Annotated in this window: 102 protein-coding genes, 3 rRNA genes, 1 pseudogene and 3 riboswitches (2 of these 109 cut by a window edge); of the genes and pseudogenes, 99 read left to right on the top strand and 7 right to left on the bottom strand. The window is 41.6% G+C overall.

All coding sequences use genetic code 11. The features are described from left to right. The 3 genes from MFF31_RS07785 to MFF31_RS07775 form a co-directional block, all read left to right on the top strand. Nucleotides 1–1,178 (top strand): 23S ribosomal RNA (locus tag MFF31_RS07785) (it extends 1,753 nt beyond the left edge of the window). 166 nt (nt 1,179–1,344) lie between these two features. Further along, nucleotides 1,345–1,461, top strand: a 5S ribosomal RNA gene (rrf, locus tag MFF31_RS07780). Between the two features lie 537 nt (nt 1,462–1,998). Then, complete coding sequence (locus MFF31_RS07775) at nt 1,999–2,562, top strand: GNAT family N-acetyltransferase (protein ID WP_238187474.1); 564 nt, start codon at nt 1,999–2,001, stop codon at nt 2,560–2,562. 95 nt (nt 2,563–2,657) lie between these two features. Here MFF31_RS07775 and MFF31_RS07770 read toward each other — a convergent pair whose 3' ends face one another. Further along, complete coding sequence (locus tag MFF31_RS07770) at nt 2,658–3,188, bottom strand: transposase (RefSeq protein WP_238187473.1); 531 nt, start codon at nt 3,186–3,188, stop codon at nt 2,658–2,660. A gap of 229 nt (nt 3,189–3,417) precedes the next feature. Here MFF31_RS07770 and MFF31_RS07765 point away from each other — a divergent pair, with 229 nt between their 5' ends. The 10 genes from MFF31_RS07765 to rsmI all read left to right on the top strand — a co-directional run bounded on the left by MFF31_RS07765 (nt 3,418) and on the right by rsmI (nt 10,907). Beyond that, nucleotides 3,418–3,609, top strand: a complete 192-nt coding sequence (locus MFF31_RS07765) for a sigma factor G inhibitor Gin (protein ID WP_238187472.1) — start codon at nt 3,418–3,420, stop codon at nt 3,607–3,609. Between the two features lie 128 nt (nt 3,610–3,737). Beyond that, on the top strand, nt 3,738–5,273 hold the full coding sequence (locus MFF31_RS07760; RefSeq protein ID WP_238187471.1) for an aminotransferase class I/II-fold pyridoxal phosphate-dependent enzyme: 1,536 nt from the start codon (nt 3,738–3,740) through the stop codon (nt 5,271–5,273). Between the two features lie 110 nt (nt 5,274–5,383). After that, nucleotides 5,384–6,016, top strand: coding sequence for a dTMP kinase (gene tmk, locus MFF31_RS07755; RefSeq protein WP_238187470.1), 633 nt, complete (start codon nt 5,384–5,386; stop codon nt 6,014–6,016). A gap of 105 nt (nt 6,017–6,121) precedes the next feature. After that, nucleotides 6,122–6,451, top strand: coding sequence for a cyclic-di-AMP receptor (locus MFF31_RS07750; RefSeq protein WP_238187469.1), 330 nt, complete (start codon nt 6,122–6,124; stop codon nt 6,449–6,451). Nucleotides 6,452–6,466: 15 nt separating this feature from the next. Then, complete coding sequence (locus tag MFF31_RS07745) at nt 6,467–6,910, top strand: YaaR family protein (RefSeq protein ID WP_238187468.1); 444 nt, start codon at nt 6,467–6,469, stop codon at nt 6,908–6,910. Between the two features lie 33 nt (nt 6,911–6,943). Continuing rightward, complete coding sequence (holB, locus tag MFF31_RS07740) at nt 6,944–7,921, top strand: DNA polymerase III subunit delta' (protein WP_238187467.1); 978 nt, start codon at nt 6,944–6,946, stop codon at nt 7,919–7,921. A 3-nt stretch (nt 7,922–7,924) separates the two neighbouring features. Continuing rightward, the gene (locus tag MFF31_RS07735) at nt 7,925–8,728 is read left to right on the top strand and encodes a PSP1 domain-containing protein (RefSeq protein WP_238187466.1); all 804 of its coding nucleotides are present in this window, start codon (nt 7,925–7,927) and stop codon (nt 8,726–8,728) included. 62 nt (nt 8,729–8,790) lie between these two features. Beyond that, the gene (locus MFF31_RS07730; RefSeq protein WP_238187465.1) at nt 8,791–9,189 is read left to right on the top strand and encodes an initiation-control protein YabA; all 399 of its coding nucleotides are present in this window, start codon (nt 8,791–8,793) and stop codon (nt 9,187–9,189) included. Between the two features lie 159 nt (nt 9,190–9,348). Continuing rightward, nucleotides 9,349–10,017 carry a tRNA1(Val) (adenine(37)-N6)-methyltransferase gene (locus MFF31_RS07725; protein WP_238188524.1) on the top strand — a complete coding sequence of 223 codons (669 nt, stop codon included), beginning with the start codon at nt 9,349–9,351 and terminating at the stop codon, nt 10,015–10,017. Continuing rightward, complete coding sequence (gene rsmI, locus MFF31_RS07720) at nt 10,014–10,907, top strand: 16S rRNA (cytidine(1402)-2'-O)-methyltransferase (RefSeq protein WP_238187464.1); 894 nt, start codon at nt 10,014–10,016, stop codon at nt 10,905–10,907. Before MFF31_RS07725 ends, rsmI begins: the two co-directional genes overlap by 4 nt. Nucleotides 10,908–11,041: 134 nt before the next feature. Here the strand turns inward: rsmI and MFF31_RS07715 are convergent, their stop codons facing one another. Further along, the gene (locus MFF31_RS07715) at nt 11,042–11,296 is read right to left on the bottom strand and encodes an AbrB/MazE/SpoVT family DNA-binding domain-containing protein (protein ID WP_054025791.1); all 255 of its coding nucleotides are present in this window, start codon (nt 11,294–11,296) and stop codon (nt 11,042–11,044) included. 269 nt (nt 11,297–11,565) lie between these two features. Here MFF31_RS07715 and MFF31_RS07710 point away from each other — a divergent pair, with 269 nt between their 5' ends. The 29 genes from MFF31_RS07710 (at nt 11,566) to spoIIE (ending at nt 40,306) form a co-directional block, all read left to right on the top strand. After that, nucleotides 11,566–12,864: an HD domain-containing protein gene (locus tag MFF31_RS07710; protein ID WP_238187463.1), complete on the top strand. Its 1,299-nt coding sequence runs from the start codon at nt 11,566–11,568 to the stop codon at nt 12,862–12,864. Nucleotides 12,865–12,891: 27 nt separating this feature from the next. Beyond that, nucleotides 12,892–13,659: a TatD family hydrolase gene (locus tag MFF31_RS07705; protein WP_238188523.1), complete on the top strand. Its 768-nt coding sequence runs from the start codon at nt 12,892–12,894 to the stop codon at nt 13,657–13,659. 451 nt (nt 13,660–14,110) lie between these two features. Continuing rightward, a complete protein-coding gene (locus MFF31_RS07700; protein WP_238187462.1) occupies nt 14,111–15,259 on the top strand; it encodes a resuscitation-promoting factor in 1,149 nt (382 codons plus the stop codon). A 169-nt stretch (nt 15,260–15,428) separates the two neighbouring features. Then, on the top strand, nt 15,429–15,977 hold the full coding sequence (rnmV, locus tag MFF31_RS07695; RefSeq protein WP_238187461.1) for a ribonuclease M5: 549 nt from the start codon (nt 15,429–15,431) through the stop codon (nt 15,975–15,977). A 4-nt stretch (nt 15,978–15,981) separates the two neighbouring features. Continuing rightward, nucleotides 15,982–16,911 (top strand): 16S rRNA (adenine(1518)-N(6)/adenine(1519)-N(6))-dimethyltransferase RsmA, encoded by a 930-nt coding sequence (gene rsmA, locus MFF31_RS07690; RefSeq protein WP_238187460.1) that lies wholly within the window; start codon nt 15,982–15,984, stop codon nt 16,909–16,911. A gap of 261 nt (nt 16,912–17,172) precedes the next feature. Continuing rightward, entirely contained in the window at nt 17,173–18,036 is an 864-nt protein-coding gene (yabG, locus tag MFF31_RS07685; protein WP_238187459.1) for a sporulation peptidase YabG, read from the top strand. 211 nt (nt 18,037–18,247) lie between these two features. After that, complete coding sequence (gene veg, locus MFF31_RS07680; protein ID WP_168123370.1) at nt 18,248–18,523, top strand: biofilm formation stimulator Veg; 276 nt, start codon at nt 18,248–18,250, stop codon at nt 18,521–18,523. Between the two features lie 153 nt (nt 18,524–18,676). Next, the gene (locus tag MFF31_RS07675; protein WP_238187458.1) at nt 18,677–18,862 is read left to right on the top strand and encodes a small, acid-soluble spore protein, alpha/beta type; all 186 of its coding nucleotides are present in this window, start codon (nt 18,677–18,679) and stop codon (nt 18,860–18,862) included. A 122-nt stretch (nt 18,863–18,984) separates the two neighbouring features. Beyond that, complete coding sequence (gene ispE, locus MFF31_RS07670) at nt 18,985–19,839, top strand: 4-(cytidine 5'-diphospho)-2-C-methyl-D-erythritol kinase (protein ID WP_238187457.1); 855 nt, start codon at nt 18,985–18,987, stop codon at nt 19,837–19,839. Nucleotides 19,840–19,920: 81 nt separating this feature from the next. After that, the gene (purR, locus tag MFF31_RS07665) at nt 19,921–20,748 is read left to right on the top strand and encodes a pur operon repressor (protein WP_238187456.1); all 828 of its coding nucleotides are present in this window, start codon (nt 19,921–19,923) and stop codon (nt 20,746–20,748) included. A gap of 28 nt (nt 20,749–20,776) precedes the next feature. Next, nucleotides 20,777–21,175 (top strand): RidA family protein, encoded by a 399-nt coding sequence (locus tag MFF31_RS07660; protein ID WP_238187455.1) that lies wholly within the window; start codon nt 20,777–20,779, stop codon nt 21,173–21,175. 130 nt (nt 21,176–21,305) lie between these two features. Beyond that, nucleotides 21,306–21,587: a septation regulator SpoVG gene (gene spoVG / locus MFF31_RS07655; protein WP_087571183.1), complete on the top strand. Its 282-nt coding sequence runs from the start codon at nt 21,306–21,308 to the stop codon at nt 21,585–21,587. A 133-nt stretch (nt 21,588–21,720) separates the two neighbouring features. Continuing rightward, the gene (gene glmU / locus MFF31_RS07650) at nt 21,721–23,106 is read left to right on the top strand and encodes a bifunctional UDP-N-acetylglucosamine diphosphorylase/glucosamine-1-phosphate N-acetyltransferase GlmU (protein ID WP_238188522.1); all 1,386 of its coding nucleotides are present in this window, start codon (nt 21,721–21,723) and stop codon (nt 23,104–23,106) included. Nucleotides 23,107–23,197: 91 nt separating this feature from the next. After that, the gene (locus tag MFF31_RS07645; RefSeq protein ID WP_238187454.1) at nt 23,198–23,851 is read left to right on the top strand and encodes a 50S ribosomal protein L25/general stress protein Ctc; all 654 of its coding nucleotides are present in this window, start codon (nt 23,198–23,200) and stop codon (nt 23,849–23,851) included. 458 nt (nt 23,852–24,309) lie between these two features. After that, complete coding sequence (gene pth / locus MFF31_RS07640; protein WP_238187453.1) at nt 24,310–24,870, top strand: aminoacyl-tRNA hydrolase; 561 nt, start codon at nt 24,310–24,312, stop codon at nt 24,868–24,870. A gap of 66 nt (nt 24,871–24,936) precedes the next feature. Continuing rightward, entirely contained in the window at nt 24,937–25,167 is a 231-nt protein-coding gene (gene fin / locus MFF31_RS07635) for an anti-sigma-F factor Fin (RefSeq protein WP_238187452.1), read from the top strand. Between the two features lie 119 nt (nt 25,168–25,286). Continuing rightward, a complete protein-coding gene (gene mfd / locus MFF31_RS07630) occupies nt 25,287–28,823 on the top strand; it encodes a transcription-repair coupling factor (RefSeq protein WP_375541280.1) in 3,537 nt (1,178 codons plus the stop codon). A gap of 72 nt (nt 28,824–28,895) precedes the next feature. After that, a complete protein-coding gene (locus MFF31_RS07625) occupies nt 28,896–29,990 on the top strand; it encodes a peptidylprolyl isomerase (protein WP_238187450.1) in 1,095 nt (364 codons plus the stop codon). A gap of 430 nt (nt 29,991–30,420) precedes the next feature. Beyond that, the gene (gene spoVT, locus MFF31_RS07620) at nt 30,421–30,963 is read left to right on the top strand and encodes a stage V sporulation protein T (protein WP_238187449.1); all 543 of its coding nucleotides are present in this window, start codon (nt 30,421–30,423) and stop codon (nt 30,961–30,963) included. 209 nt (nt 30,964–31,172) lie between these two features. After that, nucleotides 31,173–32,837, top strand: coding sequence for a polysaccharide biosynthesis protein (locus MFF31_RS07615; protein WP_238187448.1), 1,665 nt, complete (start codon nt 31,173–31,175; stop codon nt 32,835–32,837). A 23-nt stretch (nt 32,838–32,860) separates the two neighbouring features. Next, on the top strand, nt 32,861–34,369 hold the full coding sequence (gene yabN / locus MFF31_RS07610) for a bifunctional methyltransferase/pyrophosphohydrolase YabN (RefSeq protein ID WP_238187447.1): 1,509 nt from the start codon (nt 32,861–32,863) through the stop codon (nt 34,367–34,369). A 179-nt stretch (nt 34,370–34,548) separates the two neighbouring features. Continuing rightward, on the top strand, nt 34,549–34,821 hold the full coding sequence (locus MFF31_RS07605; protein ID WP_238187446.1) for an HU family DNA-binding protein: 273 nt from the start codon (nt 34,549–34,551) through the stop codon (nt 34,819–34,821). 3 nt (nt 34,822–34,824) lie between these two features. Further along, complete coding sequence (locus MFF31_RS07600; protein ID WP_197938184.1) at nt 34,825–35,112, top strand: RNA-binding S4 domain-containing protein; 288 nt, start codon at nt 34,825–34,827, stop codon at nt 35,110–35,112. A gap of 151 nt (nt 35,113–35,263) precedes the next feature. Next, nucleotides 35,264–35,551 (top strand): sporulation protein YabP, encoded by a 288-nt coding sequence (yabP, locus tag MFF31_RS07595; protein WP_238187445.1) that lies wholly within the window; start codon nt 35,264–35,266, stop codon nt 35,549–35,551. Further along, complete coding sequence (yabQ, locus tag MFF31_RS07590; RefSeq protein ID WP_238187444.1) at nt 35,548–36,165, top strand: spore cortex biosynthesis protein YabQ; 618 nt, start codon at nt 35,548–35,550, stop codon at nt 36,163–36,165. Before yabP ends, yabQ begins: the two co-directional genes overlap by 4 nt. After that, complete coding sequence (locus MFF31_RS07585) at nt 36,165–36,473, top strand: FtsB family cell division protein (protein WP_238187443.1); 309 nt, start codon at nt 36,165–36,167, stop codon at nt 36,471–36,473. The genes yabQ and MFF31_RS07585 overlap by 1 nt, the downstream gene beginning before the upstream one ends. A 316-nt stretch (nt 36,474–36,789) precedes the next feature. Then, nucleotides 36,790–37,305 carry a S1 domain-containing RNA-binding protein gene (locus MFF31_RS07580; RefSeq protein ID WP_238187442.1) on the top strand — a complete coding sequence of 172 codons (516 nt, stop codon included), beginning with the start codon at nt 36,790–36,792 and terminating at the stop codon, nt 37,303–37,305. Between the two features lie 83 nt (nt 37,306–37,388). After that, nucleotides 37,389–37,529 carry a hypothetical protein gene (locus MFF31_RS07575; protein ID WP_248565424.1) on the top strand — a complete coding sequence of 47 codons (141 nt, stop codon included), beginning with the start codon at nt 37,389–37,391 and terminating at the stop codon, nt 37,527–37,529. 284 nt (nt 37,530–37,813) lie between these two features. Continuing rightward, nucleotides 37,814–40,306 (top strand): stage II sporulation protein E, encoded by a 2,493-nt coding sequence (spoIIE, locus tag MFF31_RS07570; RefSeq protein ID WP_238187441.1) that lies wholly within the window; start codon nt 37,814–37,816, stop codon nt 40,304–40,306. 188 nt (nt 40,307–40,494) lie between these two features. Here spoIIE and MFF31_RS07565 read toward each other — a convergent pair whose 3' ends face one another. Further along, the gene (locus MFF31_RS07565; RefSeq protein ID WP_238187440.1) at nt 40,495–41,919 is read right to left on the bottom strand and encodes a hypothetical protein; all 1,425 of its coding nucleotides are present in this window, start codon (nt 41,917–41,919) and stop codon (nt 40,495–40,497) included. A 193-nt stretch (nt 41,920–42,112) separates the two neighbouring features. Next, nucleotides 42,113–42,209, top strand: a riboswitch (cyclic di-GMP riboswitch). Nucleotides 42,210–42,406: 197 nt separating this feature from the next. Here MFF31_RS07565 and MFF31_RS07560 point away from each other — a divergent pair. The 8 genes from MFF31_RS07560 (at nt 42,407) to MFF31_RS07525 (ending at nt 56,246) form a co-directional block, all read left to right on the top strand. After that, nucleotides 42,407–45,091, top strand: a complete 2,685-nt coding sequence (locus MFF31_RS07560; protein WP_248565423.1) for a right-handed parallel beta-helix repeat-containing protein — start codon at nt 42,407–42,409, stop codon at nt 45,089–45,091. A 293-nt stretch (nt 45,092–45,384) separates the two neighbouring features. Next, a complete protein-coding gene (locus MFF31_RS07555) occupies nt 45,385–47,559 on the top strand; it encodes an NAD-dependent epimerase/dehydratase family protein (RefSeq protein ID WP_238187438.1) in 2,175 nt (724 codons plus the stop codon). Nucleotide 47,560: 1 nt separating this feature from the next. Continuing rightward, the gene (locus MFF31_RS07550) at nt 47,561–48,454 is read left to right on the top strand and encodes a hypothetical protein (protein WP_238187437.1); all 894 of its coding nucleotides are present in this window, start codon (nt 47,561–47,563) and stop codon (nt 48,452–48,454) included. A gap of 1 nt (nt 48,455) precedes the next feature. Next, entirely contained in the window at nt 48,456–50,297 is a 1,842-nt protein-coding gene (locus MFF31_RS07545) for a DUF2194 domain-containing protein (RefSeq protein WP_238187436.1), read from the top strand. A gap of 3 nt (nt 50,298–50,300) precedes the next feature. After that, nucleotides 50,301–51,743 carry a GT4 family glycosyltransferase PelF gene (gene pelF, locus MFF31_RS07540; protein ID WP_238187435.1) on the top strand — a complete coding sequence of 481 codons (1,443 nt, stop codon included), beginning with the start codon at nt 50,301–50,303 and terminating at the stop codon, nt 51,741–51,743. Continuing rightward, the gene (gene pelG / locus MFF31_RS07535; protein WP_238187434.1) at nt 51,719–54,835 is read left to right on the top strand and encodes an exopolysaccharide Pel transporter PelG; all 3,117 of its coding nucleotides are present in this window, start codon (nt 51,719–51,721) and stop codon (nt 54,833–54,835) included. The genes pelF and pelG overlap by 25 nt, the downstream gene beginning before the upstream one ends. 1 nt (nt 54,836) lies before the next feature. Next, nucleotides 54,837–55,547, top strand: coding sequence for a polyphosphate polymerase domain-containing protein (locus MFF31_RS07530; protein ID WP_238187433.1), 711 nt, complete (start codon nt 54,837–54,839; stop codon nt 55,545–55,547). An 18-nt stretch (nt 55,548–55,565) separates the two neighbouring features. Next, the gene (locus MFF31_RS07525) at nt 55,566–56,246 is read left to right on the top strand and encodes a DUF4956 domain-containing protein (RefSeq protein WP_238187432.1); all 681 of its coding nucleotides are present in this window, start codon (nt 55,566–55,568) and stop codon (nt 56,244–56,246) included. A gap of 221 nt (nt 56,247–56,467) precedes the next feature. Here the strand turns inward: MFF31_RS07525 and MFF31_RS07520 are convergent, their stop codons facing one another. Genes MFF31_RS07520 through MFF31_RS07510 form a run of 3 tightly spaced genes read right to left on the bottom strand, consistent with a single transcriptional unit; the run spans nt 56,468 to nt 60,335 of the window. Continuing rightward, entirely contained in the window at nt 56,468–57,502 is a 1,035-nt protein-coding gene (locus MFF31_RS07520) for an ABC transporter substrate-binding protein (protein ID WP_238187431.1), read from the bottom strand. Nucleotides 57,503–57,514: 12 nt separating this feature from the next. Then, on the bottom strand, nt 57,515–58,588 hold the full coding sequence (locus MFF31_RS07515; RefSeq protein ID WP_238187430.1) for an ABC transporter ATP-binding protein: 1,074 nt from the start codon (nt 58,586–58,588) through the stop codon (nt 57,515–57,517). A 37-nt stretch (nt 58,589–58,625) separates the two neighbouring features. Then, nucleotides 58,626–60,335, bottom strand: coding sequence for an ABC transporter permease (locus MFF31_RS07510; protein ID WP_238187429.1), 1,710 nt, complete (start codon nt 60,333–60,335; stop codon nt 58,626–58,628). 181 nt (nt 60,336–60,516) lie between these two features. Here MFF31_RS07510 and MFF31_RS07505 point away from each other — a divergent pair, with 181 nt between their 5' ends. The 47 genes and pseudogenes from MFF31_RS07505 to MFF31_RS07275 all read left to right on the top strand — a co-directional run bounded on the left by MFF31_RS07505 (nt 60,517) and on the right by MFF31_RS07275 (nt 111,335). Then, a complete protein-coding gene (locus tag MFF31_RS07505) occupies nt 60,517–60,786 on the top strand; it encodes an HPr family phosphocarrier protein (protein WP_238187428.1) in 270 nt (89 codons plus the stop codon). A gap of 1 nt (nt 60,787) precedes the next feature. Next, nucleotides 60,788–62,968, top strand: coding sequence for a BglG family transcription antiterminator (locus MFF31_RS07500; RefSeq protein ID WP_238187427.1), 2,181 nt, complete (start codon nt 60,788–60,790; stop codon nt 62,966–62,968). After that, nucleotides 62,965–63,246 carry a PTS sugar transporter subunit IIB gene (locus MFF31_RS07495; RefSeq protein WP_238187426.1) on the top strand — a complete coding sequence of 94 codons (282 nt, stop codon included), beginning with the start codon at nt 62,965–62,967 and terminating at the stop codon, nt 63,244–63,246. Before MFF31_RS07500 ends, MFF31_RS07495 begins: the two co-directional genes overlap by 4 nt. Next, nucleotides 63,239–64,513, top strand: a complete 1,275-nt coding sequence (locus tag MFF31_RS07490; protein ID WP_238187425.1) for a PTS transporter subunit IIC — start codon at nt 63,239–63,241, stop codon at nt 64,511–64,513. The genes MFF31_RS07495 and MFF31_RS07490 overlap by 8 nt, the downstream gene beginning before the upstream one ends. A 183-nt stretch (nt 64,514–64,696) precedes the next feature. After that, complete coding sequence (locus MFF31_RS07485; protein ID WP_238187424.1) at nt 64,697–65,422, top strand: vWA domain-containing protein; 726 nt, start codon at nt 64,697–64,699, stop codon at nt 65,420–65,422. Beyond that, nucleotides 65,406–66,329, top strand: a complete 924-nt coding sequence (locus MFF31_RS07480; RefSeq protein ID WP_238187423.1) for a protein kinase domain-containing protein — start codon at nt 65,406–65,408, stop codon at nt 66,327–66,329. The genes MFF31_RS07485 and MFF31_RS07480 overlap by 17 nt, the downstream gene beginning before the upstream one ends. 44 nt (nt 66,330–66,373) lie before the next feature. Further along, entirely contained in the window at nt 66,374–67,795 is a 1,422-nt protein-coding gene (gene tilS / locus MFF31_RS07475) for a tRNA lysidine(34) synthetase TilS (RefSeq protein ID WP_238187422.1), read from the top strand. 51 nt (nt 67,796–67,846) lie between these two features. Beyond that, nucleotides 67,847–68,386, top strand: coding sequence for a hypoxanthine phosphoribosyltransferase (hpt, locus tag MFF31_RS07470; protein ID WP_238187421.1), 540 nt, complete (start codon nt 67,847–67,849; stop codon nt 68,384–68,386). A 98-nt stretch (nt 68,387–68,484) separates the two neighbouring features. After that, nucleotides 68,485–70,494: an ATP-dependent zinc metalloprotease FtsH gene (gene ftsH / locus MFF31_RS07465; RefSeq protein WP_238187420.1), complete on the top strand. Its 2,010-nt coding sequence runs from the start codon at nt 68,485–68,487 to the stop codon at nt 70,492–70,494. 260 nt (nt 70,495–70,754) lie between these two features. Further along, nucleotides 70,755–71,807, top strand: coding sequence for a BMP family lipoprotein (locus MFF31_RS07460; protein WP_238187419.1), 1,053 nt, complete (start codon nt 70,755–70,757; stop codon nt 71,805–71,807). A 142-nt stretch (nt 71,808–71,949) separates the two neighbouring features. Continuing rightward, nucleotides 71,950–73,497: an ABC transporter ATP-binding protein gene (locus MFF31_RS07455; RefSeq protein WP_238187418.1), complete on the top strand. Its 1,548-nt coding sequence runs from the start codon at nt 71,950–71,952 to the stop codon at nt 73,495–73,497. Between the two features lie 5 nt (nt 73,498–73,502). Further along, nucleotides 73,503–74,585: an ABC transporter permease gene (locus MFF31_RS07450; protein ID WP_238187417.1), complete on the top strand. Its 1,083-nt coding sequence runs from the start codon at nt 73,503–73,505 to the stop codon at nt 74,583–74,585. Nucleotide 74,586: 1 nt separating this feature from the next. Next, nucleotides 74,587–75,546: an ABC transporter permease gene (locus MFF31_RS07445; protein WP_238187416.1), complete on the top strand. Its 960-nt coding sequence runs from the start codon at nt 74,587–74,589 to the stop codon at nt 75,544–75,546. A 33-nt stretch (nt 75,547–75,579) separates the two neighbouring features. Next, nucleotides 75,580–75,978 (top strand): VOC family protein, encoded by a 399-nt coding sequence (locus tag MFF31_RS07440; RefSeq protein WP_282570434.1) that lies wholly within the window; start codon nt 75,580–75,582, stop codon nt 75,976–75,978. 277 nt (nt 75,979–76,255) lie between these two features. Then, nucleotides 76,256–77,194, top strand: coding sequence for a quinolinate synthase NadA (gene nadA / locus MFF31_RS07435; protein WP_238187415.1), 939 nt, complete (start codon nt 76,256–76,258; stop codon nt 77,192–77,194). Nucleotides 77,195–77,243: 49 nt separating this feature from the next. Continuing rightward, nucleotides 77,244–78,857 carry an L-aspartate oxidase gene (nadB, locus tag MFF31_RS07430; protein WP_238187414.1) on the top strand — a complete coding sequence of 538 codons (1,614 nt, stop codon included), beginning with the start codon at nt 77,244–77,246 and terminating at the stop codon, nt 78,855–78,857. Then, on the top strand, nt 78,850–79,734 hold the full coding sequence (gene nadC, locus MFF31_RS07425; RefSeq protein ID WP_238187413.1) for a carboxylating nicotinate-nucleotide diphosphorylase: 885 nt from the start codon (nt 78,850–78,852) through the stop codon (nt 79,732–79,734). The genes nadB and nadC overlap by 8 nt, the downstream gene beginning before the upstream one ends. Further along, nucleotides 79,731–80,504: a type III pantothenate kinase gene (locus tag MFF31_RS07420; protein WP_238187412.1), complete on the top strand. Its 774-nt coding sequence runs from the start codon at nt 79,731–79,733 to the stop codon at nt 80,502–80,504. Before nadC ends, MFF31_RS07420 begins: the two co-directional genes overlap by 4 nt. Further along, the gene (gene hslO, locus MFF31_RS07415; protein WP_238187411.1) at nt 80,504–81,409 is read left to right on the top strand and encodes an Hsp33 family molecular chaperone HslO; all 906 of its coding nucleotides are present in this window, start codon (nt 80,504–80,506) and stop codon (nt 81,407–81,409) included. Before MFF31_RS07420 ends, hslO begins: the two co-directional genes overlap by 1 nt. Before the next feature lie 18 nt (nt 81,410–81,427). Further along, nucleotides 81,428–82,426, top strand: a complete 999-nt coding sequence (locus MFF31_RS07410) for a peptidylprolyl isomerase (protein WP_238187410.1) — start codon at nt 81,428–81,430, stop codon at nt 82,424–82,426. Nucleotides 82,427–82,569: 143 nt separating this feature from the next. Beyond that, nucleotides 82,570–83,508 (top strand): cysteine synthase A, encoded by a 939-nt coding sequence (cysK, locus tag MFF31_RS07405; protein ID WP_238187409.1) that lies wholly within the window; start codon nt 82,570–82,572, stop codon nt 83,506–83,508. A 152-nt stretch (nt 83,509–83,660) separates the two neighbouring features. Beyond that, nucleotides 83,661–85,241 carry an anthranilate synthase component I family protein gene (locus MFF31_RS07400; RefSeq protein WP_238187408.1) on the top strand — a complete coding sequence of 527 codons (1,581 nt, stop codon included), beginning with the start codon at nt 83,661–83,663 and terminating at the stop codon, nt 85,239–85,241. 45 nt (nt 85,242–85,286) lie between these two features. Continuing rightward, nucleotides 85,287–85,865: an aminodeoxychorismate/anthranilate synthase component II gene (pabA, locus tag MFF31_RS07395; protein ID WP_238187407.1), complete on the top strand. Its 579-nt coding sequence runs from the start codon at nt 85,287–85,289 to the stop codon at nt 85,863–85,865. Next, nucleotides 85,865–86,770, top strand: coding sequence for an aminotransferase class IV (locus tag MFF31_RS07390; protein ID WP_238187406.1), 906 nt, complete (start codon nt 85,865–85,867; stop codon nt 86,768–86,770). The genes pabA and MFF31_RS07390 overlap by 1 nt, the downstream gene beginning before the upstream one ends. Nucleotides 86,771–86,934: 164 nt before the next feature. Next, on the top strand, nt 86,935–87,786 hold the full coding sequence (gene folP / locus MFF31_RS07385; RefSeq protein WP_375541279.1) for a dihydropteroate synthase: 852 nt from the start codon (nt 86,935–86,937) through the stop codon (nt 87,784–87,786). 114 nt (nt 87,787–87,900) lie between these two features. Then, nucleotides 87,901–88,287, top strand: coding sequence for a dihydroneopterin aldolase (gene folB / locus MFF31_RS07380; protein ID WP_238187405.1), 387 nt, complete (start codon nt 87,901–87,903; stop codon nt 88,285–88,287). Beyond that, nucleotides 88,259–88,810 (top strand): 2-amino-4-hydroxy-6-hydroxymethyldihydropteridine diphosphokinase, encoded by a 552-nt coding sequence (gene folK, locus MFF31_RS07375; protein WP_238187404.1) that lies wholly within the window; start codon nt 88,259–88,261, stop codon nt 88,808–88,810. Before folB ends, folK begins: the two co-directional genes overlap by 29 nt. Next, nucleotides 88,762–88,974, top strand: coding sequence for a helix-turn-helix domain-containing protein (locus tag MFF31_RS07370; protein ID WP_238187403.1), 213 nt, complete (start codon nt 88,762–88,764; stop codon nt 88,972–88,974). Before folK ends, MFF31_RS07370 begins: the two co-directional genes overlap by 49 nt. Before the next feature lie 8 nt (nt 88,975–88,982). Further along, nucleotides 88,983–89,555 (top strand): annotated as a pseudogene (locus MFF31_RS07365) (tRNA-dihydrouridine synthase); the annotation flags it as partial. Between the two features lie 408 nt (nt 89,556–89,963). Continuing rightward, the gene (gene greA / locus MFF31_RS07360; RefSeq protein ID WP_238187402.1) at nt 89,964–90,440 is read left to right on the top strand and encodes a transcription elongation factor GreA; all 477 of its coding nucleotides are present in this window, start codon (nt 89,964–89,966) and stop codon (nt 90,438–90,440) included. 81 nt (nt 90,441–90,521) lie between these two features. Beyond that, nucleotides 90,522–92,045: a lysine--tRNA ligase gene (gene lysS / locus MFF31_RS07355; protein WP_375541278.1), complete on the top strand. Its 1,524-nt coding sequence runs from the start codon at nt 90,522–90,524 to the stop codon at nt 92,043–92,045. A gap of 791 nt (nt 92,046–92,836) precedes the next feature. Continuing rightward, nucleotides 92,837–93,130 carry a CpsB/CapC family capsule biosynthesis tyrosine phosphatase gene (locus MFF31_RS07350; protein ID WP_248565421.1) on the top strand — a complete coding sequence of 98 codons (294 nt, stop codon included), beginning with the start codon at nt 92,837–92,839 and terminating at the stop codon, nt 93,128–93,130. After that, nucleotides 93,131–93,304 (top strand): hypothetical protein, encoded by a 174-nt coding sequence (locus tag MFF31_RS07345; protein ID WP_238187399.1) that lies wholly within the window; start codon nt 93,131–93,133, stop codon nt 93,302–93,304. Between the two features lie 430 nt (nt 93,305–93,734). After that, nucleotides 93,735–95,825 (top strand): S-layer homology domain-containing protein, encoded by a 2,091-nt coding sequence (locus tag MFF31_RS07340; RefSeq protein ID WP_238187398.1) that lies wholly within the window; start codon nt 93,735–93,737, stop codon nt 95,823–95,825. 659 nt (nt 95,826–96,484) lie between these two features. Further along, a complete protein-coding gene (locus MFF31_RS07335; protein WP_238187397.1) occupies nt 96,485–98,308 on the top strand; it encodes a polysaccharide biosynthesis protein in 1,824 nt (607 codons plus the stop codon). Between the two features lie 30 nt (nt 98,309–98,338). Continuing rightward, nucleotides 98,339–98,938 (top strand): hypothetical protein, encoded by a 600-nt coding sequence (locus tag MFF31_RS07330; protein ID WP_238187396.1) that lies wholly within the window; start codon nt 98,339–98,341, stop codon nt 98,936–98,938. Nucleotides 98,939–99,038: 100 nt separating this feature from the next. Further along, entirely contained in the window at nt 99,039–99,926 is an 888-nt protein-coding gene (gene galU / locus MFF31_RS07325) for a UTP--glucose-1-phosphate uridylyltransferase GalU (protein ID WP_238188519.1), read from the top strand. Between the two features lie 31 nt (nt 99,927–99,957). After that, the gene (locus tag MFF31_RS07320) at nt 99,958–100,617 is read left to right on the top strand and encodes a sugar transferase (protein WP_238187395.1); all 660 of its coding nucleotides are present in this window, start codon (nt 99,958–99,960) and stop codon (nt 100,615–100,617) included. Between the two features lies 1 nt (nt 100,618). Further along, entirely contained in the window at nt 100,619–101,461 is an 843-nt protein-coding gene (locus MFF31_RS07315; RefSeq protein WP_238187394.1) for an NAD-dependent epimerase/dehydratase family protein, read from the top strand. A 115-nt stretch (nt 101,462–101,576) separates the two neighbouring features. After that, nucleotides 101,577–102,410: a glycosyltransferase gene (locus tag MFF31_RS07310; protein WP_238187393.1), complete on the top strand. Its 834-nt coding sequence runs from the start codon at nt 101,577–101,579 to the stop codon at nt 102,408–102,410. 110 nt (nt 102,411–102,520) lie between these two features. Beyond that, nucleotides 102,521–103,603, top strand: coding sequence for an EpsG family protein (locus MFF31_RS07305; protein ID WP_248565420.1), 1,083 nt, complete (start codon nt 102,521–102,523; stop codon nt 103,601–103,603). A 106-nt stretch (nt 103,604–103,709) separates the two neighbouring features. Next, nucleotides 103,710–104,657: a glycosyltransferase family 2 protein gene (locus tag MFF31_RS07300; protein WP_238187391.1), complete on the top strand. Its 948-nt coding sequence runs from the start codon at nt 103,710–103,712 to the stop codon at nt 104,655–104,657. Between the two features lie 202 nt (nt 104,658–104,859). After that, nucleotides 104,860–105,846, top strand: a complete 987-nt coding sequence (locus MFF31_RS07295; protein ID WP_238187390.1) for a glycosyltransferase — start codon at nt 104,860–104,862, stop codon at nt 105,844–105,846. Further along, entirely contained in the window at nt 105,843–106,850 is a 1,008-nt protein-coding gene (locus MFF31_RS07290) for a glycosyltransferase family 2 protein (protein WP_238187389.1), read from the top strand. Before MFF31_RS07295 ends, MFF31_RS07290 begins: the two co-directional genes overlap by 4 nt. 71 nt (nt 106,851–106,921) lie before the next feature. Continuing rightward, nucleotides 106,922–108,442: a murein biosynthesis integral membrane protein MurJ gene (gene murJ, locus MFF31_RS07285; RefSeq protein ID WP_238187388.1), complete on the top strand. Its 1,521-nt coding sequence runs from the start codon at nt 106,922–106,924 to the stop codon at nt 108,440–108,442. 600 nt (nt 108,443–109,042) lie between these two features. Then, nucleotides 109,043–109,131, top strand: a riboswitch (cyclic di-GMP riboswitch). Nucleotides 109,132–109,489: 358 nt separating this feature from the next. After that, nucleotides 109,490–110,299: a hypothetical protein gene (locus MFF31_RS07280; RefSeq protein WP_248565419.1), complete on the top strand. Its 810-nt coding sequence runs from the start codon at nt 109,490–109,492 to the stop codon at nt 110,297–110,299. 55 nt (nt 110,300–110,354) lie between these two features. Further along, nucleotides 110,355–111,335: a stalk domain-containing protein gene (locus tag MFF31_RS07275; RefSeq protein ID WP_238187386.1), complete on the top strand. Its 981-nt coding sequence runs from the start codon at nt 110,355–110,357 to the stop codon at nt 111,333–111,335. 272 nt (nt 111,336–111,607) lie between these two features. Here MFF31_RS07275 and MFF31_RS07270 read toward each other — a convergent pair whose 3' ends face one another. After that, complete coding sequence (locus MFF31_RS07270) at nt 111,608–112,414, bottom strand: transglutaminase-like domain-containing protein (protein WP_238187385.1); 807 nt, start codon at nt 112,412–112,414, stop codon at nt 111,608–111,610. A gap of 13 nt (nt 112,415–112,427) precedes the next feature. Continuing rightward, nucleotides 112,428–112,508, bottom strand: a riboswitch (cyclic di-GMP riboswitch). A 503-nt stretch (nt 112,509–113,011) separates the two neighbouring features. Here MFF31_RS07270 and MFF31_RS07265 point away from each other — a divergent pair. Then, complete coding sequence (locus tag MFF31_RS07265; protein WP_238187384.1) at nt 113,012–114,043, top strand: acyltransferase family protein; 1,032 nt, start codon at nt 113,012–113,014, stop codon at nt 114,041–114,043. Nucleotides 114,044–114,993: 950 nt separating this feature from the next. Next, nucleotides 114,994–115,000: ribosomal RNA gene (locus MFF31_RS07260) — 16S ribosomal RNA — on the top strand (it continues 1,549 nt past the right edge of the window).

Below are 115,000 nucleotides of genomic sequence, written 5' to 3'. Positions count from 1 at the left end.
GGGGTGCCTCGGTAGGGTTAATAGCCCGAGGGGGCCGCAGTGAATAGGCCCAATCGACTGTTTAGCAAAAACACAGGTCTGTGCGAAGCCGTAAGGCGAAGTATACGGGCTGACGCCTGCCCGGTGCTGGAAGGTTAAGGGGAGCGGTTAGGAGCAATCCGAAGCTGTGAACCGAAGCCCCAGTAAACGGCGGCCGTAACTATAACGGTCCTAAGGTAGCGAAATTCCTTGTCAGGTAAATTCTGACCCGCACGAATGGCGTAACGAATTGGGCGCTGTCTCAACGAGAGATCCGGTGAAATTTTAATACCTGTGAAGATGCAGGTTACCCGCGACAAGACGGAAAGACCCCATGGAGCTTTACTGCAGCTTGATATTGGACTTTGGTACGATCTGTACAGGATAGGTGGGAGCCATTGAAGCATGAGCGCCAGCTTGTGTGGAGGCGACGTTGGGATACCACCCTGATCGTATCGGAGTTCTAACCTACTACCGTGAAACCGGTAGAGGGACCGTGTCAGGCGGGCAGTTTGACTGGGGCGGTCGCCTCCTAAAATGTAACGGAGGCGCCCAAAGGTTCCCTCAGAATGGTTGGAAATCATTCGAAGAGTGCAAAGGCATAAGGGAGCTTGACTGCGAGACCTACAAGTCGAGCAGGGACGAAAGTCGGGCTTAGTGATCCGGTGGTACCGAATGGAAGGGCCATCGCTCAACGGATAAAAGCTACCCTGGGGATAACAGGCTTATCTCCCCCAAGAGTCCACATCGACGGGGAGGTTTGGCACCTCGATGTCGGCTCATCGCATCCTGGGGCTGAAGTAGGTCCCAAGGGTTGGGCTGTTCGCCCATTAAAGCGGTACGCGAGCTGGGTTCAGAACGTCGTGAGACAGTTCGGTCCCTATCTGTCGCGGGCGTAGGAAATTTGAGAGGAGCTGTCCTTAGTACGAGAGGACCGGGATGGACGTACCGCTGGTGTACCAGTTGTTCCGCCAGGAGCATAGCTGGGTAGCCAAGTACGGACGGGATAAACGCTGAAAGCATCTAAGCGTGAAGCCCCCCTCAAGATGAGATTTCCCAGTATGTAAGACCCCTTGAAGACGACGAGGTTGATAGGTTCGGGGTGGAAGTGCAGTAATGTACGGAGCTGACGAATACTAATCGGTCGAGGGCTTATCCTATAACGTTTGTATCGGTGTTTTCTTCCTTGTCGAAGACAATGAGAAAATTACCTGGGTCATACAACCTACAAACAACAGCTAAAGTAACTCAAGCTATTCTTTCGTATCCAGTTTTCAGGGCGCAAACACGCTTTGGATGAGATGTTTGCCACGAGCAAATGTCACGTTTGGTGGCGATGGCGAAGGGGAACCACGCGTTCCCATATCGAACACGACCGTTAAGCCCTTCAGCGCCGATGGTACTTGGACCGCAGGGTCCTGGGAGAGTAGGACGTCGCCAAGCACGAATGACCGACCACATTTATATGTGGTCGGTTTTTTGTTGTGATTGGAGACTTTCCTCTCCCAGTGGGAGAGTGTCTAAACCTTTGTATCGAAGCCATACAAGGATGTTTGCCCGGCCTTAGTGGAAGGTTCAGACGCCGACCGTGATGTAGCTCAAGAAGGTGATTCATCCGGTACGGTATGGACGTCGCGAAGCATGGGTAATTAAGGTTAAATATTTAATTTTTTATGAAATATAAGGTCGAACAATTAATTAAGCTTAAAGTGTTGAAGATATACCAATAGTTAAATTAGAGTAATCAACTAAATATAGAATACAGACACCCTAATAGTCACGAAAACCCGCTTAAATATGTTTTTAGATAGAGGTTGTGTATGGAGCAATTCAAATATATACAGACTATTTGACTGAAGTGTGATACTATACTTTGAATATTCAATGTATTCGGTGAATTAAATGTTGGAATTCCAATAAAATATTTATTAAGTTAATGAGAACATTGTTAACGCATTTTAAATAGAGGGGGACATATTAATGCCGCATATTAGATCGGATAAAGTACTGCTTAGAGAGTATCGATATGATGATATACCACATATTCGTAAGTGGGTGAATAACAAAGAAATAACAAATAACTTGAACGATATTTTTTTATATCCGCATACGGTTCATGATACTGAAAGTTATGTTAAGAAAAGAATTGAAGGAGCATTGCCCGTCACTGGCTTTATAATTGCAGATGCAAATAGTGAACAATATCTGGGTCAAATTGATTTGCACAATATAGATTGGAGAAGTGGATCGGCAAGTTTAGGAATTGTTATAGGCCAGAGTGAGATGTTAGGTCGTGGGTACGGTAGAGAGGCGATAGAACTGCTCAAAGGGTTTGTTTTTCATACGTTAAATCTTCATCGATTTGAACTGGAAGTTTATGAATATAACGAGAGAGCATATAAATGTTATTTGAAGTGTGGATTTGTGGAGGAAGGAAGGTCTCGAAAAAAACTATTTCGTAACGGGAAGTATTGGGACGTTATTCAAATGAGTATTTTGCGCGAAGAATATGAAACTCAGTCTAATAAAAGAGAGAGTGTATAGTATAGGGCACATTCAGAATAAACAACTATCAATGAGTAAGGATACGAACGGACTATACTAATTCAATTCATCCGTTCATACATTACGAAACGAATTTAGCGATGATAATAAGAGGCTTCCTTTGATTGTAGACGTAATACTCCTTCTTTACGTTGCTTGCGAAAAGCGATGGAAAGCAACATTTTAGGAATAATAATCCACATATGCCAGCAAACAAGACTGATCATCATTGATGATGATAACCATGGATACAATACAGCAATCATACATAGGCCTAACCAGAATAGTTGGCGATGAACACGGCGAAACAGCGATAATTTAATATCATTGGCAGGTTTAAAACCAATCCAGGGCGGATTGATACGCCATATCCATTGACGATCAATTGCTTCGTCAACACGAATAAAGGTAAGCAGCAATATAATAAGATGAAGCAATTGTACAACGGCAAAACCAAGCAGAGATGCAAACAATCCATCCATTTGATAGAAGAGCATTTGGAAGGCTACAATGATAGCTCCAGTAAGAAGATGACTGAATATGAGCTCGGAATGAATAAACACTCTTTTTATAAGCTGGTATTGATAAATGGTCGCATTTTTTTGTTCTGTTAGCGATTGCTTCATTTCAATTCGTCCTTCCAGCCATATAACATGGGTTCAATCATTATATCGGCATATTAGATAGGTTTGTCCATAGTGATTAATAACAAATTTGACCACCAATTCACCTCCTGCCCAGCTGCAGCATAGGATATATAAATATTTGAAAAACGTTATGAAACAAGTATAATTCGATAGACTATATGACATAATAGTAGGTATAGATTAAATGTAGTAGAAGGCGGGGATAGTTATGAACGATATTCACGACCATTATTGCAGCATTTGCGGAGAACAGAGAGCAGAGGGTGAAGGTATACGAATTATTTCCGGTTTCATATGTATTTCTTGTGAAATGGAAATGGTTAAGACAGATGTAAAGGATGCCAAATACCCATTCTTTATTCATCAATTGAAGGGCATATTTATGGAAAAGAATGCGTGAACGGCAGCTGGAAACAGAGGCTGTTCTTTTTTTTGTTCCATTATAAGATCACTTACGGTCTATACAGAAGTTCGGTACAATAAAGGGATGAAGAAATACGTTAAGTTTGAAAGGAATGTAGAGTGTCAATGAAGTCATTTCATGCGCCGTTATATGAGAAGTTAGAGCATCATGCGAATACTAATCCGGCTAGTTTTCACGTTCCGGGACATCACAATGGCAAATCATTGCAATTTTTTTTGCAAGGGAAAGATCAATTAAAAGATATAACGGATCGGTTTAATCCGATTATGGAAATAGATTTAACAGAAATATCTTCGACAGATGATCTCCATCACCCGGAGGGTCCCATAAAGGAAGCGCAACGTCTAGCTGCGAAATGTTTTGGCTCTGATGATACATATTTCTTAGTGGGTGGGAGTACATCAGGTAATCTTGCATTGTTGCTAACTGTTTGTAAACCAGGTGAGACAATTATCGTGCAGCGTAACGTACATAAGTCTATTATTAATGGTTTGAAATTGGCAGGTGCTAAGGCTGTATTTTTGACACCGCAGATTGATGAATCGTCAGGGTTAGCTACGATACCATCACTTGAGCAAGTTTGTGATGCTTTGTTGTTATATCCTGAGGCTAAGGCTGTCTTTTTGACCAACCCAAATTATTATGGAATAAGCATAAAGCTTGATCACTATGTGGAGGCTGTACATCGAATCGGCATTCCTCTATTGGTGGATGAAGCGCATGGTGCTCATTATGGGCTTCATCCAGAGCTTCCAGAGTCTGCGTTAGCAGCTGGTGCTGATGCTGTGGTGCAGTCTACTCATAAGACGCTGCCAGCTCTTACAATGGGGGCTATGCTGCATGTTCAAGGCAATCGTCTAGATACGGAGGAATTAAGACAGTCACTTGCTATGATTCAAAGCTCAAGTCCATCATTTCCGATTATGGCATCACTCGATATTTCAAGAGCAATGGTTCAAGCTTTAGGTTTTGAAATGTTTCAACCTGCTTTGGATGCGGTTCATTCGTTCAAACGATGGGTAAATGATGAAAATATGATTATTAGCGTAATGAGATGGGGAGAGGCGAGTACAGTAACGGGTCTAAGGCAGCTAGATCCGCTGAGGGTTCTGCTTTATGATCAGAGTGGTCAATTATCGGGATTCGAACTGCTTAAGGAACTTGAACAGTATGGTTGCTGGGCAGAGATGGCAGACTCTCGTTATGTTGTGCTAGTAATGGGTGTTCATACTAATGATTCAGAAATTGAAAAGCTAAAAGTAGCAGTTGTTTCTATTCATAATAAGTATAAAAATAACTACAATATCGTTGATAGTCATCAGAAAAATTCGAAGCTTACTGTTACAACAATTTCATTAAACGATAAAATTGCGATTGGTGCACCAGTGTCATTTTCAAGAAGAAATATTGATGATTCTGAGATTGTTATACGCAAGCTTCGTGAATGTGAAGGGTTGCATTCTGCTCAAATGATTGTACCATATCCGCCCGGTATACCGCTTCTTTACCCTGGTGAAAAACTTACAACTGAAATTATTGATCAAATCGAAAATTTAGCTTCTGCTGGTGCAAAATTTCAAGGTGTAGAAGATATTACTCTAACTACGATTAAGGTGTTTTTAAATGGAAAAAAAGAGTGAAAAACGGTGTGTTTATGCGGATTTTCCTGAAAAGTTCGTTGTAGTAGAGGGTTGCCTTTGTTACAATGAAGGGAACAAATAGTATTTCATAGGTTAGGGGCATCTACGGCTTGATTAAAGGATACTTTATTACTATAGAAGGCGGCGAAGGTGCCGGAAAAACTTCACTCATTACACGTCTTGCGAATACACTGCAAAAGAAGGGCATGAATGTAGTAACGACGAGAGAACCGGGCGGTATTCCAATCGCAGAAAAGATTCGAACGGTTATTTTGGATACCGAGCACACAATGATGGATGCAAGAACTGAAGCACTTTTATATGCAGCTTCACGCAGACAGCATTTAGTTGAGAAGGTTATCCCGGCATTGGAGGAAGGAAAGATTGTTATCTGCGACCGATTTGTAGATAGCAGCTTAGCTTATCAAGGATATGCGCGGGGACTAGGTATGGATGCTGTATGGGGAATTAATGAGTTCGCCATCGGTGATATGATGCCAATGCTGACGATCTTTATGGATGTATCTCCTGAGGTTGGTTTAGCGAGAATATCACAAGCAGCAGACAGAGAGATTAATCGATTGGATCTTGAGCGTCATTCATTTCATGAACGAGTAAGAGAAGGTTATAAATTATTGCTTTCAAAGTTTCCAGAGCGTATCGAATTGGTGGATGCGGAAGCGGAACGGGAAGATGTTTTTCAAGCGGTATTAGCTATCGTAGAGCGACGCTTAAAGCAATAGTTACAATTGATATCAACGATTAGACATTATGCTGATTTAGCTAGTACCGAATCGCTATTCATGCTAGCAATAACCTATTCTAATAGTAATCCAGGGGGAATGAAGATGAAATTAGTAATTGCGGTTATTCAGGACAAGGATAGTAACAGATTATCGAACGCACTTGTACGTGAAGGCTTCAGAGCAACGAAGCTTGCTAGCACGGGCGGTTTTCTCAGATCGGGAAATACAACATTTATGATCGGTATCGAGGATGAGCGAGTGAACGAAGTATTTCAGGTCATAAGTACGAACTGCAAAGTACGTGATCAGCTTGTTACGCCAGTATCACCGATGGGTGGCTCTACTGATTCGTATCTTCCTTTCCCTGTAGAGGTACAAATAGGTGGTGCAGCTGTATTCGTAATGCCGGTTGAGAGATTCGAACACTTCTGATTGGGTGTGACATAGATGAGAGTTGATCATAGTTGGCGCCCGTTAGGGCAGAATCGACCGAACGCAGATTCTGCGATGAAACCAATTCAAGCTGCAAGCTTCGCTGATGTTATGATTCAGCAGGACGCGGAGCGAACACAGGAGCAACTTAATGGGAAATTGCAGGATATCCATAGACAAGGGGATAGACTGGCCAAAAATATGACGGTACGGGAGCTTATGCTTTATCGTCAGATGGTGAAACAGTTTCTTGAAGATACAATACGTCGCGGTGTAGGAATCAAAGAAGTGCGTGGATTTGATCGTAGAGGACGTGTAAAACGTTATAAGCTACTCGACGAAATTGATGCGACTCTTGTATCGATGGCAGAAGATTTGCTCGATAGTGAGCAAGGAAGAATTGATCTATTGAACAAAATAGGCGAAATTCGCGGTATTTTGATAAACTTATTGTTTTGACACAATGAGACAGGAAAGGTAAGGATTACAGTCATGAGTTTTGAATCAGCTGTCGAACAATGGAAGGCGCAGCGAATCTTGAAACATGCCCTTCAGAGTGGCAAAGTTTCACATGCGTATTTGTTTAGCGGACCGTCCGGAACTGGTAAGATAGATATTGCTCTCCGGTTTGCCAAAGCATTGTTCTGTACAGCTGACGGCTGGGATGCGTGTGGGGAATGCTTGGAATGTCGGAAGTTTGAGCATGGCAACCAGTCAAGTCTTTTGACAATTGCCCCTGATGGAAACAGCATCAAGATCGATCAAATCAGGGAGCTGCAACGAAACTTATCCTATCGTAGTACCCAGACCGGACGTGCTGTTTATATAATAGAACGAGCAGAGACGTTAACACTTCAAGCCGCTAATAGTCTTCTTAAGTTTTTGGAAGAACCTGTATCTCCGGTTGTTGCTATACTCATGTCAGATAATGGACAAGCTGTATTACCTACTATTCGCTCACGAACACAATGGGTTCCATTTCTTCCATTATCACCTGAAAAGATGCTTGAAGAGCTAATTTCGGAAGGTTCTCCAGCACTTCTTGCAAGAGCAGCTGTACAATTATCGTCTGGATTAGACGGAGCAAGACAAATTGTTCAGCAGAATGGGTTTGCAGAAATCCGAAACCTAGTGATACAATTAGGCAAGGAGAGTTTGACCCGATTCACCGCGGCGATGATCACTGCCCAACAACAGTTATTTAAGACAGATTTAGCAATACAAATAGAACTGTTGCTTTCATTATTAACGCTTTGGTTTAAAGATTTAACACAGATCCAGGCCGGAAGGCAGGACAAGATTGTTTTTATAGATCAGTTGGATTGGCTAAACAATAACGCCTACAATCGTTCATTCGCAGGTTGGGTGTCCTGCATGGAGCATATCCTTGAAGCGAGCAAGCGTATACGTGCGAATGTATCGCCTCAGCTCGCGTTTGAGCAACTATTGGTAAATCTACAGGAGGGCTAATCCTTGTATAATGTCATCGGTGTCCGTTTTAAGAAAGCGGGCAAGATCTATTACTTCGACCCGGTCGAGCATCCCGTGGATAAGGAACAGCATGTTATTGTTGAGACCGCACGCGGAATCGAATACGGTAAAGTGGTGGTGGGACAGAAGCAAGTCGGTGAATCGGATGTTGTTCTCCCGCTCAAGAAGGTTATTCGTATAGCTAGCGATGTCGATGGACAAGTTGTAGAAGAAAATCGTGCGGCTGCAAAAAATGCGTTTACAACCTGTCTTGACAAGATAAAGGGTCATCAGCTTCGTATGAAGCTTGTCGATGTCGAATTTACGTTTGACCGTAACAAAATTATTTTTTATTTTACCGCTGAAGGACGAGTAGATTTCCGGGAGTTAGTCAAAGATTTGGCTAGCGTATTCCGAACAAGAATCGAACTTCGTCAAATCGGCGTTCGGGATGAAGCTAAGATGCTAGGCGGGATTGGTCCTTGCGGACGAGTTCTATGCTGCTCATCATGGCTAGGTGACTTTGAACCCGTGTCAATTAAGATGGCTAAGGATCAGAATTTATCGCTTAATCCTACAAAAATATCAGGTTTATGCGGTCGATTGATGTGTTGTCTCAAGTACGAGCATGACAACTACGAGAGTGTGCGAGAAGAGTTACCTGCAATCGGTAAAATTGTTGTCACTTCGTTAGGCGAAGGCAAAGTTACTGGAATCAATGCATCGACGAAAAGCGTATATGTACAGTTGTTTGATACACCAGGTAAACCAAAAGAAATGCCGTTTGATGATGTAATCGTCAAATAAACGGTTTAGTGTGATTCTGATAGGTGAGGTAACACTCATGCTTGAAGCTCTGGGGTGGGAACTTGGAGAAAAGGGATATATTTATTCAAATGGATGAATTGGATAAACGGGTCGGTTTGTTTCATGCCGAGCTGAGCGCGCTCAAGCAGAAGGTAAAAGAGCTGCTAGAGGAAAATAAGCGATTAAGCATCGAGAACCACCAGTTACGTCAAGTGTTCAAGAGAGAAACGTCCTCTGAACGCGAAGCTGTTCTTGCTACTCAAGCGGCTGCAAGAGCTAAAGAAGCAGTGCCTGATCTAGTTCGTGAAGAAAGCTTCGAAGAAGCTATCGTTGCGGTCGGAGAAGGACATGATAACTTAACGCGGTTGTATCACGAAGGATTCCATATCTGTAACGTGTATTATGGACATTTGCGTACAGAAGGTGACTGTCTGTTTTGTCTTTCTTTCTTAAACAAATAAGTGGAATCCGTATTGACAGACCGTCCTTACCGCAAAGGACGGTCTTTTTTGATCATTTAGGTAAGTATAAGATTAATTGAAGCGTCAAAGGAGAGACATAATGTGTTAGAACATCGATCAATAGAGTTGTTGGCAGGCGAGCGAATCGATGATTTATTAATGGATACAGGGTTTAAAATTATTCAAAGCAGAGAAGTATTCAGCTTTTCACTTGATGCAGTATTACTGTCCAGATTCGCTAACATTCCGAAATACGGCCGAATTGCTGATCTTTGTACAGGAAATGGCGTTATTCCGATTCTGCTGTCGGCTAGAACAAAGGCACAAATTGATGCGATAGAAATTCAACCTCGATTAGCTGATATGGCTAAAAGAAGTGTCCTAATGAATGGACTGGAAGGGCAAATCCAAGTCATTGAGCAGGATTTACGAACATACCCTAAGCTTGTCGAAAACGGTGCTTATGATGCGATTACTGTTAATCCTCCCTATATGTCGGTAAAAGCAGGGGAACAAAATGAAAATGAGCATTATGCGATTGCAAGACATGAGATTCATTGTACGCTTGATCAATTAGCACAATCTTGTAAAAATTTGCTTCGTCCTGGCGGCAAGCTTGCTATGGTACATCGTCCTACTCGGTTATTAGATATTGTTGAGACTTTGAGACGATGGAAGCTGGAACCGAAGCGGATACAATTTGTACATTCAAATGCTAAATCAGAGGCTAACATGGTATTAATAGAAGCTACTCGTGATGGAAAACCTGATATTAAGCTGCTTCCACCGATTATGGTATACAATGACGAAGGAGTTCAGATCGTATGAATAGACAAAAAAGCTATTCCCCAAGTGAAGATGGAGGAGGAGCTTCCGGAGCAGGTGTGTTATATTTGGTCGCAACACCTATCGGTAACTTGGAAGATATGACAATGCGGGCTATTCGTATCCTGAAAGAAGTGGGACTAGTTGCTGCAGAGGACACAAGGCAAACGCGCAAACTGCTAACCCATTTTGAAATTCAAACACGACTTGTTAGCTATCATGAGCATAATAAAGGTGCAAGCGGGCCAGAGTTAATTAGACTTATGCTAGAGGGACAATCGATCGCACTAGTTAGTGATGCAGGTTTGCCTGCAATTTCTGATCCTGGAGCTGATCTGGTTGCATCAGCAGTAGAAAATAATATTGCTGTTATACCGATCCCTGGTGCAAATGCTGCATTATCGGCACTAATTATGTCGGGGTTATCTACAGAAAGATTTCTATTTTCTGGATTTCCGCCGCGTGATAAAAAATCACTGGGAAAATGGCTGCAGGAGCTTTCGCTTAATAAAGAGACTCTTATCTTTTACGAATCACCACATCGATTAACTAAAACATTGGATAGGATGCTCGAGCAACTGGGGAATCGGAAAATCGCGGTAGTTAGAGAATTGACGAAAAAGCATGAGGAAGCTATTAGAGGAACAATTACAGAATGTATCTCATGGTTTTCTGAACACACACCTCTTGGGGAGTTCTGTATTATTATTGAGGGCGCAGATCCTTTGGAAGTAAGTAAAGCTGACATTGAAGGTGCTTGGTGGTCAGAGCTCGCTATAGAAGCGCATGTAGCTCATTACGAATCTATGATGGATCGTAAAGAGGCAATTAAAAAAACAGCGATTGATCGAGGACTTCCGAAACGGGAAGTTTATAATGAAGTAAATCGTTAATATAGAAGCGATTTTGTTAATTGCGCTAGAAAAAAAAGGACCTTCCTGGCCGGGTTCTAGCGCAGGAAGGCGTCAAGGAATATAAAAAGGTTAGAATTAACAAGTAGGTATAAAATGATTATAACCGATTTTTATTATTTTGTCACAGGTGTAGGCATTTCTGATAGACAAACATGACAAACTATTTTTCCTTTGAAGTAAGAAACGTTTTCTGCGTTACCACAGAAGATACAAGCAGGCTCATATTTCTTCAACATGATGCGCTCGCCATCTACGTAAATCTCTAGTGCATCCTTCTCGCCAATTCCTAGCGTACGACGCAATTCAATTGGAATAACAACACGACCAAGCTCATCAACTTTACGAACGATACCAGTTGATTTCATCATAATCTATCAATCCTCTCACAAAATGTATTTTCGTCATCATTCGACATAGTTTGTAGTTTCTATGTTACTATAATACCAACTCTTCCCAAAACAGTCAACCTAGAATGTTATGCCAGAGTTCGCTGTTTATAAGACATCTCGGATCATAGTAGTTTAATAGCTTTGTAATAGAATACATCAGCTTCGACAATTTGGAAACTATTTTGCGACACTATTCGACAATTAAGGCAATCTATGTGTCGAAATTATGAACAAAAGGAGATGAGAAATTGAGGGAACAATTAACGGAAGAAAAAGTATTCAAAGACCCTGTCCATGACTATGTATATGTGCAAGATCAAACAATTTGGGATCTTATTAATACAAAGGAATTTCAACGCCTTCGTAGAATCAGACAGCTTGGAACAACTTATCTAACCTTTCATGGTGCAGAGCACAGTCGCTTCTCTCATTCGTTAGGTGTTTATGAAATTACTCGACGCATAATATCTCAGTTTGAACGTAATGGTTACCCGGATTGGCCCCTTGAGGAACGTCTTGTCTCCTTATGTGCGGCATTGCTTCATGATGTAGGTCACGGTCCCTTTTCACATTCCTTAGAAGAAATTTTCGAAACGGACCATGAAGAGTGGACTTGCGCTATTTTATTAGGAGAAACCGAAATTAATACCGTTTTAAAACGTGTTTCGGATGACTTCCCGGAGATGGTATCGTCTGTAATCAAAAAAACGTACCCCAAACCCATTGTTGTAAGTCTCATCTCTAGCCAGATGGATGCGGATCGTATGGATTATTTGCTAAGAGATGCTTATTTTACAGGTGTTAATTATGGAACCTTCGATTTGGAGCGGATTTTGCGAGTGCTACGCCCTTATAAGGGGCAAATTGTTGTAAAGGAAAGCGGTATGCATGCAGTCGAGCATTATTTAATGTCACGATATCAAATGTACTGGCAAATTTACTTCCATCCCGTTACTCGTAGTTCTGAGATTATATTGCGACAAATTTTCCGTAGAGCACAACAACTAAATAGTCAAGGATATAGGTTCCGCTGGATGACGAATTCATTGCAGCAATTGCTCAATAATACTCTAAGTTTGGATGATTATTTGAAGCTAGACGAAGCGCTTGCACAAACAGCTTTTTCGGAATGGTCAGAAGAGCCGGACGAGCTGCTCAGCGATTTATGCAGACGCTTCATTAATCGTTACTTATATAAGTATGTAACCATTGAAAATCCTGATGAATCATTGCTTAGTGAAGTAGCTGCCGCATTATTGTCTATTGGTCTTAATCCTGATTATCATATGGAGATCGACTATCCGTTTGATCTACCATACGATGTATATCGCCCTGAGCAGAAGAATGGAGAAAAGAGAGGAAAAGCTCCGATTTTGTTGCTTGACAGCGAAGATGAGATTAGTGAGATTTCCGTTAAATCCGACATCGTTCGTTCTATTACTGGCCTGCGTCAAGGACAATATCATTTGTATTATCCAGAAGAGCCTCTTTTGCAAAATAAGGACAAGTTATCCGAAGAGATGAAAAAGTTATTTAAATTGAATTAAGGAGACGGGACAGAATTGACTAAGCCATTGCTATTTGACACCCACACCCACTTAGATTCTTATAAATTTGATGAAGATCGTGAAGAAGTGATCGAACGTGCGAGAGCTGCAGGTGTAGATCTTATGATTAACATTGGATTTGACCGAGAGACGATACCAACGACGATGGCACTTGCCGAAAAATATGAATTTATTTATGCCGCGGTTGGTTGGCATCCGGTTGAGAGCATTCATATGAAGCCTGAGGATTTGGAATGGATCGAGGGGTTATGCAGTCACAAGAAAGTGGTAGCTATCGGAGAGATTGGTCTGGACTATCATTGGGATACTTCACCAAAAGATGTTCAGCAACGCGTATTCCGCGAACAAATTCGTCTAGCTCGTAAAGTTGGCAAGCCAATCGTTATTCATAATCGAGATGCACATGAAGATATTCTTCGAATTCTTAAAGAGGAGAAAGCTTCAGAGGTTGGGGGAGTTATGCATTGCTTTTCTGGAAGCCTTGAAACAGCAAAACAATGCCTCGATATGAACTTCTATATTTCGTTTGGTGGTCCAGTAACTTACAAAAATGCAAAGGTGCCAAAAGAGGTACTTGCACAAGTTCCATTGGACCGATTATTGATCGAAACAGACTCCCCATATCTTACTCCTCATCCATATCGTGGAAAGAGAAATGAGACATCATATGTTGCATTAATCGCTCAAGCAGCAGCCGAGATTAAGGGTAAAACGGTAGAGGAAATTGCTCTAATCACAACATCAAATGGTAAAAAATGTTTTGGCATTGAGTGAAAGACAGTGAAATAACGAGTAATTCGTACCTTTATCGCAAAAAAACTAATTTTAGTCGCTGAATTCCCGTAATTTTTCAAAGATTTCAGCCTATTTTAGTGAAAATAGCATTTTATCGCTTCTTTACAACAAGGCTCTGATGAAGGTATCATTCAAATCAGAGCTTTTCGTTTTGTATTGGATTTCCAGTTTGATATCCTAATTTGAACCTCAAATATTCCTCTCCTGCATCCCTAATGTGAACGCTACTTGCGCCTACCACACACGTTGTATGAACGACGACCTCATCACTAAAAGTTGAATAAACGATACAACGTCGTCATAGGGTTAATTAGGGGAGGTACTGGATCTGCTTTACTGGAGTGCGTGCCTGCACGCCAATATACTATAGTCGCGTCAGTTGTAACATGCGTAACACTTGGCGGCGGGGCTATGAAGGAGGACCGATGAAATGGGATTTATCCAGGCTAAGGACACCCATGGTAAACGATCATCCAGCATGTCTTTCGCAATGCGATGGAAGCATGGAAACTTGCGTTTGATTATGTTGAGCGCTATAATCTCAATCGCTATGACTTTCATGTTTTTGGTGTTGTTGTACGGAACGGCTGTCAAAAGCGTCTCCGTAGTAGTGAATGGACAAGAAACTATTGTGGAAACAAAACAATGGGTCCTGCAACGCCTACTGGATGAACAAGCTATTACAATAGGACCTCATGATGAGGTGTCTGTCCCGCTCAATGCACCGATAAAGGACGGCGATCGTATTGAGGTAACTCATGCGATACCAGTAGTTGTAAAAGCTGATGGCAAGACATCAACGGTGTACACGACAGAGAAAACGGTACAGGCGGCGATAGAGGAACTAAATCTATCCCTTCGAAGTGAAGATAAAATAAGTCCTCCGCTGAACTCGGATGTAAGCGCGGAAGACATGGTCACCATTGTTCGAGTAGATACGAAAGTATCCGAGCTCGAAAAAACCGTTCCATTCTCTATCGTGAAGAAAGAAGATCCGACGCTGGAAAAAGGCAAGGAAAAACTTGTTCAGACCGGTAAGAAGGGCGTCATCGTTGAACAGGTTAAGAAAAAGTATGAAGATGGCGTACTCATTTCCAATCAGATGGTCAGTGAAGTCGTGCAAAGTCCGGCGGTAGATCAGGTCATTGCGGTAGGAACGAAGAAGGACGATATGAAGGTAACAGTACTTTCTAACAATAGTCCAAGCAATGTTACTGTAAAGAAAGGTGACTTCTCATTCAAAGCCAAAAAGGTAATCAAAAACGTAACGTTAACAGCTTATAGTGCTGACGCATCGTCTACCGGCAAAGGTGAGGATCATCCTCAATTTGGTATTACTGCTTCTGGAACAACTGTTAAAGAGGGAAGAACGATTGCTGTCGATCCGAAAGTCATTCCTATTGGTTGGTGGGTATACATTGAAGGAATTGGCTTCCGCCGGGCAGAAGACAAAGGAAGCGCAGTTAAAGGGAACAAGATAGATGTTTACTTTGACAGTAATAGCCATGCAACCAAGTTCGGCAAGAAAAAGGGCTATACCGTCTACATACTTGGGCCGAAAAAGCCAACTGCCAGCTAACGGCAGTTCTCTTTTCTCAGTCTGCAGGTACGATGAAGAAGTTTCTTCATCATCATATCGTAAAGTTCAATTAAATATGCCATCATAAGAAGAGGCACTGCCTCTTCTTTTTGCATGTTTGCTAATAGGTACTAAAGTTGGGATTAGGTCACGGGAAGGATTGGGCAAAATGATAAAGGAAGTCATTGTTGTAGAAGGGAAAGATGATACAACAGCGATAAAGCGTGCGGTTGATGCCGATACGATTGAAACAAACGGCTCTGCAATAGGTGAGGATGTACTTCGTCGAATTGCACTTGCAAATGAACGCAGGGGCGTTATCATCTTTACTGATCCGGATCATGCAGGTGAACGGATCCGCAAAATAGTTGCGCGCCATGCGCCTGGATGTAAGCATGCGTTCTTGCCACAAGAGAAGGCCTTTTATAAAGGGGATATCGGGATTGAAAATGCAAGCCCTGAGGCAATCATTCAGGCTCTCTCTGAGCTTCGTACAGAAACAGAGGATCAAGTCGGAGAGATAGAATGGAATGACCTCATGGAAGCGGGCTTGATCGTTCATCCTAACGCTTCTAACAGACGATTAGAGATGGGTAAGCTTCTTGGTATTGGATACGCGAACGGCAAGCAATTTTATAAGCGGTGTACGAGCTTCCGTATATCCAAATCGGAGTTCGACGTTGCGCTGCGTGAGATGGAACGAATACTGGAGGAATAACAGGATGAATAATGAAAACCAAACTGTTCTAAGTGGAACACAAGGGAAGTCAGCGGCACCCGAGGTGGGGACCCCGAAGAGAACGAAAGAAATTATTGCAAAGTACGGTTTCTCCTTCAAAAAGAGTCTCGGTCAAAATTTCTTGATCGATGGAAATATATTAAATAACATTGTTGCCGCTGCTGAGCTTGATGAGACAAAGGGAGCACTTGAGATTGGTCCAGGCATTGGTGCATTGACTCAGCGTCTTGCTGACGCAGCAGGCAAAGTGACGGCTATAGAAATTGATCGTCGTCTTATCCCGATCCTCAGAGATGTATTTGCAGACGAGTCGCATGTATCGGTTATACATGATGATGTGCTGAAGCTGGATCTGAAAAAATTGTTTGAAGAACAATTTTCTGATGTATCCGGTGTAAGTGTAGTAGCCAATCTACCTTATTACGTAACAACCCCAATTCTGATGAAGCTGCTTGAAGAGCGTCTGCCCCTGCAACATATCGTTGTTATGATTCAGAAGGAGGTCGCCCAGCGCATGGCGGCTAAGCCTGGAGGCAAGGAATATGGCAGCCTTAGTGTAGCTGTTCAATACTACTGCGTACCACAGTTAGTATGTATGGTTCCGAATACCGTATTTATTCCACAGCCCAACGTCGATTCCGCTGTAATAAAGTTATCAGTTCGAGAGAAGCCAGCGGTAGACGTACCGGATGAAGCTTTCTTCTTCCGCGTCGTTCAGGCTAGCTTTGCACAGCGACGTAAGACGCTTGCTAACAACTTGACAGCTTTCGTAGGCAAGGATCACCGTGAGGCTCTGAACGCGTTGCTGATAGGAATAAACATCGACCCGATCAGACGTGGCGAGACATTATCTCTGGAAGAATTCGCTGAACTCAGCAAAGCTCTGCTGTCTTCCGGCTTGGTTAAGGTATAACAAATGTCAGGCGTAAACAGCTAAAGCCGTCCTTGAAGGCGTAGCTATCGTTTCGTGGAGAAATATAAGTCATTTATAGGATGGGAAACATATAAATTCTTATATTTTTAAATGGCCACCCTTAAGGGGGCCATTTTTCTATATACAGCATAAGGAAAACTTCATTGAAACACTCAAGCCTACTGCGCTTGGCTAGTAGAATATAAATTTCTCACCTTTCGTCTAATCCGCCCATAGGATAGAGGAAGAGGTGATTTACCTATGAAGCAAGGGGACCTGGTCGTCCGCAAATCGTATGGCAGTGACGTATTGTTCCGTGTTGAAGCTGTACGCACTAATCACGCCCTTCTGAAGGGAACGGATTACCGACTGCTGGCGGATGCGCCAATTCCAGATCTATCGGTCGTTCGCGACCCTGAATCTACGCGAGCTGTGCAGCAGGTGCGTATTAAAGTTAATGAGTCACTCCAAAGAATGCACAGCGATAGAGAAAAGCAGACTATGGGCTACGACAATGCTATTCGGGTTGCCCAGCAACAGAGTGTGCCTTATTTTGAAATACCGGGCAAAGTACTTCATTTGGATGGTGACGGCAATTATTTAAAGAAGAGTATGCAACTATATAATACGATGCATGTTCTAGCGCATGGATTGCATATTCACGAGTCTCAAATGGCGGATGTGCTATATCGACTACTTCCGCAGATTAAGCCTGATATTGTAGTCATTACCGGCCACGACGGGGTACTGAAGAACAGAGCGGCTGGGGAGTTGTATAGCTTGAACAGCTACAAGAACTCTCAGAACTTTGTAAATGCCGTACGCGTTGCTCGGGAGTATGAGAAAAACCGGGATGGACTTGTCGTCATCGCTGGAGCTTGTCAATCACATTTTGAAGCGCTACTGCAAGCAGGTTCTAACTTTGCCAGCTCACCCGGCCGTATTTTGATCCATGCGCTCGATCCTGTCTATATTGCTATCAAGGCAAGCTTTACGTCTATACGCGAAGCAATTAACTTGCCTGATGTTATTCATGGCACAATCAGCGGGATAGACGGTATAGGCGGTATCGAAACGATGGGGCGGTACAGAATTGGCTTGCCAAAGCCCAAAGTCACAACGTAATGCAGCCTAAAAATTTTAAAAGAACAATAGGATTTTTGATGCATAATAATTCGACAAAATGAAAATACTACCGGTCAGATGCACCCATTTTCAAAAAATGGGTGAAATCACCGTTGACAAGAGAAATAATGGACTGATATAATATTTCGCTTTGTTTGACAACCCCTCCTTAATTGGTTATAATGGACAAGGAAAGAGGTGGTAGTGGACAATGGCAAAAAATGCGCTATTGGATATAAAACGCAGCTTGGAAGCTCATGTAGGTTCCAAAATCCGTCTAAGAGCAAATGGTGGTCGTCGAAAGACCATTGAACGGACCGGCACGTTGGAAGAAATCTACCCTTCAGTTTTCATTGTCAAGCTTGACGAGGAGCAACATGCCTTCAAGCGCGTGTCCTACAGTTATGCGGACATTTTGACAGAATCTGTGGAAGTCACCGTATGTAATGATGAAGGTCAAGTACGAATTGCTTATCTTCAACAATAGATTGACATATGCTTTATATAATGCCATTAAGGGCACACAGCGCAGAGCTAATCTGCGCTTTTTTGTTGCGTATAATCCCACTTCCGAAACACATACTACGGGTGTACAGCTATTTTTAAGCTAATACCCATTATGAGATCGGAGGAAACTATTATGGGACGCAGAAGGCGTAGTGTCATGTCTGAAGAGTTTAAATATGAACTTGCGAAGGACTTGGGCTTCTATAATACCGTGCAAGAAGAGGGCTGGGGCGGCATTAAAGCGAAGGATGCAGGTAATATGGTGAAGCGGGCTATACAGTTGGCGGAGCAAGCCGCAGCCAAATCATATCGTCCATAGAATACGGGTTAAATAAGCTAAACTGTGAGCATCCAAAGAAAGCGGTTGCCATAGTTTAGCTTTTATTGTGTTCCTTTGATATAATGGTGCTTAAGCTTACGATGAACGGGTGAACTTATCTGATGAAAATTTATGAAAAAGCTCCTGCCAAAATAAATCTATTACTAGATGTGCTTCGTAAACGTGACGATGGATACCATGAAGTCGAAATGATAATGACCATGGTTGACCTTGCAGATCGCCTTGAAATGCAAGAATTGCCGCGTGATACGATCATGTTAACTAGCCAGGTTGGCTATATTCCGCTTGATGAGAAAAACTTAGCCTTCCAGGCTGCACGTCTCATCAAAGAACGATATGGTGTAAGTAAGGGCGTATACATACATCTGGACAAAAAAATACCGGTTGCCGCAGGCCTTGCTGGCGGCAGTAGCGATGCTGCAGCTGCACTCCGTGGGCTTAACCGTTTGTGGGGTCTTGGCATATCAGAGGACGAGCTATGTCTTCTTGGTGCTGAACTTGGTTCAGATGTTCCTTTCTGTGTGACAGGGGGAACTGCAATCGCACGCGGACGCGGAGAGAAGCTAGAGCCAATTCATAGCCCCCCGCAATGTTGGGTCGTTCTTGCAAAGCCGCCTATTAATGTTTCCACTGCTGATGTTTACGGCAGAATGAGAGCAAATGATCTTAAGTCACATCCATCCATTAAAGGAATGAAGGATGCTCTTGAGCGCGGCTCTTTCCATGACATGTGCGGTGGTCTTGGCAATGTGCTTGAGACTGTTACTTTGGATTTGCATCCAGAGGTTATGCAGCTTAAGGAAAGTATGATTCGCTTGGGTGCAGATGGTGTCTTAATGTCGGGCAGTGGACCAACAGTGTTTGGTTTAGTTTCTAAGGAAGCTAAGTTGCCACGGATTTATAATGGTTTAAGAGGTTTTTGTAAAGAAGTTTATGTGGTAAGAATGCTTACATAGCATGACGTTTTTATTGATTAAATCCGTATAAAATTGTAATATTGACTTTATATTATTCGGATTTAGTGGGGGAGATTGCCAGTGAAGAAGTTAAAAAGGAGCTCCAGGCTTGTAGAGATGACGCAGTATCTGTTAGCCCGTCCCCACACGTTAATATCTTTGACAGCATTTGCAGATCGTTATCAATCAGCTAAATCATCCATCAGTGAAGATTTAGCTATTATAAAAGAGGTCTTCGAAGAAGAGAGTATTGGCGAGCTGCACACTTTAGCAGGTGCGGCCGGTGGAGTAAAGTTCATTCCTTTAATGGGTGAAGAGTCCGCTTTGGGTATTATGGAGAAAATCTGTCTTAAGCTTGAAGAGCCTGATCGTGTATTGCCTGGTGGTTATTTGTATATGACAGATATGCTTGGACAGCCTGAATTGCTTGCTGATGTAGGCAGAATGTTTGCTACAGCGTTCTCAGGTAAAAAAATTGATGTCATTATGACGGTAGAGACAAAGGGGATTTCTCTTGCATACGCTACGGCTGCATGTTTGAATATACCGGTTGTTATCGTTCGTCGGGATAATAAAGTGACGGAAGGCTCAGCAGTGAGCATAAATTACGTATCAGGCTCAACGAAGCGGATACAGACGATGTCGCTTGCACGAAGAGCGCTGAAGGAGCACTCAAATGTCCTTATCATAGATGACTTCATGAAAGCTGGGGGAACGGTTAAGGGCATGATGGACTTGCTCTATGAGTTCAAAGCAAAAGTTGCTGGAGTAGGCGTATTTGTAGAATCAGGCGAGGTAGAGCTTGAGGAGCGACTGCTGGAGGACTATATTTCGCTTGCCAAATTAACGGCAGTCGACATGAAGACGAAGCAAACAACCGTTGTTCCGGGTAATTATTTCAAAGACTAATTTGAAAAATAAGGAGACAGGGACATTTATGACAACGAATACAAAACTGCAAGTGGTATCAACAGACCAAGCACCGGCTGCTATTGGTCCATATTCACAAGCGATTAAACTGGGCGGACTCCTATTTACTTCTGGTCAAATTCCACTAGATGCATCGGGCGTTTTAGTAGAGGGTGGAATAGAAGAGCAAACGCATCAGGTATTCAAAAATTTAAAGGCGGTTCTCGCGGAAGCGGGATCGTCCCTAAATGATGTCGTAAAGGCTACTGTATTTCTTAAAGATATGAATCAATTTGCAACGATGAATGGCATTTATGAATCTTATTTTGGAGCTCATAAACCGGCTCGATCGGCTGTTGAGGTGGCAAGACTGCCAAAGGATGTTCTTGTCGAAATTGAGGTTATATCATCGACAAATGTCGAATGAAAACGAAAAAAATGCAAAGTTAAAAAAATATTTTAAATTAAGCATCAATTTACCAAAAAGGTAGAAGGAATTGGCACAAAAACGTGGAAGTATACACCAAGTCTCTGATAGGCAAAGGTGGTGAACACAAGTGCAAATTACTGATGTAAGACTCCGCCGTGTGAATTCGGAAGGTCGCATGAAGGCTATCGCTTCGATAACTATTGACAACGAATTCGTCGTTCACGATATTCGTGTAATCGACGGAAACAATGGTATGTTCGTAGCAATGCCAAGCAAGCGTACCCCGGATGGTGAATTCCGCGATATCGCTCATCCAATCTCCTCTACGACTCGTGAGAAGATTCAAGCTGCTGTACTAGCAGAATATGAGCGCGCGGCCGATGAGGTTGCGATTGAAGAAGGCGCATAAGCAACGCCTTGAAAGTATGAATCCGCTTCACCTGGAAAAGAGAGCCTTGGCTCTCTTTTCTTTTTTTTGAGAATGAGCTATATTCATGTGAGGATCGAATGGTAATGGGGAGGAAATACAATTGAAAAAAGTAATGGCTATTGTTCTGGCCGCAGGTCAGGGTAAACGAATGAAATCGAAATTATACAAAGTGCTTCATCCTGTTGGCGGTAAGCCTATGGTAGGGCATGTGGTTGATATAGTAAAAGAGGCGGCAAGTGAACGAACTGTCGTTATTGTAGGCCACGGTGCAGATATGGTTAAAGCACACTTTGGCGAGGCAGTTGAATACGCATTGCAGGAACAGCAGCTAGGTACTGGTCATGCTGTTCGTCAAGCAGAGGAGCTGCTTGGCCAAGAAGAAGGCACGACTATCGTTATTTGCGGCGATACACCACTTGTTCAAGTTTCGACGATAGAGGCGATGTTGAAGTTGCATGCGGATCGCGGAGCGGCAGCTACTGTACTTTCTGCTTCTTTTGATAACCCAGCTGGTTATGGTCGTGTTATTCGTGGCGAGGATGGTGCAGTTCAGCGTATTGTAGAACATAAAGATTGTTCGCCTGAAGAAGCGGCAGTTAAGGAAATTAATACAGGGACTTACTGCTTCGATAACCGCAAGCTTTTTGACGCACTAGGCAAGGTGACAAACGGTAATGCACAGGGAGAATACTATTTGACGGATGTCATCGGTATTTTCAAGGAAGCGGGAGAAGTTATTCAGGGCTATTGCACGGATGATGTGGCAGAAGCTATTGGTGTTAATGATCGTGTTGCACTGGCAGAAGCAGAGCGCTTCATGAAAGAGCGTATTAATCGTCAGCATCTTCTGAATGGTGTTACGATTATTGACCCTGCCGCGACATATATCGAAGCCGGTGTTCAGATTGGTTCGGATACCGTTATTTATCCGGGCACTATACTACGAAGCGGAACGGTTATCGGTAGTGATTGTATAATTGGCCCTCAAGCTGATATTGCTAACAGTTCAGTTGCTGATGGCGCTACGATTGCTCATTCTGTCGTTGCAGGCTCCGTAATTGGCGAAGAAAGCTCTGTAGGTCCTTATGCGAATCTTCGTCCAGGCACTAAGCTAGGCAAAGGCTGCAAAGTCGGCGATTTCGTTGAGCTAAAAAATGCGACGTTGGATGACGGCAGCAAAGTGTCTCATCTAAGCTATATTGGCGATGCGAAAATTGGCAAAGATGTTAACTTTGGCTGCGGTGCTATTACAGTCAATTACGATGGCTATAACAAATTCATTACGGAAATTGGCGATAATGCTTTTATCGGCAGCAACGCTAACCTTATCGCACCAGTTACGATCGGCGATGGTGCTTATGTAGTAGCAGGAACAACAGTTACACAGGACGTACCGGCAGGAGATTTAGCTATTGCACGTGAGCGCCAAGTTAATAAGCCAGGTTATGCAGATAAAATTCGTGCGCGTGCTAAGGCTAAAAAGGAACGTACACAGTAGCATTGTAGCTAGGTAGGCCTATAAGTTGTTTAAATTCGGCGCTGAGTGGGTAAAGTTATATGGAATTCCAAATCAACGAGGAGGGTTCCATATGGCAATTGCAATGAAGGCGGATCAACGTAGTAATCAGACAAAAGGTGATCTGCGCAAGCTTAGGCTTAACGGACAAATTCCCGGTGTTGTGTATGGTAGGGGACTGGAGTCGGCAGCAAATATTAGCATCGATGAAAAACAATTGACCGCGCTGCTACGTTCCCAACCCAATGCTGTACTTGATTTAGACATACCATCTGTAGGTAAACATTCCGTCATGGTGGCGAATGTGCAACGTGATGCGCTCAATCGGCAGCTTATTCACGTAGACTTCCACCAGATTAATATGAATGAGCAAGTTAAAGCACATGTAAGGATTGATGCTGTAGGCGACTCTACAGGCGTTCGTGAAGGCGGTATTCTTCAAGCCATTCTTCATGAGCTTGAGGTGCAGTGCTTGCCAAACAGCATTCCAGATGCCATTACGGTTGATATAAGCACGTTAGGCATTGGTGAGAGTTTGTTAGTAAGCGATTTAACACTTCCTGAAGGGGTAGAGGTTAAATCTGAGCCTCAGCTTGTTGTTGTAACTATACTTGCTCCTCAGAAAGAATTGAGCGAGGAAGAGAAGGCGGCTCAAGATGTGGAGCAGCATGAGGCGGAATCTCGTTCGGATCATGCTCAGCATAAAGAGATCGCTACGAGTACTTAATGATGCTTTTTAACAAAAAACTGATGAATAGCTAAAGCAATAGCCCGATAACATCGGGCTATTTTTCGTTTTGTGCTGACATTATGGATGATGAATTGTTTTTTAGTATAGGTCCTAGCAGTGAGCTCTCTTTCGATAATACTAATTATGCGAATCATCCTCGACATATTGATGTAATACTAGGAGAATAAAAATATTTTATAGAAAAGAGTAAATGTAACAGGAGAATGATTTTAACAATTGTTGTTTCTACAGAGCCTTGGACAGTTCGCAAATTCATGAATAGCAATTTCTGCACCATGGCGATTATGAAAGCACTTATCAATAGTTTGAGAAGTATATCTATACACGGAAGCAAACTAACATAAGAGTAAGAGTGCTTTATGGCATACACGCAAAGTGCTTAGCAATTAGTTATAAATTATGCTACATTATGATCGTAAAGGAGTGTAGACGTCATGAAGTGGATCGTTGGATTAGGCAATCCAGGTAATACTTATAAGGATACAAGGCATAATGTAGGATTTATGGTTATTGATGAGCTTGCCAAGCGCTGGGGAATATCAGTAACACAAAATAAGTGCAAGGCACTTATCGGTGAAGGCAACGTGCAAGGCGTCAAGGTGGCATTAATTAAGCCAATGACTTATATGAACCTGTCTGGCGAGTCAGTTAGATCGTTCATGGACTATTTTAAAGCGGATTTGGATGACGGCATTATCGTATATGATGATTTGGATACGGAGATTGGCAAGCTACGTCTTCGCTATCAGGGAAGTGCTGGCGGGCATAACGGCATCAAGTCTCTCATTCAACATTTGAATACGCAATCATTCAATCGCGTCCGCATGGGCATATCTAGGCCACAGCCGGGCATGGTCATCTCTGATTATGTACTGTCGACCTTTCCGAAGGCTGAAAGGGACAAGCTTCAGACAATGGTTGAAAATGCGTGTGATGCAGTCGAGTTTGGTCTGAAGGCGCCGTTTCAGGAAACGATGGCAAAGTTTAATGGTTAACATCTGTTAGATTACAGCATTGCGGGGCATACTGATGGGTATAACCTACCTTCAGGAGGCATACATATGGCTGTAAACTATATTTGCAGGCACTGCAAGACGTCAATGGGGTCGCTTGAAAGTACAACGGTAACTGAGCAACAGCTTGGTTTCCATTTCTTGACCCCCGAAGAGCGCAACGATATAATAGCGTATGACTTAAATGGAAATGTAACGGTGAAGGTTGTTTGTGATTACTGCAACGAAGCGCTGCATACAAATCCTGACCTAATGCTGGTCAGCAACCCTCTACAATAGAACAATTTGTATAGCAGTCTGCGAGAATAAGCTATGCCGTCATAGGACGGCTGTAGCTGTTTTTGCGTGGGCAAGCTCAGCGTCGGTCTAATAGAATTTTGGTTGTGTAAAGAAATGAGGTGCCGCAAACGTTGAAAGCACTAATTAAAGCTTTTGCTACGGATTCGGATGTACAATCGATAATATCCGGTATCCGCAAAGGAATGCGTGAACAAATGGTATCCGGTCTCGCTGGGTCGTCTAGACAAGTGCTAATTGCTGCACTTGAGGAAGCCATCGAACGTCCGATGCTAGTTGTGACGCATAATATGTTCTCCGCACAGAAAATTGCGGAGGATCTACAGGAATGTTTATCAGCCGAAAAGGTGCTGCTGTATCCTGCGAATGAGCTAATGGCTGCGGAAGCTGCGATCTCGAGTCCCGAGACGCTGGCGCAGCGAATGGATGTGCTGATCAAGCTGTCCAAAGGCTATCGCGGGATTGTTGTTGTGCCGTTTTCTGGTGTTCGGCGTTACTTGCCGATCAGCAGTGTCATGGCAGATGCACAAATAGCAGTATCCGCAGGGCAAACGCTACCTCTTGACGGCTTCTTGCGTCAGATGACAGCGTTAGGCTATGTTCGAGCTGATCGTGTGGAAGCTAGAGGTGAAATGAGTGTTCGCGGCGGAATAGTCGATTTCTACCCGCTGACTGCATCTCAAGCTTATCGAATAGAGTGGTTCGGCGATGATATCGATTCAATTCGAACATTCGATCCTGCCGACCAACGTTCTTCTGATCGCTTGGAATCATACGTCATTACTCCATGCCAAGAAATAATTGCAGACATCACTCGAATGGTATCCGCAGCTAACCATGCTGGCGGCTTGCTCGAGCGTCAATTGGAAAAAATGACAGATCGTACAGCTAAGGATCGACTTCGTGCGGAAATCGGCGGTGAACTGGATAAATTAAGAGATCATGTGCACTTTCCTGAAATCTATAAATATATTTCACTACTGTACCCAGAGCGTCAAACGATTCTGGATTACATGCCAGCAGATACACTGCTTATATTAGATGAGCCCACACGGTTGATAGAGACAGCTAAACAGCTTGAACGAGATGAGAGCGAATGGGCAATTCATTTACTTCAAAATGGAAAGTCACTTCCTAGTCTAGCGCTTGCGAGAGATACGGACGAGATTTTACATCACCGTACGTTCCCTACACTGTTTTTGTCACTGTTTCTAAGGCAAGTTCCGCATAGTCAGCCGCAAAATATTTTGAATATGACTAGCCGCTCTATGCAAAATTTTCATGGGCAGATGAATGTGCTCAAAGCAGAGATGGAGCGATGGAAAAAGATTGGTGCAACCGTCATGATGCTCGCTGGCAACACAGAGCGAATGGATCGGATTCGTCGTGTGCTGGATGATTACGGAATAGATCCGCCAGTACTGCTCGAGGGTAATCTTCAGCAAGGATTTGAATTGCCATCTTCACATTTAGTCGTTATTACAGAAGGTGAGATGTTCTCACAGAAGCAGCGTAAGCAGCGGCGTATTGATAAGAAAATGGATAATGCCGAACGTATTAAAAGCTATACCGAACTGAAGGTTGGCGATCATGTCGTTCATCATAATCATGGTATCGGTAAATATGTTGGTATCGGTACGCTTGAAATCGGCGGTATTCACCGCGATTACTTGCACATCCTATACGCTGGCGGAGATAAGCTGTCCGTTCCGATTGAGCAGATCGATATGATCCAGAAATATGTAGGCAACGAAGATAAGGAGCCTAAGGTCAGCAAGCTGGGCGGAAGTGAATGGACAAAGGCTAAGAGCAAGGCGAGAGCTTCTGTTCAAGATATTGCTGATGATCTTATTAAGCTATATGCACAGAGACAATCTACTACTGGCTATTCATTTGGTGAGGATACGAGCTATCAACAGGAATTTGAAGCGATGTTCCCATATGATGAGACACGGGATCAGCTTCGTGCGATAGAAGAGATTAAGAGAGACATGGAGAAGGACCAGCCCATGGATCGTTTGTTATGCGGCGATGTTGGGTACGGCAAGACTGAAGTTGCAGTTCGTGCTGCGTTCAAGGCAGCGATGGACAGTAAGCAAGTTGCTGTTCTTGTACCTACAACGATTTTGGCACAGCAGCATTATGAAACTTTCCGTGAACGTTTCGCTGGTTACCCTATCAATGTTCAGGTGTTGAGCCGTTTTCGCTCTCGCAAAGAGCAGAATGACACGATGAAGGGTCTGAAAAACGGTACAGTAGATGTCGTCATTGGAACACATCGACTGTTGTCGCAAGATATTATTTTCAAATCGCTCGGACTGCTTATCGTCGACGAAGAGCAACGATTTGGTGTATCGCATAAAGAAAAGTTGAAGAAGCTAAAGACAAATGTAGACGTTTTGACACTTACAGCTACACCAATTCCACGTACGCTACATATGTCCATGCTTGGTGTTCGTGATCTGTCCGTTATTGAGACACCGCCAGAGAACCGGTTCCCTGTGCAAACTTATGTTGTGGAGTACAGTCCAACACTTGTACGGGAGTCAATTGAAAGAGAGCTTGCTAGAGGTGGTCAGGTTTATTACTTGTACAACCGAGTACAAGGCATTCATCAAATGGCGGAAGCTATTAATGCGCTTGTACCAGATGCAAAAGTGTCTGTAGGCCACGGGCAGATGACTGAGCAGGAGCTGGAGAAGACGATTCTGGACTTCCTTGATGGTGAGTCGGATGTACTGGTCAGCACTAGCATTATTGAGACAGGCGTCGATATACCAAATGTAAATACACTTATTGTCCATGACGCGGACAAGATGGGACTGTCCCAGTTGTACCAACTCCGTGGACGTGTAGGACGGTCCAATCGGATCGCTTACGCCTACTTTACTTACCAACGAGACAAAGTGCTCACTGAAGTAGCTGAGAAGAGACTGCAATCGATCAAGGAGTTTACGGAGCTAGGTTCCGGATTTAAGATTGCGATGCGTGACCTTTCCATTCGCGGAGCGGGTAATTTGCTTGGCGCAGAGCAACATGGGTTCATTGCATCAGTCGGTTTCGACATGTATTCCCAGATGCTGGCTGATGAAATCGCGAAGCGCAAGGCAGAGATGAGTGGCGAAGAGGTACAGGTAGATAAACCGGTCAGCACGATTATCGATATTAGTGTTGATGCTTACTTGCCTTCGGATTATATTTACGACAGTATCCAGAAGATTGAAATTTATAAGAAGGTTGCAGCTGTTAAAACCTTTGAGGAATCCGATGATCTCATTGACGAGTTAGTGGACCGTTTCGGTGATCTTCCGCAAGCAGTGAGTAATCTAATGTCTGTTGCTCGTCTCAAAATTTATGGCGCTCAATATGGTATTGAAATGGTTAGCCAAAAGGGAGACGACCTGCAGTTTAAGTTGATCGCTACGCAAACAGGTAAAATTATACGGAAAAAAGTAGATCAGCTTTGTATGAGCTTGGAAAATAGGTTTAAGCAAAATGGAGAGCAGGAACCGCCATCTATTCTACTCAGAGGAAAAGGCCTGAATATGGAGCAAAAGCTCCATTTATCAGAGAAGTTCATGTCAGGTTTTAGTGATGCGTTAGTAAAGAAAGAAGAGCTGCAGAACGCGACCTCTTAGACGAAATTGGCTTTTAGGGTTCCTTTTCTGCTACAATAAAAAGTAAGTTTATAATCTGAAAGGGGATTCAACATGTTGCACAGTACACGCAAATCGGCATGGCGCAGAAGCGCGCTGCTCGTTATCTCGGCGGTGCTCGTCATGACGATGCTCGCGGCATGCGGTAGTGATAAAGATGAGCCTAAAAGTGGTAATGGGAAATCAGCTCATTCTTTAACATTTAAGGACGTAAGTGAAGGAGAAGTTGTCGCTACGTATAAGGATGGCAAGGTAACGAAGTCTGAGTTCGACAAATACCTTACAATCTTCGGAATTTCACAGCCTACTTACGAGCAAGTTATTGCAATGCCACAATTTCAGCAAATGATTCTTGAGCAATATGTTTCTTACAAGGTTCTTGGCAGCAAAGCTTCTGAGAAATCGTTGAAGAAAGCAAGTGAAGAGGTAGACAAACAGCTTAAGGAATACACAGAAGGTTTGAAAACGAACACAGAGCTTGCAGCTAAAGTTGCTGAGAAAAAAGTGACTACCGATGATATCGCTACGTTCCTAATGCTCACTTCTGCTGTAGTTGTTCATATGAATGATCAAGTAACGGACGCAGATATTACAAAATCCTTCGATACAATGAAGGCTGATTTTGCAGTTTCTACAGTCCGTCATATTCTAGTAGGTACAACTGAAACAAATCAACAAACTGGTGAGAAAAAAGAGCTTCGTAAAGAAGACGTAGCACTTGCTCGCGCAAAAGAAGTAAAAGCGAAGCTTGATGCAGGCGGTGACTGGAATGCTCTTGCTAAAGAATATTCCGATGACCCAGGTTCTAAGGAAAAAGGCGGACTTTATGAGAAAGCTGAAGGTAAGAATTGGGTAGAGCCGTTCAAAAAAGCAGTAGTTGAACAAAAAGTTGGCGTTGTTGGCGAGCCAGTGAAAACTGACTTTGGCTACCATGTCATAAAAGTTGAAAAACGTGAAGATCCTGTGTACAAAAAATTGTCTGATGAAAATAAGGAAATTGTGAAGAGCGCAGCAGCGTACACTTACATGGAGAAATTCATGAAAGATGAAATGCCGAAGCAAGAACTAAAAATTACACTTCCTGAAGTAGCTCCAACCGAAGGTGCCGAGGGTACCGAAGTTAAACCTAGTGAAGTTCCTGCAAAGTAAAAACAAAGCAGGTATAGCTTAGTGAAAAATGGACAAGACCGTTTTGCCAGCAAAGGTTTGCTGGTGAGGCGGTCTTGTTTGTTTCGGATTGTGTTTGGGAAGTGTATATAAGGGGTAAAGCGGAATGAATTGACTGGATTGGATTCGTGCATAAGAAACTGGGAGCGGATGAATACTATGGTCAGATTCAAATTCTTCATCGAAGGATCTTATCTCATCGTTACCAGATCAGGGTGCGTGACCCCATTATAGTGACATAATGCTGCGAAGATATCTGGTAAGGGATTACAACAGCCGCGTAAGACGCGGCCACACATCTTGGGAAAAGCGTCGAGGGTATCGTGCCATCTCGCCATATACTCAATGATGTTTCTCATACAGGCAAAATCCAGTCGGTTCAAAATCCTCTAGGAAAGTGGGGCAACAAGAAATGAAAGCAACTGGAATAGTACGTCGCATCGATGATCTCGGTCGTGTGGTGATTCCGAAGGAGATCCGCCGTACATTGCGGATTCGTGAAGGAGACCCGTTGGAAATATTCGTAGACCGTGATGGCGAAGTTATTTTGAAAAAATACTCTCCAATTGGAGAGTTGGGTGACTTTGCAAAAGAATATGCGGAATCGTTGTTTGAAAGCACTGGTCATATTACGTTGATAACGGATCGTGACACCATTATTACGGTAGCGGGGGCTTCCAAAAAAGAGCTGTTGGACAAGTCCGTTGGGTCTACATTGGAATCCTGTATGGATAACCGTAAAACGGTAGCGGAAGTTAATGGCGGTACTTTTGAAATTGTGAAGGATGTTCAGGAGCCATATACTTCATTTGTCATAGCGCCAATCATCGCAGGCGGTGATCCAATCGGAACGGTTGTGCTACTAAGCAAAGAAGATTCCGTTAAGATGGGTCAGATGGAGACGAAGATGGCAGAAACAGCTGCTGGCTTCTTAGCGAAGCAGATGGAACAGTAGCGAACATAGTGTCCATAACGGCTAGGAATACGATCATAGCCATTGTTCATTAGATCGCAGTCAACAGGAAAACTGTTCTCACATATGGTTGGTTATAATAGCTTCTCCTTCCCGATATAAGCTCGGGCTGGGGAAGCTTTTTTTCTATCCGCCTCAAATTACGGTATAATTATTAATCATGGGATATTTGGGGAGCAGGGGAATGAATAATGAGCCGTAATTCTGTGGGCAAGCAACCGATGCGGCTGTTGAAGAACGGTGTCATGGTTATGGCCGGCGCTGCACTTCTATCGAAGCTAATCGGTGCGCTGCAGAAAATACCACTACAAAATTTAGCGGGGGATCGGGTATTCGGTATTTATAATGCAGTGTATCCGTTTTACCAGCTTATAGCGGTGCTGGCTACGGCGGGTTTGCCGACAGCAGTATCCATTATAATAGCGCAAAAACTGCGTGACGGGGGATCGGCGGATGAAGTGCGTCCCGCATTGATTGCAGCGATGATGCTGCTAGGAGCAACAGGGATACTTTCCTTTTGGTTCATGTGGTCGAGTGCGGAAATAACGGCTGCATGGATAGGGGACAAGTCTACCGCTGCTGCAATTCGTATGTTGTCGCTTGCGCTGCTAATTGTGCCATTCGCTGCTGTTCTTCGTGGTTATATGCAAGGAAGAAGGCGTATGGGCCTTTCAGCAGCATCACAAGTGGTAGAGCAGCTCATAAGGGTGGCCGTTATGCTGCTTGTACTGAAACTAGGTATGATAGCAGGTTGGAGCGAATCCACCCTTGCTGCAGGTGTTATGAGCGGCGCTGCTGCGGGAGCTCTTGCTTCGTTGCTGTTGCTCGTATTGTTAGGTTGGCGAATGAAGGAAGCTCGGGAACGGCTTGCCTCATTTGTTCCTCGTCAATTGTTTCGAGAGATGAGAGTGCTCATCATACTGGCTGTCCCGGCTACACTTGCAGCACTTGTTATTCCGGCAATTGGCGTAGTGGACGCATTTATGGTGCCTCGATTATTGCGAGAAAGTGGGTTAGGTGAAGCGGGTGCTATGACGATGTTCGGTATTTATAGCCGTGCTCAGCCGCTGGTGCAGTTGATTGTGATGGTAGCTGGTGCGGCTGCTGCCGCTCTAGTGCCTGGGTTGGTCGCTGCCAGATCGAGAAACGACCATAATACGCTTGGACTGCGTATGTCGCTTCTAGTTCGATTGGCTTGGACTGTAGGTGCAGCAGCAGCGGTTGGGCTTGTTCTGCTTGCGGATCCGCTTAATCGCATGCTTTACATGGATGCGAAGGGAACGGCCACCTTCGCGCTAATTGGCTGCACAGCACTAGCCGGCTGTGCTAATGCTGTATTCGCCCCCGCGCTGCAAGCGCTCGGCTCAGCGAGGGTACCGATCGCGCTGCTATTACTCGCAGCGCTGCTAAAAGGCGCGCTTAACGCCGCACTAGTGCCCTCCCTCGGCATCGAGGGAGCTGCACTCTCCGGCGTTATCGCGCTAAGCGCCGCCGCGCTGCTCGGAGCGGCGGCAATCCGCCATGCGACTGCGGGGCTCTGCCCGCCGCATGTGCGGACTGGCCGGCTGGCGGGCATTGGCCCCGCCGCCGGAGCAATTGTCGCGCTGGCGGTTATGGCCAGCGCGGTGTTGCTCACCGAGCGCGCGGTAGACGTCGTGCTCGGGTATTCGCTGTCGCCGCGGGCGACGGCGACAGCGCTTGCGCTGACGGGCGCAGCCGTCGGCGCCATTGTCTTTGCCGTCGCGGCTTTGCGCGTCGGTATTGTCAGCGCGCAGGAATGGCGCGCGCTGCCGGGCGGTGAGGCGCTTGCGAGGCGGCTTCGCAGCTTGCGACTTATTCCGCCTAGCGAGCATTAAAGATTTTGGAGGAGGCAATCCCTATGGCTAATCAATCTATCGTTATCGTCGGTCTTGGTTCCGGTGATCCCGATCAAATAACGCTTGGAGTATGGCGGAGACTACAGTCGGCAAAGCGCATTTTTGCTCGCACAGAAAAACATCCGGTTATGTCCTTGCTGCAAGAGCATGAAATAAGCTATTCAACATTTGATCATTTGTATGAACAGCATGAATCTTTTCCTGAGGTTTATGAAGCAATAGCAAGTACGCTTCTAGAAGCAGCATGTGAAAGTGTGTCTAATGGAACGGATGACGGGGATCATACGATCTTGTATGCTGTACCAGGCCATCCAATGGTTGCGGAACGGACGGTTCAATTGTTGCGCGAACGCTGTGAAGCTGCAGGGATAGACTTGCAAATCGTGGGTGGTGAAAGTTTCCTAGATGCAGCTTTCACAAGCCTCGGCATCGATCCAATTGAAGGCTTTGCGCTACTCGATGCGTCGGAACTTCAAACTTCGCAGCTGCAGCCAGGGTTGCATATGTTGATTGGTCAGGTTTATGATGTCTTTACTGCATCTGATGTGAAGTTAGCATTGATGGAGCGTTATCCTGAGGATTACGAGGTCGTTATCGGCCATGCACTTGGGGTTAAAGGTGAGGAACAAGTGATTCGTGTTCCTATCTATGAGCTTGATCGGGATCAAAGCTACGGGAATCTGTCGGTTATTTATATACCGCGTTCAGAAGATCCTTCACTTAGAAACCGAACGTTTGATCGCTTGCATGAGATTGTAGCTACTCTACGCAGTCCTGAAGGCTGTCCTTGGGATCAAGAACAGACTCATAGCTCTATTCGCAAAAACTTCATTGAGGAGCTCTACGAGGCGCTTGAGGCTCTTGATAACGATGATCCGGTTGGTATGCAAGAAGAATTCGGAGATGTTATCCTTCAAGTTATGCTTCATAGCCAGATGGAAGAGGAGATGGGATCATTCTCCGTCTACGATGTTATCCAGACATTGAACGAAAAGTTGATTTTCCGTCATCCCCATGTTTTTGGTGATCAACGTGCGGGAGACGCTCATGAGGCCTTAAACAATTGGGAAAGCATGAAAGCTGAAGAGAAGCGGCTTAATGGAACGGATGCTGCTCGCAAGTCAGAGCTAGATGGTATTCCGCCAGATCTGCCGGCTCTCATGAAAGCTTACAAGCTACAGAAGAAAGCGGCTAAGGTTGGATTTGATTGGGATGAACTTGAGCCTATGCTGGCTAAGATTGAAGAGGAGCTTCAAGAGCTCCGAGAGGCAATCGCATCAGAGGATGCAGAGAAGCAAGCCGATGAGCTTGGTGATCTGCTGTTTGCAGTTGTGAATGCATCACGTTTTATCCATGCCGATCCGGAAGAAGCTCTTTCTCGTACGAATCGAAAGTTTAAGAGCCGATTTCAATATATTGAAGAGCAACTTCGTATAAATGGCAAAACTTTTGACCAAACTGATTTACTAGAAATGGATCGTTGGTGGGATGATGCAAAACGGTTAACGTAATTAACTTTTCGCCACAATTCGCCGAAATTCCGCACTATTCCCAAAAAAATTTACAGTATGAAGCAGGATTTTGTACGTAAGAGCAGAATAAGTAATCTTCGTAAGAGCATATTTTGCCAATGGGTAAGTCGCTTTAGCGGCAGCCACAAATAACCGACATCTATTAGGAGGATATTCAAATGAACAAAACAGATTTGATCAACAATATTGCAGAAAAGAGCGGTTTGACTAAACGCGACGTAGAAGCGGTACTTAACGGCTTTCTAGGTGAAGTTACTGAAGCTCTTGCAGGCGGCGACAAAGTACAATTGATCGGTTTCGGAACTTTCGAAACTCGTAAACGTTCTGGCCGTATCGGTCGTAACCCACAAACGGGTAAAGAAATCACGATTCCTGAATCCAAAGTTCCTGCATTCAAAGCAGGCAACAAGCTTAAAGAAGCGATCAAGTAATTCATGCGCTTAGATAAATTTCTCAAGGTATCACGACTTATCAAACGCCGCACTGTCGCAAAGGATGTATCCGAGCAAGGGCGAGTATGGATTAACGGCCGCGAAGCGAAAGCAAGCAGCGCCGTCAAAGTCGGCGACGAGCTTCAAATCCAATTTGGTCAGAAGATCGTTACGGTCCGGGTAGAGAGACTTTCGGAGTCAACTCGCAAGGATGAAGCTGGCGAGCTATATACCTTGGTGAAAGAAGAACAGCGACCTCGCGAGACCGGTCTCGATTGGGAGCAGAAATAATAGCATTCAAATAGAAGGGCTGTCTCGAGGTCGCATAGACCTCGCGAGACGGTCCTTTTTGTGTTCCTTAATAGATAAGAGAAGACGAGTTCTAAATCTTGCAGAGTCCCCATAAGTTAATAGAGAAATTAACGTGACGGGGGACGAGTCTATGGTTGAACAGGGTAAGGGGCAGAAGGGTCAGCAAGATGTGAAGCTGATTAATCGGAAGCTTCTAGAGCTGACGGGAGTTGTCAACGTAGAGAGCTTTGACAGTGAAGAGTTTCTGCTAGATACGGAGCTTGGATTTCTGACTGTTACAGGGCAGAATTTGCATATTAAGCATCTTAGCCTGGAACAGGGACTAGTCGCAATTGAAGGATTAGTACATTCTCTCGCCTATTTAGATGGAGCGGCCGCGGGCAAATCCAAGGGACTGTTCGGAAAGCTGTTTAAGTGACCTTAAGCATACAATGGTTTACGGTGGCGGTTATGATGTTGTCGGGTCTTGGCATGGGCGTAGTGTTCGATAGTTATCGCGTAGTATCGAACGAGCTCCGATTTCCACGCTGGTGGTTGCCTTTGCTTGATATCATCTATTGGATGGCTGCGGCTGTAGTCGTCTTTCGGGTGTTGTATGCCAGCAACAATGGCGAGGTGCGGGCATACGTTTTCCTTGGACTAGCTGTTGGTGTCATTGTCTATTACTGGCTGCTCAGCAAGCCGATAGTCGTACTCGTAAAGTGGCTGATTCTAGCAATCGGTACTTTGATTACTTTTATATTGCGATTATTCGATATTATTATTGTGAAGCCTATCCTTTTGCTCTACAAAATAGTGAAGGTTATTTTAGGATTTGGGACTGCACTCACTATTTTCCTCCTAAAAATTGTGGTACAATTGGTTCGTCCTTTATGGCTGCTGCTATTCTGGTTGCTAAGGCCTATAACCCGTCCACTTGGACGATGGCTCGCACCCTATTGGAATCGAATGCGATTCGAGGAGCGATTAGGAAAACTGGTGTCTGCTTTTGCGAGAGGGTGGAACCGATGGTTTAGGAGGGAAAAGCATTAATGGCTACTGCGACTGCGAAGAAATCAAAAGATCGCTCACCGGCGAAGCGAAGGTACAGAATATGGATGACGTTTATCGTCTTATTCATGGGCTGGGCTACGTATACGTTATTTGGGCAGATGCAACAGCAGAAGACGACTAATGCCAAGCTCACAACCATTGAAAGTGGACTTGAAGCATCTAAATTAGAGACTGAAGCATTGAAGCGAGAGGTCGAACGATTGAACGATCCAGAATATATATCACAACTGGCTACCAAGGAGCAAGGAATGGTCAAACAGGGTGAACAACAGATATTCAGTAAATAATAGGGCGACGATTCGGGTGAACGTCTGTTGACCTTGATTCGACGATTCGGTTATAATCACGATAGAAGCAGAGCGATACTTGCGAGGCAGAATTGATTATTCATTAATAAATGCTGCTTATGATGTAAGTTTTGTTTAAAAGACAAGACTTATGCTTACGAAGTAAGTTTTGTTTTTAAAACAATGGCTTATGTTTAGTAAGTTTTGTTTTTAAAGACAATACCAAATGCTTACGAAGTAAGTTTTGTTCAAAACTTAGCTCAAATTGAGCAAGTTGTGTTTCCACAAAACTTTCGAGAGAGGAACATTTTATTTTATGGCAATTGAAGTGGGCGCCAAGTTAGAAGGAAAAGTGACGGGCATCACGCATTTTGGGGCATTTGTCGACTTGTCGGGAGGTGTCACAGGTCTAGTTCACATTTCAGAGATTGCCGATAATTACGTCAAGGACGTAAAGGATCACTTGAAGATTGAAGACGTTGTTAAAGTCAAAGTGATCAATGTGGACAAAGACGGAAAGATTGGGCTTTCTATTAAGCAAGCTGTTGACCGGCCTGAGGGCCAACAACCGCCGCAGCAACGTGAGCGTACAAGCGGTGGAAGTGGAGGACCAGGCGGAGGTAGCGGCGGTGGAGAACGTTTCAACCGAGGCGGCCAAGACCGTGGTGGCGGACGTCCCTTCAACAAGCAATCGGCTGGCAGACCGGCATACGGTAAACCGTCATTCGAGGATAAAATGTCTCGATTCTTGAAAGATAGCGAAGAGCGTATTTCTTCCCTTAAGAAGAATACGGAAGGCAAACGCGGTGGACGCGGAGCTAAGCGAGATTAATCGATAATGACTATTTCATAGATCAAGCAGAGCCCCAGCGGCTCTGCTTTTTTTGTCTTTTCTAGAAGTTTGTTAAGCGATTATTGCAAAATAGTGGACTCATTCGCCCCTCTGATGCGCTTTTGCCGACGGTGAAGGGCGTAATACTCGGCAATTACTCATTCCATGTCGATGGAAAGGAATGGAAAGTCGGTTTGGCGAATATACCTAACCCGAATAAATAGTTTTCTCCTATCCTCCTGCATTACCGACAGGTTATCGTATAGATTCGCTAAGCTATTGTAAACGGTTTCTGTTTTTTTTGTTGAATGAACTAGTGCCAATGAAAGCTTGCTGCTGTGGTCAAACTGGCTCTGGGCTTGGGATTGTAGGTTACCTGACATTGAATGCGACGCATTATCTTTTTGTCGGAAAAAACTTTTTGACATCTTCCTTTAACTGACAAATTTTATAAAGACAACCTCCTATAATGGGGAACACAATACATTCGGATTGGTGGTGTCTGTTAGTGAAGAAAGAAAGCGTATTAGGAATTCCGTCATTCAAGAAGGCTGGTTTGTTGCAGGGAGCAATTAATAAAGGGAAAGAGTGGAGGGCATTTAAAGGGTTGATCAGTGTTTTATTAGCGAAGAAATGGACGATTCTTCTTGTTGGTATTGCATTCCTGCTCGGACGAGCTGTTATATTGGAGTCGCTGATGCCGTTTGCTGCAGCCTACTTTGCTGTTATTTACTTTATGCGGCGTGATATTCACGCGTGGGTTGCTGTATCTCTTGTTGCCGGCAGCTGGCTTGCCGCAGATCCTGCTCCTATGTGGATTGCAATGGAGATTGCAGTATTATTTCTCATTATGAAGGGGCTGGAGGCATATGAGAAGGCGGAGTTATCAACTGCACCTATTCTTGTCTTTACGGCAACGTTACTCGTCCAGCTGTTCAGTGTATTTATTGGGGACACCCTTAGTTGGTATAGCTTTATGCTTGTTGTTGTTGAAGCAGCGCTTGCGTTTGTACTGACGCTCGTCTTTATTCACGCGATACCGGTCCTCACAATGACGAAGAAGTCCGCTACACTAAAGCATGAAGAAATTATTTGTGTCATGATACTGCTTGCGTCAGTAATGACGGGCGCTGTTGGTTGGGTCGTCTACGGAATGTCAGCGGAGCATGTTATGTCACGGTTCCTGCTGTTGCTGTTCGCAATGGCAGGTGGAGCACCATTAGGTGCATCGGTTGGTGTAGTCGCGGGACTTATACTCAGCTTGGCGGACTTTAGCGCTATTGTTCAAATGAGTATGCTCGCTTTCGCTGGATTACTAGCGGGACTACTGCGTGATGGAGGGAAGATGGCAGCTGCGTTTGGATTGCTGCTCGGAACATCTATTCTCTCTATTTATATAGGAACCGGTGCGGATGTGATGAGTTCCACATGGGAATCTGTTGCAGCTGCTGTTCTCCTAATGCTGACACCTCGCGGTATCATTCGTACGATAGCTCGTTATGTGCCAGGAACGAACGAGCATGTAAAGTCACAGCATGAATATGCTAAGCGGGTAAGAGAGGTGACGGCAGGCCGTGTTGTTCAGTTTTCTGACGTGTTCCGTCAATTATCCCGCAGTTTTGGTCAATTGAATGAAAATGTGACCGAATTGAAGCGTGAAGAAGAAGTAGGTCACTTTATGAATGCTGTAGCTGAACGGAGCTGTGCAAGCTGCCATCGTCAGAAATCATGCTGGGAGGATAAGTTTTATCACACACATAAGATGATGACCGAAATGATGACTTCGATAGAGGACAATCGGGTTCCGGGCACTAAGGAACAGCCGAGAACATGGACCTCTCATTGCGTAAAGTCGTCTCAGGTGCTTACAATTATGCGTCATCAGTACGAGTTGTATCAAAATAATATGCATTGGAAGAAACAAATATTCGATTCTCGTCAGCTTGTCGCTGATCAATTATTTGGTGTATCGCAGGTTATGGAGGACCTGTCTAAGGAGATTAAGCGGGAAGGTCAGACACTGCATTTGCAAGAAGAACAAATCCGGGAGGCGGTTGAAGGCTTAGGTTTATCCATACAGGGTGTTGATATTGTTAATTTGGAGGAGGGAAATGTAGAGATAGAAGTGTATCATTCGTTCGGAAGGGGCTTCGATGAATGCCGCAAAATTATTGCGCCGCTGCTTAGCGATATTTTGGGTGAACATATTGCAGTGAAGGCTGAACAAGCGCCGGCTAAGCATGGTGAACCGTCTATGGTTATCTTCGGATCAGCGAAGCAATATGAGGTGGAGACCGGAGTAGCTGGTGCGGCGAAGGGAGGAGAGCTCTTGTCGGGGGATAGCTTTAGCTTAGTGGAGCTTGGAAATGGTAAGTTTGCTGTAGCGATTAGCGATGGGATGGGTAACGGTGAGCGAGCACGACAGGAAAGCAGCGCCGCACTTTCGATTCTACAACAACTGCTACAGTCTGGAATGGACGAAAAACTAGCAGTGAAGTCGGTTAACTCTGTACTGCTGCTTCGCTCTGCAGAGGAGATGTACGCAACAGTAGATTTGGCTATCGTAGATTTGTATACGGCTCATACGACATTTATGAAGATTGGCTCTACGCCAAGCTTTATTAAACGGGGCAAAGAGGTCATTCCAATCTCAGCTAATAACCTGCCAATCGGTATTATTCAAGATATTGACGTTGATTTTATTTCTATGCAGATGCAGCCTGGCGATACACTTGTTATGATGAGTGACGGTATTTATGACGCACCAGGTCATGCTGTTAATAAAGAACTGTGGATGAAGCGCATTATTAGCGAGCTTGGTACAGATGACCCGCAGGAGATGGCAGATGCGCTGCTTGAAACAGTTGTGCGTTATCATGAGGGCGACATTGTCGATGATATGACCGTGTTAGTCGCACGCATTGACAAACATTTGCCGGAATGGGCTTCCTTCCGCTGGCCGGGTATTACAAAAATGGAGAGACCAAGGACGGTGAGTTAGAGAGGGTATGCTACTAGATCATGAAAAGAAGTGTTGGGCGAAAATAAACCACAACACGACAAAATATCGTGTTGTGGTATGTTCCACGTGTAACTTATTGACGAACAAATGACTGAATTTGCGCTAAAATTTAATGTTAACTCTTTAATTGTTGCATTGCGGCTATTGAGAAGGGAGCTTATTTTGTTTTACTTATAATAACCTGATGCAGTAACTAAAATTTGCGTGAAGTAGAGATACCGTTTTTCATACTGTTGATTTTCTAGACTCATTTCTAGGAAGCGTTCAGAATGTAAGTCTTCTTCAGTTATAACACTAGGTCTCCAAAGGCAAATATTTAGCTCATTAAAAATATAAGAATAACCTAATTCAGGATTATTACGATCATAAGGTGATAATTTATCTAATTTTGCTACGAGCTCGTCAGCTTTGGTTCTAAATACGTCAATTCCATTGTATAAACAAACGATTCCATCTTCTGTATAGTTATTTTCCAACGCAATGAAGGACAATCTGTCCTCAGAATCGTATTCAAAATGGGCAAATACACAGTTAAATAAGCTTGGACTGTGCATACGATCGGTTCTGCGTTCTTTAGAGTTGAGTTTTACAATTGCATCAACTTCTGATTTGCACATACCTATCTTGATTGGTCCAACCCCTACATTTGGTGTAATAATAAATGGTTCGAACGGTAGTTCTATTTCATAAGTTGTTTCCTCAATGGGCGGGACATGTGCTACATCTGGAATAAAGTTTGTGGTATTGGCAATCAGTAATTCTTCGAGGTTAATTACACCATTTTCTATTGAATGACCTGCATCTTCTATATATTGAATCAGTTCGGGATGATTATGAATATCTTCTCCACTAATCTCCTCAAATGTGGAGGAGGCGGAATAACGAACAATGTAATGAGACTTTATTTGTGGTGGGGCAGATTCATTACTGAGACCATATTTGGCTATTAATTCGGCTTTTACTTCGTCGGCAAGAGGTTGGTATTCAACTTTTGTTTGTTCATGCTTTGGTAATAACTGATTATTAATCTGGATAGTTGTCGAGTGGTCTAAATCAGATCGTACTTGTGATTGTTCATTTTTATTTAAACGACTATCAAAATAACCTGATACACCCACCGCTACAGTAGAGAAGTACAATCTGCGTGTTTCATCCTCTAGCTTCTTAGGACTTAGTCCCGAATCTACTGAGACTAATTTCTCTTCCGTTAAGTGATTCTCGCAACAGAGCCATAAGTTTAAATCTGGGAATATAAATGTTGATTCCAATAAAGTTTCAATACGATTATAAGAGTATGTTTTTTCTATTTCTGCTATAAACTCATCGGACTTGTTCCTAAATACATCGATACCATCGTACAAACAGATGATTTCATCGTAGAAACTCATATTTGTAATTTCAGTAAATGTTAAGAAACTTGCGGTATCATATTCAAAATGGGTAAATAAGTTTTCATATATGTTTCCACCTAAGTGATGGTGCGGGATAAGATCTTTAGAGTTGAGTTCCATGATTTCCTCTACTTCAATCTTGCTCATACCTAACTTAAACGGTCCAATACCTACGTTTGGTGTAATAATAATTGGCGCCATGAAGGGACTCCTTTAAAGGGAATTATTTACTATTCGATCATATCAAAACTGCATGAATGGCTACTCTCATTGTTTATTTTGAGCGTTCAAAAAAATATTTTTGAATTCACAGAATTTTGTGGAGGAATTTTCTATTATATAAAGAATTTATGTAAATAAGAAATTAATAATGGTAGTAATGACATAACATCGTTAGGAAAAAAGGCAAATTCGCTCGAAAGACGGAGACGCAAAGTCACAGGTCTAACATATCGGAAGTATATCGATATTATGACGGCTGGACCACTCGAAAGGATGTTTTTTTGTGCCTAAAAAGGGAAAGACGTCAAGGGGTTCATCTCAACGAAGATACAGGGATCATAATGGCAGTTATGAATTAATAAATAGGGTGATGAAAAAGGAGCTAAGGACACTGATGTTAACTATAGGACCGAAAAGCACTCCATTTAGGTATATTAAAACAGGATTCATCCTACTATTAGCACTTATGATTGTTACTTCGTATCTTCCGAGTGCAGTATTTTCGAGCAGCTCTGGAAGGGTTTATTATGTTGCCAATTCGGGCGATGATGCGAACCTTGGAACAATTGATGCACCTTGGCGCACGATACAAAAGGCAGCAGACACACTAACCGGTGGTGACACTGTGTATGTTCGAGGCGGTATTTATGAAGAGTTTGTTTCAATTTCTTCTTCTGGCTCAGAGCCTACAGGCTTTATTACATTCCAAGCATTTCCGGGCGAACAGCCCATTGTGGATGGCAGTAAGTTGTCGATTTCTAATGGCGAAAGTGCACTTATCCGCATACGCAATTCAAACTATATCGTTATAGAAGGATTTGAAGTACGTAACCTCTCGTCATCAAGTAGCTCGGAATATCCAGCTGGTATTAGAGTGGATCAAGGTGGGTCTAATATTCATCTGCTTAATAATAATATTCATCAGATTAAAAATTTGTCTCCTGATGGGAACGCTCATGGTATTCATATATACGGAAATACACATCTTCCGCTAACAAATATTAAGGTAGGCGGAAATGAGATTCATCACCTTATTCTTGGTTCCAGTGAGTCGCTTACGGTGAGCGGCAACGTTGACGGATTTTCAGTAGAAAATAATACTGTGCATGACAATAACAACATCGGTATAGATATTGCGGGATTCTATGGTGCTTGTTCAACACCATGCATTGATCAAGCTAGAAACGGTATGGTCAGCGGCAATGTAGTCTATAATATCGATTCATCGGTCAATTCTGCTTATGATGATGGATTTAATAGTGCTCCGGGCATATATGCAGACGGGTCTAATAATGTTGTTATTGAACGTAATCATGTGTACAACAATGATTTCGGAATATCCATTGCAAGTGAGGTCGAAGGGAAAACAACGAGCAACATTACTGTGCAGAGCAACTATATTCATCATAACGATGGCGCTGGTATTATTATGGGTGGATCGGAGGCGTCAAACGGCGGTGCCACAAATAACTTTATTATGAATAATACTTTAATTAAAAATGATACCCTGGGGCAAGGATTTGGTGAAATTGCGCTGCAAGAAAATAACTTCAATAACTCGATTATAAATAATATTTTGTATAGCCTGCCTGGAAATCAACTGTTTAGTAAGTACAACTCAAGCGGCAGCAATAATAAAATTGATTATAACTTATATTACAGAATGGATGGGAAGGATAAAAGCTATTGGGAGTGGGAGGGTCAATCATACTCTAAGTTGGAAGACTTTAGGGCGGCAACGAGTTTTGATGCTCATTCGATTTTCGCTGATCCCAAGCTAGCCGATACTCAAAATGGATCTATCCTACTTAATGATAATTCGCCAGCTATTGATAGAGGTATAGATAATGATGCAATGTATGATTTCTTCGGGTCGTCGCGCAAGCAAGGGGCTGCAGTGGACATCGGAGCATCGGAGTTTAATGGATCATTGAGTGCCACAACACCTCCACCGATACCAACAGAAGTATCACCAGTAACACCGACACCACCGATACCGACAGAAGTATCACCAGTAACACCGACACCACCAATACCAACAGCAGTACCACCAATAACACCGACACCACCGATACCGACAGAAGTACCACCAGTAACACCGACACCACCGATACCGACAGAAGTATCACCAGTAACACCGATACCAACAATTGCACCTACACCACCAACTGGAAGATTCATTATTGACGGTAATTTTACCGATTGGAATGACGTTGATGAATTGACTACAGGCACCTCGAATGTGAAGGCAATAAAAGCTTTAATAACAGATGATGCGTTAAATATTTTAGTTACCGGTCATTTGCTCGGGGAGAAGGGGCAGCTTTATATAAATACAGATGGGAATAGCAAAACAGGTTTTCAAGCACGATATTGGAGTGGAGCGGGAGCAGATTATTTACTGGAGAATGGAATTCTCTACTCTTATAGCGGTAAAGGTGGAACGAATTGGGGTTGGAAGGAAATTCGTTCATACAAGAAATTAGGTAATTTTATTGCAACATCTACAGTAGTCGAAGCTTCCATTTCTTTAGCTGATCTCGGAGGTGTACAGTCGGGAACTGTAGAGCTAGGGTATGTTTGGAAAGATTCGCATGAAAATAGGCTCCCGATGGGTAAAAACCTTCTTCCTGCTCAAGATGAGGAAACTACGGGCCCACATCCTGGTGAGAAACCTATCATCGAAATTGATGGCGAAGAAAGAGATTGGGTTCATGTGGCAAGCTTAAGCTCTAGCATGTCTAACCCTAAAGTAATGCGTGTTACGAATGATGCAGAGTATTTGTATATTCTTATTGAAGGCAGCAAGCTTACTTCTAAAGTTCAACTGTACTTTGATACAGATCAAGATGAACAAACCGGATATAAAACATCCAAATGGGATTCGACGGGAGCAGAATATTTGATCGAGAACGGTCGATTGTATTCCTATACGGGCAAAGGTTCAAACTGGTCTTGGAGGGATAAAAGTAATCTGAAACAGAATAAAGCTTATGCTGGAGGAGATTCGATAATCGAGATGGCGATTCCTCTTTCAATACTAGATTTGAATACTGGTGAAATAGTGAAGCTAGGAGTTATGATTGATGATAATAAAAAGAAACAACTGCCACTTGGCGGCGAACTAGCAGGTTATACGTTGGTTAAATAAAAAACAGGACAAAAGTCGCAGTTAAAGAGCTGCCATTGCTAAAGACAATAACTCGTCATTATGACGGTTATTGTTCAAGGTAATGGTAGTTTTTTTATTTTCTAAAGATATGCAGGTATATTAATCAATCAAATTATGTCGGATTATATCAAAAGCTGAATTGTTCAGTAAATTTTTAGTTTCATATATTATGATGTAAAAGTGTAATAACTAGCCCTATTTTACTATAAATTTCTAAGTTGAATAAAATATAGAACCATTCTATAGGCTTAAATGAGAGGAGTAGATATAGTTTGAAAGTACTAATAACGGGCGGCTACGGATTTATTGGCTCACATGTAGCGGATCGGTTTCAGAAGGAGGGCTATGATGTATTCATTATCGATAATATGTCTTCTGGAAGAAAAGAAAATATTTCCTTCAAACACAAGTCATATGCACTTGATGTGGAGAATTCGAAATGTGAAGAAGTTTTCCGAGCGAACAAATTCGACGTCATCATTCATTTGGCTGCACAAGTAAGTGTTACGGCATCAATTTCTAATCCTAGATTAGATTCGGAATCTAATGTTCTAGGGCTCGTAAATATGCTCAATTTGTCCAAAAAGTACAACGTAAAAAAATTCATTTATGCTTCATCGGCTGCCGTATATGGAATGAAGGCTGAGCTGCCTATTGTTGAAAGTGCGGATTGTTCCCCTATTTCGCCATATGGCATTAGTAAGTGGGTAGGGGAGTCGTATAGTCAGAAGTGGCAGCAATTATATGGGCTTGAAACGATCGGATTTCGGTTTTCAAATGTGTACGGTCCCCGTCAAGATGCGCTTGGTGAAGGCGGCGTAATCTCTATATTTATGAATCGTTTGTTGAATGAACAGTCATTAATTATCCACGGGGATGGCAATCAAACACGTGATTTTATTTATGTTGAGGATGTAGCGGATGCAATCTATCGTTCTTCGTACTCCCAATTATGTGGTGTATATAACTTATCTACCAATACGGAGTGCACGGTCAATGAAGTTGTGGAGGTAATGGGTACTTTTCAACAACTTAAGCCAATTGCTTTTTCCGATAAACGTTCAGGTGATATTGACCGATCTTCGTTAAGTAATGAAAAAATTAAACGCGACCTTGATTGGTCTCCAATGTATTCGATCGAAGAAGGACTTAAACGTACGTATGCTTATTTTTCAACACATAGATCCCAACAGGAATCGGCAGCAGCAACTTCCAATGGGCCATCAACTTTACGTTTAGCATTAAGAAGGGTCATGCCATACGGGGAAAATATGTTGGCATTTGCTTTGACAGCCTGGTTAACGATTGGTCAGCAATATGCTTCCTATGGAGTCATTGATATCAAGTTATTCTACATTACGATTATGGGTATTTTGTACGGTAATCGACAATCCATATTAGCTGTCATCATGTCAATCGGGCTATTCGTGTATCAAAAGCTCGATGATGGACGTGAATTTATTTCATTGCTTTATGATACAGATGTCTTTTTCCAAATTGCGATTTATTTGTTTATTGGACTTGTTGTTGGCTATTCAATCGAACGGAAAAATGCGCAGATCCAAGATAATGAACAGAAGAACGAGGAACTTGAGAGCAAATATGACTTTCTTAGCAGTGTCTATCAAGAAGTTCGTGAAGTTAAGGACGAGCTGCAACTGCGTATTTTAAATTCAGGAGACAGCTACGGCAAAATATATTCGATAACGAAAGAGCTTGAAAGTCTTGAGCCGGAAAATATTTTCACATCAACTGTCCATGTTGTGAAGTCTGTTATGTCTGTTCCAAATGTTTCGATATATACGGTAAGTCGCAGTGGAAGCTATTTACGCTTAGTAGCGCAATCCTCCAACAATACTAATCAAATGGCTAAATCGCTCAAAGTAGATGAGCATCCTTATCTTACATTGGTTATGTCAGAGGGCAAAATGTATGTAAACAAGCAATTGGCTGAAGGCATTCCATTAATGTGTGCGCCAATCTATTACAGGAATGAAATTGCTGCGGTAGTAGCGATCGATGGCTTGTCGTTCGAGAAGTTTTCTTTATATCATCAAAATTTGTTTAAGATAACTGTTGATCTAGTATCCTCAGCATTGTCCAAGGCATTTGCCTATATAGAGGCAACGGAAGGACAACGGTATGTAGACGGCACGCCAATTTTGCAAAGAGAAGCGTTCGAAACGGTATTATCATCAAAAAAACAGGCGTGGGAGAAAAATCAAACGCCATATTTGCTGCTAAAAGGCAATGCTCGCAACATTAGTTTGGAGGAAATCGGCAATAAAATTTCAAACATGCTGCGGGAAACTGATTATACGGGGCTCGACATCGATCAAAATATTATGGTTCTTTTGTCCAATACAAATAAAGAGGATGCAAGTCATGTGCTGGGCAGATTTGCGCAGAGGGGAATCACATTAAGCGTGGTTCAAGAGGGCATATAACATGGTGGCATGGTTGTTTGGCATCTATGTGTTTCTATCAGCAAGTTTGCTTGCGTTGCGATATGGTCGGTCCATTTCTGATTGGTTGCTCAAGCTTGTTATTGTGACCATATTTCCCATTGTAGGATGGTTGTTTCCGATATTTTGGCCAAGAAAATTCTATGTTCATGCAGGAGAGGAATTTCACGATTACATTATGAAGCAACAAGAAGAACATAAAGTACGACATGTAGGTATTTATTCGATGCTTGAGGCAGAAAAAGAACTTAATGTTATTCCAATTGAAGATGCCCTTGTAGTAAGTGAACATCATACAAGACGCAGGGTCATGATAGATGTATTGAAGCAGGATTCTATTCATTACCTAGAAATATTGCAAACTGCTGTCAGCAATGAGGATACAGAAACATCCCATTATGCGGTGAGTGCCATTATGGAAGTAAAGCGCAAGCTGCTTATTGCAATTCAAGATCTGTCTGTTCAGTACGAAAGCCAAAAACATGAGCCATATATGGTACAAACCTATGCTGAGGTATTGAAGGGATTTCTTCGCAGCGGATTTCTTGATGAAAGAACGATAACCAAATATCAATATACATATTTAACTGTTTTGGAGCAGTTCATAACGCTGTCGGATCAATCGGAATGGGCATATCGGGATAAGATAGAGACAGAGCTCGCTTTAGGGTTATACGGAATAGCCGAAGCAACTAGTAGAAGCTATTTGGAGCAGTTTCCACATAGTGAAGAGACGTATCTGTGCCTATTAAAGGTATATTTTGAGACGAGATCAGTCTCGAAGCTTCGACACACATTAGAACAATTGAAGCAATCTCCGATAAAACTGTCGAATCAAGCATTGACGTTGGTCCGATTCTGGTCGGAGGGAGCTTAACATGAAGAGGGATGTAAAGTTTAGGAGAAACGTCTACATCATTATGGTGGCTATTTTGGCACTTGCTATCCTTATTCAGATTGCGAGATCACAGTTTGTACTTCAGTTTAACCATAATGGAGAGTGGCTGGAGGAGCGTCAGATTCTATTGGAACAAAGAAATAAAGGCATTAAACCTGTGACATCACTAAATGTGAACGATGTGTATTGCGTAGTATTTGATTCCAGTGATGAGGCAAGTGTAGAGACAAAAAATCAAGCTATTCAGACGTTAGAATATATGAAGCTTGCTGTTCAGGTAGTCGATTTAGTTGAGAATAAGATTGATTATAGAAGCTGCACTAATGCTTTGCTAACTACGGGGAAACTTGATCTGATGGGTGATCGATTAAGTTTGGAAACGTTCGTACATGACGGAGGATCAGTGTTTTTGATGAGTAAAGTCGAGAATGATGGCAATTTCCATCAACTCTATCGCAAGCTCGGAATTATTGCATTTGAATATGATAATGTGACGAATGGTATTCATCTTACTTCCAATGTTTTAATCGCTGAGAAGGGATTAAAAACGGGAGAAGACTTTATTTTTAACGTTTCTTTGAACGTGGAGCTTGATGATGAAACGGAGCTTTTGGCAGAAAGTTTAGAGGGAATTCCGTTAATGTGGAAGCGCGAATACGGATCGGGACAGTTCATCGTCTTTAATGGAGATATGCTGAAAGTTAAAGGGAATAGAGGGCTTATTGCAGGGGCTGTCGGTTTATTGCAAGAGGATACAATCTACCCTATCTTTAACTCGAAAATTTTCTTTATTGATGACTTCCCTGCACCAATAAAAAAGGGAATAGAGCCGACTATTTATCGTAAGTATGGAATGGATATTCCAACGTTCTACCATAAGATATGGTGGCCGGATATGCTCAAAGTGGCTAATCGCTACTCTGTAAAATATACAGCGGCAGTCATTCAATCTTATACAGATCAAGTAACTCCTCCATTTCTTGCTCCCATTGATGAGGAGCGCCATAATCTCATTGCATACGGCCGCGAAGTACTTAAGAGTGGTGGTGAGATTGGGCTGCATGGCTACAATCATCAATCGCTTCAGACGAATAAAAAAACGGCCAATTATTTAGGTTACAAAATATGGGGCGGTAAGCCTTTTATGGAGCAATCTATACGTGAAGCGGTTAGTTATTTAGGCAGTGCATTCCCTAACTATTCCGTTATGTCGTATGTACCCCCTTCTAATGTTCTCGGGCCAGACGGTCGTGAAGCTTTGAAAGCGGCTTGGCCTAATTTGACCGTAATATCTTCCCTTTACGATACAGATTATAGCAATATGTCTTACGTTCAAGAGTTTGAAGTGGCGGATGACGGCATTATTGAGATGCCAAGAATATCATCGGGATATTTTGAGATTCCACATTATAGATGGATTGAAGCTAATGCGATGACATCTGTAGGTGTATTTTCCCACTTTATTCACCCAGATGATCTATTAGAGGAATCGAGAAGCCACAACAAGCCATGGGACGAGCTATACAAAGAATTTGAAGCTATGTTAGAAAGACTGGATAAAAGTTATCCGTGGCTTAGAAACCAGACATCTACTGAGGCAGCGCTGGACATGGCCAAAACGCTAAATGCTCAAGTGACTATTACAAAACAAAATGATGCGTTTAGTGGCGAGGTTACTAATTATGAATCACCATTATTTTATATTTTACGATCGGAACGTAAAATTACGAAGCAAGACAACTGTACGGTCAAAAAAGTGGATGAAAATGTATATTTGGTAACTGTAACTGACTCCAAATTTACAATTGGATTGGGCGGGTGAACAATGAGAATTTGTATAGTTGCAGAGGGGTCATATCCTTACATAACTGGCGGCGTATCGAGCTGGATACATAATATTATCGCTCAGATGCCAGAACATGAATTTATTATTTATTCAATTGGTGCTCAGAGCAAACAGGCTGGGAAATTTAAATATCAGCTTCCAGTAAATGTTGTTGAAGTTAAAGAAACATTTTTGGATAGCTATCTAGATGAGGAGGGTAAGTGGGGGAGTCGGTTCCGACTTTCTTCGCTACAAAAGCAGAATTTGCAGGCTTTGCTGGGTAGCGGCGAAGACGTTAATTGGAATAATCTCTTTAAATTACTTAGAAGTTCAAACTTTCAAAATGCAGCTGACTTCCTTTCGAGTAAAGACTTTTTCGACATTTTAGAAGAAATTTGCAGCAAGAAATATAAGTTAATTCCGTTCACTGAGATGTTTTGGACCGTTCGCTCTATGATCCTCCCATTATTTCTTACTATACGAAATGATATTCCTGAAGCGGATGTCTATCACAGTGTCTCCACTGGGTATGCGGGAGTTGTAGGTGCTCTTGCAAAACATTTATACAACAAACCATTAATATTGACGGAGCATGGCATTTATTCACGGGAGCGGGAAGAAGAAATCATTAAAGCTGATTGGGTTAAAGGCTATTTCAAAGATATGTGGATTGAATACTTTTATAAGCTCTCCAGTTGTGCCTATCAAGAATCCGATCAGATTATTACATTATTTAATAGAAACAAAGAAATTCAAGTTGAGCTGGGTTGCGATATCAACAAGATCAAGGTTATCCCTAACGGCGTGCACAGCGCAGAATACGTCAACATAGAAACAGTTAATAAAAATGATACTGTCATTCGTATTGGTGCTATTGTACGTGTAGTTCCTATTAAGGACATTAAGACGATGTTGCAGAGCTTTGCGCTTATAAAACGTGAAATACCACAAGCTGAATTCTGCATTATGGGTCCTTATGAAGAGGACGAGCAGTACTATGAGGAATGTTTGCAATTAGTAGAAACATTGTCGTTAGAGGATGTAACTTTCACGGGTTCTATTCAGGTGAAAGAGTATTTGGGCCGGATGGATCTATTAATGCTGACAAGTATCAGTGAAGGACAACCACTTGCGATATTGGAAGGTATGGCGAGTTCTAAGCCATTCGTGTCTACGAATGTTGGAAGCTGTAAGGAACTGCTTGAAGGGATAGAAGATGGTATTGGTCCCGCTGGGTTGATCGCACCAGTCATGCATTACGAAAAACTTGCACTGGCAGCCATTCAACTATGTAAAGATCAACAATTGCGAATGGAGATGGGGCGTAATGCTTTTCTTCGCGTTCAGAAGTATTATCGCCAAAAGGATGTTATTGAAAGCTATCGCGCATTGTATCAATCGTTAGGAGGTGGACAGCAATGGCGGGAATCGGCTTCGAGTTAAGAAAGCTATTTCGAGAGCAAGGACTCATTAATAATGTTAAAGCATATGCTTATTCTTCACTGACAACCGTTGGGCCAATGATCTTATGTATGTTTCTAATCATTGCACTACAACGAATTATGAATAATTACAGTGACAGTTATATTGAATGGGAGCTTTATATTGCAACCGTATCCTATTGTTTCGTATTTTCAATTATTTGCACAAGCGGGATATCCATTGTATTGACCAGATATGTCGCTGATATGATTTATGAAAAGAAATACGATCGACTGATGTCATCCTTTTATGGGGCACTTGTTATCATGCTGCCTCTCTGTGCCATTGTTGCATGGATATTCATTAAGGAAGTCGATGCTGATATAAGCTATAAGTTTGCTGCTTATTTATTTTTTATGGAGCTCATTGTCATTTGGCTGCAGGGTGTGTTTCTATCTGCACTCAAAGATTATATTCGAATCGTACGTGGATTCATTATAGGAACATCAGCTGCACTCGTTAGTGGATGGCTATTATTTTTATTAACCGATCTTAAGGCAACATCAGCAGCATTGTTTGGTATTGATATTGGCTTTTTTATAATCGCAGTATTATCCTTCCACCATTTTGAACAAAAGTTTCCGAGAGCAAATCGTCACTATTTATTTTCGTTTGTTACATACTTCAAAAAATTCAGCTCGTTATTTTTCGCAGGCTGTTTTGTTTATTCTGGCGTTTACTTACACAACTTCGTTTATTGGCTTGGTCCTGATGGAGTGCTGGTAGCGAATCGCTTTTTAGTAATGCCTTATTATGATTTACCTGTGTTTTTTGCTTTTTTATCAGTTATGCCTACACTCGTCACATTTGTAGTATTCGTTGAAACGGCGTTTTATGAAAAGTTTCGCACCTATTATTTGCACATTATTAATGGGGGTACGATTCAGGATATCCGAACAGCAAAGAAAAATATGCAAAATACGTTAGTAAAGCAAATTAGCCTCCTAATGGAGGTTCAACTAATGTTTACGGTTATGGCTATTGCGCTTGGAATTAAGTTTCTTCCAAAGATCGGTTTTACGATGGCCCAGCTTGATTTGTATAACCTACTAGTTCTTTCTTATTTTCTCTTTATTACTATGTTTGTTCTTATTCATGTTCTTATGTATTTTGATGATCGCAAAGGTGTCGTCGCTATCGGTGGATTATTTGTCCTATTAAACATAGTGTTTTCTTATTGGATGATGATGCTTAATTATGACGGACTTGGTATGTTTATTGCTTCATTTATTTCGCTCGGGGTTGTTATAGCTCGATTGCTGTATGTGCTTCGCAATATAGACTACTTTACGTTCTGTTCACAACCACTTAGTCAAAGTAAACAAACGAAGGGCAAATCTTTTTTCACTAAACCAGGAACAGTTGTATCGGTAATTCTGCTTATGACGCTTGTGTTATCAGCTTGTACGGAGACGACTACTAGTAGTTCCAATACGGCTAACATAAAAGAAGTGAAAAACGCACCTCAATTATCAACAACGACTCCATCAACAAAGCTAGTTGAAGACAAGAGATTATATGAACGGGATGATAATGCTTCATTAAAGACCCTGTATGTAACGATACTGCCAAGTAGCAAGGAGGCGAATAGCCCATTAAATTGGTATGGGCTAAATCGTTTACCAAGCCGGGAAGATGAAAGCAAGCTAGGTGTTATTGTACAAGAAGGGTTAAGTGATGGTGTGGGGCCTAAGCAAGGTTATTTTGGCTATGGAACGGATCAAGCAAATGCAACTATAACGATACGAGGTAGAACAGCTTGGACGTTGCCGCAGAAGTCATATCGGATCAAGCTTAACGATGAAGCAGGCTTATGGATGGATCAAAGTACTTTGAATTTGAATAAACATATGCTCGATTTAACTCGGATCAGAAATAAACTAAGCTTTGACTTATTTGAAACGATCCCTAATATGACAAGCTTGCGAACCCAATTTGTACATATGTATGTGAAGGACTTATCAGAAGGCAACAGTAAAGCAGCTTTCGAGGATTACGGGTTATACACCCATGTAGAGCAGCCTAACAAAAGATTTATGAAAACACATATGCTCGATCCGAATGGTTATTTATATAAGGTAACGTTTTTTGAATATAGACGATATCCTGAACTCATCAAATCACATGATGATCCTACTTACGACAAGGATGCTTTTCAAACGATATTAGAGATTAAAGGTAGAGAAGAGCACGATAAGCTTATACGCATGCTTGATGATGTTAACAATATGCGCTTATCGATAAAAGATGTGATGGAGAAGCACTTTGATTTAGATAATTTTTTAACATGGACAGCCTCAAATATACTAATGGACAATATGGACACGGATGCAAACAATTTTTATTTGTATTCCCCATTGAATTCGGATAAATGGTACATATTGCCTTGGGACTACGATGGTGGTTGGGAGCTGCAGCGTCGGAAATCTAGTATTCGTAGTTTCCAAAATGGAATTAGCAACTATTGGGATTCCGTTCTGCATAATCGATATTTCAGAAACCCAGAACATGTGGAGCAGCTAAAAGCGAAAGTAAAAGAACTAAGTGCTAGCATTAACGAAGAAAAAATTTCGGAATTAATCAAACAGTATGAGAAGACGGTAGAACCATTCTTATATAGAGATCCGGACATTCGATTCCTGCCGAATTTGAATACGCAATTTCAAAATGAATTGCAAGTGTTAAGAGAAACACCAAAACGCGGCATGGAAAGATTTTTAGCGGATCTTGAAAATCCAAAACCATTTTATCAACATGATGTTGTTCAAGAAAAAGGAAAAACAATATTAAGTTGGGGACTCTCTTATGATATCCAGGGAGATGATATCGTTTATGACGTAATTTTGGCGAGAGATCCACAACTTCAGAACCTTGTCAAAACAGAAACAAATGTAAAGATGAATAAATTAGAAGTGGAAGGGCTTAAGTCAGGAATTTATTATTGGAGGGTTGTTGCACGAGACAGCCACGGCAACGAGCAAGGTTCATTTAACTACTATCTTGATGTTGAAGATGAAGTTCATTCCAGCATAAGAGAATTAGAGGTGCAATAAATTGGGATTTCAAGGCAGGAAATTTAGAACGGAGCATAAATACTACTTGCACATACATGATTACATGTCCTTGCATCATCGGGTATCTTCCATGCTAATGATGGATCGACATTCTATTAGCAGTGAAGGGTATTGTATTCGAAGCTTGTACTTTGACGGTCCAAATGACAATGCTTTGCACGATAAGAACAATGGCGTATTTATAAGGGAGAAGTATCGTATCCGCACGTATAACGGAAACGATTCTGTAATCTCTGTGGAGCGCAAGAGCAAGTTTGGGGAGTTTGTTTGCAAGGAATCTGCACGTATCAGTAGAGAAGAATATGATGCTATTGTGCAAGGTGATTATAGGTGCTTGGCATATAAGGACTCTCTATTACTTAGGGAGTTCCACTCCGCGCTCGAGCATCGCGGTTTCCGGCCGACGGCCATTGTAGATTACTTACGTGCAGCGTATATTTACGAGTTTGGTAACGTTAGAATAACGTTCGACAAAAAGCTGTCCTCTGGCACCAATACGTTCGATTTGTTTGATCCTAGCTTGGTGCTGGAGGAGGCCATCCCTTCTCCACAGACTATATTAGAAGTGAAATATGATACATTCCTACCCAATCATGTACGAAATATTGTGAGGCCGGATAATCATATTCGTTCTTCTATATCCAAATATGTTATTTGTCGTGAAGTTAACTTGAAACATTATAAAGAATAGAAGGTTTGAGGTGAGATCATGGGAGACACAACTAATTTTCGGGATATTATTAAACAAAGCGTTCTTCATCTTGAGGCATTTCGCAGCGTTTCGTATGTAGATATGATTCTAGGATTATTTAGTTCGTTTATTATAGGGATGTTTATCTATTGGATCTATCGCAAGACATTTCGTGGTGTCGTATACAGCTATAACTATAATGTATCGTTCGTCCTAATGACGATGATAACCGCCCTTATTATTATGACAATTAGTACGAACATCGTTCTTTCGCTTGGTATGGTCGGAGCACTAAGTATTGTGCGGTTTAGAACAGCGGTAAAGGACCCTCTCGATATCGTTTATATGTTCTGGGCAATTTCAGCGGGAATTGCTAGTGGAGCGAAGATGTATCCACTAGCTCTTGGCGGTTCTATTATTATTGGTTTGACGCTAGCGTGGCTATCAAGACGCAAGCTGAAGGAGCAAGCCTATCTCCTAATCGTACGTCATACAGATACAGCCAGTGATGAGCTGCGTGTGCAATTGCGTAAGTTAAATAGTAAGTTGAAGTCCAAGACAGTACGTAAAGATTTCACTGAACTAACGGTTGAGATTATGCTGCGTGACGACAATACAGCATTTGTTCAGACCATTAGCGAAATTGACGGTGTGCATGATGCATCGCTCATTAACTATTCAGGGGACTATGCGCAATAACATAGTTAGTCAAATTGAATATGCACAAACATTAAGATCTTAGCTGATTCTACGGAGTTCAGTGAAGGTCTTTTCTTTTTTGTAGAAAAAGACGGATAGGAAGCTAATTGATGCAATCAGGATTTGTCGACCTCTCAGCTTAAAACAGGGATGCTCCAATGAGCATCCCTGTAAATTATCTAACTTCGGAATATAATACTATCGAAGATCTTTCGCTAATTTTATTCCTTAATCGTTTTATCCCACGCCTCTACAAGACGTTCACGGTTTTTGCCTGCCCAATCAAGATCATAGTCGATTAGCTTCGTATCTTTGAATGGAACTGCTTCCTCAGGCATCTTTGCATCCGGATTCGTCAAGAACTGGAACGAGCCATGTTGTTGACCAATTTCTTGAACTTCTTTTGTTAGTGCCCAATCAACGAAAATTTGAGCTGCTTTCATCTCTGGTCCACCTTTGATGATAGAGACAGCCCCAACTTCAAAGCCAGTACCGTCAGTTGGGGTAGATAGCTCGACGTTTGCAAAGCCTTCCTTCTGTAGACGAATCCCGTTATGGATAAATGTGATGCCGATTGCGGCTTCACCAAGTGCTGCTGACTTAGCAGGAGCTGATCCGGATTTTGTGTATTGTTTAATTTGTTTATCTAGCTGCTTCATATACGCAAGACCTGCTTCTTCGCCTCTAAGTTTAATTAATGTATACAGCAGGGCGTAAGCAGTTCCTGATGAACCAGGGTTAGCTACAATAATTTGTCCTTTAAATTCTGGTTTAAGAAGGTCATCCCATGATTTCGGTATTTCTACGTTGCGCTCCTTCAAGTAACGGCCGTCAACGACAAAGCCGAGGTAACCTTGGTAAATACCTGTCCAATAACCTTCATCATCCTTGAAGTTAGGTGCGATGTTTTCTGCGTTTTTGGATTTGTACGGCTCTAGCAAGTTTTCTTCCTTCGCTGCAATCATGGAGTCGGCAGGGCCGCCATACCATACGCTTGCTTTCGGATTGTCCTTTTCTGCGCGTATACGACCTAAGATCTCACCGCCACTCATCCGGACGAATTCTACTTTTATGCCAGTGTCCTTCTCGAATTGCTTCGCAATTTGCAAAGCTTGTTCTTCGACTACCCCGATATACATCGTTAAACTTTTCGGCGTATCGTCGGCGGCACTCTTCTTGCCTCCACAGCCTGTCAGCAGGAGTGACGTGACTAATGTTACTGCGATTACCGCTTTAAACGTTGACCATCCCTTCATCTTGAACCCTCCTTATCGTTTAACTACATGCAGTGATTCTTCTGGGAATTCCAGATAGGCCATGTTCCCAACTTCATAAATCTTATGGCTTAGAGGGTCCATAACGGTAATCTGCAGCAATTGGCCACCGAAATTGACCTCGTATTCCTGATATTGACCCATAAATACACTTTTTGTAACGGAAGCAACATGTGTCGAACGCTCTGTGAATCGAATAGACTCGGGGCGTAGCACGATGCTCACGGTATCACCAACGACAACGTCCTCAATTGCCTTTGTATTAAATATGCTAGCTGCAGTTTTGACCTGAAATGTATTCCCCTGATGAGAGATGACAGTGCCTTCTAAGAAGGTGGCCGTACCAATGAAGTCAGCGACAAACTTTGTACGTGGCTTCTGATAAATTTCTTGTGCCGTACCGATCTGCTCGACATGTCCTTTGTTCATGACTATAATTTTGTCGCTCATGCTCAGTGCCTCGCCTTGGTCATGTGTAACGTAGACGGCCGTAATACCGATCATCTTCTGAATACGGCGAATTTCATCGCGCATCAAGAGGCGAAGTTTCGCGTCTAGGTTGGATAAAGGCTCATCGAAGAGCAGTACGCTTGGCTCCATTACAAGTGCGCGAGCGAGTGCGACACGTTGCTGCTGACCGCCTGACAATTGATTTGGCATACGGAATGTATGCTCACCAAGATTCATAACGCTCAGTACTTCATCTACTTTGATTGCGATTTGCGACTTCGTCATCTTCTTTAACTTGAGTCCATAAGCGACATTGTCGAATACGTTCAAGTGAGGAAATAGGGCGTATGATTGAAACACCATCGTACAATCCCTTTTATTAGGGGGCAAGTCGTTGATAGGGTCATCTCCGAACAATATAGTGCCTTCCGTAATTTCCTCGAATCCAGCGATCATGCGTAGCATTGTCGTTTTACCACAGCCGGATGGACCGAGCAAAGTAGCGAACTCACCCTCATTAATAGTTAAGTTAACGTCTGCAACGGCATGTACCGTTTTTTTGTTCTGGTCCTCAAATGTTTTGGTAACACCCTGTAATGTAACTGATTTGAAGCTCATATGTCGCCCTCCAACCCTTCGTTTTGGCTAGTTTCAATTACATCGATATGTCCTTTTTCTTCACTCCGAGTAGAGCGATCAAACGATATAGGAAGAAGATGACGATATATACGATAATGACAAGGATGGTAGAGAATGCAGAAGCTGCACCAAACTTACCAGATTCCACTTGATCCAAAATAGAAATCGTAAGCAGCTTGTACTTAGCTGATATTAAGAAAATAATAGCGCTCATCGATGTCATACTTTTAATGAAGGAATAGACGAGACCACCGAAAAATGCCGTTTTGATCAAGGGCAGTGTCACGCTTGTGAACACTTTGAATGAGTTAGCGCCAAGGTTCATTGCAGCTTCTTCGATACTTGGATCAATTTGACGTAAGGAGTTTTGTCCTGCTTTGATCCCTACGGGCAAGCTTCGTGAAACGAAGGCGATTACTAGAATCGCTGCTGTACCGGTAAGGGCAAGTGGAGCAGAGTTAAAAGCTAGAACAAATCCGATTCCGATAACCGTTCCGGGAACACCAATGCTTAACATCGTCGTGAAGTCGATAAACGTTTTACCGAAAAACTTCTTCCGAACGAGCAAGTATGCGATAATCATACCCAGTACCCCAGTAATTGGCATTGCTATTAATGATAAAACTGTTGTGTCTAACAAAGCTTTTTTGCCTATCTCGAAGGCATAAATATAGTGATCAAATGTAAAGCTGTAGTCGATACCCCAGAGCTTAACGAACGAGCCGAGCGGGATAAGAGCGTACAGTAGAAGTACGATTGTAGAGATGCTTAAACAAAAGATTGAAATTGGCAGGGCAATATGACGCTCGCCGATCAATACGCGATCACGAGATGACTTGCCCGTCACCGTGATAAATGTTTTTTTCTCCAAATAGTATTTAGAGATGATGAACAAGATGATAGAGATATCGAGCAGGATAACAGCCATCGCTGCTGCACCTTGCATATCGTAGTTGCCGATTGCCTGTAAGTAAATTTGTGTAGCGAGCGTTGTGTAGTCACCGCCGATTGTAATCGGATTACCGAAATCGGCAATCGACTTGATGAAGACAAGCAGGAAAGCGTTGGAGATGGCTGGCTTCACAAGAGGTAATGTTACTTTGGAGAACGTATTCCAGCGAGATGCTCCAAGGTTACGTGCTGCTTCCTCAATAGAAGGGTCAATGGATCTCATAACACCATTAAGTAGTAGATAGGCTATTGGGAAGAAAGATAACGTTTGAACGAAGATCAAACCCTTTAATCCGTAAATGTTAGCGCTATCAATTCCAAGCAAGTCATGAGAGATTAATCCGCGACTGCCAAAGAGGAGTATGGTAGAGAGCGCAACTGCGAATGGCGGCGAAATAATCGGAAGCATTGCAATGAGATTGAACAGCTTCTTACCGGGAAGACGGATATAAGCACCGGCGTAAGCAAACATAAATCCAATCAATGTTGCAAGCACACCTACAATTGTAGCCAGTAGCAGCGTGTTTGTAATTGCTGTGAAGTTGGACGTAGAAGTGAAAGCACTTACGTAAGCTTTTAAAGTAAATGATCCATCCGAAGCGATAAAACTTTGCTTTAATACTTCGATTAAAGGCAAAACGACGAATATGAACAACGAAACAATGACGAAGATAATCGTTGCGAGAAGAATAGGATCTCTAGCAAGCTTCTTTAGAGGGTTGGTGCGCACCGTTTTGGGCGGCGATTGTCCACTTGGTGTAGCAATTTGATTCAAGATGATCCTCCCCTTTCTGGATGATAATTTCATTATAGGAGTGGCATTGACAGTTCCACAATTACCCATTGGTTCACTTTTATTCATATTGGATTGTGAAATAATGTGGTGAAATACCTATCTTGTTCGTGCTGTGTGCACCTATTAAAATAGGTATAAACATACATGTGGAAGTGTTGAAATGATAACCATTCAGATTAATGTGAAATCCCGGCTACATGCTAGATTATGTGTGATCGTCTCCAAGCGGGCCGAGAACTATCGCTCTCGTATGCGTCTTTCTTATGATGGAAAGAGTGCTGAGTTAAGGAGTACAATATCCCTTATGCTGCTTGGCGTTCAGGCTGGTTCGAGGGTTCAACTCGATGTACAGGGGGCAGACGAAGTATTGGCAGCAGCCGACTTACTACAGCTTTTAGAAGGTTTAACAGACGGAGGGCTTGGAGGCTAATATGATCAATTTCCGTTGTATCGAGATTCTGAAAATCATTATTTCTCAAGACCCAGTAAAGCCGGGCGAACTTGCAGTAACGTTTAATGTCACCTATCGGACGATCCTGTCTGATTTAAATACGATTGATGCATTTCTAAAGGAACATTGGTTTAGTCCGCTAATCCGCAGCAAGACAAAGGGATTGCTTCATACACTATCGGCTGGTGATTGTGAACGGCTATCTGATCTCATTCGCTCCTTGCAACCGTATGACTACTTCATGTCCAAGGACGAACGAAAGATGAGAATTGTTCTTCAATTATTTAAGACGGACAATCCAATTACACTAGAGAAGTTAGCAGAAATACTAATGGTCAGCCGCACCACGATTGTGAAAGATTTGAGCAGTGTGGAAGAATGGCTGCTTCAGAAGCAAATGAAATTAGTGAAAAAAACAAATAGAGGTATTTATGTAGAGGGTGAGGAGCGTTTCAAGCGAAGAGCTGTAATGGAACTGCTGCTGGCAGATGCCAACAAAGACAATATTGCAAAACTTGTGAAGGACTTTTCACTTACACTCAGCGAGCTTAATCCTGAAATCGCTTCCATGATTGGTGATTTATTCGATGCGAAGAAGGTTGAATTTCTTAAGATGGCTGTACACCAATTAGAGAAGCAGCTTGATATTGTGTTTACGGATATTTCTTTTTCTACCCTTATTATTCATATTGGCGTTACGATTGAACGTCTTAAGACGGGTAATATCGGAGATTATGTCGTGCCTGATGAAGCTAGATTACAAAAGCTGCGTGAGTTCGACGTTGTACGTGAGATGTGTGATCATATTGCGGCCTACTTCGACATTGCATTTCCTGAGCCGGAAGTTGTAAACATGATGTTATATATCCTTTGTACAAGCATTCATAAGGATGCAAGACAGGAGCAGTCAGCAGCTAGCCTAAGGCCGATCGAAGTGATCTGTCATGATCTTATTTTGCAGGTGGAACTTAGCTTAGGTTATAAATTCGGCGGTTTCGAAAAGCTGTTCAACGATCTGCTGCTTCATCTCATACCGACGATACATCGTGTTCAATTTGATATGCAGCTTGCAGACCCATTTGCTGCTGATATACAAAAGAAGTACATGAATTTGTTCACTTGTGTAAAAAGGGCTTGCTTATCGATCGACAGTTTCACGGGGAAGACAATTATTGATGAGGAGATTGCATACATTACGCTTCATTTCTGCGCAGCTGTAGAACGTCAAATGAACAATCAGCTGCACAAAATACGAGTAGTTACCGTCTGCTCATCAGGTATAGGTACAGCACGAATTTTGGAGTCACGACTTCGGAGTCAGTTTCCTAATCTTGAAATTGTAGAGACGTTATCTTATCAAGCATTTCTACAGCGTACGATGCTCGATATCGATTTAATTGTATCTACTATTTATCTCGATCAGACACCGATTCCTTATTTGCAAGTAAACCCGTTATTAACCGAGGAGGATTGTGCCAACCTTAATGCGCTGCTAGACAGCAAAGGTTCGTCTCCCTCCGATCAGCGGCTCAAATATGAAGGGGTTATGGAAATTATTGCTCGGCATTGTCTCATCACAGACGAGAAGGGGCTAAGAGACGAGCTTCAGACACTTTTCCAGTTGCAGCCGGAAATAGAGTCTGTTCCTACCGTGAAGGATGCCCCAGTTCAAGAAATCGTAGAGTCGACCCCAAGTCTTGGTGAATTGCTAACCTCCTCAACAGTTAAGCTGCAGGCGACTTATTCTGATTGGAGAAGCGCTGTTCGAGAAGGTGCAAACATGCTTTTGGCACAAAATCATATATTGCCGAGATATGTCGATGCGCTATTGAAGAGCTGTGAACGTGCAGGTCCTCTGGGACCTTATTGTGTTATATCACCAGGAATTGCAATGCCGCATGCGAAGCCGTCAGACGGCGTACTGAAAACATGTATGAGTTTGATTACATTATATAAACCGATTTCCTTTGGGCACAGCAAGTTTGATCCCGTAAGTTTAATTATTATTTTCGCATCGTCGGACGGGCATAGTCATCTTCCGGCGCTTAAGGAACTGACAGGTCTGCTGATGGACAAAGACAAGCTCGAACGTCTACTTCAGACCTACAGAACAGAAACTGCCCTCGAGTTGATTAATTCGGTAAAGGATGAGACGCCTTGAACGTATCGGTAGTATGCAGCCTGGGGCTCGGTACAAGCTTTTTGCTTCGACTCCAAACAGAGCAAATATTCAAGGCGCATGGCATTCATGCGCAGATTCAACATATAGACCTTATGACAGCCCGGTCAACGGCGAGCGATTTATATATTACGACGATCAACCACGAATTTGCACCGCTTGGGAATAAGGGTACCGTCGTTTTAATAGAAAATGTGTTGGACAGCGAGGAACTGAAGGAAAAAGTGGATTTCTATTTGAAGGAAAATGGTTATGTTTGATCAAATGGTACTTTCTTTATTTAGAGAGCCGATGTTCATTATCGCGTTGTTTGTTTTTATTGGGCTGATTACACAGCGCAAAAGTGCAAGTCAAGTGGCATCAGGTACGATCCATACGTTGATCGGATATACACTCATCCTTTTTGGGTCACAAATGATTATTGAGTCGCTGTCTATTTTTGTTTCTATGTTCCAAAATGCATTTCAACTGTTCGGTATCGTGCCAAGCAACGAGTCCATGATGGCTATATTGCAAATGGATTATAGCTTTGAGACGACAATCGTTATGTTTGTTGGGATTTTGGCTAATATTGTCGTAGCGAGAATTACACGATTTAAATATATATTTTTAAATGGTTACTATATCTTGTACATGGCATCGATGATTGCTGCTATTCTTACGATTAATGGCGCCTTTACGTTCGTAAAATTAATAAGCGGAGGGATTCTGTTAGGATTCATGCTTGCCATATTTCCAGCCATTACACAGCCATTCGTACGAAAGCTAACAGGTGATAAACCGATTGCTGTCGGTTTCTTTGGCACAGTTGGTTGTTTATTGTCAGGATATATGGGTAAGTGGCTTTTTGGAGGGGGACAGAAGAAAGTAGAGACATCAGTTGAAAGGAAACCGACTTCGAAGCGGAAGATAGGAGCACTCCCTTTCTTTTCGGATACGAATGTGGTGTTAACGTTATTTATGATGATTCTGTTCGGTGGAACAGCTTTGCTGACGAATAAGGATGTTATGGCCGATATGAGCAACGATCAGAATACACTAGTATTTGCAATAAAATATTCGATTGTGTTTGCAGCAGGTTTTTACGTGATCATAAGCGGTGTTCGCATGTTTACTGAGCAGTTATTAGTTTCCTTTAAAGGTATTAGTGACAAAATCGTGCCGAATGCTATCCCTGCTGTGGACAGTTCAGTTCTGTTTCCTATTTCGCCATCGCTCGTTGTGATCGGGTTTGTCTCAAGTTTGGTAGGGGGAATGTGCAGTGCATTTATCCAAGCCATGCTGAATATGAGCGTCGTTATTCCAGGCATTATGACACATTTCTTCGCTGGCGCAGCTAGTGCCTTCTTTGGAAGTGTGTATGGCGGGAAGAAGGGGGCGATTGTCGGAAGCTTCATGCAAGGTGTGCTTATATCTTTTTTGCCTATCTTAAGCCTTTATATATTCCAAGAGCTACATATTATACGTACCAGCTTTGCTGACTCTGACTTTGCTATTATAGGCGCTCTTTTGAAATGGTTGCTATGATATAATGATTAGTAATGAACAAATTTCAGCCAATGATAGACTTAACATGTTCAATAATATGAGAAGGAAAGGTGGCTATTCACGTAATTTGCAACTCTAGTGAGTTTATCTCTCCCAAAAAAGGAAAAGCTGATAGATAAGCTTTTCATTTCCGCGCACACGGAAAATTGGAGGGATAAGGTCATGAAGCAAATATTGTTAATTACAGACGGGTGTTCCAATGTGGGAATAAGCCCGGTAGTGGCAGCCGCACATGCGAAGTCTGAAGGCATTAATGTGAATGTGGTAGGCGTACTGGATCATGGAGATGTCGGCGAACTAGGGGCGACAGAAATTGATGAGATTGCCCGTGCTGGCGGGGGATTAAGTCGGATGGTCAACATGCGTCAGCTTTCGCATACCGTGCAGATGATGACGCGCAAGACAGTATTGCAAACGATTCAGGTTGCTGTACAAAAGGAACTGAAGCAAGTGCTTGGCAATGGTGCTATTGAGGCGCTTCCGCCAGAGAAGCGGGGCGAAGTCGTGCGTGTCATCGACGAGCTCGGTGAAACGTCGGCATTACAAGTGGCGCTGCTGATTGATGCGAGTGCCAGTATGAAGCCGAAGCTTGCAGCGGTCGAGGAAGCGATTCACGATCTGATGCTGAGCTTACAAGCTAGGCAAGGTCGCAGCGAAATTTCCGTCTTTCATTTCCCTGGATCAAAGCATGGAGATGATTGCAAGATGGATTTGGCGTGGACGAGTCATCTAAATGGTATCCAATCCATCTTCCCTAAGCTCCAAATGGGTGGGACGACACCTACAGGACCTGCTATTATGGGGGTCGTAGATTATTACCGGCAAGGTGATTACGGCAGGAAGAGCAGACATGAAACGGATGGGATGATGGGTGACTACGTCGTTTAAGTTTGAGCTTCGGCGAGGGAATATCGTCGTCGGCAAGTGGAAGCAAGGCAGATATCGCGTAGAACGTTTGCTCGGCGAAGGAGCGAATGGGAAAGTTTATTTAGTCCAGAAGGATCGAGACTGGTTCGCTATGAAGGTTGGAATTGATGCGGTCGATTTGCAGTCGGAGATTAACGTACTGAAGTCTATAGCAGGACAGAACGAACCTGGCAAAGAAGCTTTCCTCTTTGATGTTGATGATTTATACGGTCCGAACGGACGTGAATACTCCTTTTATATTATGAGATATGTGCGAGGTACGACGCTCGCAAGCTATTTGAAGGAGCAGGGATCCGAATGGTTTCCCCTTGTTGGTCTGAATCTGCTTGGTAAGTTAGCCAAGTTGCATCGGACGGGCTGGGTGTTCGGAGATTTGAAGGTGGAGAACGTTATGGTTGCTGACTACGGTCATGTCGAGCTCGTGGATTATGGCGGTGTGACTGCAATCGGTAAGAGTGTTCGCCAATTTACCGAAATTTACGACCGGGGTTACTGGAATTGTGGCTCTCGTTCAGCGGATCCAAGGTACGATTTGTTTTCCTTTAGCGTATTGTGTATTCAACTGCATGATCCAAAGCGACTTCACATGCTTTCTAAGGAGCTCTTGCCGCAGAATCGTTCGTATGCGGATCTACTGGATATCGCTAGTCATTGCCCGGGGCTTTTGCCAATCATCCCATGGCTCCAAAAAGCGCTTGCAGGTGAATTTGCAAATGCGGCCGAAGGTGCAGAATCATGGCGTCTCATGATGCATAGAAGAGAGGGCAGAAGGCCGAACGCTACACCGGTGTGGTTGAAAGGTTTTATGGCAACCTCGGGTCTACTGCTCGCAGTATCGATCTTCTGGCTACTGCGTCAAGTGCTTTAACGATGAACGCTCTACATACCTGCGAACGGAGGCAGATGGACGCGATGAATGAGCCAATACATATTGAATTAATGAAGGAAGCGACAGATAAAGGTCTATGGTCACCAGGTGATACCATCGTCGTAGCGGTATCCGGTGGAGCAGATTCTATGGCACTTCTGCATATGTTGCATACACTGGCTGTGTCGCAAGATCTGTCGCTTATTGTCGCACACGTCAATCACGGCTTTCGTGGTGAAGAGTCAGAGAACGAGCTTAATGTAGTGAAAACATACGCAGAGAGTCTAGGTATACATGCAGAAACAATCACGCTTGATCTTCCTACATACATAGAAAAAAATCGTCTAAATTTGCAAGCGGCGGCACGTGAGAAGCGGTATGAGTTTCTTCATAAGGTTGCAAAGCAGAGCGGAGCTAGCCGAATTGCGTTAGCCCATCATGGAGACGATCAGGCGGAAACGGTTATGATGCGCTTGATTAGGGGAACGGGGCTTACTGGCCTAGCTGGGATGGGGAGCAAACGAAGCGAAAAAAACATGGAACTCATAAGGCCGCTACTCCGTAAGAATAAGTTCGACCTTCTTCGCTATTGCGAAGACTATGCGATCCCATTCTGCACGGATAGCAGCAATGAAGAACGCTATTACTTCCGTAACACGATTCGTTTGGATGTACTACCGTACTTGTCACAGTTTAATCCACAGCTTTCTATGTCCTTGCAGCGACTCGCGGAAGTAGCGGGAGCTGAAGATGATTGGATGGAGCAGCAAGCAGGTGAATTATTCAATAGACTGGTTCGGATAAGACCTAATGAGTGCGTGATCAATTGTACTGATCTAGGGCAGCTCCATGTCGCTTTACAAAGGAGATTGATTAAACTAATATTAAGTTATCTTTCGCATGAAACGGAAAACTTATCCTATGGCGGGGTTGAAACGATGAGGCTGGCGGCGTCTACAAGCGCACCTGCAACATGGAAAATGAACGCCCAGGGTGGAATCCAATGCTTGCGTGAATATGATGTGATGCGATGGCTTAAGATCTCGCAGCATGAGAAGGGATTCACTCCAGATCATTATGGTTACAAGATACAAGAGGGGATGGACCGACTTGATGTCGTGCCATGCGGATGGAGCTTTCACCTACAGTGGCTGCAACCCGGACAATTCCGTAAGTCGACTACACGATTCGAAGCTTGCTTCGATACCACGTTGTTAACCTTCCCATTGCAAATACGTAATCGCAAACCAGGAGACAGAATTCATGTTTTAGGATTAAATGGTTCGAAAAAAGTGCAAGATATGTTCGTTGACGAGAAGATTGCACCATCAGAAAGGGAGCTTTATCCGTTACTATGTGACGGTGAAGGAAGATTGCTTTGGATACCGGGCATTCGGCGCTCCAATCATGCGCTTACTAGCGACTCCTCAAAGGGTATGTTGTTCATCTCAGTAAGCAACGAATAAGAAGTAAGGGTATACACATAAACATAGGTATAATGTGGGAGGATTACAACTTTGCAAAACGACATTCAGGACGTTCTATACAGCGAAGATCAGATTAGAGCAAAGGTAAGTGAATTAGGTGCTCAATTGAGCATTGACTTCGACGGGCGTAATCCGCTCGTTATTTGCGTCCTAAAAGGCGCGTTTATTTTCATGTCCGATTTAGTTAAGACAATTACAGTACCACTTGAGATCGATTTCATGGCAGTATCAAGCTACGGTGATTCAACAAAGTCCTCTGGCGTTGTCAAGATTATTAAGGATCTTGATGTATCGGTTGAAGGACGGGAAGTGCTAATCGTTGAAGATATTATCGACAGCGGTCTAACGCTGAGCTATCTTATTGATGTGCTGGAGCGCCGCAATGCGAAATCTGTAACGGTAGTAACCTTGTTTGACAAGCCTGCACGCCGTACAGTTGATCTTGAGCCGGACTACAAAGGCTTTACGCTACCGGATGAGTTTGTTGTTGGGTATGGTCTTGATTTTGCAGAGAAGTACCGCAATCTTCCTTATATCGGTATTTTGAAGCCGAGGGTTTATGAGAAATAAACGTGTCAACGCTGTACATGCGCGTCTCCAATAGGCTCTATTGTTATGGGAAGTCATGCTATGGTAAAATATCAGAAGCGTCTGAGAGGAGGTAGGGGATGAATCGGATCATCCGAAATACAGGTTTTTATTTAATTATCTTTTTGGTAACTGTAGGTATATTTCAATACATTAGCGGTCAGGGTGATAAGACTAAGCCGTTAAGATACGATGAGTTTCGTACTCAGGTCGAATCTGGTAATGTTGCTGAAATAACAGCTAGGTTTGATAAACAGTCGTATATAGTAAAAGGTAAATATAAAGTAATCCCACCAGGGCTTGAGAGTGATGCTTTTACAGTCCGGCTTAGCACTCATGCTGCTGATCAATTGGTCGAGTGGGAGAAGAAATTCGGATTTAAATTCAAATCAGAACCAATGACCGTACCTAGTTTTTGGGTAACATTCCTAACTTCCATCATTCCTTTCATCCTTCTTTTCGTACTGTTCTTCTTCTTGATGAATCAAGCTCAAGGCGGCGGCGGTAAAGTGATGAATTTCGGCAAGAGCCGCGCTCGTCTCTACAACGAGGAGAAGAAAAAAGTAACATTTGAGGATGTTGCTGGTGCAGATGAAGAGAAACAGGAACTTGTTGAGGTCGTTGACTTCCTGAAAGATCCACGCAAATTCAACCTTGTAGGAGCTCGTATTCCTAAGGGTGTATTGCTTGTAGGTCCTCCAGGTACAGGTAAAACGTTGCTTGCCCGTGCAGTTGCTGGTGAAGCAGGCGTTCCTTTCTTTAGTATTTCAGGTTCTGATTTCGTGGAGATGTTCGTCGGTGTCGGCGCATCCCGTGTACGTGACCTATTCGAAAATGCGAAGAAAAATGCACCATGTATTATTTTCATCGATGAGATTGATGCAGTAGGTCGTCAACGTGGCGCTGGACTTGGCGGCGGACATGATGAGCGTGAGCAGACACTTAACCAATTGCTTGTTGAGATGGATGGTTTCGGTGCGAACGAAGGTATTATCATTGTCGCAGCAACGAACCGTGCAGACATATTGGACCCTGCACTTTTACGTCCAGGCCGTTTTGACCGTCAAATTACGGTTGACCGTCCAGATGTGAAGGGCCGCGAAGCTGTACTGAAAGTACATTCACGCAACAAACCGTTTGTGGATGACGTCAAACTTGACATTATCGCGAAGCGTACGACAGGATTCAGCGGTGCAGATTTGGAAAACCTACTTAATGAGGCGGCACTTCTAGCTGCAAGACGCAACAAGAAAGAAATTAATATGAAAGATATCGATGATGCAATCGACCGCGTAATCGTCGGCACGGAGAAGAAAAGCCGTGTTATCAGCGATCGCGAGAAGCGCATTGTCGCTTATCACGAAGCAGGACATACGATCGCAGGCTTCTTCTTAGAGCATGCTGATTTGGTTCATAAAGTTACGATTATTCCACGCGGACGTGCTGGCGGATACGTAATCATGCTTCCGAAAGAAGATCGTATGCTTGTAACGAAGCAAGAGTTGCTTGATAAAGTTACAGGATTACTGGCAGGTCGTGTAGCCGAAGAAATTTTCATCGGTGAAATCGGTACTGGTGCTTACAGTGATTTTAAATCAGCAACAGGCATCGTACGCAGCATGATTATGGAGTACGGTATGAGCGATAGGCTCGGTCCAATGCAGTTTGGCAGCTCGCAAGGTCAAGTGTTCCTAGGTCGTGACATTGGTCACGAACAGAACTACTCTGATGCGATTGCTTATGAGATCGACCAAGAGATGCAAACCATTATCGGCGCTTGTTATGACAGAGCGAAGAAGCTTCTTACTGAGAAGAGCAAAGAGATGCATTTGATTGCTAACACTTTGCTTACTCAAGAGACGTTGGAGATGGAGCAAATCAAATCCCTTATTGAGAATGGTACGCTAACAAGTGAAGACGGCGGATCTTCCAATGGGGAAAGTTCTTCAGCATCCCAATCAACTGCTGAGCCGATCATCGAGGAAATTGGTGACGTGAAGGTGCGTATTCAACCTCGCGACGAGGATGAAGTAAGCCCGTCAGAACCAGTTAATCCGGATAATAACTCCGAAGATCCAGATAAAAAATAATTGAATATTTACCCTACCCGTCCCGTTACTCGACAAGAGTAGCGGGACGTTTTGGTGTATTTGGAAATAGAAGTAGAATTTATAGTTTCGTGCATAAAATTTACGAGAGTGTTTTGTTGAATTTTATACCATTAGATTGACGTAAATCGTTTTGTCACTATAATGAAATAAGAACGGCTTGGTTCAGCTATATTGTAAATGTAAGCTGTTGCATGGCTCGTTGCTACAACACAAACCAGAACCGAAGGGGAGATCGACGCATGAAAAAGACACTAGGAACAATGCTCATGCTTATTATGGCCATCACTCTTGTATTGTCAGGCTGCGGAGTTGACAAGAAAGCTGAAGGCGGTAAAGACTCAAACAAAGAAGGCGCTGCTGTCGTTTCTGACGAAAGCGGAAAAGCTTTTAAAATTGGTATGGTAACTGACGTTGGTGGAGTTAATGACAAATCCTTTAACCAAAGTGCATGGGAAGCGTTGCAAAGATTGAAAGCTGAAACTAGTGCAACAACGAAATACCTTGAAAGTAAAGGCGAGGCAGATATGGAGCCTAACCTTAACCAATTTGTACGTGATGGTTACAACCTAACTTGGGGTATTGGTTTCTTGTTCACGGATGCGCTTACAAAGTTAGCTACTGAAAATCCAGATGCTAAGCTTGCAGTTATTGATGCAGAAGTAAAAGCTCCAAACGTAACTTCGGTTACTTTTGCTGAGCATGAAGGTTCATTCTTGGTTGGTGTTGTAGCTGGTCTTACGACAAAAACTGACAAAATCGGTTTTGTTGGCGGAATGAAAATTCCAGTAGTTGAGCGTTTTGCAGCTGGTTTTGTTGCAGGGGCTAAAGCTGTTAAGCCTAACATCGAAGTAAACGTTGTATACACTGGTGCATTCGATAAGCCTGACCAAGGTAAAAGTGCAGCAGCAACAATGTATAACAGCGGCATCGACATCATCTTCCACGCTTCTGGCGGAACAGGTAACGGTGTGTTTAACGAAGCAAGCGATCGTAAGAAAAACGGAGAAAACGTTTGGGTTATCGGCGTAGATAAAGACCAATCACTAGAATTCGGTCATGAAGTTACTCTTACTTCAATGGTTAAAGGCGTTGAAACAGCAGTTCATAAAATTTCCAAAGATTTGATCGATGGAAAATGGGCTGGTGGAACTACACAAGAACTAGGTCTTAAGGACAATGCAGTAGGTCTAGCAGACACTTCAACTAAAAACGTTACTCCTGAAATTTTGAAAACAGTTGAGGAATTTAAAACTAAAATTATTAACGGAGACATTACAGTTCCAACTAAATAAGTATAACTCTTTGGGAAATTGATAAAGTATTAGCTAATGATAGGTATTCCGATGAGACAAGACCGGCATCTGTCGGTCTTGTCCTGTTTTTCTAGTTGGCGCATCAAGAGTCAAAAAGTCGATCCCGGGAGATGATGAGAGCATGGATCAGAGCGGGGCAGTAGTACAACTGAAAGGTATTACAAAGCGCTTTCCAGGTTTAGTTGCAAACGATTCCATCAATTTTGAACTTAAAAAGGGCGAAGTACATGCTTTGCTTGGCGAGAATGGTGCAGGTAAGTCCACGTTAATGAATATTCTATTTGGGTTATATCAACCAGATGAAGGCGAGATATGGATTAATGGCAAGCAAACCGTCATTGACGGAGCGTCGAAGGCAATTGATCTGGGTATTGGAATGGTGCATCAGCATTTCAAGCTTGTGCAGCCATTTACAGTTGCAGAAAACATTGTACTCGGCAATGAACCGAAAAAGGGTTTAAAGATCGATTACAAGCTCGCGAATAAGAAGGTAAAGGATATTTCCGAGCGGTATGGTTTGAAAGTAGATCCGCAGGTGCGGATTCAAAATATTACGGTTGGTATGCAGCAGCGTGTAGAAATTTTGAAAACGCTGTATCGCGGTGCCGAGATCATTATTTTTGATGAACCTACAGCTGTATTGACTGTACAAGAAATAGAGGAACTTATTCAAATTATTCGTAACCTGGCAGCAGAGGGCAAGTCTATTATCATTATTACGCATAAGCTAAAAGAAGTTATGGCGCTTTCCAACAGTGTAACAGTTATTCGTCGCGGTAAAGTTGTTCGAACAGTTAAAACAAGCGAAACTAATGAGCGACAACTGGCTGAGCTAATGGTTGGACGAGATGTTAATTTCAAGGTTGAGAAGACGAAGAGTAAGCCAGGCGAGGTTATACTCGATGTAAACAACCTTCTAATGAAGGGCGATGGAGTAAAACCGGCCTTGAATGGGACATCATTCCAAATTCGTGCAGGTGAAATATTTGGTATTGCAGGCGTAGACGGTAACGGACAGAGTGAGCTCATTCATGCAATTACAGGCATGAGTAAGGTACAAGAGGGTGTAGTAAAGCTGAATGGTAAAGACATTACCAATCATTCACCTCGTGCGGTTTCGACAGCTGGTGTAGGACACGTTCCAGAAGATCGTCACAAACACGGATTAGTGCTAGATTTTTCACTAAGTGAAAATATGATTCTTGGCACGTATTTCGAGCCTCAATATGGACGTTTTGGATTAATCGACTTCAACGCAATGGATAACCTGGCTGATAAATTAGTTAAAGAATTTGATGTGCGTACATCCGGCATACAGACTCATGCTAGAGCGTTGTCAGGTGGTAATCAGCAGAAAGCTATCATTGCTCGTGAGCTTCATAAAGATCCAGATCTGCTTATTGCAGTTCAACCTACCCGTGGCTTGGATATCGGGGCAATTGAATTCGTACACAAGCGTCTAGTGGAGGCACGTAATGAAGGAAAAGCTATTTTGCTAGTATCATTTGAATTGGACGAGCTCTTTGCTCTATCGGATCGAATTGCAGTTATGTATGAAGGTAAGTTAGTAGGCGAAGTTGATGCAGATCATCGTGACGATGAGCAGTTGGGACTGCTTATGGCAGGCAATAGCTTAAACGAAGCGGACGCAAGCAAAGGAAGGAGTTAGTGGATATGGACACAATCAAAAAGATATTTAACAAATCATCCCTACTCGTTCCACTCGTATCGATCATACTGGGACTTCTAGTCGGAGCAATTGCAATGCTAGCAGGCGGGTATAACCCAATTGTAGCGTATAGCTCCCTATTCGAAAAAATTGTTGGAACCCCTTATGATATTGGCGAGACGATACGTGCAATAACCCCGCTTATTTTTACAGGTATTGCGGTTGCATTCGCATTCCGGACGGGATTATTTAATATCGGGGTAGAAGGTCAGTTCATTATGGGTATGACTGGTGCAACAATCATTGGTGTTTTATTCGAATTACCTTGGTACATTCACGGACCTCTTGCGATCTTTACAGGTGCGTTGTTCGGTGGAATATGGGCTGGAATCGTAGGTTATTTGAAGGCGAAGCGTGGTGTTAATGAGGTTATTTCCTCTATTATGCTTAACTGGACCGCACTTTATTTGGCCAATTATATTGTAGCTAAGTTTTTACTTGAAGAAGGTCAACAGAAGTCGAGACCTATTCATGAATCTGCACTTATGAATATCGATTGGCTAGTTGAAATTACCGATAAAGCAAGAATGCACTGGGGTACGCTCATCGCATTGGCTTGTGTCGCTATATTCTATATCCTTCTATGGCGTACGAAACAAGGATATGAGCTGCGTGCTGTTGGTTATAATCCGGATGCAGCGCTTTATGCGGGTATGAATGTGAATCGCACGATCATTAAATCGATGTTCATCAGCGGTGTGTTTGCTGGACTCGGCGGCGTGTTCGAAGTGCTTGGCGTATTCGGCAATCAGACTATAATGGCTGCATCATGGGGTTACGGGTTCGATGGCATCGCAGTAGCATTGCTAGGCGGTAATACACCGATTGGCGTATTCCTTGCAGCTGTTCTATTTGGTGGTTTGGGCTACGGTTCGGCAGGTATGAGCTTTGGTGCAGGCGTTCCATCAGAAATCGTTCGAATTGTTATAGGTTCAGTAATCTTCTTCGTTGCAGCGCATGGAATCGTGAAGTTTATTATTAAGCCGTTCATGATAAAACGCTCTAACAAGCGGAAGGAGGCGGCGTAATATGGGTTTCGAAACAATCGGAGAATTAATTAATACGACGCTCGTGTTTGCTACAGCGCTTATCTTTGCCGCCCTAGGCGGAATGTTCTCAGAACGTTCAGGTGTTGTTAACATTGGTCTTGAAGGTCTTATGGTATCAGGCGCATTCGCGGCAGCTGTTGCTACTGATTATGCTGCACAAGCAGGAATGGGTGCTGGCTCTCCTTGGATGGGGTTGCTAGCCGCTGCAGTGTATGGTGTGTTGTTCTCGTTATTGCATGCAGTAGCGACGATTACGTTTAAGTCTGATCAAACCGTTGTTGGTGTCGTTATCAACATACTTGCACTCGGCGTGGCGATTTATTTCACACGCAGTCTATATGATGGTTCGGCGCAAACAAGTCAGTTAGAGTATGTGTTTAGTAAGGTAGCAATACCTTTCCTTTCTGAAATTCCAATTATTGGAGAAGGTTTGTTCCGTGCTTATCCAACAACATTTATCGCAATCATACTTGTATTCGTAAGCTTTTTCGTACTGTTCAAGACGCCTTTCGGTTTGCGTCTTCGTGCGGTAGGTGAACATCCAAGTTCTGCGGATACTGTCGGTATTAGTGTAGCAAAATATCGTTATATTGGTGTTATGCTAAGCGGTGCGCTAGCAGGTCTAGGTGGGGCTACAATAACGCTTACGACTACAAGCAGCTTTACTCATAACACAATATCTGGACAAGGTTTCATTGCACTTGCCGCTTTGATTTTCGGTAAATGGAATCCATTTGGTCTTGCGGGAGCAGCAATTTTCTTCGGATTTGCTCAAGCGATTCGTAACTTTGCACAATTGTTCGAGTTCTCTAAGCAAATTCCGGTCGAAGTATTCTACATGCTGCCGTATGTGCTGACGCTTATCGTACTTGCAGCTGCTGTAGGACGCAGCAATGCTCCATCGGCGCTGGGACAGCCATACGATCCAGCAAGACGTTAGTATCTACAAGTGATTATAAGGGGGGGTACATCGTTGGGGACTATTGATACGTTTTTTATGTTTGAAGGGAAAGCGGAAGAAGCCATGAATTTCTATGTATCGCTTTTTAGGAATTCTGAAGTGTTAACCATTGAAAGATATGGTCCAGAAGGTCCAGGAGCTGAAGGTACTGTTGTTCAGGCGACATTTTCACTTAATGGTCAACAGTATAGGTGTATAGATAGTAGCGTCAAACATGCGTTTACGTTTACCCCAGCAATATCCCTGTTCGTGACTTGTGACACAGAAGAAGAGATTGATGATCTCTTTGAAAAGTTGAGTCGTGGTGGCTCAGTTCTGATGCCTCTAGACGTTTATCCATTCAGTCGAAAGTTTGCCTGGGTCGCTGATTCATTCGGCGTAACTTGGCAATTGAGCTTACCAAATTCGTAATGTGAGAAGTTAGAGAATATCGACGTAATATCAATAACGAGTCATGAAGAGGCCTGCCATTATGATGGCGGGTCTCTTTTCTATAAAATGAGGATTCATCCATTGACAGACCACTCTGCCAAGTGTAAATTAAATCTTAATCAAATGAATGAAACCCTTTTGGTTTAAACTATAGGTAAGCGACTTTTATAGATTGTGCATCATTTCACAAAGTTGAGTTTGCCGTAATATGGAATGGGACTTAAGTCCCATCCCTCATAAGAGGAGAGGATTTATCGTGGAAGCGCTGGCACTGGAACGCAAGGCGGAACAAAACCGTGAGTTGCGTGAACGGCTGATGCAATTAAAGAAAGAGCGTAATGCCATCATTCTTGCTCATTATTATCAGCGTGATGAAATTCAGGAAGTAGCAGATTTTCGTGGGGATTCCTTCTTACTTGCACAGAAAGCTGCAGAGACCGATGCAGAAGTTATCGTATTTTGCGGAGTTCACTTTATGGGCGAAAGTGCAAAGATCTTGGCACCGAATAAAACGGTTATTATTCCCGACGAACGTGCTGGTTGTCCAATGGCTGATATGGTTAATGTGGAAGGATTGCGCAAGCTTAAGGCTCAGTATCCTAACGCCAAAGTAGTTACCTATATTAACTCCTCAGCTGACATTAAGGCTGAGACGGATATTTGTTGTACATCTGCCAATGCGGTAAAAGTTGTTAATTCGGTGGAAGGCGACGAGGTAATCTGGGTTCCCGATAAGAATCTTGGCCATTATGTTCAGCAAAACACTGACAAGAAAATGATCATCTGGGAAGGCTATTGCAACACTCATGATATGTTGACCGTTAAAGACGTTGAAGAGATGAAAGCGAAATATCCGAATGCACAATTCGTTGTCCATCCGGAATGCCGTCCAGAAGTAGTGGAGCTTGGTGATTTCGTGGGAAGCACGACTGCTATTCTAAAATATTGTAAAGATTCCGACTGCCAAGAGTTTATTGTTGGTACGGAAGATGGCACCGGATATCAGCTTCGCCTAGATAGCCCAAATAAGACATTCCTGTTTGCATCGAAATATTTGGTATGTCCTAATATGAAGGTTAACAATTTGAAGAAACTTGTAAAATGTTTGGAGACGATGCAGCCGCAGATTTATGTACCACCTGCAATTGCGGATAAAGCCCGTTTGTCATTGGAGCGTATGCTATTGGTGAAGTAGCATGCGTTGCTGCTATTGCCAAAGATGAGTTGGAGCTGGAGGAATAAATATGATTCCTAGATATTTAATCGATGTGGAGCTAAATAAGCTTCCTGTGCTAGATAAAGATGTAATCGTTATAGGGGCCGGCATAGCCGGTCTTTTTACCGCTATTCGGGCAAGTGAAAACAATTCTGTATTAATGATTACGAAAAAATCGTTGCTAGAGAGCAACACTCGTTATGCACAGGGTGGTATTGCAGCGGTAATATCTGATGAGGACTCCCCCGCTTACCATCGACAAGATACTTTAATCGCTGGGGCGGGACTTTGTTCGAATGAAGCTGTTGACGTTCTCGTTCACGAAGGCCCACGTGGCGTACAAAGCCTTATTAAGATGGGAACGCAATTCGACTTGGAGAACGGAGAGTTTGCGTTGACCAAGGAGGGCGCACATAGCCAAAGGCGTATTTTGCATGCTAATGGTGACGCTACTGGCTTTGAGATCGTTAGAGCATTATCTGAAAATGCTGTAGCCAACCCGAAGATAGAAGTATGGGATGACCATTTCGTAATCGATCTAGTAACTGAGGATGGAGAATGTTGCGGTGTCATCGTGCAAAAGCCAAGCGGCGAACGATTATTCGTGCGGGGCAAAGCAACTATTTTATGTTCTGGCGGCGCAGGTCAGCTGTATCGTTATACAACAAATCCAGAAATAGCGACCGGCGACGGGATAGCGATGGCTTATCGTGCTGGTGCTTACATACAGGATGTGGAGTTCATTCAATTCCATCCAACATCACTTTGTTACCCGGGAGCACCACGATTTCTGATCTCCGAAGCAGTTCGGGGGGAGGGTGCGGTGCTTCGTAATATTAAGGGCGAGCGCTTTATGGACAAGTACCATGAGCAGTTAGAGCTTGCGCCACGTGATGTGGTCGCTCGGGCAATCGTCAGTGAGATGGAGGAGACAAAATCTACCTTCGTCTACATTGATATAACAGATGAATCGCCTGAAATGGTTAAACATCGTTTTCCTACTATATATGAATATTGCTTGCGGTACGGGCTGGATCTAACTACAGATTGGATACCTGTAGCCCCTGCGATGCATTATATGATGGGTGGCGTAAAAACCGATTTGAACGGTGAGACGAACATTAAGCGACTATTTGCATGCGGTGAAGTCTCATCTACAGGTGTGCATGGCGCGAACAGGCTTGCGAGTAATTCGTTGTCGGAAGCAGTCGTGTTTGGTCGACGCATCGTGAAGCGTATTAATGAGCTTCCAGCATTGGAGCAGCAACCTACTATTGAATGTGAGTCGGATCGCAGCAGTGTTTCTATTCAGGCAGTCGTTGAACGGCGCTTGAAGCTTCAGAAAGTTATGGTTCGTTATGTCGGTTTGCGCCGTAACGAAATGGGATTAAGAAAAGGTCTTGAGGAATTGAAGCGTCAGTTGCCGCTTTTCCAAACGATCCTGACACAGCGCGAGGAGTTTGAATTCGCGAACTTGCTAACTTGTGCACTGCTGACGACGGAGTCGGCTTTGCAAAGAGAAGAGAGTCGAGGCGCTCATTATCGGGAAGACTTCCCTATACGAGATGATGAGGGTTCAAGGAAACATACGGTGTTACACCGGATACAAGGAATTACCGAGGAGCGAATAGACGATGTTTGAATGGACGACAGGTGGATATGACGCTGCGTTGCGAAATCAAATTCAGGGCTGGCTTGCCGAGGACATCGGGAGCGGAGATATTACGACGGAGACGACAATTCCGGCCAATTCTCATTCTAAAGCAGTTATTCATATGAAGGAATCTGGCATTATTGCCGGTATACCGGTTGCTAAGCTGGTATTCGACGTTGTTGATCCGTCATTAGTATTTCGGACATTCGTTCAAGATGGTGATTTAGTCACTATAGGAACGGTTATTATAGAAGTAGAGGGAAGTACACGCAGCTTACTTACTGGCGAGCGGTTAGCGCTTAATTTGATGCAGCGTTTGTCAGGAATTGCAACAAAGACGAATACGTTTGTACAAGCTCTTCAAGGACTTCCAGTAAGACTGGTGGATACACGCAAAACAACACCAGGCCACAGAATGCTTGAGAAGTATGCTGTAAGAGTCGGTGGAGGTTCAAATCATCGATTTGGTCTTTATGATGCTGTTATGATTAAAGATAATCATATTAAAGGGGCAGGCAGTATTACGGCTGCTGTTACAGCATCACGGAAACAAATTCCCCATACGATGAAAATCGAGGTGGAAACGGAATCAATTACTCAAATTGAGGAAGCATTAGATTGTGGTGCTGACATTATTATGCTCGACAATATGTCTACGACATTAATGAAAGAGGCTGTTGCTCTTATAAAGGGACGTTCACCGCATACATTGGTTGAAGCTTCGGGAGGCGTTTCGCTTGAAACGATCCATGGCATTGCAGCCTGTGGCGTAGATGTAATTTCCGTGGGAGCACTTACTTATTCATTCCAGGCACTAGATATTAGTCTTGACTTGAATGAGAAGAAAGGAGGCGAGCCGGGATGATTTTTGTCATCGATGTCGGCAATACGAATATTGTGCTCGGTATATACCGAGGCAAGGAGCTATTACATCATTGGCGCTTAAGTACGAATCGTTCCGCAACAGTAGATGAATATGGCATAAGCATTCACAACTTATTTCACTATGCGGGAGTGCGCATAGATCAAATTGAAGGCGTTATTATTTCTTCCGTTGTACCCCCATTAATGCGAACACTAGAGCAACTATGTCTAAAATATGTCCGCAAAGCACCACTAGTTGTTGGGCCAGGCGTTAAGACTGGACTTAACATTCGATATGAAAACCCAAGAGAAGTGGGTGCAGACCGAATCGTTAATTCAGTGGCTGGTATAGAGAAGTATGGTGCACCGCTAATTGTTGTTGATTTCGGTACGGCAACAACGTTTGATTATATCGACCAAAGCGGCAGCTATCTAGGCGGGGCAATTGTACCGGGTATCGGCATTTCTACTGAGGCATTGTATCAAAGGGCAGCTAAGCTGCCGCGGATCGAGCTTACAAGGCCGAAAAGCGTAATAGGACGAAATCCGGTTACTTCGATGCAGGCTGGCATTATATTCGGCTATGCGGGACAAGTTGACGGTATTGTAAATCGCATTCGCAAAGAGTTTAGCGTAACGCCGCGCGTCATTGCGACTGGCGGGCTCGCTGAACTGATTGCAGCAGAATCGGAGACTATTCAAGAGGTTGATCCATTGCTAACACTTGAGGGTCTGCGCATTATATATGAACGCAACCAGGAGGGGCAATAATGGAAGAGCAATTGAAGGACGTGCTTGTGCGAGGAACAGCATGGAATGGAAAAATACGCGTATTCGCAGCACGAACAACGAATCTCGTCGAGGAGCACCGTCAGCGGCATGATACGTTCCCGACAGCTTCAGCAGCATTAGGCCGTACGCTAACGGTAGCAGCGATGATGGGTGCTATGCTCAAGGGACAAGAGAAGTTGACCATTCAAGTAAAGGGCGATGGGCCAATTGGTTCGATATTTGTTGATGCCAACTCTTATGGAGAAGTGCGTGGCTATGTAGATCATCCGCAAGCGCATCATGGCAGCAATCAGAAAGGGAAGCTCGATGTAGCAGGTGCGGTCGGTACAAGCGGTTATCTTTATGTAACGAAGGATTTGGGAATGAAGGAACCTTATCGAGGAAGCGTTCCTATTATATCTGGCGAGCTGGGTGAAGATTTTACGTACTATTTTGCCGTATCAGAGCAGACGCCTTCTGCTGTTGGGGTTGGTGTACTTGTAGAGCCAGACAACTCAGTTACACATGCAGGCGGCTTTATCGTTCAGCTTATGCCAGGATTAACGGATGAGGAGATTACAAGGCTGGAGCAGGCGATTGCCAAATTGCCTCATGTTACAGCGCTGCTAGAGCAAGGGGAAACGCCGGAAGGTCTGCTTGGTTTGGTCGTAGGTAACGAAGATTTAGTTATACATGATACGATGGATCTGATATTCAAATGCCAGTGTTCCGAAGAAAAAGTCGGAAATACATTAATTAGTCTAGGGCAGCGTGAACTAGAGCAAATTATTCAAGAAGATGGACAAGCCGAAGTGGTATGCCACTTCTGCAATGAGAAATATACGTACAAACGGCCACAGCTGGAGCTGCTGCTTGAGCAAGCGAAACCAAAGCCGATCCAATAATCGGAGGCAGTCCATGCGATGAAGAGATACGAGGTGCTGAAGGTGGTTGTCATCCTTCAAGCTGTATGCATGATTGCTCTTACAGGCATGGTGCTAGCGAAGGTATGGCCGCAATCGGATAAGGAAGAGAACGAACAAACGGAAAAGCTTGATCCTCCACCTCATCAAGGGGATGGTGTGGAGGATCAAGGAGGCGCAGATAAGTGGAATAACGCTAAACATGGGGATCAGATCGTTGCTACAGTTAATGGGAAGCCAATTACAAGAGCCCAGCTTTCAGACGAACTGTACAAGCAATACGGTAATAATGTTCTCAGACAGATGATGGTGAGACTAGCAATAGACCTCGAAGTAGATGCTTCTAATATTGTCTTATCACAAGAAGAATTGGAACGTGAACTAGCGCTCTTAGCAGAAGGCTACGGTAGTGAGGATTTATATTTCGCTGCTATGAAGGATCAACTCGGGATGAGTAAGGCTCAAGTGATGGGTGAAATGCGCTATCGAATATTAATGGAGAAGATTGCTATTTCAAATATTTCGATTAGCGATTCCGATGTAGAAGAATATATGGAAGCCCACCCGGAGCAATTCGATCCAAAGTTGCAATTACATTTGCTATGGATTGTAACGGATACACAAGCTCAAGCTGAATCTCTATTGGAAAAGCTAGCTGATGGAGAAGATTTCGCGCAATTAGCAAGAGACTACTCACAAGATGAGTTTACCGCAGATGACGGTGGAGATTTGGGCATGATTGATGCCGATGATCCTTTCTATAATGATGTAATGCTGAAGATAGCTAATGAGATGTCGATTGCAGAGATTGAAGGTCCGATAGCGCTTGATGAAGGTTTTGCCATTATACAATTGGCGGGGCGACAAACGAATTCTGGCCCGACAGGCGTTCATTTGTACAATGCGGTTCGTAAGAAGCTTGCTCTTGAGCAAGCGAAGCCACTTAGGGAGCTTGAGGATGAGCTGTTAGAGCGCTATGGAGCGGCTATTTTAAAATAGTGAGTGGTAGTATTTCTTCTGACACTGGGGCGTATAGTTTACAAGAAATAGAAAGTGTCTATTGACAACGGAAGCAAGACATTGTTAAGATGGAATTAGTCAAAACCAACTATTTTAGTCGGAATAAGGAGGCTTTCCGTTTCATGGCAAAAATTGTACAAAGCGTTACTGAACTAATTGGCGATACTCCACTCGTTCGATTGAACCGTCTCGTGCCTGAGGATAGCGCGGAGATTTATGTAAAGCTTGAATACCAAAACCCGGGTGCAAGTGTAAAAGACCGCATCGCAATCAGCATGGTTGAAGTAGCAGAGCAAGAAGGACTAATTAAACCAGGCGATACAATCGTTGAACCTACAAGCGGTAACACAGGCATCGGGCTTGCGCTAGTAGCTGCTGCAAAAGGGTACAAGGCTATTCTTGTAATGCCTGAAACGATGAGTGTTGAGCGTCGTAACTTGCTTCGTGCTTATGGTGCTGAGCTTGTTCTTACACCAGGTTCCGAAGGAATGAACGGTGCAGTTCGCAAGGCTGAGGAGCTTGTTAATGAAAATGCCTCATACTTCATGCCGCAACAGTTCAAAAACCAAGCAAACGTAAAGATTCACCGTGAAACGACTGGACCCGAAATCGTTGAAGCTATCAACTCATTGGATGGCAAATTAGATGCATTTATCGCAGGTATCGGTACTGGCGGTACAATTTCTGGTGCTGGTGAAGTGCTTAAAGCTAACTTCGAAGGTATTAAAATTTATGCAGTTGAGCCTGCGGCTTCTCCGCTTCTTTCTGGCGGTAACCCAGGTCCACATAAAATTCAAGGTATTGGTGCAAACTTTGTCCCTGATATTTTGAATCGTGAAATATATGACGGTGTAATTGCTGTTGAGAATGAAGAAGCATTTGAATATGCACGTCGAGCAGCAAAAGAAGAAGGCCTGTTAGTTGGTATTTCTTCTGGTGCAGCGATTAGTGCAGCACTGCAAGTAGCTAAAGAGCTAGGCAAAGGGAAACGTGTCGTCGCCATTATTCCAAGTAATGGTGAGCGTTACTTGAGTACGCCGCTATTTAACTTCGAAAATTAATTTTATCTTCCGGAACTAATTTATAACGATAATTAAGCTTCATTGCTTGTTAAGAGAGGGCCTTCCATTCTTCGGACTGGGGGGCACTTTTCTTTTGCTGCATGATTCTGTATACTGAGCGAAATAAGTAAGATGAACGGGGGTACAAGGTGATGATCACCGCGTGGGAAGAGTGGATTCGGTGGCGCGCCGAAGGGAAATATACGACGTTGCCCCTTATGAAGGAATTGCCGCTTCAGTTGGAAGCGGGCGGCAGCATCACCTCTTGGGAGGAAGTGTGGCAGGATGCATCTCCTTATGCTTTTGTGCTTGAGAGTGGAAAAGATGGTCGCTTTTCCTATTTGGGTTTGCATCCTGAAAGTATTATAAGCGGTAAGGGTATGGAGGCTGAGTCTACTTCGTTTCAATCAATGGAGGAACAATCCCCATCTCGTAAGAAATGGCATGGTAAGCCGCTAGAGATTGTTCGTTCGTGGATGAGTGATGGCTATGGACCTAGACTAGATGGCAAGGATGGTCCTAAGTGGCTAGGCGGTTGTGCGGGTTTCTGGAGCTACGACATTATTCGCACGATTGAACGATTGCCGGAAATTGCTTCGGATGACACAGGCTTACCGGACTTCTTATTTCTACGAATGAATGAACTATGGATTGTCGATCATGCGAAATCTGTCGTTTATTGCGTCGTTCATAGTGCTATAGATGTGGATACTTCCGAGGAACAATTGAGATCCGTTTATGAGCGGGCGCAATCTCGACTTGAGGGAATGTCCGATTATTGGTTGACCTGGTTCGAGAATGACAAAGCTCGTGAGAGAGCGAATAAGTTGAAGGCGAGCAGGCTGTCGCTGATGGAGAAGGATTCGCTGCACATCGATGTAGAGACAGTCGAAGGCATATCGTCACCTACTTCTAGAGAGATGTATATGGAAGCGGTACGAAAAATTCAGCATTACATTGGGCAAGGCGATGCCTTTCAGGTTAATTTATCCCAGCGTCAGACTCGCACATTATCGAGTGCGTCTGAAGAAATGTATGAGTGGCTGAGACTAGTTAATCCATCACCATATATGGGTTTTCTTCGCTGCCCAGACTTCCAATTAGTATCAGCATCCCCAGAGCTGCTTGTAGAGCTGTCTAATGGCCGATTAATTACGCGTCCGATTGCGGGCACGAGGAGGAGAGGTCGTACTGAGGAAGAGGATCTGCGCTTTGCTGAAGAGTTGCGTACGAACGAGAAGGAACGGGCAGAGCATATTATGCTTGTTGATTTGGAGCGTAATGACTTAGGGAGAATAGCGACCTATGGTTCTGTTCAGGTGAAGGAGCTTATGGTTATTGAGCATTATTCACACGTCATGCATCTTGTTTCCCAAGTTGAAGGCGATCTTGCTAGCGGCAGGGATGCGTATGATGTAATTGCAGCTACGTTCCCTGGAGGAACTATTACAGGCGCTCCGAAGATACGTACGATGGAAATTATCGAGGAGCTGGAGCCTGTTCGCAGAGGTGCTTATACAGGGTCCTTAGGATGGATTGACTATAATGGAGATATGGAATTTAATATAATTATTAGAACGATGGCTGTTCAGAACGGACAAGTGCATGTCCAGGCTGGTGCAGGCATCGTCATAGACTCCGATCCGGAGCGGGAATATATAGAGTCGCTGAGCAAGGCGAAAGCACTTTGGAAGGCGATCCAGTATAGCGAACGTTTTTCAGAGGAGAACTGAAGTAGATTGACCTATTTATAGGCTTTGGATGAAGGGGTGCGGAATATGATACTCGTAATCGATAATTATGATTCGTTCACGTACAATTTGGTTCAATATTTGGGCGAGCTTGGTGAAGAGATTGTTGTGAAAAGAAATGATGAAATTGATCTAGCTGGTATTGAAGCGCTAGCACCCGACCATATTTTGATTTCGCCAGGACCATGTTCACCTAACGAAGCGGGAATCAGTTTATCGCTAATTGAGCGCTTCAAGGGTGAAATTCCAATTCTCGGCGTCTGCCTTGGACATCAATCGATTGGACAAGCGTTCGGCGGAGAGGTAATACGGGCGGAGAAGTTGATGCATGGCAAAACGTCACCAATACTGCATGATGGTAAATCGATTTTTGAAGGACTGGAGTCACCGTTCACTGCAACTCGCTATCATTCATTGATTGTACGAAGAGAAACACTTCCTGATTGTCTAGAAATAAGTGCAGAGACGGCAGAAGGCGAAATTATGGGTCTTCGTCACAAAACATACGCGATTGAAGGCGTACAATTCCACCCTGAATCCATCATTACCGATCATGGCTTATCGATGCTGCGTAACTTCTTGCGTCATCGCACGGGCACACTGTAATGAAAGTTGGGTTTAATGGTTCCATCGTAGAAGCTAGCGAAGCTGTGATCTCAGTATATGATCACGGCTTTTTGTACGGTCTGGGATTGTTCGAAACTTTCCGTACGTATAAAGGTCGTCCATATTTAATTGAGAGACATATGGAGAGGTTGCAGCTTGGTTGCGCTGAGCTAGGGATTAAATTCAGGATGAGTATAGAAGAAGTAGAGGATTGGGCAAGGCGATTGCTTGCGGAGAATGGGCTATATGACGGCTATATTCGCCTGACGGTGAGCGCTGGGGAAGATGTACTAGGATTGCCTTCAAGCGATTACGAGCGCCCAAATGCGTTTATGCTCGTCAAAGAACTGCCTATTGTGCGAGATGTTGATCTCTTCTGGGGACGGGAGCTGAGGATGCTTCGTACGAAGCGGAATACACCAGAAAGTTCTATCCGCTTCAAGTCGCTTCATTATATGAACAATATATTGGCTAAACGTGAGCTACTTGGTTTGTCTAAGCGTGAGGAGAAGGATGAGAGTTATATTCCTCCGATGCCAGGTGCTGAAGGCTTGATGCTGTCTGAAGCGGGATGGCTGACGGAAGGTATCGTCAGTAATCTATTTTTCGTGAGCGATGGTGTCATTCGCACACCTGCAATAGAAACGGGAATATTGCCTGGTGTGACGAGGCAGAAGGTACTCGAGCTAGCGGCTGATGCCGGCTACAGAACAGAAGAAGGATTGTATACGTGGGAATCTCTCGTAGAGGGGGATGAGATTTGGATGACCAACTCTATTCAGGAGCTTGTGCCGATCACGACACTAACAGACACTAGTTTCCAGCAAATCATTATTAGTAGTGGTGAGGCGGGTGAAATAACAAGATCGCTGCTTGCTTTGTATCGAGCGGATACACTCAGTTAAACAAGCCGATACAACCAGTTAAACGAGCTAATACTATCTAAACGAGCTAATACTATCAGATAAATGTGAGCAGCAGAGGGTATAGTAGTAGAGTTAGGGATGTGAAGCAGCGGTAAACGGTACAGTGAATCATGATTCGTAGTGCTGTTATGAAGGAGTGGACGATGATGAATAATAGACCTACTTTTTGGGATAGAAGCTATGAACTGGGCGATGACGTAAAGCTTGAACTTGGGAAGCGCACTCTCATAATGGGTATTTTGAATGCAACTCCCGATTCCTTCTCGGATGGCGGACGATATATGAATGTTGAGCGTGCTCTTGAGCATGCGCATGAGATGGTAGAAGCGGGCGCTGACATATTGGACATTGGCGGAGAGTCGACGAGACCGGGCTACGAGGCTGTCAGTCCTGAAGAGGAACTGAAACGCGTTTTGCCTGTTATTACAGCCGTTCGCGAAGCGCTTCCACACGTAGCGTTATCTATCGATACATATAAGGCTGCAACTGCGCGCCATGCGCTTGAAGCGGGCGCACATATCATTAACGACATTTGGGGTCTCAAAGGGGACCCCGATATGGCCGCAGTAGCGGCCGAGTATGGCTGTCCAGTTATTATCAGCCATAACCGCCACTCCCGGGACTATAACGACCTCGTCCCGGATGTGCTCGCCGATCTGCGAAGCAGCATCGGCATTGCCCAAGCTGCCGGCATCGCCGATGACCGGGTATGGCTTGATCCCGGCATCGGCTTCGCCAAAACCCATGACGACAACCTCGCCATGCTCGGTCGTCTATCAGAGCTAACCGCGCTCGGCTATCCCGTGCTTCTTGGCACCTCGCGCAAACGATTCATCCGGCAGACACTTAACCTGCCGGTAGAAGAGCTGGTTGAGGGGACGGCAGCGACCGTCACCCTCGGAATCGCGCACGGATGCCAAATCGTGCGCGTTCACGATGTCCGCGCGATTAAGCGGACCGCCCTTATGGCGGATGCGATCCTCTATCGCGCGTAACGCCGGGCCAGCCTTGCCCCGGGAGGGGTGGCTGGCTGTGCGGATCTTATTGTTGGTCAATATGCGGACCCACGCCACAAGCTCTATTTTTCGAAATTAAGGAGTCGATAAATAATGGATCATATGATTGTAAAAGGGATGCGCTTCTACGGTTACCATGGGGTATTTCCCGAGGAAAATAAGCTAGGACAGAAGTTTTACGTCGATTTAGATCTATTGATGGATCTAGAACAAGCTGCTAAGACGGATGATTTGAATGCTACGATTAACTATGCGGAGCTGCACGCCCTGACGAAAGGAATAGTCGAAGGACCGCCCTTCAAGCTGATTGAAGCGTTAACTGGGCACATTGCATCGCGTGTATTGGAAGCTTATACTATGATAAATGAAGTTACGGTTAGAGTGACAAAACCAAATCCACCGTTTGATATTCATTTCGACGGTGTGACGATAGAGCTGCGGAGAAAGCGGGATGGGGATGGCAAGCCAGTACGAGCATAAAGCTGAGGCATATATTGCTCTTGGCTCCAATATAGGCGATCGTGAGGAGCTGCTGCAGGAAGCTATCAATCTCATCGATTCCGAGCCGGATATTTGCGTCATGCACGTATCGGGTATTTACGAAACAGATCCAGTAGGCTATACGGATCAGCCCCCTTTTCTGAACATGGCAGTTGCGGTCACAACTTCTCTAGAGCCGATGAAGCTGCTTCATACGTTGCTTGAGCTTGAGGGGCGCCTCGGGAGAATTCGACACGAACGTTGGGGACCGAGAACCATTGACCTCGATCTTCTCCTATACGATAATGTCAGAATGGATCAAGAGGAACTGACGCTGCCGCATCCTCGTATGATGGAGCGGTCGTTTGTGCTTGTCCCTCTGCATGATGTGATATCGAGCTCGCATCCTCTGCATGAGGAGGTTGCAACGATTTCTGCAGCAGCGCTTCAGGGTGGAAAGGAAGGCATTACATTATGGAAAACAATCAACTGGCGCAGCGCGTCAGAGCCTTTCGAAAATTGAAAGGTTACACGCAACAAGAACTGGCAAGGGAGCTAGGCGTTTCAGTCGCAGTTCTAGGTTCACTAGAGCGTGGTACTCGCAAAAACGATCCTAAGCTGCTTAATCATATCGCAAAGACACTAGGAATTAGCTATGAAGAACTTATGACAATAAAGGAAGAGTAGGGGGAGACATGCTGAAAGTCGGAGACATCGAGATGAAAAACAGAGTGGTTCTCGCTCCGATGGCAGGCGTATGCAGTAACCCGGCTTTTTGACTTATTGCAAAGGAAATCGGAACAGGGCTTGTGTGCGCAGAGATGGTAAGCGACAAAGCAATTCTACACAGAAATAAACGTACGCTTGAGATGTTGTTTGTCGATGAGCGTGATAAGCCGCTTAGCTTGCAATTTTCGGGGGGACCGAGAATCGCTAGTAGAAGCAGCTAAGATCGTGGATAAGCAAACTAACGCAGATATAATCGATATTAATATAGGTTGCCCTGTGCCAAAAGTAACGAAGTGCGACGCTGAGGCAAGTTGGTTGCTTGATCCCAATAAAATATACGAGATGATATCTGCTGTTGTAGATGCAGTCGATAAGAGCCAGTAACGGTCAAGATGTGTATCGGCTGGGATGATCAACACATCTATGCCGTGGAGAATGCCCGTGCTGTAGAATGTGCAGGCGGCAAAGTTGTAAGTGTCCATGGACGTACACGTGAGCAATTGTATACCGGTAAGGCTAATTGGGATATTATAATGGAAGAACCGGGTCGCGACAGAATGGTCGCTATTCTGCGAAACTATATTGAAACCTTTGAAGCGGAAGTAGAGATGGATCCAGCTTCTCCGGCAACGTCCTCTAACGGCAAGACAGAAGAAGCTCTACACTAAATTTGCAAAAGTGGTTAGAAGGCAATCGTCGTCATCAACCGCTTTCTTGTGTCATTCCTTTTTTTTTGCAGAGCAATGTGAAATGGTTATAATGGTTGCATTGGCTTTGATTGACAATCGGTAAACCATGCAATATAATCGTGCAATATAATCCATCAGCAAGATGCCAATCTGCATCTCTTAGTTGTAGGTATGATGATAATAATGCGTAATATAATAAAGAATCAGTGCATTCATACATAGTATGAAAATTAGTCACACGACAGGAGAATCGGAAAGATGATCGATAAGCAAATCATTCTGACTCAGGACGGGTTGAAGAAACTTGAAGAAGAGCTTGAGCATCTAAAGTCGGTTAAGCGTCGTGAAGTGGCCGAACGGATTAAAGTGGCCATCGGTTATGGCGATATTAGCGAAAACTCTGAATATGAAGACGCGAAAAATGAGCAAGCTTTCATCGAGGGTCGTGTTCTTACGCTGGAGAAGATGCTTCGGAATGCGCGTATTATCAATAATGATGACATAGATATTGATATTGTAAGCATTGGATCAATTGTAACCGTTGAAGATATGGAATTCGGCGACACGATGGAATATGCTATCGTTGGAACAGCAGAAGCTGATCCGTTGCAGAACAAAATATCGAACGAAAGTCCCGTTGGTAAAGCGATACTTGGTAAGAAACAAGGCACAGTCGTTGAAGTAAACGTACCTGCGGGCATTATTCAATATAAAATTATTGATATCAAAAAATAAGGTACGCTAGTAACGGTTTCGAAAGCTTCCTCGCAGGAAGCTTTTTGAACGTTTATTGATAGTATCAAGGAGATGAATACAGTGGATCATGAGAACAATGGGCAGGAGCAAAATGAACAAGAGCTTAGTGAGCTCTTGCAGATTCGTAGAGACAAGCTTGATGAGCTTCGTAAGCTGGGAGTAGATCCGTTCGGACAGAAATTCGAACGCTCGCATAATGCAAAAGAAATTTTGGATGCTCATGAGGGTCAAACCAAGGAAGAGCTTGAGCAACAAGGGATTAAGGTAAGCATCGCTGGACGTATTATGCAGAAACGCGGCATGGGCAAGGCTGGATTTGCACATATACAAGATCTATCGGGAAGAATTCAAATATATGTTCGTAAAGACACGGTTGAAGAGCATAAATTTGCTGCTTTTGACCTACTTGATATCGGTGATATTGTAGGCGTTCAAGGTGTTGTATTCAAGACGAATACTGGAGAAGTTTCAGTTAAAGCGATTGATGTTGATGTGCTTACGAAGTCGTTGCTTCCGCTGCCGGACAAGCATCACGGACTTAAAGATGTAGAACTTCGTTATCGTCAGCGTTACGTTGATTTAATTGTAAACCCAGACGTTCAACAGACTTTTATCGCTCGTTCGCGGATTATTCAATCCATGCGTCGCTACCTAGATTCATTAGGATACCTAGAGGTTGAAACTCCGACATTGCATACGATTGCAGGTGGAGCCGCTGCTCGACCATTCATTACGCATCATAATGCGCTGGATATGCAGTTGTACATGCGTATTGCAATAGAGCTTCACTTGAAGCGCCTAATCGTAGGTGGTCTTGAGAAAGTATATGAAATCGGCCGTGTCTATCGGAATGAGGGTATGTCGACTCGTCATAACCCTGAATTCACGATGATTGAGTTGTACGAAGCGTATGCAGACTATAAAGATATAATGGCACTGACAGAAAATATGATTGCGCACATCGCACAAGAAGTATTGGGAACAACAAAAATTAAGTATCAAGAGCATGAAGTAGATTTGACTCCGCAGTGGCGAAGAGTAAGCATGGTCGATATTGTTAAAGAAATTACAGGCGTAGACTTTGGCGTTCAGATGAGCGATGAAGAAGCTCATGCACTTGCGAAGGAGCATAAGATTCCTGTCGATCCTCATATGACGTTCGGACATATCTTGAATGCCTTTTTCGAAGAGCGTTGTGAGCATACACTTATTCAGCCGACTTTTGTTACAGGTCATCCAGTTGCGATTTCACCTCTTGCTAAGAAGAGTGAGGCAGATCCAAGGTTCACAGATCGTTTCGAGTTGTTTATCGTAACGCGTGAGCATGCGAATGCTTTTACTGAGCTCAATGATCCGATCGATCAACGCGAGCGTTTCGAAGCACAGATGGAAGAGAAAGAGCAAGGTAATGATGAAGCTCATGAGATGGACGATGACTTCATTCGCGCACTGGAATACGGTATGCCGCCTACGGGAGGACTTGGAATTGGGATTGACCGTTTGGTCATGTTGCTTACTAATGCACCATCGATCCGTGACGTACTGCTTTTCCCTCATATGCGTGACCTTCGGTCGGGTGAGTAGGAAATAGATTAAACAATGGGAAGAGTAAGAAGCTAGAGCAAACCATTGCTCGCGGTTATTATTCTGTCCTAACAAATAAATCGAAATGTCGTGATTGCAAAAATCCCCGTGCCGCTTTATATAGCAGCACGGGGATTTGTTTGTTTTTGATTTTACGATTGATTTGAAAATCGCGTAGTCGGCATCAATTAGTTAGATACATTACCGCTATATGTACATTCTAACGTTCTGGTTGCGGTTGTGTAGGTGGACCATTGAAACTGGATCGTCCATCTGAAGCTGCCATCGTTATAGTAATAAGTGCTACGACATTGTATGTAGCGGTCAACGTTGTAATAGTATTCTGACTTATTCATATATTAACTTGCTGCATTGGCGTCGTCTCTTCTTTTAAACAAGTATCTTATCCGATTCAATTGCACGTCATTATATAGTCATAGAGCTTTTCCTCACTCTCGCAGCATTAAATAAACTCAAACGTGGATTTGTATTCTGCTGGTTATATTCACAACTGCATTCTTCCCTAAATTACAAGTTATTCAAAGCGCTTACTTTTTCCTTGTAAAGATTCTATAGTATTTATGAGATAAACAGATGCTGAACAGTTTTTCAGCATTTAAATTAAAATACATTAATTTACTTTACAAGTTTGGAAAAAGTGGGATATACTCTAGTTTAAATAAGCAACTTGTCGAGACATAAAGCAAAATGATGAATTTACCATTTAATTGTGATAGAATGGAATTGTTCGAGCTTTTTTGGTTCTGAGCGTCTATATTCCATTTGAAAGTGTGATCCGTTTGATAGACATCCATACTCATATTTTACCTGGAATAGATGATGGTGCAGTAAGTGTAGAAGATACTTTGGCTATGGCCCGATCGGCAAGCGCTGAAGGGATTACAACCATAGTTGCAACACCACATCATGCCAATGGAACCTATTCTAATATTGCTTCTATTGTACTGGAGCATACTAGGTTCGTGAATGAGAGGTTGCGTGCGGAGGGTATACCAATTCTAGTAGAATCGGGTCAAGAGATTCGATTACATGACGATTTGTTAGAAGAATGGAGTAGAAAATAGTTGCTCCCACTAGCAGAATCGAAATATGTATTGCTAGAGATGCTGTCTTTAAGTATTCCGAAGACGATGGAAGACCTTATTCATGAGTTAAATATGATGAAGGTCAGGTTGGTTATAGCCCATCCTGAACGCAATGTCGAAGTATTGAAGGACCTAGAGAGACTAGTGGTCTAGTTAATCTTGCTTGGAATGTTTGCACAAGTAGTCTCTCATTCGATTCTTTGAGGGTTTGGTAAAAAGGTTGAGCAGTCTGATTGAAATTTGCTTAAGCAAGATTGCAACCATATCGTATTATCAGACGTTCATAATGTTACGGGGAGAGAGTTTTGCTTAGGTAAAGCATATTCGTTCATTGAGAGAACAATGGGTTGCTTGTAAGCAAGACTATGCTCGTAACGTAGTAGGAGGTAAAATATTCGGTATTCAGCCACCTACAACAGGATCAAGCGTTAATATGCGGCAATTCATTTCTCGTATATTCAAACGCTAGATATATTCAATGATTTGGCTATCTACATACCAATACATTGAACTAACTATTGGTTTTACAAGCCATTCATCCATTAGATGAATGTAACTATTCTAAATATAGAGGTGAAAGAACGTGACATTAAGAAGAAAATTAGCAGTATCAACAATTGCGGCAAGCGTTGCACTAACAGCGTTCGCAGGAATTCCATTGAGCAACAAGGGACTTGCAGAAAAATTGGGAGTAAGCGGAGTTGTTTATGCAGCAAGCGCTTTCCCTAATAAGTCAGTTGAAACGAGAATTCAAGAGTATTACAAAGCTTTAAAAGCGGTAGGTGGTCTTGATGAAGTTATCGTCCTTCGCAATGCGCTTAATGATATACCTGATGCAAAAAAGATTGAAATTACTGCTCCAATCGTAAACAAAATAACGACTGATCAAGCTAAAAAAGATGAGTTAAAAAACTTTTTCCTTGCTGCGATAAACTTATCGTATAGCCCGTCTCTGGAGGAGCTAAACGATCTTCGTCTAACATATGGTAGTACTCTTCAGCCATACGCGACTGCTGCAGGGGTAGTTGATCTGACTGTTGATGATATCGCAAATTATTTCATTGCTATTCAGGATACTTTCTTGGCTAAGATAAATAAGATGACTTTAACAGAGCTACAAGCACTATTAACAAATCCTAATGGTGTAGATAAATTGATGGAAGATGTTCTAGCTTCAGTTACTGGCACTTACAAGCTAGAAACAGTTCTCTTACATTACAAAGTAAGCACAGAAGATGTAGTAAGTGTACTTAATTCAGTAAATGATGCTGTTGCAGACAAAGGCGTATTTAAAAAAGCAGCACTTGCTCTTCATGCAGCATACCAGTACCTAAAACCAGTTGGTCCTAACACAGGATTTAATGGTGGTTTTGGCGGCGGTGGAGTTCAAGTTCCTCAAGATGTTGTTAATCTTCAAAAACAACTAAGCGAATTGAAAGCTAAGCTTGAGAAAGCAACTGCTGAAGAAAAGGCTGCTTTAATCGCTGAGGCTATTAAAAACACACAAGACGCTATCAACAAAATCAACAAGATCGATGCTAAAGTTAAAGTACTTAATGGAGTAGCTACGCTTGATCTAGATCAAGACAAAGCTTTGTCTGCTATCGCAGGTATTGAAGCTGCTCTTAAAGCTCTACTAGATGCGACAGGCGCAGTACTTCCAGCACAATCTATTACAATTGATCTTGGCGCTGTAAAAGAAGCTGAAGTTGTAATTGGATTGTCTGAGAAACTTATCACTGAAGCAATTAAAGTGAAACTAGGAACTATTAATGTTAAAGTTAACGGTTTGGGTGTAGACCTTCCTGTTGGAGGAGATATCACAAAAGCGGTAGAACTAAACGTTAAAACATCTGCAGCTGACAAAGCAGTTCTAGGTACTGTAGCAGCAGCTTCGAGCGTTTATGACTTTAAATTGCTTGTAGGTGGAGTTGCATTAACAAGCTTCAGCAAGCCAGTTGTTCTTCACTTGCCAGTTAACAAAGATGTTAAGGTTGATACAGAACTATTGACTCTAGCAAAAATTGTTGAAGGTAAACTAGAAGTCGTTGGTGGTCACTATCGTAATGGTGAGCTTGTAGAAAACCGTGAAGGTTTCTCCTCCTATGTTGTAGTAGAAAATAAAGTTTCATTCGGCGATATTGCCAGCGTACAAAAATGGGCGGGACGTTCAATTGAAGTTGTAGCAGCTAAAGGCGCAATCAACGGTAAATCCGCTGGCGTATTTGCTCCATCACATAACGTAACTCGTGCAGAGTTTGCAAAAATGCTTGTTGGTGCTCTAGATTTGAACAACAACTCCGCTAAGGAAGAGTTTGCTGATGTAAATGCATCAGATTGGTTCGCTCCTTATGTTGCAGCAGCTGTTCAAGCTGGCATTATCAACGGACGTTCTGCAACGAAGTTTGACCCAGAAGCTACAATTACTCGTGCTGAAATGGCTACTATGATTTCACGTGCAGTGAAGGGTTCGGCAGCAGTAAAAGATGTGGATGCAGCACTTAAAGTATTCGCTGATGCAAAAGATATCAGCGCATCACTTAAAGAAGGCGTAGCTTTCGCAGCTGAGAACAAACTTGTTCAAGGCGATAAAGGTAAGTTCACACCTAACGGTAAAGCAACTCGTGCACAAGCTGCAGTAATGATTCATAACGCAATCAAATTTGTTAATTAGTAATTATTTTTAACAAAGTCTTCCTCTCATGTGGATGGGAGGAAGACTTTTTTTGATAATAAAATTGATATTCAATGGGTTAATATATAATGGAGATAAATTCAGAAATGCCTAATAAACTTACCTATCCACATTCTATGGAGGGTATTTTGAGTGAATAAGTAACTAGACTTAATAAAATAAATGATTTCTGATTAAAAAGAATAGCAATTATCACTTTCTACGTCCTAATATGTACAGTAGCAATGGTCTTAAGTATTTTAAAGATCCGATTTATGAAACATCCACCAAAATTATAGTGAATTTAATGTTTGCTCGGTCTACAGCCCAGCCAGCTAGATATTAACCAGATTAATACGAATATAAATGTTAGCCATATATAAAGAAATTAATAAAATACCTGCTATATTGGATAAAGTGTCACAATAATTTCCGGAGCTAGAATTTGCAGCAGATGAACTTTCAAATAAATCATAGTAAATTAAGTAAACAATGCTCAAATGATGCAACTAATGGTAAAAGATGTTGCGTACGGCAAAGCTTTAAATAATGCAAAGCTTAAAGTGTATTAAGAAAATTATTACTATTATTATGGTACAAATAATTATTGCATCATGGAAGTATACGTAGATCGCAGCCATTGTGGAGGGAAATAAGAAATGAGTTATAAGCAAAGAATGCTATTAATATTAGTAGTTGATATTTTAATTATATGGGTGGCAATTGGAATATCCTATTTATTTCGTTTCGATGGAAGTATCCCTCCCTTCTACGAGAAGCAAATGTATTTTTACGCATTGTTGACTACAGTGATTTGCGGTGTTAGCTTAGCATTTTTCAGAATGTATAAGAGAATGTGGCAATATGCCAGCATTGGAGAAGTTATTGAGTTAATCAAAGCAATATTAGTCGGTATGATTCTGTCATATCTAGCTATATTCCTCTTATACGGTGAGAGAGTTCCTTTATCTATTGCTACAAGATCACTAGAACTTATGCTCCTTTTTATGGGGGGTTCAAGATTTCTATGGCGACTAATTAGAGTAAATAAAACGGCTAAGACGGAGCAAAGCAATAATATCCTAGTTATAGGAGCTGGAGATTGTGGAGCACTAATCGCCAAAGAAATTTTAACTAGCAAAAGGTTTAAGGAAAGCTGCTTAATTGGATTTGTTGATGATGATCCCTACAAAAAAAATATGCAAGTTGTTGGCTTTCCTGTATTAGGAAGTCGAACGGAAATTAATGAAATTGTAAAAAAGCATATGATTCATGACATAGTTATCGCTATCCCCTCTTCTAGTAGAGGGGACATTACAGATATGATTAACATTTGTAAGGTTACTGGTGCGAAAGTGAAGATTATTCCTGCAATTAATGATATTATCTCTGGGACGATCGCCTTGCATACATTACGAAATGTAGAGGTTGAAGATTTGCTTGGTAGAGAACCTGTGAGCATTGATTTAGAAGGTGTTATGGGTTACGTCAAGGATAAAGTTGTATTAGTGACAGGTGCGGGCGGTTCTATAGGCTCAGAGCTTTCCAGACAAATTGCATCTATCCAGCCTGCTAAATTATTGTTACTGGGTCATGGAGAAAATAGTATCTACACAATCGAGATGGAGTTAAAAGCAAAATTTCCAAATGTAAAACTGGTAACAGTTATAGCTGATATTCAAGACCGTGATCGAATAGATGAAGTGTTCCGTTTGTTTAGGCCACAGGTCGTCTTTCATGCAGCAGCGCATAAACATGTTCCACTAATGGAACGCAATCCTTCTGAAGCGATAAAAAACAATATTTTTGGTACAAAAAATGTAGCTGACAGTGCTAATAAATATATGTCGGAACGATTCGTTATGATCTCCTCTGATAAGGCAGTTAATCCATCTAGTGTGATGGGAGCAACAAAACGCATCGCAGAAATGTACATACAGAGTATCAATGTAACAAGTGAAACACAATTTGTAGCCGTTCGCTTCGGTAATGTGCTTGGAAGTCGTGGTAGTGTTATACCCCGATTCAAGGAACAGATTGCATCAGGAGGACCAGTCACAGTTACCCACCCAGATATGGTCCGTTATTTTATGACAATACCAGAGGCTGTTCAATTAGTTATTCAAGCGGGTGCATTAGCACAGGGCGGAGAAATATTCATTCTTGATATGGGTGAGCCGGTTCGCATATTGGATCTTGCTAGAGACGTTATTCGTTTATCGGGTTTTGAGCCCGATGTCGATGTGAAGATCGAGTTTAGCGGTATGCGTGAAGGTGAAAAATTATTTGAGGAACTGCTTACTGAGTCTGAGGCAACAACTGCAACACAGCATGAACGTATCTTTATAGGTCGTCCGATTGTACTTAATCATGCTGAGCTTGAACTACAACTAAGAAGATTCGAGAAGGTTATAGGCGAAGATCAAAGAACGATCAAATCAGCCATTGAGCGTCTGGTTCCATTTTATTCAAATGTCTCCTAACAATGGCTTCGATGAATGGAGGAACAAGTTATGGCCAAGAAGAAATGGAAGAAAATATTAATATGGACAGTGTCCATTATATTTGTATTGGGAGTAGGGGGCTTATTCGCAGCTAATTATGCTATGAATAAGCTTATATCCTCTTTATCAAGTAGTTTAGAGATAAGTGCGCAAGAGGAGCGACCAGTAGAAACAACGGTCCCAACACCATCCGAAAGCCCTAAGGATATTGCTGAGGGTGAAGAAGTAGGTACTGAACCAACACCAACCAGTACTACTGAAATAACGATTAAAAAGGACAATAAAGACAATCCATCTACTAAGCAGCCTGCACCAACCGAATATAAGGCTGAAATTACTGAAGATAAAGCTAAAGAAGTTCAGGGGAAGATTACTGTTGGTGAAAAGGCGCAGCTAGCTTCTGTTCTTCTGAAGGAATTGAATGCTGATGATTTAAAAGCACTACAATCACTTGCAGGTGACGGATTGGACCCAGAAGAAAAGAAGGAAGCACGTGCTCTAATTTTAGAGAAGTTATCTCCTGAACAATATGATGAGTTAATTTTGATTGCTAAGAAATACGGATTAAGCCAAGGTAGAAGTTATGATGAAGTCTCCAAGGACAAATAAAACTAGACAGTGTATTTTTGCCGCAGCCCAATAAAAAGCGGTTCTTTTTTTGAAAAAAACATACAAAATAATAACCAAAAATAAAGAACTAGGTGATGATATGAAAGTACGTAAAGCTATAATCCCCGCAGCGGGACTAGGGACTCGATTCCTACCTGCAACAAAGGCAATGCCTAAGGAAATGTTGCCAATTGTGGATAAACCCACAATTCAATACATTGTAGAAGAGGCAGTAGCATCAGGTATTGAGGATATTATTATCGTTACTGGTAAAGGGAAGCGAGCAATTGAAGATCACTTTGACAACTCTTTTGAGCTTGAGCAAAATCTGTTGGAAAAGGGAAAGTTGGAGCTTTTATCTGAGGTTCAGAAATCTTCTAATATGGTTGATATTCATTACATTCGACAGAAGGAAGCCCGGGGTCTTGGACATGCTATCTGGTGCGCACGTAAGTTTATCGGCAATGAACCATTTGCTGTGTTGCTCGGTGATGATATTGTTCAGGCCGACAAGCCTTGCCTTAAACAAATGATTGAGCAATATGATCGATACAAATCTTCAATTATAGGTGTTCAAAGTGTCCCAATGGATGAAGTATCCCGTTATGGTATCGTGGATGGAAAGCTCGTTCAAGATCGACTCTACAGTGTCACAAATCTAGTAGAGAAACCTAAGCGTGAAGTAGCTCCTTCTAATATCGCAATTATGGGTCGCTATATTCTTAGTGCAAGCATATTTGATATTCTTGAAAACCAAACACCAGGCGCAGGTGGGGAAATTCAATTAACAGATGCTATCGCAGAGCTTAATCGTTTCGAAGCTGTATACGCATATGATTTTGATGGTGTAAGGTATGATGTAGGGGAAAAGCTTGGTTTTATTAAAACACAAGTAGAATTTGCTCTACAAAGAAGTGAGTTAAAAGGTGAACTTCTACAATACTTACAAACCGTAATGAAAGAATACGAAGAAAAAATAAAAGTATAAGAATTATAAATCTTACAATGTAGGTGATGATGTGAAGCTTTATAGTTATTTAAAATTTGTAGCGGATATTTTATTTTCATTTCTAGCTTTAGTTATACTATCACCAGTATTCGTGATTATTTCTATATTAATCAAAGTAGATTCTAAAGGCCCTGTGTTATTCAAACAAAAACGAGTAGGGAAAAATAAAAAACACTTCTATATCCTTAAATTTAGAACTATGCGTACAGATGCACCTAAAGATATGCCGACACATATGCTTCTAGATCCGACTCTCTTTATTACAAAGCTAGGTCAATTTCTTCGTAAATCAAGCCTAGATGAGCTACCCCAAATCATTAATATTCTTAAAGGTGAAATGAGTATTATCGGTCCACGTCCAGCATTGTGGAATCAATATGATTTGATTGCTGAGCGTGACATTTATGGTGCAAATGATATCCTCCCTGGACTTACAGGCTGGGCGCAGATTAACGGTAGAGATGAGCTTCCAATAGAAGTTAAAGCAAAATTGGACGGGGACTATGTTAAAAATTTAGGGGTTAAATTGGATGTGAAATGCTTTTTTGGAACGATTTTCAGTGTAACAAAAGGTAATGGTGTTGTAGAAGGTGGTACAGGTCGTTTAGATAAAGTACCTGCTACAAGAATAGTATCAAAAGAATCTAAAGTTACAAGTATAGAGGCTTAGAATGAAAAAAATATTAATTACTGCAAAGAATAGCTACCTAGGAAACTCGTTTGCGGAGTGGGTTGGAGAAAACTTCGATATAGATTTTATATCTTGCAGGACAGATGAATGGAAGAGTTTAAGCTTTGCCAAGTATGATGTTATTTATCATGTAGCAGGAATAGCACATATTAAGGAGACAAAGCACAATAAAGAATTGTATTTTAAGGTTAATAGAGATTTGACCGAGAAACTAGCTATAAAGGCTAAGAGAGATTGCGTTAAACAGTTCATATTCTTAAGTTCTATGAGTGTATATGGTATCGAAACAGGCATAATAAATAAAGATACATTAGCGCAGCCAAAGTCCAGTTATGGAATTTCTAAGCTGCAAGGAGAAGAACAGATCAAACTCCTTGAAGATGAAAATTTTAAAGTAGCAATTATTAGACCTCCTATGATATACGGTAAAGGTGCCAAAGGAAACTATGGAAGTCTTGCGGTACTAGCAAAAAGAATTACTTGTTTTCCTGATATTACGAATCAAAGAAGTATGTTGTATGTAGATAACCTATGTGAATTCATTCGTTTGACGATAAATAATAATGAATCAGGGTTATTCTTCCCTCAGAATAGCGATTATGTTAGGACAAGTGAATTAGTTCAATTGATAGCAAATGAGCACGGAAGGAAGATTAGATTAACTAAAGTATTTAATCCAATTCTTAAAATTTTAGAATATAAGTTGAAGTTGATAAATAAGGTATTTGGAAATTTAAGTTATGATCAAGAAATCAGCTCATATCGAGATAAATATCAAATTTATAATTTAAAGGAATCTATAAAAATAACTGAGAAGCTATAAATAAAAATGTATAAAAATATAAATCATACCTAATTAGCTGGAGTTATTAAGTGATTAAATATAATAAATTCAAAAAGTATGTAAAGTTTATATGATAGAAACGAGTTGAAAGCAAATGAATAAGAATAAAAACTTTGATTTTTCAGTACTGATGTCAGTATATAAAAATGATATTGCAGAATATGTAGAGCAGGCCATAGAAAGTATTATGAATCAAACAATGAAAGCAACAGAAATTGTAATTGTAATTGATGGGCCGGTGTCAAAAGATATTGAGAACGTACTAATAAAGTATCAATCACTGAATAATAACTTAAAGCTGGTAAGGTTAATGAAAAATGTTGGGCTGGGGAATGCATTAAGAGAAGGTCTGAAAGAATGTAGTTATGAGTTAATTGCTCGTATGGATAGTGATGATATATGTATGCCCAATAGATTTGAAAAACAAATCAATTGTTTCATACAAAACAGTAATGTTGGTGTAGTCGGAACAAATGTTTCTGAATTTATTGGGGAATTACATAATATTGTTAGCTACAAGAAGGTACCTTCTAATGACGTTGATATAAAAAAATATATGAAAACTAGAAATCCATTTAATCATATGAGTGTAATGTTCAAAAAAAGTGAAGTGGAAAAAGCAGGTAGCTATATGGACTGGCACCTGAATGAAGATTATTATCTGTGGATTAGAATGAATCTTTCCAATTGTAACTTCTATAATTTAAATGAAACTCTAGTTAATGTAAGAATTAATGAGGATACATTTCTAAGACGTGGTGGCTGGAGATACTTTTGGCTGCAAAAACTCATTTTTGATTATATGTTGAAGAATCGAATGATTAATATTTTTGAATATTTCTATAATAATGCAGTAAGATTTATTGCGAGAGTGCTATTGCCAAATAAAATTAGACAATTTATGTATTTAAAATTTTTAAGAGAATAAAAGCTGGATCTTTATTGATGCGCAATTAATTATGTTTATATCTATAAGATTATTTATTGCTGTTTAACAGTAGAGTTAGTGGGGGATTCTTTTTTGTTCAACACTTTCTTATGATAGAAAGAGAGTCTGATACAATGTATGTTTATCTATTAAGTTATATCACATTACTTGTATTATCACTAAAAGAAATAACTACAAGTAGATTTTATAGCGGTAATATTAATAAATTAATAATAGGATGTTTGTTGGTATTTTCAATAATAGCAGGAATAAGATATGGAATAGGAACTGATTACTTTAATTATCTAGAAATTTTTAATTACGTCAATGTAATTAGTGATTATGGATATTTAGAGCCTGGATTTAGGTTTGTAATAGTTCTAATTAAAAGTTTAGGCTTCTCTGTGGAAAGCTTATTTTTCTTTTTTTCTTTTATCACTCTTTTTTATATGTTTTATGGAATTAAAAAAACAAGTATATACCCGATGTTCTCAGTATTTTTATTCATTACTGTTTTCTACATAGGATATGTATTCAATGGGGTGAGACAGGGAATTGCGATGGCTTTATTTGTTTATCTACTGATAGACATAGAGCAGCGAAATTTCAAAAAAGTTTTACTTTACACAATAATAGGACTAACGTTGCACTTTTCTGCTATTTTCATCATGGTAGGTTATTTTTTTAGTAGATTAAAATTTAGTAGAAAATCGTATGTTATTTTGACTGTTTTGCTAGTGGTTGCTATATTCACAAACCATATTTGGACTAACGCTTTCATGTATTTAATGCCTGATTATATACAGACAAAAATCGATATATATGCTAACGGTATTGTTGGAGGAATTGATAGTATCGGTGTCTTGCAAAGATTATTGCTATTGATTCTATTTTTAATATATTACAATAAATTAAAAATGGTTAATGCGAGTTTTGAATGGATCTTTAAATTGTATTTTCTGGGATTTGTATTTTATGCTATGTTTTCATTTCAAGAAATGTTTGCAACTAGAATAAATATGTTTTTTAGAATTTTAGAAATAATTCTGCTCCCTTATATACTCTGTTTGGACATTAATAAGTATAAAAAATGGTCTTTGTTAATCATAATTATAGCTTGGGCTACCTTGTTGTTTGTATCGCAATTAACTCATTCTTTCAACTTTCCATTTAGAACGATATTCGGGAAATAGAATGGTTAACTAATGTACCAAGTTGAACAAAAGAACTCAACTTATCAAATGATAAGTGATTGTTGTTTTCTATAAATGGTAACTTGTACTTGAAAGGGGGATCTTAATGAAGTTCACTATTGTCATTCCATGCTTTAATTTGGCTAAATATATACGTAAAACAATTGAAAGTGTTTTGGTACAAACCTATACAGATTTTGAACTAATCATTATTGATGATGGATCATTAGACGATTCTTATAAGATATTACAAGAGATTGAAAATACGGATAAAAGAGTGAGGTTGTTTAGTAAAGAGAATGGTGGAGTATCTTCCGCAAGAAACTTTGGTATTCATAAATCTACAGGAGATTATATTTTATTTTTAGACGGAGATGATTTGATTAATAAGGATTTATTAAAAAGAGCACATCACATTTTTACAAATACAGATGTAGATATGTTCTCGTATGGCTATCAAACCTTAAATGAGAATACTAACCAAACAATAAAAAAATACTCATCAAATAAATATAATAATAAAATACTTACGGAGGTCCAATTTCTCAATTTATTTTTAACAAAAAAAATCAGTCAATCCATGTGTTCTTTTATTACTAAAAAAGAAATAATCGACAAAAATAAAATTCTTTTTGATGAGAATACGAAACATGGAGAGGACCAAGAATTGCAAGTTAGATGTATTTCTAAATGTATGAGCATATTTTATGATTCGGAAGTTCTATTCTACTATATTCAAAGAGCTGGTTCAGCAGTTAACAATAAAGTAGTAAGAGAAAATTTTGATGTATTTTTTAGAATTAGAAACTATATAAATGAGAAATCAATCGGTTCCTATAATAATTACCTGTGCTTTATTTTTTTTTATTTGGTAAAGGAAATTATAAAAAGGGGATCTGAAACAGAAACCGTCCATAAACTTATTAATATAGATTATATACTAAAAAATTACAAGATTGAATACACCAAAAACAACTTGATCACAGGTATATTTATTTTAATGTATAACTTAATTCTAAAAAAAATCATTATGAAAAAGTATGGAATAATTTAAAGTAAGCATGGTTTTTACAAGTATAAAAAACTGCAACTACATCCCGTAGGTTGATCAAAAAATATGAAATAAAATTATTACATTATCGAATATACTAAATCACGTGAGCAAAATACAACAAAAAAGGTATGTCGTATTTTAGGAATAGGGATAACTGTATATATTATTTAATATTATTTCTAAAATATGGGGGTAATTAATAATGAGAAAGTTCAGTATAGTTATTCCTGTATATAATGTGGAAAATTATATACAGGAATGTCTAGAAAGTGTGTTAAAGCAAACATATGAAAAGTTAGAAATAATCCTTGTAAACGATGGATCAACAGATAAGAGTCCTATTATATGTGATGAATACAGTAAAATCGATAGTAGAGTAAAGGTTATACATAAAGAGAATGGGGGATTATCTTCGGCAAGAAATAGTGGGTTTAATGAAACATCGGGAGAATATATAGTATTTGTGGATAGCGATGATTGGCTACATATTGATTTCATTAAACATATTAATGATACCATTAATGATGCTGAGGTAGATGTAATAGTTAATAATGTTGTATCTTACGATGAAGGTAACGATGTATCTAAAGAGCAAAATTATAATTTGCCTATAGGAAAAGTGTACTCAGGAGTTGAGGCATTTAAACATTTATATAGTCAAAATGAGTTCTGGGGAGCTGCATGGCAATTCGTTGTGAGAAGGGAATATTTAATTAAAAATAATATAGTGTTTACAAATGGTATTTATCATGAGGATGAAAGATATTCGCCAGAACTATTGTTATTAACTACTAAAGTGGGATTTTGCAGCCAAGCATTATATATGTATAGGTTAGGAAGACAAGGTTCAATTATTAATAACTTTAATATAAAGAAAGAATTCGATAAAATATTTATTATCAGCGATTTAATGAAATTATCTAATAGCACTGAATTATCAGGTATTAGATCTCATTTACTACAATCAAGATGTACTCAACTGTACGTGGGACTTATTAAAACGTCATATAAATATTTAAAACTAAATAATATACAATCAAAGGAGCTTGCAGATCAACTTAAAGAACTAAGGTATGTATTGAAATTTAATAACAGTATTAAGTATAAGATATTTTATATTGCAGTAACAATTCTAGGTCCTATCTTCCTTGGAAAGATGTTGAATAGTGAGAGGTATAGTAACAGATGAATATTAAAATTAGTTTTATTATCCCAGTGTATAACGTTGAAAAATATTTATCTCAATGTATTGAAAGCCTTTTATTTCAAGATTATCATAGCCTTGAAGTTATACTAATAAATGATGGATCAACTGATTCAAGTCCTTTGATTTGTGATCGATTTGCTAACCAAGATGATCGTATCATAGTTATTCATAAAAATAACGGTGGACCTTCATCTGCAAGAAATATTGGTATAGATAATGCTACTGGTGATTATATTTGTTTTGTAGATAGTGATGATTTTTGGATTAAAAATAGATTGGATTGTATAGTAAAACAAATAAATAATACTAGATGTGATTTATTAATGATACCAATGGTATCATATTATGATTCATCTGACAGTTATCAAATATTTTCAAAAAAGATGAACATAGGTAATTATTTTACAGGAAATAGTAATCTGACAGAAGTTTTAAAGAATGATTATGCTTTTGGATGGTGCCCAGTCCGATTTGTTATTAATAAAAATATTTTAAATAAAGATTTTCGTTTTATGGAAGGTTACCTATGTGAGGATGTTGATTTTGTATTTAGATTGTGGAATGAAGTGCAAACGGTTGATTATTTTACAGATAACGTTTATGCATACAGAAGAGAGCAAGAAGCATCCATTACTCATGTGGCAAGTTATAAATTCTCCTATGACTTATTATTTATGATAAAGCAAAATTTAAGTTTATTTGAGCACTATAGGATTAACGATGATTTAAAAAATTTGCTTTATTTAAACTTTCAGGATTTAGTAGGCGTAGTTTTATATTGGTATTCTACTTATAGTAAATCACAGAAAAAAGGTCTAAGAGAAAGTATTAAAGAGATTGAATATATCTTCACCCTTGATAGCAATTATAAGCATTATGCCACTAAGAAAACTAAAACTGTGAAATTTCTATTAAATACCTTTGGAATTAACGCTACAGGAATGGCATGGGGAGTAAAACGAAAAATCACAAAAATTAATTCATAAAATTCAAAGTATCTTTTTAAAAAAGAGGTTATTTTCTTATAATTATAAATTAGTTTTGATAGGGCGGGCTAATGAAAAAAACAGCATTAATAATAATATTAATAACTCTTTTCTCAAAATTGCTTGGGTTTGTTAGGGATATAGGCCTTTCATATTTTTACGGGGCATCTAGCATTAGTGATGCATATATAATATCCACAACAATACCACTCACAATATTTGGTTTCTTAGGAATTGCTATATCTACAGGGTATATTCCTATGTATAGTAAAATACGTGAAGAACACGGGGAAATTGAAAGTATTCGTTATACAAATAATTTAACCAACATTTACTTGGTATTAAGTACTTTTATTTTGGTATTAGGAATTTTATTTGCGAAGCCAATTGTAAGCGTATTTGCATCAGGGCTCAGGGGAGAATCGTTAATCTTAGCGGTAAAATTCACAAAAATAGGTATGATAAGTATATACTTCACAGGTATGGTGTACATATTCAATAGTTTTCTTCAAATAAAGGGCAATTATGTTGTTCCAGCATTAGTTGGATTTCCACTCAACATATTAGTTATTATATCAATTTATTTAAGCTCTAATGGAGATGTTTTATTATTATCTATAGGAACAGTTGTTGCTACAGCTTCACAGTTGCTGCTAATCTTACCTTTCGTATATAAAGAAGGTTACAAATATAGAGTGGAATTTGATATAAAAGACAAACATATTAAAAGCATGGCATATATAGCTTTTCCTGCTATGATTGGAGTATCTGTTAATCAAATAAATACTCTAGTTGATACAACACTAGCATCTCAGATAGTGACTGGTGGTATATCGGTAATAAGTTATGCTAATAGATTTATTGGTTCCCTTGAAAGTATTTTTGCTATTACTATAGCGACAATAATGTTTCCTCTGATGTCAAAAATGGTTGCTGAAAAAAATAAAGATGGAATAAAGAAATCATTGTCAGATGCTATTGGGGCGATTAATCTCTTAGTAATACCTATTTCTATTGGGATCATGGTATTTTCAGAACCAATAGTGAGACTATTGTTTGGAAGAGGGGCATTTGATAGTCAAGCAATAATATTAACATCCAATGTAATTTTTTACTACTCGATAGGAATGACAGCTACTGGTATCAGAGAGGTGTTATCTAGAACATTTTACTCAATGCAAGATACGAAAACACCAACTATTAATGCTGCGATAGCACTAGTAATGAATATTGTTTTAAACATCATTTTATCTAGGTTTATGGGAATATCTGGATTAGCGCTAGCCACCAGTATTTCAGCTATTTTTTGTGTGGTATTATTATTTATTAGTCTTAGAAAGAAAATAGAAATTTTCAGCATAGGAAAAGTGTGTATTTCATTATTGAAAATTCTAGCTGCTTCACTTTTTATGGGTTATTTAGCAAAGCTCTTGTACGATTTATTAGTTAATTATATTAATGAAATTATGTCATTAATTATATCTGTTGGTGTAGGTGCTTTGATATATTTAGTGATTATATATTTTATGAAGATAGAAGATGTAGACAATATAATGAATGTTTTAAAGAAAAGGATTAAGAAAGTAAATTAAAATAGATACGTTAGTGGTATGTCCGGAGGCAAGTGGAGATCTATGTATTATTGATGTAAATATTACATGTATATGTTTATAGCCGTTTCGATTAGTAAATTATGACTGCTATAGTAGGAGATAAGGTTAGCTCATTCGTATAGTTCAATTTATTACGTGATATAATTTGCATAGAATCGAAAGGTATATTGATATGGTCATACTAGTTACTGGAGGAGTAGGTTACACTGGAAATTACACTTGCGCTAATAAATGAATTTATCCATTTTGCGGGATATAGGGTAGTTAGTAAGTCGGTTGGGATACCGCTAAATTATTATCAGAATAATGGGTGAGGGATTACATTCATGTGATAGATTTAGTTATTAGACATTTGAGAGCATTTGATAAATATACAAGGTACTGAAGTATATTATCAGGGTACTAGTAGGGGTTATAGTATTGGAAATGCTACATGCATTTGAGAATGTATCAGGTAGGAGCATTCCTTATAATGAAATATTATAGGCTAAATGAACCTAATAATATAAAGCAAATATCCCTATACTTAGTTCCCACACTTTGTTAATATAGTTAATAAGAAAACTACCTACATAACCCATACGACAAGGGCAAAATCATTGAAAAATTGTTGCGTAAAGTTAGGGATTAAACTCGATGAGCGCAGAGTATACCAGCTAGTTCCCGAATTTCGTACCTTCTGTCTAGGGGTATGTGAAATTCGGATGAAAATCATATGTCAATAGAATTATATTGCTCGTAGATGACATTTAGTTATGCTTAGATTACTATGAGAAGTTACCTGATGGTTTTATCGAAGATATGATGCAGGTGAAACTTTATTTGACGATTAATCGTCATAAGAGAATACTAGCTTTTCACTTTCAGGCGTCCACTAATAGTTAGCCGAAATAAAGTAATACATATTAAAAACAATCTACTATTGCTGACGCTAATTCTATCGATAAAGCGTCAGCATATTTTTTAAAAAAACATTCAAAGGAGAATCATGTAAATGGGATCAATTCTCCCATTGCGCATGAAAACATGTTGATGAACAATAAGAAAAAAACAATCTTAATTACTGTTGGTACTTTATTGGTTGCTGCAAGTGTAATTTTTGGAAGCATGACCCTTTATTCCAAGTGGAATAAAGTGAACGATCTCAATAAGCGAATTGAAGTGGCTGAAGGATCGCAAGAGAAGAAACCGGAGAGTGAAAATGGCCAAGAGCCTGATAGTACTGGTGAAGTTAAGCCTTCTGATGAGCCTGATACAGAAGTAAGTACGCAGCCAGAAAGTACTGCTATACCATCGGACAAGCCATCTACAAGTAAGAAGCCAGATTCCACAACGACGCCAACACCAACACCAAAGCCTACAATAACACCAAAACCTACACCAAAGCCGACATCAACACCTAAGGATGGTCAGAAGCCAAAGCCAACTTCTCCTCCGAAGGAAACAGTTAAAACGCCTACTGCTAAACCGCTTTCTAAAGCAGAGAAAGAGAAGCTGAAGAAGAATATTGATACATCTATCAATAAAAAGATGACACAATTAAGAAGTGCATGTACGACCTCAAGCAATAGTTTGGTAAGTCAAATCGTGGCGGATATTAAAGCGGATAAAGATGCGGCGCTTGATACGATTCAGGAGAAATTTTTAACAAAGGTTATGACCGCTGAGATGGAATGCGACGAGAAATTTGCTGCATTACTTGGGGATGCAGAGGCGCAATATAGTGCTGCAGGCATCAAAGAACTGCCCTTACCTGATTGGGCTACTGAGTATGAAAGTGAGAAGTCTAAAGCAAGATCAAACGCTCTTGGAAAAATTGCAGAAGCATTAGAGTAATGCTGTGTAAGGGATCTTTTAATAAAGTGTATCTTAGAAAGGACGTAAACAGATTATGAAACTTAGCAAAAAATCATTTGTTATACTTTTAGTAGGATTATTGATTGCTCTAACACCTCTAAGTGCGACTGCCGCAAAATCTACGAGTAATTCTCAAGCAATAAAAGTAAAGTCGCAGCCCATTCAGATGATCTTTGACGGAGAACAACTCTCTCTACCAAAAGGTCAGCATTCTTTTATTTATAAAGGGTCCACTTATGTACCGATTCGTTATATGTCATACGCGTTGTTGAAGCAAGTACTGTGGAATGGCACAAAAAACGTTGTGACAGTTAAAGAGCCGACGGAAAAGGAGTTAATTGAACTAAAGAAACTTCTTCAACTGGCTACCGGCGTTGATGTCAAGCCCAAAAATAATGAGACAATCACTATCACTCCTAAGAAAGTAAAGCTTATATTTGAAGGAAAAGAAAAGGCGTTACCTGTAGGACAGTCGCTATATAGCCATAATGGCTCTATCTACGTACCACTACGTTTTCTCGCAGAAGCCACGGGAGCAGAGATCACGTGGGATCAAGCAACAAAAACAGTTAAAAGTGAATCGGCCGCATATCGAGAGCAATTTGGAGAAAAAGAGGAAGGCGGCTCAGGAACAGGCGAAGGAGGAACTGGCGGTACTGTAACGAACCCCGGTACTGTACCTGGTGGTACCCCTGGGGCTGTTAAGCCAACTTATGAGCAAATTACTAGTAGTGCATTAACGAAACTAGAAGCTCTTCGGTCGAGTTGTGAGACTTCACTGATGGACATGGTATTGAAACATGAAGGAAAAGATGAAGAAGCAAAGAAACAGTTACTTGCAAAAATAACGAACGAAGTAGATAGTTGTACTAAAAAATTCGAAACAATTGTATCAGATGTATCGAGCCAACTATCGTCAAACGGTTATAGGACAGCTATTATTGCTGAATATCGAGCGAAGTTTGAAGCTGATCTAAAAACGGGAAAAGAAATCGCCGAAAAACTTTTGAAATAATTAGTAACCCCTGACGTATTGGTCAGGGGTTTTTAGCTATCTGTTAATAAGCAGAAGGGCAATAATAATCGCGATAATTGTAATGTCTTCTTCTTTTCGATTACCCAGCTATCTTTATACTGGATTTAAAATGTACGTATCGACTGTGTATAATATACTTTTACCAATACCATCTGTGTTCATCTTTGATTTTCATAGCTTAATAAAGAAAAACTCCCGCAATTCACTACGATCTGTAGCGGAATCAAGGGAGTTTTCTTTGCTATTGTTACTTAGTATATCTTTACTGGCTGATATTTGTAGCTTTCTTTAATGAAGTTGTTCTTTTGTATATTACTCTTATTGCCTGCGTCGACCGTTGTATCAATGATCACCCATTCGCCGTCAATAAAAACCTCGTTCCAAGCATGATAGACATCTACATAGTCTGATTCGCCCATTACAAGCTTAGCAGGGATACCCAGACTGCGAAGCATTGCTGCATAGAGTGCAGCGTAACCGTAGCAAATATCTTTTTTCGCGAGAAAGGTTCGATTAATGTCAGGTAAATAATCATTTGTTACTTCTTCTGCTAATTTGTAGTCATAATCTATATTCGAGATTATGTAATCATAAACGACTTTAGCCTTTTCTAAATTTGATTTTTTACCCTTCACGAGTTGCTTTGCTAAAAAAATAGATTCATCTGTGCTTGACCAATTTACATTTTGAATGGAATTTAAGTAAACAACCTTTTCATCCTTAAGATTAAGTTTAATTGTTACATTTTTTTTGATTTTATAGGATTTTTCAGACACATGCTCTAAAATCATAACTTTGTATTCACCATTGCCTAGTTGGAGTGGAAAGGTGGTTGCCGTTGAATCGTTTGTAAGATTGTACATATAAAACTGCTTACCTTTTTCTATCCTTATTTTAGTTTTCACATTAGGTTTGGTCGGATAAGTTATGGTTATAACACCATGTAACAATTTCGATGTGTCTATCCAAGAATCAGACGTGCTAGATGTAGCATGAACATAGCTTACGGAACTAAATAGAAGAAAGACGTTGAAGAGGATAATAAGAGCTGAGCGCATAATAAAAACTCCTTTCGGTGGCCAGGCTGCCATCTTAATAGAAGGCCCTATAGCTTTGCGTCCCTACCTTTCGATAGGTTTGCCATTATCGTGATGAGTTTAAGAGATATCGTTCTTTATATGACTATTATTTGTTCGTTAAAGTCCTACATGAATGATCGGTCAACTAGATCAGCTTATAAAGTCAATATAATAGTAAAGCTTATCGTAGAGATTCTTACATTTGGATAAGGGAATATTAGTAGTCATAAGTTTATATGGTTATATATTACCATAGTAATCTAGCAAAGCAATATGAAATCGAAAGTATAGTAGAAGTGATAGAGCAATTCTTTGCCGAAACCTGTCGAAATAAGCAGCAGCAGAGAACATAATGAGTTGTTGTGGGCCTAAGAGGGTATTTGGTCATGTAAACGAAATCTTTCATAACGCAACTCAATAAAAAATATCATTTCAAAGAGAACTCGAAACGGTATCTTTTCGAAATATTTAATATGCAGTATGGTCCTATCATCTTAATATTTGTATGGTGTTTATAGGATATCAATATTATAATTACATATATATTTGAACTCAATTAGGAAAAGAGGATATACGTTGACACAAAATAGGATTGAATGGATCGACCTAGCAAAGGGAATAGGCATGCTTCTAGTAATGTTTGGGCATGTTCCAATCCCACAAGATTTATCAAAGTTTATTTATACTTTCCATGTTCCTTTGTTTTTCTTTCTATCAGGTCTGCTTTTTTCGATTTCAAAATATCCTAGCTTTAAGACATTTCTTAACAAAAAGTTTTTTTCTCTAATAATACCTTACTTTGGTCTTTCGATTATTTTGACTATATGGTTTTTTGTTATAGGTTTCGTTGGTAACCCTGATCCCATAGGGTTACCAACTAGGATAATCGGGATTGTCTTGTCAATCAGAAATGTTTTCGGAACTGGGACCTTATGGTTTATTAGTTGTCTTTTTATAACTGAGTTGATTTTTTATATAATATTAAGACGATACCAACACTCTCTTGTGAAAATCATTGCTTCTTCTGCATTCCTCTCAATAATTGGTGTCGGAATCGTCGCGTTTTATAACAAACCTCTAGTTTGGAATATAGACGCAGCACTAGTTGTCATTATTTTTTTTGGACTTGGCTACTCTATAAAAAATATAGACGGTCTCCTTAATAAGATAACTCGTCCCTACCTGCTACCTTTGTATTTTCTTTTAACTTTTGTAGTCGGCATGTCTAACAATAATATAGATCTTTTTTCAAACCAATATGGTAACTACGTTTTATTCTATATAGCAGCCTTTTCAGGGATTGGATTAGTACTCACGATTTCAAAGCTTATTAATAAAAACCTCATACTTCAGTTTGTAGGTATGAATACGTTATTATTGCTGTTGCTTCACACTATGATATTTAATTTGCTTCAATACCTAATCCCATTCGCTGCTGACCTACCATTTATCAAGTCCGCTCTAATGGGTTGTGTCTTCGTATCGATTACCGTCTTAATTTCAACTATATTTGTTAAAATTACTAATAAATATTTACCTATTCTGGTAGGCAAAAATAATCAAATCAATAAAAGTGTAATTCAAAAAGAGCTGTCCCAAAAGGTCTAAATGAACTGTAACCCGTAAGATGGGCGCTCTGAAAAAAGTGACGCCTTGCGGGTTTTTATTTTAATTATAGTAACTGAGATTGAGTGAAGTTGCAGATTATGAAGAAAATCAAAGAAAAGTTTCACAGAGCTAAAGAAACAATTATTAGAGAAAAAACCTAATTAAAACACGTATCAGGGAAGAGTCGGGAAAAACACCTATGCAAATCATCTTAGATGCGGGTTTTCCTATCGACATCAACGGTTTAGATACGCCTAGGAGGATTTTGCAACGTTAGCGAACGTACATGAGCCCAGCTTGAAAAAACGTGTGCCTTTATTAGGATATCCATACGCTTGCCCCGTTCCGGATAACCTCATGATGTCCCATAGTTATAATGGTTTGGATATTTTATAATTACCTGCCTGGATGAACATTATATTTTCGTCATTAAAATATCCTTAATTAATGTTGTTCTAGAGTGCCTGGTAATCGTCAACAATGCCACCGCTTAAGGCGTAAGATTAAGAGTGAGGAGGGTATTTAACATTAATCTCTCGGCCATTTAAGTTTTCCATAGTATCCCCCAACTACGTAGTAAGACCAGTTTGCTCGATATTCATTAGATTCTTAAGAGTTGACTAAGCTCAAGCCTCATCATTCAATATCTCATAGTAACGATTTCTTTTGTATTCTATTAAATAGACAACATGATGACATCTATTTATTTGTATATATAGTAGAAGGGATATTTCTTTGAAAATCTTTTTCGTAAAAAGCTTGCATTCCTCTAGGCATCCATGATATATTATCTAAGTCGCCGCTGAAACAAACGGCAGACACGCAAGAAACACGCAAGAAACACGAAAGAAAAGATTGATCTTTGAAAACTGAACAACGAGCGAAACTGCCTCATTCATCCTAACGGATGTAATGAAAAAGCAATATAAGTAATGAGCAAGTCAAACACCAATTTGG

The sequence above is a fragment of the Paenibacillus sp. L3-i20 genome, from assembly GCF_022180385.2.
In the GTDB taxonomy this organism is placed as follows: Bacteria; Bacillota; Bacilli; order Paenibacillales; family Paenibacillaceae; genus Pristimantibacillus.
This window is presented reverse-complemented; position numbering and strand designations above follow the sequence as displayed.

Bases quoted from the DNA above. Each gene is read 5' to 3' on its own strand.
- MFF31_RS07270 (WP_238187385.1), bottom strand. From the start codon at position 112,414: ATGCGCTCAGCTCTTATTATCCTCTTCAACGTCTTTCTTCTATTTAGT.
- rsmI (WP_238187464.1), top strand. From the start codon at position 10,014: ATGAATAGACAAAAAAGCTATTCCCCAAGTGAAGATGGAGGAGGAGCT.
- MFF31_RS07625 (WP_238187450.1), top strand. From the start codon at position 28,896: ATGTTGCACAGTACACGCAAATCGGCATGGCGCAGAAGCGCGCTGCTC.
- MFF31_RS07315 (WP_238187394.1), top strand. From the start codon at position 100,619: ATGAAAAAAATATTAATTACTGCAAAGAATAGCTACCTAGGAAACTCG.
- MFF31_RS07660 (WP_238187455.1), top strand. From the start codon at position 20,777: ATGACAACGAATACAAAACTGCAAGTGGTATCAACAGACCAAGCACCG.
- holB (WP_238187467.1), top strand. From the start codon at position 6,944: ATGAGTTTTGAATCAGCTGTCGAACAATGGAAGGCGCAGCGAATCTTG.
- MFF31_RS07330 (WP_238187396.1), top strand. From the start codon at position 98,339: ATGGCCAAGAAGAAATGGAAGAAAATATTAATATGGACAGTGTCCATT.
- MFF31_RS07550 (WP_238187437.1), top strand. From the start codon at position 47,561: ATGGTGGCATGGTTGTTTGGCATCTATGTGTTTCTATCAGCAAGTTTG.
- pelF (WP_238187435.1), top strand. From the start codon at position 50,301: ATGAGAATTTGTATAGTTGCAGAGGGGTCATATCCTTACATAACTGGC.
- MFF31_RS07765 (WP_238187472.1), top strand. From the start codon at position 3,418: ATGAACGATATTCACGACCATTATTGCAGCATTTGCGGAGAACAGAGA.
- MFF31_RS07280 (WP_248565419.1), top strand. From the start codon at position 109,490: ATGTTGATGAACAATAAGAAAAAAACAATCTTAATTACTGTTGGTACT.
- MFF31_RS07390 (WP_238187406.1), top strand. From the start codon at position 85,865: ATGAAAGTTGGGTTTAATGGTTCCATCGTAGAAGCTAGCGAAGCTGTG.
- MFF31_RS07275 (WP_238187386.1), top strand. From the start codon at position 110,355: ATGAAACTTAGCAAAAAATCATTTGTTATACTTTTAGTAGGATTATTG.
- MFF31_RS07290 (WP_238187389.1), top strand. From the start codon at position 105,843: ATGAATATTAAAATTAGTTTTATTATCCCAGTGTATAACGTTGAAAAA.
- MFF31_RS07455 (WP_238187418.1), top strand. From the start codon at position 71,950: ATGGATCAGAGCGGGGCAGTAGTACAACTGAAAGGTATTACAAAGCGC.
- pabA (WP_238187407.1), top strand. From the start codon at position 85,287: ATGATACTCGTAATCGATAATTATGATTCGTTCACGTACAATTTGGTT.
- rsmA (WP_238187460.1), top strand. From the start codon at position 15,982: ATGAATAATGAAAACCAAACTGTTCTAAGTGGAACACAAGGGAAGTCA.
- folB (WP_238187405.1), top strand. From the start codon at position 87,901: ATGGATCATATGATTGTAAAAGGGATGCGCTTCTACGGTTACCATGGG.
- MFF31_RS07295 (WP_238187390.1), top strand. From the start codon at position 104,860: ATGAGAAAGTTCAGTATAGTTATTCCTGTATATAATGTGGAAAATTAT.
- MFF31_RS07515 (WP_238187430.1), bottom strand. From the start codon at position 58,588: ATGAGCTTCAAATCAGTTACATTACAGGGTGTTACCAAAACATTTGAG.
- fin (WP_238187452.1), top strand. From the start codon at position 24,937: ATGGCTGTAAACTATATTTGCAGGCACTGCAAGACGTCAATGGGGTCG.
- folK (WP_238187404.1), top strand. From the start codon at position 88,259: ATGGGGATGGCAAGCCAGTACGAGCATAAAGCTGAGGCATATATTGCT.
- MFF31_RS07500 (WP_238187427.1), top strand. From the start codon at position 60,788: ATGATCAATTTCCGTTGTATCGAGATTCTGAAAATCATTATTTCTCAA.
- galU (WP_238188519.1), top strand. From the start codon at position 99,039: ATGAAAGTACGTAAAGCTATAATCCCCGCAGCGGGACTAGGGACTCGA.
- hslO (WP_238187411.1), top strand. From the start codon at position 80,504: ATGGAAGAGCAATTGAAGGACGTGCTTGTGCGAGGAACAGCATGGAAT.
- MFF31_RS07580 (WP_238187442.1), top strand. From the start codon at position 36,790: ATGGCAATTGAAGTGGGCGCCAAGTTAGAAGGAAAAGTGACGGGCATC.
- MFF31_RS07770 (WP_238187473.1), bottom strand. From the start codon at position 3,188: ATGAAGCAATCGCTAACAGAACAAAAAAATGCGACCATTTATCAATAC.
- MFF31_RS07370 (WP_238187403.1), top strand. From the start codon at position 88,762: ATGGAAAACAATCAACTGGCGCAGCGCGTCAGAGCCTTTCGAAAATTG.
- MFF31_RS07520 (WP_238187431.1), bottom strand. From the start codon at position 57,502: ATGAAGGGATGGTCAACGTTTAAAGCGGTAATCGCAGTAACATTAGTC.
- MFF31_RS07450 (WP_238187417.1), top strand. From the start codon at position 73,503: ATGGACACAATCAAAAAGATATTTAACAAATCATCCCTACTCGTTCCA.
- MFF31_RS07305 (WP_248565420.1), top strand. From the start codon at position 102,521: ATGATAGAAAGAGAGTCTGATACAATGTATGTTTATCTATTAAGTTAT.
- MFF31_RS07585 (WP_238187443.1), top strand. From the start codon at position 36,165: ATGGCTACTGCGACTGCGAAGAAATCAAAAGATCGCTCACCGGCGAAG.
- MFF31_RS07300 (WP_238187391.1), top strand. From the start codon at position 103,710: ATGAAGTTCACTATTGTCATTCCATGCTTTAATTTGGCTAAATATATA.
- MFF31_RS07615 (WP_238187448.1), top strand. From the start codon at position 31,173: ATGAGCCGTAATTCTGTGGGCAAGCAACCGATGCGGCTGTTGAAGAAC.
- MFF31_RS07745 (WP_238187468.1), top strand. From the start codon at position 6,467: ATGAGAGTTGATCATAGTTGGCGCCCGTTAGGGCAGAATCGACCGAAC.
- MFF31_RS07525 (WP_238187432.1), top strand. From the start codon at position 55,566: ATGGGAGACACAACTAATTTTCGGGATATTATTAAACAAAGCGTTCTT.
- MFF31_RS07675 (WP_238187458.1), top strand. From the start codon at position 18,677: ATGGGACGCAGAAGGCGTAGTGTCATGTCTGAAGAGTTTAAATATGAA.
- pelG (WP_238187434.1), top strand. From the start codon at position 51,719: ATGGCGGGAATCGGCTTCGAGTTAAGAAAGCTATTTCGAGAGCAAGGA.
- glmU (WP_238188522.1), top strand. From the start codon at position 21,721: ATGGCTATTGTTCTGGCCGCAGGTCAGGGTAAACGAATGAAATCGAAA.
- MFF31_RS07545 (WP_238187436.1), top strand. From the start codon at position 48,456: ATGAAGAGGGATGTAAAGTTTAGGAGAAACGTCTACATCATTATGGTG.
- MFF31_RS07560 (WP_248565423.1), top strand. From the start codon at position 42,407: ATGATTGTTACTTCGTATCTTCCGAGTGCAGTATTTTCGAGCAGCTCT.
- pth (WP_238187453.1), top strand. From the start codon at position 24,310: ATGAAGTGGATCGTTGGATTAGGCAATCCAGGTAATACTTATAAGGAT.
- folP (WP_375541279.1), top strand. From the start codon at position 86,935: ATGATGAATAATAGACCTACTTTTTGGGATAGAAGCTATGAACTGGGC.
- yabN (WP_238187447.1), top strand. From the start codon at position 32,861: ATGGCTAATCAATCTATCGTTATCGTCGGTCTTGGTTCCGGTGATCCC.
- murJ (WP_238187388.1), top strand. From the start codon at position 106,922: ATGAAAAAAACAGCATTAATAATAATATTAATAACTCTTTTCTCAAAA.
- MFF31_RS07725 (WP_238188524.1), top strand. From the start codon at position 9,349: ATGGATACAGGGTTTAAAATTATTCAAAGCAGAGAAGTATTCAGCTTT.
- MFF31_RS07485 (WP_238187424.1), top strand. From the start codon at position 64,697: ATGAAGCAAATATTGTTAATTACAGACGGGTGTTCCAATGTGGGAATA.
- tilS (WP_238187422.1), top strand. From the start codon at position 66,374: ATGAATGAGCCAATACATATTGAATTAATGAAGGAAGCGACAGATAAA.
- MFF31_RS07400 (WP_238187408.1), top strand. From the start codon at position 83,661: ATGATCACCGCGTGGGAAGAGTGGATTCGGTGGCGCGCCGAAGGGAAA.
- yabP (WP_238187445.1), top strand. From the start codon at position 35,264: ATGGTTGAACAGGGTAAGGGGCAGAAGGGTCAGCAAGATGTGAAGCTG.
- MFF31_RS07700 (WP_238187462.1), top strand. From the start codon at position 14,111: ATGGGATTTATCCAGGCTAAGGACACCCATGGTAAACGATCATCCAGC.
- MFF31_RS07715 (WP_054025791.1), bottom strand. From the start codon at position 11,296: ATGATGAAATCAACTGGTATCGTTCGTAAAGTTGATGAGCTTGGTCGT.
- spoVT (WP_238187449.1), top strand. From the start codon at position 30,421: ATGAAAGCAACTGGAATAGTACGTCGCATCGATGATCTCGGTCGTGTG.
- MFF31_RS07310 (WP_238187393.1), top strand. From the start codon at position 101,577: ATGAATAAGAATAAAAACTTTGATTTTTCAGTACTGATGTCAGTATAT.
- MFF31_RS07335 (WP_238187397.1), top strand. From the start codon at position 96,485: ATGAGTTATAAGCAAAGAATGCTATTAATATTAGTAGTTGATATTTTA.
- MFF31_RS07505 (WP_238187428.1), top strand. From the start codon at position 60,517: ATGATAACCATTCAGATTAATGTGAAATCCCGGCTACATGCTAGATTA.
- MFF31_RS07460 (WP_238187419.1), top strand. From the start codon at position 70,755: ATGAAAAAGACACTAGGAACAATGCTCATGCTTATTATGGCCATCACT.
- nadC (WP_238187413.1), top strand. From the start codon at position 78,850: ATGTTTGAATGGACGACAGGTGGATATGACGCTGCGTTGCGAAATCAA.
- yabG (WP_238187459.1), top strand. From the start codon at position 17,173: ATGAAGCAAGGGGACCTGGTCGTCCGCAAATCGTATGGCAGTGACGTA.
- MFF31_RS07410 (WP_238187410.1), top strand. From the start codon at position 81,428: ATGAAGAGATACGAGGTGCTGAAGGTGGTTGTCATCCTTCAAGCTGTA.
- greA (WP_238187402.1), top strand. From the start codon at position 89,964: ATGATCGATAAGCAAATCATTCTGACTCAGGACGGGTTGAAGAAACTT.
- rnmV (WP_238187461.1), top strand. From the start codon at position 15,429: ATGATAAAGGAAGTCATTGTTGTAGAAGGGAAAGATGATACAACAGCG.
- MFF31_RS07490 (WP_238187425.1), top strand. From the start codon at position 63,239: ATGTTTGATCAAATGGTACTTTCTTTATTTAGAGAGCCGATGTTCATT.
- MFF31_RS07605 (WP_238187446.1), top strand. From the start codon at position 34,549: ATGAACAAAACAGATTTGATCAACAATATTGCAGAAAAGAGCGGTTTG.
- MFF31_RS07760 (WP_238187471.1), top strand. From the start codon at position 3,738: ATGAAGTCATTTCATGCGCCGTTATATGAGAAGTTAGAGCATCATGCG.
- MFF31_RS07775 (WP_238187474.1), top strand. From the start codon at position 1,999: ATGCCGCATATTAGATCGGATAAAGTACTGCTTAGAGAGTATCGATAT.
- MFF31_RS07420 (WP_238187412.1), top strand. From the start codon at position 79,731: ATGATTTTTGTCATCGATGTCGGCAATACGAATATTGTGCTCGGTATA.
- MFF31_RS07645 (WP_238187454.1), top strand. From the start codon at position 23,198: ATGGCAATTGCAATGAAGGCGGATCAACGTAGTAATCAGACAAAAGGT.
- cysK (WP_238187409.1), top strand. From the start codon at position 82,570: ATGGCAAAAATTGTACAAAGCGTTACTGAACTAATTGGCGATACTCCA.
- nadB (WP_238187414.1), top strand. From the start codon at position 77,244: ATGATTCCTAGATATTTAATCGATGTGGAGCTAAATAAGCTTCCTGTG.
- MFF31_RS07750 (WP_238187469.1), top strand. From the start codon at position 6,122: ATGAAATTAGTAATTGCGGTTATTCAGGACAAGGATAGTAACAGATTA.
- MFF31_RS07565 (WP_238187440.1), bottom strand. From the start codon at position 41,919: ATGGCGCCAATTATTATTACACCAAACGTAGGTATTGGACCGTTTAAG.
- veg (WP_168123370.1), top strand. From the start codon at position 18,248: ATGGCAAAAAATGCGCTATTGGATATAAAACGCAGCTTGGAAGCTCAT.
- ispE (WP_238187457.1), top strand. From the start codon at position 18,985: ATGAAAATTTATGAAAAAGCTCCTGCCAAAATAAATCTATTACTAGAT.
- MFF31_RS07600 (WP_197938184.1), top strand. From the start codon at position 34,825: ATGCGCTTAGATAAATTTCTCAAGGTATCACGACTTATCAAACGCCGC.
- ftsH (WP_238187420.1), top strand. From the start codon at position 68,485: ATGAATCGGATCATCCGAAATACAGGTTTTTATTTAATTATCTTTTTG.
- MFF31_RS07445 (WP_238187416.1), top strand. From the start codon at position 74,587: ATGGGTTTCGAAACAATCGGAGAATTAATTAATACGACGCTCGTGTTT.